The organism is Nostoc sp. NMS8 (genome assembly GCF_017115045.1).
In the GTDB taxonomy this organism is placed as follows: Bacteria; Cyanobacteriota; Cyanobacteriia; order Cyanobacteriales; family Nostocaceae; genus Nostoc.
On record NZ_JABXKK010000104.1, the window covers coordinates 1 to 115343 of the forward strand.

Below are 115343 nucleotides of genomic sequence, written 5' to 3' on the forward strand. Positions count from 1 at the left end.
GAATTACGAAAGCAGTTGCAAACTGCTTAATCCACAAGCATTTCGGCTTTTCTTAGTGCCATTCCTTTCATACCCAAAGAGAAATTTATTATGCATCGCACTCCAAACCGCAGACAAATTCAAGCCAAATTTAGCACCATGCCTCCTCAACGTTCTCAAGCAACAGCTTACTTAAATGCTTACAAAATGATGTTAGAGAAGGAGCGTTTAGAGGAGGAACTAGAAAAACTCGAAGCACGCCGACATCAGATTCAGCAGCGTCTTGCTATTTTAAACAGTCAAACAATTGCTGAAGAGAACACGACCCATCAGCAAGCAAATACTAACTTGGAGGACAATACACCAAAATTCAAAACCTTAACATTGGAATACTAAGCCTCTAATAGGGAATAGGGAACAGGTGAAGAGTTATTTTTATACTTGGCGATGAAACTTGTTTTATTGGAACTGCCTTCTGCCTCCTACCTTGTTTTCCAACTATAATTGACACTCCCAGGCACTAGAATCATGTCGTTTGCAACGCCTACTAGATAAATATTTTACGTTGTTATCATTTTCTACAAGGTTGTTAATTCACGATATTCCTCTATCATTTCCTCAACAATCACTCTGACTGAACTCTGTTTTACTTTTGACTTCACAAACACCATCTATTGGTCATTAAACCTCTTCTTTTATTAGTTATAAAAGAAGAGGTTTAACGTATTATTTATTTATCGAAAGTTTATTTTTAAGTATATTCACCATTATCTAACCAGATTTTGCCTAGATATGATGTTGCTAATAGTGCAATGATACTTAAACTAATAAGTCAAGTTTAAAAGCTAAAGTCTGGTATCAAAAAAGTCTTAGCTATAAATCAGCTAGATGTAGGGCTGCTCATTGCAAGCTCTATTATTTGGCTGGGCTAAATTAATTGAGACTATATTGAACACGCTACCTATGACCCTTTGCTCCAAAAAATGCGTTTTGAAGAGCTTATGGATTTTGCTCGTGATTTACATGATTTTATGAGAGATCATGCAAAGCTCACTGAAAGTGAAAAGCCTTTAATTGTTAGCGGAACATTGATCGCTTTACGTAATAAAGCTTTTACTATGAGCTATCACGTGTATTCACCCGAAGATTTGCAAAAGGAGTGGATGAGGGTAATTAAAGAAGAAATTCAAAAGTCTGAAATTCCTAGAGCCAAGAAAGATAATATGTCACAGCCATATTCTAGTATTGCTGTACATCCAGAGCTTGGAAGAGCTACGAAGACTTACCCAAAGGGCGTACTTTATGAATTAATTAAACGTCTGAATGAAAAGGTTTTTCCTTTTATAAGTATTTATCAAGATTTTGATATTGTTGGCCAATTTTATGGTGAGTTTCTAAAATACACGGGAGGAGATAAAAAATCACTTGGAATCGTTCTTACTCCTCGGCATGTTACAGAACTGTTCGCACTATTGGCCAATGTCAATAAAAATAGTAAAGTTCTTGATATATGTGCAGGTACAGGCGGTTTTCTCATATCTGCTATGCACAAGATGATGAAAGATACCTCAACAGAGGAAGAGCGAGACAACATTAAAAAATATGGCTTAATCGGTGTTGAGCAACAGCCTAATATGTTTGCTCTTGCTGCTTCCAATATGATATTACGAGGCGATGGTAAGGCCAATCTATATCAAGGCTCATGCTTTGATATTGCCATAACTAAAGCAGTTAAGGCTCATAAGTGTGATGTAGGTATGCTTAATCCTCCCTTTTCGCAAGGAGATGCGGACTTCCACGAGCTTTATTTTGCCAAACATATACTCGATTGTTTAGAAAAGGGAGCTACAGGTATTGTAATTACTCCGATGTCTTGCGCTATTTCTCCTCACCCAGCAAGAGTTGAACTATTAAAAAATCATACACTTGAAGCAGTGATGTCCATGCCTGATGAATTATTCTATCCAGTAGGCATAATTACTTGTATTATGGTTTTTACTGCCAAGATTCCACATATAACCAGCAATAAAAAGACTTGGTTTGGTTATTGGAAAGAAGATGGTTTTGTAAAAACAAAACATCGTGGGCGCATTGACTTATATGAACGTTGGGAATCTATTCAGAACAGATGGATAGAAATGTTCCGCAATCGCGAAATTTATTCTGGTGAGAGTGTTATGCAAAAGGTAACACCTGATGATGAATGGTGTGCTGAGGCTTACATGGAAACTGATTATTCTAATTTAACAAAGGATAATTTTGTTGATGAAGTTAAGAAATACATTTCCTTTAAATTGTGGATAAATTCTGAACAACACAAGGAAAATGTTGCTTTTGGTGAGTGGAAATACTTTTGCATCGGTGAATTTTTTGAAGTTAAGAAAGGAAGAAGACTTACAAAAGCAAATATGACTAATGGTAATACTCCATTTATTGGAGCGATTGATAAGAATAACGGTGTTTCAGCATATATTGGGCAACAACCAATTTTTAAAGGAAATACAATAACAGTCAATTACGATGGAAATGGTGTAGCTGAAGCATATTATCAACCTGTTCCATACTGGGCATTAGATAGTGTAAATGTTTTATACCCAAAGTTTAATCTTACTCCTGCTATAGCAATATTTTTGATCTCAATTATTCGTCAAGAGAAATTTCGATTTAATTATGGAAGAAAATGGCATATGCAAAGAATGAAAGAATCAATGATTAAGTTACCTGCCAAAATTAATAATGAACCTGATTGGGAATATATGGAAAACTATATTAAATTATTACCACTTGGCAATGAGATATAGGACTCCTATTTGATTTTTTGAAAGACCAAGCCACCTAGAAGCTTGGTTTATAAGGGCTTTGCTCTCAGTATACTTAGCAGGAATCAAGTATGAATCTATAATGACTCTGACTTTTTCCGTTAAGTCGTGAAACAACGAAATAGCAAGGGTTTCAGCCCACATATATTCTCAATAACTTAGGATTAATGATAACAAATCAAGAGAGAATAGGGCTTTTAGCTAGGGGTATAGTAAGTGGCGGCTTTCATCCCTTAGTCTAAAGCACGAAACTCGCAACTACGTTGCTGTTTCTCAAGGGTTTTCAGCCTGCCTTCCTTATAAATCACACAAGCCAGGAAAGACTCACTACTCTTGTGTCCGATCGCATTCCTCCTCTTCTGCTTCCAGAATCGCTAATAAAAGGGCTTCTTCCTGAATTTCAAACTCTTCTTCAGGAATTTCTCCCATATCAAAAGCAAGTTGGAGTGCAAGAAGTTGCTTGCTGAGATTTTCTTTATCATCAATTTCAGTACTCGCGTGTTCTAAAATTTTTTCCCCAAGCCACGTTACCCCCATTAATGGACCAGTAATCGGTAATAGTAAGAAGCGCAGAACCATATTGCTTTAAACTTATGTGGACTTATCAAAGGTATCTTCTTAAGACCGTAATCATGCTGATGACATAAATATTAAACATTACTAGTCTTGTGTTGATGCCAAAATGCGTTGGATTTGAGTCCAGTTAAGGCTGATTGACATCTGTATTTTATGTTTGCAATGTAAAAAAAATACTTTTGCATAACATTCCTATTTTAGGAGGTACTTAGAGTTTGACAACAGTATTAAATGCATCTCCCCAGCGATTTGTCAATACACCTGCTGTTCAACGCGTCGCTCAACGTGCTTTGCGCTATCTACAGTCAGGTTTTTCAATACATTTACGTGGTGCAGCCGGAGTCGGAAAAACTACTCTGGCAATGCATCTCGCTGATTTGCTCAACCAGCCGATCATCCTCTTATTTGGAGATGATGAGTTTAAAACCTCAGACTTGATTGGTAATCAATTAGGTTATACCCGTAAAAAGGTTGTTGATAATTATATCCACAGCGTTGTTAAAGTTGAGGATGAACTCCGACAACATTGGGTTGATGCACGATTAACCTTAGCTTGTAAAGAAGGATTTACGCTGGTTTACGATGAATTCAATCGATCACACCCGGAGGTAAATAACGTTTTACTCTCCGTACTTGAGGAGAGGTTGTTGGTATTACCAACAAACCAACATCGAGCCGAGTATATCCGGGTTCATCCTCAGTTTCGGGCAATCTTAACATCAAATCCTCAAGAGTATTGTGGAGTTCATGCAACTCAGGATGCTTTGATGGATCGTGTTATTACCATCGATATGCCTACACCTGATGAACTGAGTCAGCAGGAAATTGTAGTTCATAAAACAGGTATAGATTCCGAGAAAGCAGAAGTAATTGTCCGCTTAGTACGGACGTTTTGGAGTCGATCTGGCTCTGGACAGGGCGGTGGATTGCGTTCCTGTCTGATGATTGCCAAAATCTGCCACGAACACGAAATTTCTGTAAACCCTGGAGATCCTAGCTTCCAAGATATTTGTGCCGATATCCTGCTTTCTCGCACGAATCAACCTCTCATAGAATCAACTCGGCTACTGGAAGAGGTTTTGAGTGAATTGTATCATCGTATAAATACTCAACTTCAGTCGTCAGATATAATACCAAACAACCAAAATCAGATTGTATTGGAACAGCGAGTACCTTACGAGCATGAAGTCTACGACTACCTATGTAATTCTCCAGGAAGGCGGTTCTCTGAATTGGCAGTAGAGTTAGGGATCGATCGCAGTCAAATTGTCGCTGCACTTAAGTCTCTCAGAGAGCAGGGAGTATTAGTCCAAATGCAGGGCAATGCCGAGTCGCCGAACATCTCACAGACAGTTCCTTTTGATTCTGGCCATTTAATAAAAAAATGAGTACTAATACTAATCGGGGAGCTATCACCACATCAACTCAAGGTTCTACCTTGGCAGATATTCTAGAACGGGTTCTGGATAAAGGCATTGTGATAGCAGGAGATATTTCTATTTCCGTAGGCTCCACAGAACTGCTCAACATCCGAATTCGTTTGTTGATTTCTTCTGTTGATAAAGCCAAAGAGATTGGAATTAACTGGTGGGAGAGCGACCCCTATCTTAATAGTCAAACTCGCACCTTATTAGCAACTAATCAACAACTTCAAGAGCGTCTTGCCAGTCTAGAAACAGAACTGCGATCGCTCAAAGCACTCAATCCTATTAATCATCAGAATGCAGGCGATTAACAAATCAAAAGGTTCCGATTCTGGTTTAGCACCATTGTTACTGACGGTTGTTGAGCTGTTACGCCAACTCATGGAAGCTCAGGTGATTCGGCGAATGGATGCTGGCACCCTCAACGACCATGAGCTAGATCGGGCTGCCGAAAGCCTTCAACAGCTTGAACAACAGGTTGTTAAACTTTGCGAGATATTTGATGTTGACCCAGCCGATCTAAATATTAACTTGGGTGAAATAGGAACTTTACTTCCCCAATCTGGAGGATACTATCCCGGTGAAATCTCTAGTCAACCCTCTATTCTAGAACTCCTCGATCGCCTATTAAATACGGGTGTTGTGGTTGAAGGTGATTTGGACTTAGGACTGGCTCAGTTAAGCTTAGTTCATGCCAAGTTAAGACTAGTACTCACTTCTAAACCCCTATAACTTTTTTATCTACATTCTTCTTGGTAAGACATTTTTATGAGTTATGGCTTTTACATTTATGGAATTTTGACCTTACCTGCTCCACAAAATTTAAATTTAGAGGGCTTAGATCGGCAACCCGTACAAATTAAAATTTTGGATAATTTTGCAGTAATCTACTCGGAAGCACAGCAAGAGCGTTATTTGGCCAGCCGTCGTAACCTGCTAAGTCATGAAAAAGTCCTTGAGGAGATCATGCAAGGAGGCGATCGCTATTTACTGCCCGTGCAATTCGGACTTTTGGTTTCCAGTTGGGAAAAGGTTTCACAGCAATTAATTCGTCCTCATCAAGAAGAATTGACGCAATTGCTTGCGAAGTTATCGGGTTGCCGAGAAGTTAGTGTCAAAGTTTTTTGGGATATCGAGGCAGAAATTCAGGGACTATTGGCAGAAAACCCAAATCTCAAAACCGAAAGGGATAAGCTAGTGGGTCAACCCCTAAGTATGGAGCGGGTAATCCAAATAGGGCAAACCATCGAACAGGGAATGAGCGATCGCAAGCAAGGGATCATAGATGTATTTAAAAGCACGCTCAACTCCATTGCGATCGAGGTGGTAGAAAATACTCCCCAAATGGACACAATGATCTACAATTCAGCCTACCTAATTCCTTGGGAAGCAGAATCACAATTTAGCGAACACGTTGAAGCACTCGATCGTCAATTTGAAAACCGTTTGCGAATTCGTTACAACAATTTCACTGCCCCGTATAACTTTGCTCGTCTTCGATTAAGTACAACGGCGTAAATATTTGTAGTTGGGATGATGCAGGAGGGAAGAGGATTTTAGTCTAGTTTATCTTCTTTGCCAAATCATAGTTTTTTTAACGCAAAGGTACGCAGAGGTTAGCGCAAAGGTACGCAGAGATTTTCTCAAGTTAATTCGCTATGTTCAAAAATATTTAGGGGCATTTCATAGAGAATTGGTATGAATAGCAATAAAAATTGAAACTGTTGAATTTTTTAGAAATTAAATTTTTCTCTGCCTTTTATTTAAGTAAAATCAATGGACGACATATTTAAAGGATTTGAACAGCTATTAGAAATTGCCAAAGCTTTAGAAGAAAAAGTAGAGAAAGGGGAGTTAAAAACTTCTATTCAAATTCGATCTCATAATCTCAGTAGTATTCCCCGGCAAGGCAATATTCCGAGAACAAGTAGTTCCAGCCGAGTCAGATCCAATTCCACCGATGCAGCGACACCAATGGATGATGCTGATGTCACCCCCCCATCAGCTCGGACGAACTCAAAAACTTCTTGGCAAGGTATCGGCGGCTTGGCTGATGTTCTCAAAGAAATCAGAGAGTTAGTTGAAATTCCACTTAAACGCCCAGATTTATTGGTGAAATTAGGGTTAGAGCCTCCGCGTGGGGTTTTGCTAGTTGGCCCGCCCGGTACGGGAAAAACTTTAACAGCCCGTGTTTTGGCAGAAGAGTTAGAGTTAAACTACATTGCCATCAATGGCCCAGAGGTGATGAGCAAGTATTATGGGGAAGCAGAAGCTCGTTTACGAAGCATTTTTGAGAAAGCAACTCGTTCTGCTCCATGCCTAATATTTATTGACGAAATTGACAGCCTTGCCCCAGATCGCAGCCAAGTGGAAGGTGAAGTTGAAAAAAGACTAGTGGCGCAGTTGCTTGGCTTAATGGATGGGTTTGCCAAAACTGAGGGCGTACTCGTACTAGCAGCAACAAATCGTCCCGATTATCTCGATCCGGCGCTTCGTCGTCCGGGACGCTTCGATCGCGAAGTTCAGTTTCGAGTTCCCGATCGCAATGGACGATTGGAAATTCTCACGATTTTGACAAGTGCCATGCCCTTGGAGACTGCGATTGATTTAAGAGCGATCGCCGATTTGGCTGTCGGTTTTGTTGGTGCGGATATCAAAGCTCTTTGCCAAAAAGCAGCCTACATTGCCCTTCGTCGTCAAGTCCCCTCGCTCAACAGTCCCGTTCCTGAGAACATGACTCTTATGCAGCAAGATTTTCTCGAAGCAATTAAGGAGATAAAACCCTCAGTTCTCAGGGATGTAGCAATTGAAGTACCGAGTGTAAGTTGGGATGACATTGGTGGCTTGGATGATGTTAAACAAAAACTTCAAGAATCTGTGGAAGGCGCACTCCTTTATCCCGAACTATACGAGCAAACCAAAGCCAAGCCTCCCCGTGGGATTCTATTATGGGGGCCGCCGGGAACGGGAAAAACATTACTTGCAAAAGCGATCGCTTCCCAGGCTAGAGCCAACTTTATTGCTGTGAATGGCCCGGAATTACTCAGTCGATGGGTAGGAGCCGCAGAACAAGCAGTCAGAGAACTTTTTCGCAAAGCTCGGCAAGCAGCGCCTTGCGTTGTGTTTATAGATGAAATTGATACCCTGGCACCAGTACGAGGACGATTCACTGGTGATTCTGGAGTTAGCGATCGCGTTGTCGGTCAACTGCTCACCGAATTAGACGGGTTGCATGAATGCCCTAAAGTACTGTTAGTAGGAGCAACCAATCGTCCAGAAGCGATCGATCCTGCCTTGCTCAGAGCCGGAAGATTGGACTTACAAATAAAAATCGATCTACCAGATCGAGCCAGCCGATTAGCGATTTTAGGAGTTCACAATCTAGATCGTCCCCTGGTTGATGTCGATTTAGAAACCTGGGCGACAGTTACCGAGGGTTGGAATGGGGCAGATTTGGCTTTATTGAGCAATCAAGCTGCTTTAAGCGCAATTCGTCGATACCGCGCCCAAGGATTGACTGACTCCAGCTTGATTCAGATTACAAATGATGATTTCCAAGTTACATACCAAATGCTTGCTAATCAGCACTATGAGGGCTTATAGATCCCCGACTTCTTTAAGAAGTCGGGGATCTAAACACCCGCACTTGAAAAAACGCAGAACCTCAATATTTATACTGACTTAATGTACTTAATAAGTATCCCAAATTTATGTCAATATACGCCTATGCTCTTCTAGTACCGATCGCATCACCGCTTATTCTGCCTTTAGGGATGGAAAGGAATATTGAACTCGTTTACTCTTCTGGTTTAGGTGCGATCGTAGAGCCAGAAATCTCACTGGAGGCAATACAGGCAACGGATGAGCGTTTACTTCAAGCTGTATTAAACCACGATCGCGTGATTCGAGAACTTTTTCAACAAACTCCCCTTCTTCCCCTACGCTTTGGGAGGGGTTTTACCTCGCAAGAAAAACTGCTGAATCATCTAGAAAAGCACCAAGAGCAATATCTAGAAGCCCTAACTCAGCTAGCAGACAAAGTTGAGTACACCTTAAAAATGACACCCTGTGATTTACTGGACGATTCTGAAACTATTGATGCTAAGGGAAAAGCCTATTTATTAGCGAAAAAACAACGCTACCAAACACAGCAAGCATTTCAAGCACAACAATGCGAACAGTGGGAACTCTTGAGCCAGTTAATTCTCAAAACATATACAAATGTTATCTGTGAAACTCGACAGTCAGATGTGCGGCAAATCCACTTTTTGGCACAGCGCAACGATTCAACGCTCAGTACGCAGCAGTTTTCCCTCTGGCAGGTACAATCCTCACACTGGCAATTAGCACTGAGCGAACCTCTGCCACCCTATCATTTTCTAGAAAATACTCTCACATAAATTCATAAAAAATAATATTTAAAACTTTCCCAGAAAAATAAAGATGAGATAATTTTTTCTTTATTTTTTTAATTTCTTATATTTATCTTATATTTTTGGGAACACTAAACTCAGGAAGAATAAAACACATTGTGTAAGTTTTACCTACTGCTCAATCAGAGCAAGATGAAATAAATAATTAGAGTTGTGAGAGGAAAAGAAAATGGCTGTTGAAAAAGTTAACTCATCTTCAAGTCTGGCTGAAGTTATTGACCGCATTTTGGACAAAGGAATTGTAATTGATGCTTGGGTACGTGTTTCTTTAGTTGGTATTGAACTGCTATCAATAGAAGCTCGGATTGTGATTGCTTCAGTTGAAACTTACTTAAGATATGCCGAGGCAGTTGGTTTAACATCTCAGGCTGCTGTTCCATCTGCTGCTTAACACCACATTGGAAAAAGCGAGTCTTCATGGCTTCTAAGCTGATGCGCGTTTAAAGTATATAAACACTCTTGATAGTCGTTGACTGATGACTGTTGACAGGTTTTCGGTTAACAGTCATTAGTCATCAGGTCAATGTACAAATTAAATGCGTAACAGTTTATTTAATATAGGACTCATATTTGATTTTTGAACAAAACTCAGTACACCTTGATTCTTTTTTCTCAGTAAAGAGTCCCTTACCTCTACGAGTGATTCAGAAATCAAATCGGATTGGTATATTTCTAGTTAACAAAATAGGAGATTTCAGCTAATGGCTCTCAAGGATTTATGGGAACAAGAGCGAGCGCACCGATTGCAAATAACTGCTGAACGCCGTCAAAAAGTTATCCATTGGAAACAGCAAACTCAACAAGAATTTCAGCTGCAAGCAGATGTGCTTCATCAAGAATTGAGCAGTTTTGTTACCAGTCTTGACAACAACAGAAAGTTACAACAGCAGCAATTTCAGCAAGAGATTGTCGAGCGGCAATTGGAAATATTGCAAATAAAAACAGATGTCTCGCAACGCCAGCAAGAATACCGCCAACAGCGGGCAGCAAAGGCTCAGGCATTATTCCAAAACTTGCAAAATTTCCGGGAAATCTTACATAACAGTGTTTGGGGCGATTACAGTCCCGAACAACCAGTTTCCCCGATTCCTGCTAAAGAAGAGAAATCAGTTGCAACAGTTCCAAAATGGTCAATTTCCCGTTCTGCAATTAAAGCTAATGGTTTCCGTCCTTCCGCCAATACCATGACTAAGAAAGTGCCTGCCTTGAATGCGGATACTGTTAAATCTAAAGTGCAGCAATACATTCAGCAAGCTGAAGGAGCTACTCTGATAGAAATTGAAGAAGTGATAGGCTTAAGCCGGGTGCAAACGATAGATATTCTGCGCTCCTTGATCAAGCAAGGGCTACTAGAACAACGCGATCGCCAATACTTTATTCGGCAACAAGCAATTTCTGGACAAACTTAATTCAAGCTCATTTTTTGTATTTGCAGACTAGCGGTTAGGCGAGCGCTTATGTCTATCGCCTTAAGCAGCATACAAAATCGATAAGCATTAAAGCTGGTCTATGTTTTGTAGTATTCAACATTTCCATCTTTTTCAGGTCTGTATTGACAAGCAATTTGCTCAGTAGATGTAATATGGCAAAAAGTTAACCTATTAATAATTAGAAAAAGAGCTTAAATCTTTGTTCAAGTTTCCGGCTTTTAACTTTAAAAATATCCAGATTGGAAAGGGATATAACAAGCTGGGATAGCTCAATCAAGGTCTTGAACTGGGCTATTGGCAATCGCACCATAAAGTTAGTAAGCTGGATTGTTTGAGCAATTCTAATGTAAATGCAAAACTCAAGATATATAAGGAGGTGCGATCCATTGTGAATCAATTGATCGAGCAACTTCAAACTAAATTATTTACAGGCAGGCTGAATCTTGAAGCAAGAGATGGGCCGACTTGGACGCTATATTTTCGCTTAGGACGATTAATTTGGCAGGCTGGCGGTTCTAATGCCGATGAGCGATGGCGACGACACTTGTTGCGGTACTGTTCTAATCTGGATGTGACACAGCTGGAGTGGCTTGTCTCTCCCCAGGAAAATTATCGTGAGTATTCCATTCTTGCTAAGTTGCGAGAACAAAAATTAATCGAACAGCAACAACTTGTTAGCCTGATTACAAGCTCAATAGCTGAAGTCCTATTTGATATAATGCAGTACATTGAAGCCAAAAGAAATGGCGACAATCCAGCAGGGCAGTTGTCACATAGTACCGTTGTTGGTGAAGTTCCTGGGGTTCTCTTAGCTGTAATACCAACAGAGGAAGTTTTGAAACAGGCTACACAAGCCTGGCAACAATGGCGAGATGCAGGACTGGCAACCTACTCGCCTAATTTATTTCCGATCATTCAACAAATTGAGCTACTCCAAGGACAAGCATCTTCTAAACAGATTATTGCTCTAGTTGATGGAACAAAAACTTTACGAGGTCTAGGGCAAAAAAGCGGTCGGGATGTCTTAGCTTTGACTCGGTTATTGATGACATTGGTAAAAACAGGGGCGATCGCTTTTTCACCCACCCCAAGGCTCAGGCAGGTTGGGATTAGTAAAGAAACTGGCAAGCCGTCCAGTGCAGCTAATAATTCCAATTCTTCACTAAAGACAGAAGAGGACACTGTTATACAAGTTGCACCCAATTTGAAGAAAGTTGCTCCCCCAGCGACTAGTAAAGAAATTGTCAGCCCGTATAGTGCAGTTAATAATTTCAATTCTTCACTGAAAAAAGAAGAGAACACTGTTATACAAGTTGCCCCCCCAGCAGCTAGGAAAGCAATTATTGATGTCTCAAGACCTTTAGTAGCCTGTGTGGATGATAGTCCGACGATCTGTCGCAGTTTGGAGGAAATTCTCACCCATCAAGGTTATCGCTTTGTTGGCATTCAAGATTCCTTGATAGCAATTTTACAGCTAATCAAAACCAAGCCCGACTTTATTTTTTTGGATCTTTTGATGCCAAAAGTAAATGGCTATGAAATTTGTTCTCAAATCCGTAAAACTCCAGGTCTCAAAAATGTGCCGGTTGTGATCTTAACAGGGAAAGATGGAATAGTAGATCGAATGCGAGCAAAATTAGTAGGGGCAACTGACTTTTTAGGTAAACCTGTGGAAGCAGAGAAAGTACTCAATGTGCTTCACAAGTATTTAAGCGTTTAGGTTAAAGCGGTAGTCATGACAGTGGCTCCCCTACATCCATTTTCAAAACAGATTTTGGATTGTAAATTGCTTTCTATATCTGGCTTGGTGTTAATTCATTTGTCGTAATAATTTGTCAAATTCTAAATTAAATAGTTAGAAAAAAATGAAAAAAGTTCTTTTAGTTGAAGATAGCCTCACAGAATCCGAAAAGATGACACGTTACCTAGAGCAAGGAGGATATTCAGTTTATGAAGTTCGCAGTGGTGAAGAGGCTCAACTCAGGTTGAAACAACAAAAACCTGACTTGATCTTACTGGATTTGATTTTGCCAGGTCAAAGTGGATTTGAGTTCTGCCGTAAGTTGAAAGCCGATCCAACAACAAAAGGAATCCCGGTAGTGATTTGCTCAACTAAAAATACAGATGTTGATAAAACTTGGGGCACTATGAGTGGTGCCGATGGCTATTTAGTCAAACCTGTAGATGAAAATACCTTGCTCCAGACTGTTAATAAATTTATTCGCTAAAGGAAACTAGGGCAATGGTACAGGGCAATGATAGCTTTAGAGAGCTACCCATAAATAGCCAATTTCGACTTGAAAACTCTCCTCAAGGAAACAACCAGAGGTTTTTAAGATTTCCGTTGAATGGAAAGGTAAATGGGTTACTCCCATTAGCTGATTTACGGGGAGTAATTCAGGTTGCGCTGACCGAGATTTTGCCAGTACCACAAGTAGCAGAATTCTTGTTAGGCATAATGAATTGGCGGGGAGAAGCGATCTGGATTCTTGATTTAGCAGGTTTGTTGGGAGCAACACACTGGTGTCGGCGGGAAAGTGTGCGTAACTCTGGCATGGCGATGCTTGTTCAAGTCCAGAATCAAACCGTCGGGCTGTTGGTGGAGCAAGTCAATACCATTGAAGTTCACGCTCCCCAAGAGCGGTTAGAGATTTCGACATCGATGTTACCTGCACGACTAGGCTCATTCTTACAGGGTTACTTTGTGGATTCTCAAGGTAGCCCTTTGATGTTACTTGACACCCAGGTTGTGATTCAAGCCCTTCAGCCTCTTTAAAGTTCAGAGCTTCCTACCGAAGAAAGGCAGGAGGCAGTGTTTCGACTACGCTCAACAACCAGGTAGAAGGGAGCTATGCTTTGTATCTCGTGCTACGCGTCTCAATACAATTCTTTTTTTAAACTGTAGCTCAGACCCAGCCAGAAAAGACAGTTTTTATTAATACTTCTTTCCTTCTGCCCTCTGCCTTTCTTAGTAATTAGCCTCCGCTTTGCATTCTACTTAATTAACTCCGACAACCTTCATAGCAAGAAAGATCATGGTAGCGCAACACAATCTTAGATCCAGCCAACCTCACTCAAATCCCAGCAACGGTTATAAGGAAACCGATAACGGGCATACCGTTGATGTACCAACAAAACAGCAAATCACCTCCGCTCTAGAAGAATTACGAACTGAACTGGATCAAGCTGATTGGGTGGAAACAGGGCCATTACGAGAGAGAATCCGCAAGTTAAAAGAACTGCTAAGTGTGTTGCCATATCAAGACGGAGGAGATGGATTAGAGGTAGAGCAAGTACAGGCGATCGCTAGCAAAATCCGCCAATTTTCCGATTTAGATACCTTGCTGGCTACTGCTGTCATAGAGGTACAAAGCGCACTGCAAGCCGATCGCGTGGTGCTATATGAGTTTACAAATCCGACGCTGGGGATAGTTGCTGCGGAGGCGATGAGGGATGGCTTTACGCCAATGCTGAAGGAAAAACTGCCCGCCGTTACTTTTGGGTTAGGTTCTGCCAAGGTTTATCAACAAGAAAAATTAGTCGCGATCGCGGATACCTACACTGCTGGCTTGTCCCCTTACCAAAAGCAGCTTGTGGATCGGTTTCAGGTAAGAGCTTGTGTGAGTTTGCCGATCTTAGTAAAAGATGAGGTTTGGGGTTTGTTGGTAGTGCAGCAATGCACTGCTGCCCGCCAGTGGCAAAATGCTGAAATTCAGTTACTAAAATTAATCGAGCAGGAATTAGAAGCGCAACTGCAAGTTGCCGTGATTCAGGCTGCGTTGCAACAAGAAGTAGAAAAAGACCAAATCCTAGTCGGTGTAGCGAATAAAATTCTCCAGTCCAAAGATTTGGATACCACCTTTCGCGTTGCTACTCAAGAAGTAAGACAGTCACTCAAATGCGATCGCGTGGCAATTTATCGTTTCCAGCCAGATTGGAGTGGAGAATTTGTGGCTGAATCTGCTGGATCTGAGTGGGTTTCTCTATTAGAAGAACAGCGAAACAACCCAGCAATTGTCAATAACGTTAACTATTGCAGTGTTAGGAATCTTGCAGACGAAGGGGGATTGGCTGGGACAACAGGGCGATCGCCCAGTGCAGATAGCTACATTCAGCACACCCAAGGCAAAAATTTCCATCGCGGACAGATTTATCGAGTCACTAATGATATCTACAGTGCTGGTTTTTCTGACTGCTATATCAAAATTTTAGAAACCTATCAAGCCAAAGGGTACATTATTGTTGCTATCTTCCAAGGAGAAAAGTTGTGGGGCTTGCTCGCTGCTTATCAAAATTCTCAGCCTCGTCAGTGGAAAGATAGTGAAGTTCGCTTAATGGTGCAGGTTGCAACTCTGTCTAGTATTGCTATTCAACAGGTGCAATATCAGCAACAACTTTATCACCGCTCAGAGGAGTCAGCCAAACTTGTTGAACGAGAACGTACTGTTTTCGGCATCATTGAAAAGATTGGGCAAGCAACGGAGCTTCGCAACCTTTTTCGCATTACAACCCAAGAATTGCGGCGATTTTTAAAATGCGATCGCGTTGTCGTTTATCAATTTCATCCAGACTGGAGTGGAGAAATTATCGCTGAATCTGTGGCTGCTGGTTGGGCGTCACTGTTGGACATGCAGGAACAAGATAGCATTTTAAAAACAGGTCTGATATCTTCAGAACGTTGCAATATTAAAGATTATGGCTCCCCTGTTAAACCTGATGGCGATACCTATCTGAAGGAAACACAGGGTGGAGTGTACACCAAAGGAACACGCTTCCGTAAAGTCAACGATATTTATGCTGCTGGTTTTTCACCTTGCTATTTAGAATCATTAGAGAAGTTCCAAGCCAAAGCATACATCATTGTTCCCATCTTCCGCGCTGGTAATCTTTGGGGTTTGTTAGCAGCCTATCAGAATTCTGATGTGCGGAAATGGACTGAAGAAGAGATCGGTGCTTTGTTGCAGATCGGCGAACCGTTGAGCATTGCCCTCCAGCAAGCTGAATATATCGAACAGCTACGGTTAAAAAATTTAGAAATGACACAAGTAGCTGAAGTAGAACACGCCATCGCCCGAATGACGGATAGAATGCTTCATTCCCAACACCCAGAAACAATTTACCGCACTACCTTGGCAGAATTGCGGCAGTTGTTCAAATGCGATCGCCTAGCAATATATCGCTTCAACTCTGACTGGAGTGGTGAATTTATGGCTGAATCTGTAGGAACTGACTGGGTGCCTTTGGTTGGCCCCGATATCAAGACTGTGTGGGAAGACGAACACTTACAGCAAACCCAAGGCGGACGCTATCGCAACAATGAAACTTTTGCCGTCAATGACATCTATACTGTTGGTCATGCCCAGTGCCACATCGACCTGTTAGAGCAGTTTCAGGCTAAAGCCTACACCATCGCCCCTATTTTTGCTGGAAACAAACTTTGGGGTTTATTAGGAGCTTACCAAAATAGCGGCCCGCGCCAGTGGAATTCCGAGGAGGTGCGATTAGTGACCAAATTGGGCATTCAGTTGGGGTTAAGCGTGCAGCAAGCCGAGTACGTCGGAGAACTGAAAACGAAGAATGCAGAGTTGGCGCGGGCAGCAGAAGAGGAACAAGTGCTGACAGGGATGGTGGAAAAAATTCGCCAAGCTCAAGAGGCAGATACAATTTTCCTGAATGTGCTGCCAAGTTTACGCAAACAACTACAGTGCGATCGCCTAGCAGTATTTCGCTTTCATCCCGACTGGAGTGTGGAGTTTGTTGCCGAAGCCGTAAAAGATCAATGGCTGTCTTTAGCTGGTTCCGACATCAAAACGATTTGGATGGACGATCACTTACAAGAAACTCAGGGCGGACGCTATCGCAATCATGAAACCTTTGTTGTCAATGATATCTACACTGTTGGTCACGTTCAGTGCTACCTAGAGATATTAGAAAAAATCCAGGCCAAAGCTTACGCGATCGCTCCGATCTTTACTGGAAGCAAACTCTGGGGCTTTTTAGGAGCATACCAAAATACTGGGCCTCGGCAGTGGAAATCCAAGGATGTGCAAATGTTGCGAAAACTAGCTGTGCAAATGGGTATAGGCTTGCAACAGATTGAGTATATCGAACAACTTAAGAAGAAGAATGCAGAGTTAGCCAGAACCGCAGAAGGGGAACGAGCATTAACACGGCTGTCAGAAAAAATTCGCCAAGTTCAAGAGCTAGATACGATTTTCCGCAATGCTCTACCAGAATTGCGATCGCATTTGGAATGCGATCGTCTAGCCGTGTATCGCTTCAATCCAGATTGGGGTGGCGAGTTTGTTGCCGAATCCGTCAGTCGTGAATGGGTGGCTTTGGTTGGCCCCGATATCAGGACTATATGGGAAGACGAACACCTACAACAAACCCAAGGTGGACGCTATCGCAACAACGAGACGTTTGTCATTAATGACGTTTACACTGCTGGTCATGCCCAGTGCCACTTGAAAATTCTAGAGCAATTCCAGATTAGAGCCTATATCATCACCCCGATTATTGCCGGAAACAAGCTCTGGGGTTTGTTAGGAGCTTACCAAAATAGCGGCCCGCGGCAATGGCAAGATAATGAGGTCAACTTGGTAACGAAAATCGGCACGCAGTTTGGGGTTGCCGTCCAGCAATCGCAATACTTACAACAAACCTTAACCAAGAATGAGGAACTGATCAAACTGGCAGAACGGGAAGTAGCAAACGCCCGATTTTCTTATCGCCTGCCAAGTCGGTTAACAGAGATGGCGCAAAGTCATAGTAATGTTCTGGAATTTGTCCAGTTTGCCACCCACGAACTTCGTCAACTGCTGAAAGTAGATCGAGTTGGAGTTTATCGTTTTGAGCCTGATTGGTCTGGAGAATTTGTAGTTGAGTCTGTGACCGGGGATTGGCCTAAGCTTGTGGGAACTAGCCTCGCCAGAGTTAGAGATACCTATCTCCAGTACAACCAAGGAGGGCGTTATGTCCGCAAAGAAAGTTTGCGGGTTGACAATATATATACTGTCGGTCATGACGAATGTCACGTCCAATTGTTAGAGATGTGGGGAACTAAAGCCTACATGATTTCTCCGATTTTTCAAGAAAATCGGCTCTGGGGGCTGATGGGAGTTTATCAAAATAGCGCACCGCGCCAGTGGGAGCAATCCGAGGAGGATGTTCTCAACCAAGCCAGTGTCCAGATTGGGATTGCCCTCAATCTTGCAGATTACCTAACACAGGTGCGTATTCAAGAGCAGCAACTAGCAGAAGCAGCAGAGCGCGAACGCACCGCCCGCGAAAAACTCCAACAAGGAGCTATACGCGTTCTCATAGCTTTGGAACCATCCTTCAGAGGCGATCTTACCGTTCGAGCGCCCCTATCTGAAGATGAAATTGGGACGATCGCCGATGGTTACAACACTACGATCCAAAGTTTGCGAGATTTAGTGCGACAAGTGCAGATTGCTGCTGGCAAGGTGAGTGAAAATTCCAGCAATAACACTACCTCAGTAGTGAAACTATCTGACCAAGCTCAACAGCAGGCAGAACGGCTCGAACACGCTCTGGAACAATTACAAATAATGGTAACTTCCACCCAGATAGTTGCTGCTGATGCCCAAAGAGTAGGACAGGCGGTTCAAGAAGCTAATAAAACTGTCCAAGCTGGCGATTCTCTGATGGAAAGAACCGTAGATGGTATTTTGGAGATTCGGGAAACCGTCTCCGAAACAGCGAAGAAGATTAAACGCCTTGGTGAAGCTTCTCAGAAAATCTCGAAAGTAGTGAGTCTGATTGAAAACTTTGCCACTCAAACTAATTTGCTGGCACTCAATGCTGCAATCGAGGCTACCCGTGCCGGAGAGTATGGCAAAGGCTTTGCGGTGGTTGCAGATGAAGTTCGTTCCCTGGCTTATCAGTCCGCTAGTGCCACCACAGAAATTGAGCGACTCGTACAAGAAATTCAAGCTGGCACCAACGAAGTTACCGAAGCAATGGAAATAGGGATTAGTCAAGTTGTCCAAGGCTCGAACTTGATCGATGAGACTCGTCATTCCCTGAGTGCGATCGTGGCAGCCACCAACGAAATTGGTGGACTGGTGCAAGGAATTACTCAAGCAGTTTCCACTCAAAGTCAGCAATCTCAGATGTTGACAGAGGCGATGATGGATGTTTCGGCGATCGCCCGCAAGACTTCAGAAAGTGCCATCCACATTTCCGAGTCTTTTGAGGAACTACGGATGACTTCACAACAACTGGAAACCAGCGTTAGCCAGTTCAAAGTTGACTAATCTCGCAAAACTGTTATGAACACCGATCCCAGTAATCAAGAGCAGGCTTTTCTTGCTGAAGCGGCAGAGTTGTTGCAAACCATTGAGCAGAATTTGATCGGTCTACTTGATGAAAAAACAATAGAAAAAGTTCATGCTTTGATGCGAAGCGCCCATACTATCAAAGGGAGTGCTGCCAGTGTTGGGCAAGAAACTATTCAGACAATTGCCCATCATTTGGAAGATGTATTCCAAGCGTTATACGCTCCAGAACTGGAAATCGATCCAGAATTGGGTGCTTTGCTTCTAGATGCTTATGAGTGCCTGCGAACTCCATTGAGTGCAGCCTTGATGGGCTTATCCTGCAATGAGGCAGAAATACTCGATCGAACTGCCTCAATTTTTGCCCAACTCCAACATAAACTAGGCGACTTTTTTGGTCGTGAGGCTCCGCTTCCCAGTTCAGAAGAACTTGGCTTTGATGTCGTAGAGTCAATCTTTTCCGGGAGTGTACCTCAGGATTTGCAACAGATGGAAACTGACATTCAAAGCCAAGATCCGCAACAAATTCAAACAACACTCAACTCTCAAGCAGAATTTTTTGTCGAACTAGCAGCATCTTATGGCTTATCTGGATTGGAAGAAATTGCCCAGGCGACCCTAAACGCGCTCAAAGCACATCCAGACAAAGTATTGCAAATCGCTCAGGTGGCTTTAGAAAATTTTAAAGCAGCTCAAACAGCAGTACTTGCAGGCGATCGCACTCAAGGGGGAGAGATATCTCCACAATTGCGAGAATGGGCAGGACTAACTACTCCTGTCCCAGAACCGCAAGAGCAGCCAGTTGCGATCGCTGCCCAACCCACAGAAACGACTACAACTGAGAATAAGCCATCTCCCCTCCTCAGTGCCAGCGAAGCGGAATCAATTTGGTCGTTTTTCCCGAAGCGAACTGATAACTCCGTAGCGAAAGCACCGGAGGTACTGGCACCTATTTCTCATGATTCGGTAGTAGTCCCCTCTGCCATAGAGCGGATTTTACAGTCAATCTGGATCGGAGATCCAGAGACATCTTGCCGATACTCAGACTCAGATCGCCCAGCCTCTCCACCACCAGCGCCAAGCCTCCAGGCTCAGTCATCGGCATCACTTCCCAGTATCCGAGTAGCGATAGAACAACTCGATCGCCTCAGCCATACAATTGGGGAATTGCTAATCAGCGAAAACCAACAAAACCTGCAATCTAACCACATCCACAAAGCAGCTCAAGACACTCTACTACAGTTTTTGTACTGTCAACAACAACTTAGTAAAGTTTTTACTTGGTCGGATCGACATCTGCTGCTTCCCGAACGCAAGCAGCGACACATGCATGGCTCTCCACGAGTTATCTCTCCTACCGAGGCACAATCCAATTTTGATGCCTTAGAAATGGATAACTATAGCGAGTTGCATATTCTCCTGCAAAATCTTACAGAAGACATGGTGCAATTAGGAGAACGGATTGAGGCTGTTAATTCCTTAGTTCAACAATCTCGCTTCAGTCTCGGAAAGCGCAAGCAACTGCTTTCAGGAGCGCAGGAAGATTTGCTGCAAGCCAGAATGGTTCCACTGGGAACAGTGTTGAATCGATTACCCCGGCTGCTGCAACAGATGGTAGCAACTTATCATAAGCCTGTTGAACTCAAGCTTGGCGGTACGAAGGTACTGGTGGATAAAGCCATTTCTGAACAGCTATACGATCCCTTACTGCACATGATTCGCAATGCCTTCGATCACGGCATTGAACCGGTAGAAACCCGTCGCCAGCAGGGGAAACCAGAAACCGGAACAATTACAATTAAAGCCTATCATCAAGGCAACCGCACTACTATTGAGGTACGAGATGATGGTCGAGGCTTTAGCTGGGAAGCCATTCGTCAGCGAGCTATAGAAAAACACCTATTGACTCCCGAACAAGCCGCCTACGCCTCAGAAGACCAACTGGCAGATTTATTATTTGAACCAGGCTTTTCTACCGCCAAGCAGGTTGGTGAGTTATCTGGCCGTGGTATCGGCTTAGATGTGGTTCGCACTCAATTGCAAGCTTTACAAGGTTCGATTGTGGTGCGATCGCTTTCAGGGCAGGGAACCACCTTCATCCTACAATTGCCTCTGAGCTTGACAACGGCACGCTTACTCGTTTGTCAATCTCAAGGTATTACTTATGGCTTGCTGTCTGAAGGAGTTAGCCAGGTTTTATTACCGCAGCCAGAGCAGATTCAAGTCCAGCAATCTTTACACGGGCAAGGCAGCCAAAAATTCTGGCAGTGGGGAGAAGGGCAAAGTCTGCAACTCGTTCCCATCCGCCCGCTTGCCAATTTGCTGGATTACAAATATCCTTTATTCACCCAAGACCACAATTTAAACCTAAGTCCTTTTCCAGTCAAACAACGGAACACCGTCGAACCTCTGCTGCTGTTGGAAACAGAGCAGCAATACTTGTGTTTGCAAGTCGATCAGATTTTAGTCGAGCAGGAATTAGTAATTAAATCCCTCGGTAGAGTCCTAACTTTACCTAGTTACATCCAAGGCTACAGCGTGTTGGGAAATGGTAGTCTTACCCTAATCGTTGACCCGTTGGAGTTAGTTCGGCAAACTTGGGAGACAGATATGATGCCGACTTCTCCGGCATCAATTGCAACTAAACTATTGCCTGCGCCTGAGCCTGTTCTTACTCTAGAGGGGCAGCAATCCCAGCTAACTATAACGCAACCGCAGCAACAGCCGATGGAAGTCAATACAGCCGTTGCTCAACCTAATCGGCTGATGGTGTTAGTGGTGGAAGATTCGGTTGTACAAAGGCAAAGTTTGGTGCAGACACTCCAGAAAGCCGATTATCAAGTGTTGCAAGCAGGCGATGGTCGAGAGGCGATCGCGCAAATCCTGCAACACAGTGATGTTGATTTAGTGATTTGTGACATTGAAATGCCGCGTATGAATGGATTTGAGTTTTTAGAACACCGTCGCCAAGACGAGCGTTTGTCCCGGATTCCTGTGGTGATGCTGACTACCCGTAGCGGACAAAAGCACCGCCAATTAGCTTTAGCTCTAGGAGCAAAAGCTTACATGACCAAACCCTATTCAGAACAGAATTTCCTCGCCGCGATCGCTGAACTGGTTCATAGCCCTTAGCCCAATTCTCTAAAATAAGGCAACACATTCAAACCCCAAAAGCCATGCCATATCTAACTTTCTTAATTACGAATTACGAATTACGAATTACGAATTAGTATTTATGCTTAACACTCCCTTTCCGTTTAAGCGATTATCTGGCACTGTGAGCGATCGCGACTCCTTACGAGTCGTTGTTTTTGCGATCGCAGACTATTTATTTGCCCTGCCAGTTGGGGCAGTTCTCAAGGTGATGGCTTGTCCCCCGATTAGCAGTACGGTTGAAAGTGGTATCGGGATGGTTGATTTGGGAGCGCAAACCATCACAATTGTGGACTTGCGCCAGAAGTTCATTCAGCAAGTACAAGGACAACAGCCGCATCAAGTTCCCTCTGCGGTTGACACTTCAGGGCGCTTCTTACTTCTGACTCAAACCCGGACTGGGGAAATTTGTGGCATTCCTGTGGACAAGCCCCCTGCCTTAATCGATATTCCTTTAGAAGCAGTGCGTCCGGTGCCGTGGTCTTATCGGCAAGTGGCGGAGTTAAGCTGTGTGAGCCACATGGCTGTTTTGCCTGTAGCACCAAATGAAGAACCACTCAAAGTACTTCTTCTAGGCATGAGCCAGATATTGGCTGATAAGTTGGGGTTGCCCGGAACAACTCCAACCTTGGCTCCTGGGCTGACATCAGGCGAACAACGGCAAAGATTTCTCCGTTTTTCCTTGGGCGATCGAGGAAGTGGATTGCTACCATTCCACTCATTACAGGACATTATTCATCTCGCTAGCCAAGAAATTTCCCCAGCCCCGGCCTTACCAAGTTGGATTTTAGGTTTCTATAATTGGCAAGGACAGATGCTGCGGGTGGTTGACTTGGAACATTTGCTTGGTTATGCGCCGCTTTTGAAGCGGCAGTCACGACCAGAAAAGCCAATGGTTCTGGTTATCGAGCTGCAAAATCAGGTAATCGGGTTTTTGGTGGCTCATGTCTACGATGTAGAGTGGCAGGATTTACAGCAAGCACAATCGGCACCAACCGACTTTTCCCCAAACAAACTACTAAATTTTGTTCGAGGTATTCTGCCAGGCGATCGCTGGATTTTAGACACCAGAGCGATCGCCCAGACATTGCAATGGCAAACCCACTGATTTAACTTGATGCTGCCAAGGAGTTTTCTGTGACGATCGCAACTTTAGACCCTAATTCTGAAACCCAGCCTGTTGAAAATGAAATCCAGATAGAAGAAATTTTGGCTAATGTGGCTCTAATCAAAGCAGTCTTTCAATCTGCGAAGGGGCCAAAGGTCGCTCAATTGCAGCAGAAGGTGAGTCAAATCGAAGCTTTTATCCAAGCTTTGGCTAAGGATTCGCCCAGTGACAACGATCAAAATGTTCGAGGGGCTTTTCAACTCCAGCGGGAACAGCTTGCGGCCATCGATCGGCAAATGCAGCAGACAAAGGGTCAAGCTGAACTTTTGGAGGTTACAGTCACCGCCCTGCGAGATGTTCTCAACGCCGATCGCGTCCTGATTTATCGTTTTGAGGAAGATAATCGCAGTCGAGCGATCGCTGAAGCTATACAAGCGGGTTGGACATCCTTACTCAACCAATCCCTACCGATAAATTTGTTTGTTAATAAACCCGATGTTGGCGACGGACAAAACTCGCAGGGCAACCTAACTGAAGTATTAGAACTAACTCCCCGCCAACAGCAGTTTTGGCAACGCTTTCAGGTGCAAACTAGCCTCTGCTTGCCCTTGATTGTCAAACAACAGCCTTGGGGTTTTTTAGTTATTCATTATTGCCTCCAACCCCGACAATGGCAGGAAGCAGAGCGCAGTTTGCTACAACAAGTAGGAATGATGTTGACAATTAACTTGCGTTGGGCTGAAATAGTAGCTCCACCTGCTCAACAGCAAAAGGCTGAATCCGGCGATCGCTCTGAGTTACTAGTGCCATTTCAGCAGGTGAGCCAGGCTGTACAAGCAGGAGCAAGAATCGCCGAGCTTGCCTGCGAGCATTTAATGTCTATTCAAGATACTGTTGCTATTACCAATAAACAGCTGCAATACCTTGGTGAATTTTGCGAGCAAGCCTCTGGCTTTATTCGCCTTGTGGAAGGCTTGAGTACCAAGATTCAAGTTTTGTCCCTGAATACAGCCATTGAAGCCACAAAAGCTAGCGATCGCGAAAGAGGTTTGTTAGCTGCTGCCGAACAGGTAGAAATTCTCGCCCGTCAAGCCCGCGACAGCACCTTAAATATAGAGGAATGGTTCCAAGAACTCCAGGTGGCAGCAGCAGACGTTACTTCTGCTATCGAACCGTGCGATCACCAAATCAGTGCGGGGCTGGAGTCAATCGCCCAAATCCAAGAGCAATTTAGAGCGATCGCCGACATCGCTGCTTGTAGCCTCCAAACAATATCGAAGCCGTAGAATTGTCACAAACCCATAGAAACTGAGAGTTGCGTTCATGAGTACCGATTTTGTCCCCCAACCGCAGAACGACGATCGCTTTCTAGAAGAAGCGATCGATCTGTTACTGTTCTTGGAGCAGGAGTTGCCTAACTATACAAAAGACAGTAACCCTGGTACAGCTTTGGCTCTCATGGAAGCTGCTAGCTCTCTGCATTCGATTGCCATAGCAGCTGAGTTAGATGCCATTGCCATAGTTGCGGCTGCACTAGAAGAAATTTTTCAGCTTTTACATCAGTATCAGGCAACTGTCAACGCCCCCATCGCCTCCCTGTTGTCGGAAGGATTAGATTGCCTACAGATGCTATTGATGGCATTTTTAACGGCCTCGCAAGTTGACGAAGTAGAAATTCTGGAGCGGATGTCTGCCATTGTTGCTTGTTTACAAGGAGAGTTTGGCGATCGCCAACAAAGCGTTATCCCCCAGGAAACAAACCTTGAGACATCGGTAAAGCAAGCGCAGGAATATCAACCAGTTATTCAGTTTGGCGATCGCTTGCCCAAGGTAGAATCTTCTGCGGAGCAAGTTATCGTTAAAGACAAGGAAAGTCTTGACAGGGAACTAATAGATGAAACTACCCCCCAGTCTGGCAGCCTTGTTCGCTTAGATACCGAGCAGCTTCCCATCAATGTAGGGGAACTAGCAAACCCGAAGGAGTATGGAGAAGGAGATTTTCATGCTTGGTTGGGGGATTTTTCCCTGCCTACTGAAGTATCCCTAGTTAAATCTGTTCGCGATCGCCATCCACTCTCTTTGCAAGAATCCATTTCTACCATTGTTGCAACAAGTATTCCAACCGCCACACCCATCAATATTCAACATCTTGAACAACTAAACACGCTAGTTGCAACATTATTAACTACATATAATCAGCAAGCCTGTCAAGAAGAAGAACAGCAACATACCATCGGGCGGTTGCTCCGACAAGTTAAACGATTACAACACCTGCTCGATAACCTACAGGAATGGTCAGGACGTTTAGCAGCAATTTCAGATACCCTTTCTCCTCTAGCTGCTTCTCGCTCTCAGCAATTATACAGTACTCTGCAATCTGTTTTGGCTGAAGCGTCTCAGGTGGCATCAACTGTTCATTCACTTAATAACAATCATCATCAGCTCAAACAAGAACTGATACAGCAGGAAAAGTTACTTAACCGTTCTGCCGATTTAGTCAAAAAAGTTACAACTATTCCTTTAAAAGTAGCCTTAGAACCGTTGCATCGGCTTTGGCCTCAGTTACAAGCTCTACAAGATAAGTCTGCTAAACTACATTTACAAATTAGCGATATCCAAGTCGATCGGGCATTTAGCGATCGCCTCCGTACCCTCCTGTTGCATATAAGTTGCTATTTACTAGAGCAAAGTATTGAGTCTGGCCAAACACGCCAACAGCTAGGTAAAAATAGCAACGGTATTATTGAAATTGAAGTTTACCAGCAAGGAAATCAACTGATTATTGATGGCTGTGATGATGGCGCAGGAATTAACTTATCTCAAATCTATCAACAAGCTTCAGCCCAAGGACTCGCCCTTACAAAACCGGGGGATATTTTACAAGAACTGGTACTTGAACCAGAGGTTTCATCTGTTTTATACGATCGCGCTGCCTTAGAGTTAGGAGCAGAATTAACTGAAGTTTGCAAGCAATTAACAGCTATTCAGGGAAGAATAGTATTGAAGTCTAAAGCTGGACATGGTACAGCCTTCTCGCTTCAAATTCCCCTCGATCAAAAAATTGCTCAACTTATCGTCTGTCAAGCTAACTCCAGAGTCTATGCATTTATTGCCGATTCTGTAGAGCAGATTTGTCTATCCCAGTCTGAACAAATTATCCAAACTCAAGCGGGACGTATGTTATTTTTGCAGTCTTCTGGCACCAGTGGCTTCCTTGGTCGTGCTGATGAGGATCTAACAACAGAAATGCTCGTCCCTATCCACTTATTGACTGATGTGCTGACTTCTCATAACCAGCTTCCTACCTCAGTTACTACTTACAGCACAGACACACTAAATGCTTTCAAGCAGGATAAGCCTTTATTAGTATTTAGTTACTTAGACAAACGATGTGCTTTAGAAGTAGATTGCATCATCGGCAAGCAATCCACTGCGATCCATCCTCTGGGGGAAGCAATTCCAGTTGTTGCTTATATCCAAGGAACTAGCATTCTTGCCAATGGGCAACTTAGCCTGGTTTTGGATGGTCAGCTTCTCACAAAATCTCTAACTTAAACTCAATACCTGTGCTTTTACCCCCTAAATGACCAAATTGTGAATCATACCCTGACCAAAAATTAACGGCATTTCAAGGGTTATAGCCTAAACAGAACATAAAACTTTGCATAAAATGGGAGCAACGTGATTTTGTGAAGTCAGATGAAAAACGAGCGATCGCTAAAATACTCAAGATTATCGAGAGCGGTAAGAGTGCAAGTAAAAGAGGTTTAAAGTTTTACGCTCTCTTCGTTTAAGGAAGATAACTTAATCCGCCGACTTTCACGCGATAGTGGTACTAAAACTGGGGCTTGACTTTGAGCATTGCTTTCTTTAAAGCTTTCCACCACCTTAGATAATTCTGCAATTGTCGATGCCTCAAATACGCTACGCAAAGGCAACTCCACGTGTAAGGCGTCGCGCACTCTAGAGACAAGCTGAGTTGCCAGTAATGAATGACCCCCTAATTCAAAGAAATTATCATAAATTCCTACGCTCTTAAGTCCCAAAACCTCAACAAAAATTTTCACTAGCACTTGTTCAACAGGAGTGCGAGGTGCGATGTAATTTTCAGGGAATTGCGGCTTGATTCCATTATGGAATGCTCTTAAAGTGCGGCGATTGACTTTACCATTAGCTGTTAGAGGTAAAGACTCCAATACTACAAAACCTGATGGCATCATGTATTCAGGCAGTTTTTGTGCTATGTAAGTCTGCAACTGCGGCACTAACTTACGTGCTGCTTTGGTTTGTAGGGGATTATTACCGTAAGATTGCCAGGGTCGAGAGAGAGTCGTGCTATGGGGAAAAATAGTTTTTTTACCTACTTCATCTTGCCGTACAAAAACTACGTCATAATGTCCTTCAGTACTTGAATTTGTCCAGGTAATATCAACGCTATAAGGTACGTTCAGCGCATAGAAATCTTCTGGCTCTACTCCGAAATTTTCTAGTTCTTGCAAAGTTTTACGTATTTGACCTACAGTTTTAAAACCTTCTACGTCTGATAGCCATTCTACTGTTTTAATTGCTGACATCAGCCGCGCATTAGGTACATTGATAATGCTTAATATTTCTGGTTTATTCTCAATTAATAATTGGCGCACTGCTGAGACTGTGAGATTATCTTCAGACCAGTTCAGCACTGAATGATTTCCAGTATTACTAACAATTTCGGCACTAATATGAAGAATCACATTGTAACGAAACTCAGTTAACTCATTGTGATGTTTACCCCGTATCAGTTGGATTTGTACATGATTAATTTGCGGAAAGCGTTGCTTGATTGCAGTAAAAAAATCTGGATCAATAACTAACTCTGTCTCTTCAAATATTTGCCTTTGTATCCGTTGTTGTAACTCGAAGCAGGTAAGGGAAGGTTCAGCTTGATACAGTTGGACTGAGGTATGAAAAGCTTGCAAGAGCGACAAATTACGCACATCCCCTATGAAGATAAAGCCACCTGGAGCACTTGCCTGCACAGCACCTTCTAATACACTAATCAGATAATCAATACTAGGAAAATATTGTACAACTGAGTTCAGAATTACTGCATCAAAAGCTGCTGTTTCTACTTTCTCGAAGTCAGTAGCCATTTGCTGATACAGTGTTACCTGCGGCATTTCTTGTTTTTGTAGTTGTTGCTGAATGTAGTTAAGTGAAACTGAGGAAAAGTCTGTTCCCCAATATTTAGTGCAATGAGATGCAATTCTAAATAGAATCAAGCCTGTTCCACAACCAATTTCTAACACTCGTTTGGGTTGCAAAGCCAAAATCTGCTCGACTTGCTTATCCACCCATTCACGCATCTGTTCTGCTGGAATAGGCTGATTTGTGTAACTGCTATTCCAGCCGACAAAATTGAATGTAGGATCTGAATCAGTAGATTGATTATAAGTTTCGTTATACAACATCTGCCATTGCAAAACCTGCTCATTCTGCAATTGCATTAATTGCAAATTCTCCTGTTCGTTACTGTATTCAGTTTTTGGTACTACATAAGCTACTAGACGCTTTTCCTGTTCATCCTCACGAGTTATTACTACAGTTTGCTGTACTGCTGGATGCTGACTCAGTACCGCTTCAATTTCTCCCAACTCAATACGATAGCCACGAATTTTTACCTGCTCGTCGAGGCGACCTAAAAATTCAATGTTGCCATCTACTCGATAGCGAACTAAATCACCTGTTTTATAAAGTCGCGCTTTTGACTTATTAGTAAAAAAATGATAAATGAAGGATTCAGCAGTTAACTCAGGATGGTTTAAATAACCTCGTGCTAACCCATCACCACTTATGTACAACTCTCCCGGAACGCCAATAGGTACTGGTTGTAAATGTTTATCTAATATATAAAGTTTTGTATTGGCGATCGCACAACCAATTACAGGTGCTAAATTATCTTTATTCTTAACAGAAATATGACCAGAAGTTGTTACAACCGTGTTCTCCGTTGGCCCATAATTATTAAATACTTGGAAAGAGTGGGAAGCTAAAGGATATTGATTTAGTTTGTCTCCACCTGTGAGTAATATTCGTAAAGCTGCGTTCTTAGGAAAATCTAATAATAAAACTTTCTCAGTTAAAGGTGTTGGGATGAAAGAAATTGTTATCGCTTTTGATACTAGCCAATCTCGGATATGGTCAGGCGATCGCCTGGTTTCATCATCTACAATATAAATGCTTGCCCCAGTACTAAGATAAGGCCAAATTTCCCAACCGTAAGCATCAAAGCCAACTCCAGAAATCTGCGTTGCTCGGTCAAGGGGTGAAACTGCAAACGCTTTTTGATGCCAAAATACTAAATTTAACAATCCCCTATGTTCAATTTTAACCCCTTTAGGTTTTCCAGTTGAGCCAGAGGTATAAATGACATAAGCGAGGTTATCTACTATAACTTTACTAGTAAGGTTATCTTCAATTTCTTGAGAAATAATCTGCCAATCTTTATCTAAACATATTATTTGTGAATTAGAGTTTTTCAGACGTTCAAGCCATCGCTCCTGAGTTAATAAAACTGATACTTCACCATCTTCAAGCATAAAAGTTAAACGTTCAGATGGATAGCTTGGATCTAGAGGTACATAAGCTCCACCTGCTTTCAGGATGCCCAACATCCCGATTACCATATCAAAAGAGCGTTCGACATAAAGTCCTACTAAAACTTCGGTTTTAACTCCTAATTTTTTTAGATAATGTGCAAGTTGATTACTGCGTATATTTAACTCTTTGTAGCTGAGTTGTTTATCGCCAAATACTAGCGCGATCGCATCGAAATTCTGTTCTGCAAAGCTCTCAAATAACTGATGTATACACTTATCTTGAGGATAATTTGCCTGGGTATTGTTCCATTCAGTTAATAATTGATTTAGCTCAGATTCCCTTAAAAATGGTAAATGTGCAATCCGTTCTTCTGGATTTACAACTATACCTTCTAGTAACATTTGGAAGTGTCCTAGCATCCTGCTGATAGTAGCGTCATCAAATAAATCAGTGCTATAAATTACAAAACCACTAATCCCTTCTGAGCTATCTGCCCATAACCCATTTTGAGTATTTGGTTCCCACAAGTGGAACTCCAAATCAAAGCGCGTTGTTTCCGTTTCAAAAGGTAGCGAGCTTAAAGTTAAACTAGGTAACTCTAAGGCTGTCATCGGCGCATTTTGGAGCGCGAAAACAACTTGGAATAGTGGATTTTGATTTAAATTGCGCTCTGGATGCAGTTCTTCTACAAGTTTTTCAAAAGGTAAATCTTGATGAGCATAAGCAGCTAAAGCTACCTCTTTAACTCGACTCAATAGTTCCCGAAAAGTTGGGTTTCCTGATAGATCGGTACGAAGTACTAAGCTATTGACAAAAAAACCAATTAATCCCTCAATTTCACTACGGTTGCGATTGGCAATAGGTGAACCAATAGTAATATCTTCTTGCTGTGTGTAGCGGTAAAGTAAAATTTGGAATGCTGCCAGCAGGGTTATGAATAAAGTTACCCCTTCTTGTTGTCCGAGAGCTAAAAGTGCTTCGCTCAAACTTTTTGATAATTGCAGAGGTTGCCTTGCACCCTGATAAGTTTGGGCAGCTAATCTTGGTCTATCGGTTGGCAAGTTTAGCATAGAAATGCCGTCTAATTGCTTCTGCCAGTAACTTAGTTGCTTTTCTAATACTTCCCCTTGCAACCATTGGCGTTGCCAGTATGCAAAGTCTGCATATTGGATTTTCAGTTCCGGTAGAGGAGAAGGCTGATTGCTGGCAAAGGCTGTGTAGAGTGCTGCTATCTCTTGAATCAGCACTCCAATAGACCAACCATCGGAGACAATGTGGTGCATAGTCAGCAGCAGGATGTATTGTGTCTCATCCAACCACAGCAGTTTTACTTGCAGCAACGAATCAGTTGATAAATTGAAAGGACGTTGAGCTTCTTGTGTAGTGAGTCGTCGTGCTTGTATTTCTCGTTCGGCTTGTGGCAGTTGCCGTAAATCTATTATTGGTAAACGTATTGTTAGGGTGGGATTAATTACCTGAACTGGTTGCCCTTTTTGTACGACAATAGTGGTGCGTAAAGCTTCATGTCGTTGCACGATTTCGTTAAAAGTTTGCTCTAGCGCGGCTAATTTCAGCGAACCTGTTAAATGTAGTGCTAGTGGAATGTTATAGAAAGGATTATTAGGGATTAATTGGTCAAGAAACCACAGCCGTTGTTGAGCAAAAGAAAGGGGAAGATTTTCTGACCGCAAAATAGGTACAAGAGGTCTAAAGCTGTGGTTATTAGTGCGATTAGATGCTTCTAGAAATTCAATAATTTCTGCTTTGCGCTCTTGAATTTCTGCACGCAATTCTGGTGTAAGAATTCCATCAGGGGCGTTAGCGCGAAACTTTTCACCATCAATAAAAACTTGAATATCTAAGCTGCGAAGATAAGTTAAAAATTCAACCGTATTCAAAATTAAACCCCTTCGCAAGTATTGTTATTTATTAGAAGTGAGTAGGCAGCTATGCTGGAAGAATATTGCTTGTATCATAAGCTTTTTAACATTTTTCAACTGGATAGTTCTTTTTGCCAAGCTGCACTGCTTATTACCTAACCCAGCATTTCTATCACACTTATAAGACTGCATAAATCATTCCTGGGAATGAAACTTGGATGATTATAACTATGGTATGAAGCTAAAAGAGAATGCAGTGAACAAGATATCGTAAGGTTTAGGCTCATGATATTCATGCCTCATAATTTTCTGCTTGTATGGCTGATTCAACTGCTGTCAATCGGCGTACTTGGCGGTGGAATCTACATTCTCTATGAGTGGTACGAACGAGAACTTGTAGGAACATCTTACTTGGTGGCGGGGCTAGTAATGATTCTGTGGACTTTTGCTGGTCGTTTTATCAGCTTGCCACTGTTGCGCCGTCCTGGAGCCGAAGAACCTAAGTTTATGCGTAGCAAAACTGTGCAACGTTTGCCACGACCGGATGGTAGTGTACTGCAAGTAGAGTTTTTTGGCCCTGAAGATGGTCAACCGATTATCTTGTCACACGGTTGGGGGCCGAACAGTACTATATGGTATTATGCCAAACGACAACTGAGCGATCGCTTCCGAGTAATTGTTTGGGATCTACCAGGGTTAGGAAAATCCGCCAAACCGAAAAACAACGATCATTCTATAGAAAAATATGCCCGTGACTTGGAAGCTGTTGTTGCCATAGCAGGAGATAAACCTGTTATCTTGGTGGGACACAGCATGGGTGGGATGATTAACCTGACATTCTGTCGGCTGTTTCCAGAGCAATTAGGGAGTCGGGTAGCTGGGTTAATTCTTGTAGATACTACTTACACCAATCCGGTAAAAACTTGTCTCTTTAGCAATCTGGCACGTAAATTGCAGAAACCGCTACTCGAACCTGTGTTGTACCTGACTATCGTGCTGTGGCCACTTTTTTGGTTGATGACTTGGCTCTCGTATTTCAATGGTTCGCTATACATCACTGTCGAACTATCTGGATTTACGGGTACTGAAACACGGGGTCAACTAAGTTTTGCAGGTCTATTATCAGCATTGGGTTCGCCTGGTGTTCTGGCTCGTGGCACACTGGGAATGTTGAAGTTCGATGAAACACAAACACTTGCAACTATTAACGTACCTGTGTTGGTTGTTTGTGGTAATTCAGATATAGCGACAAAACCTGTGGCGAGCGATCGCATGAAAGCAGAATTGCCTTACTCTGAAAGAGTCACCCTAAAACCAGGTGGACACATGGCATTGATGGAACGAAACCAGCAGTTTTCCGAAGCAGTCAGCACGTTTTCTGCTGGCTGCTTATAGCTCAATACAGTTCAGTTAAGCATTTCTGCCTTCTCTGCGCCTCTGTGGTTCGTTAAAAAAATTAACTTTGACAAAGAGTTTTAGCCTTAACTGAACCGTATTGGCTTATATCTAGGATCGCTACTGAAGCTTATTTAACGTGAGTTCGACAAGTATTATTTGACCTCTCCCCCAACCACTCTCCGACACGGAGAAGGGAGCAAAAGCTGAATTTTTCGCTACTCCTCCCTCTCCGAAACGGAAAGGGAGGCTGGGAGGGAGAGGTTTGTCGAACTCACGCTTATTTAAAGGCAGATGTACTTAGTACAGTTTTGCGTAAAAGCGTAGCGTTTCCAATGCAAGTCGAGGCATTAACAATGCAAGCCGACGCATTAACGATGCAAGCCAATGCATTAACGATGCAAGCCAATGCATTAACGATGTAAGTCGATGCATTAACGATGCAAGCCAATGCATTAACAATGCAAGTCGGCGCATTAACAATGCGGCCGACGTATTCATTGCCATTGCAGGGTATTGCCAAATTTAATTCGCTACGAATTAAGAAAATGCTGTACTTAGTACCTTTTGATTACTTCCAAAGTAAAGTTCGCCCAATTCTTCCAAAAAAACATCGGTCTGCGATTCTGGATTAAGGAAGTAGGGATGGATGGGAAGGATTTCAGCGCGAGGGTGGGTTTCTGGTGAAGACACAATCTGCTCAAGGAAAGTCAGGTAGTTTTCAGCAGTAGATTCCCAAGTGTACTTCTTCAGTACTCGTTGTTGACCAGCCTGGGCAAAATACTCCCACTCATTAGCATCACATAGCAACCGTTCCAAGCCCCGTGCAATATCAGCAGGATCTTCTGGGTCAACGAGTACGCCATATTCTTTATTTCCCTGTCGGAAGCTCTCGCTGGGGCCACCGTTCTTGGTTGCTACCACTGGTAAACCTGCAACTGCTGCTTCTAAGGGAGCAAGCCCAAAAGGTTCGTAAAGTGCAGTCAGCGCAAACACCGAGCGGCGTTTAACCATAAACCGATAGGCTGCTGCCAGTGATTCTTGAGACTGATCTGACAAGCCAAAGGCACTCACCTTGCCCCACAAGTCGTTTTCTTTGATAACTTCCCGAATGGGAGCTAATACCTCTTCAGCTATGCCGTCACTAGTTTCCTCTCGGAAAGGATCGTCCAGCCCTGCTGTAAGTACGACCAAGTTAGCTCGTTCCTGAAGTGTTGGACTGATTGCGAAGGCTTGCACTAGCCCTAATATATTTTTTTTAAGTTCTAATCGACTGGATGCTAGGATAACGGGCAAATCTCGACGTGGTTCTGCAATATCCCGTGCCAATCGCTCCTGAATGAACTGATAGGTAGCCTCCTCATTTTCGGAACGTGCCTTTGCACCGAAAATCGAGAAATCTGCTCCCGGTGGAATCACTGCAAAGCGGTTGTCGTCTTCTACATCCACTGCACCACTATAGACTCGATGAGAATACTGTTCAAAGCGTTCTTGTCGTGTACTGGTGATATTAATAGCCGAACGATTCATGCTCAGGCGTTCGGCTAAGATGCGATATCTGAAATTAAATTGCTCGTCTATGTCTGTGAGATTTTCTGGGGTGGCTTCCAGTTTGTCGATCTTTTGAGCACCGAGAGAATGAGCAGTAAAGGTAAAAGGTATGCCTGTCTCCTCTTCAATTAGAACGCCACACAGTCCTCCATCAGCGTAGTGAGCAGTCATAGCATCGGGTAAACCACCTTGCTGCTGATAAAATTTCAAGATGTTGGGTATCCAATCAGCGACTAGATGAGGCCATAACAACTCTTTAGAAATAAATTCATTTGGCCCAGCTGGTAAACGAATAATGCGGACGTTATCGATCCCTGGATAAGTGTCAATCGCTTCGGCAAACTCTGGCCACTCCGGGTCAATAATTTGACGGGTGAGAATATCAACTTTATGACCCATTTGAGCTATGGCTATAGCGACTTGCTTAACGTAAACCAGCTGACCCCCAAAATCTGGGTGTTTCGTTATATGACTATTGCCTGAATCAAAATTGCCTTGAGGGTTGAGAAATCCAATGTGCATAGCCCACTTCCTAATACAGCTTGATTTCTACTAAAGATTTTTGTCTGAAGACCGCAGCAGAACACCTTAATGAGCTTGTTAAAAACTCCCAAGACTGAAAAACACAGGCAGTGAGGCTGTACATAAACGCCATGAAAAAATAAGCTTTTTCACATGGCGTGAAAAGTCAGTTGAGCTTAAACCCAGCCAATTCGCGCATTTTCCTAATGCTTAAGTTAATCACTACTGCGGCTGGTGCATATATACCGGATGGCATAAATGGTATGGCGATCGCTAACTCAGGGGGTTCTCAAAATTCCACTTCTTCTCGTTTAATTCCCGTAGTTTCAGCCTTATCCATACCTTTTGCTGTCCAATAGATTGTGTCAATATATCTAGATAATTGTTCTACAGTCGGTGCTTCAAACAAGTTGCGTACAGGCAAATCTATTTGGAAGGTGTCACGGATACGGGAAGTTAGCACAGTCGCAAGGAGAGAATGACCGCCCAATTCAAAGAAATTGTCATGGATGCCTACTTGCTCTTTCCCCAAGACTTTAGCCCAAATTTGGGCAAGTAACTCTTCAACCTGCGATCGCGGTGCCACATAATCTTGATTATTAAAAGAAATTGTATCAGGCATGGGTAAAGCACGCCGATCCACTTTACCATTAGGTGTTATAGGTAGAGATTCCAGTACCATATATGCACTTGGCACCATATATTCTGGTAACTTTTCTTTGAGGAATTGGCGAAGTAAGGATGCAAAGCTTTGCACCTCTTGCATCGCTATCTGTTCCTGGTTGAGAACAACATAAGCTACCAAGTACTTATCATCAGGTACATCCTCACCAACAATGACAACAGTTTCTCTCACTGCTGGATGTTGATTCAACACCGCTTCAATCTCTGACAACTCAATGCGGAAGCCACGAATTTTTACTTGATTGTCAATGCGACCTAAAAATTCAATATTGCCGTCTGGTAAATAGCGGGCTAAATCACCCGTTTTATAAAGACGTGTTTTGGGATTATTACTAAAAGGATGAGGAATAAAGTGTTTAGTAGTAAGTTCAGGGCGATTGAGATATTCTCGCGCCAGCCCTTCACCACCGATATATAATTCGCCAGTAATGCCAACAGGTACAGGTTGCAAACAGGTATCTAATATATAAATTTCCGTGTTTGTAATGGGACGACCAATAGGCAAAAATCTATTTGGCGCTAAGTTTTCTACATAGTAATAAGAAGAAAATGTTGTATTCTCTGTAGGCCCATAAACATGAATTAAATGCTTTGGCGCACCATACTTAAGAATCTTTTTAACCCATCTTTTATCAACAGTCTCGCCACCAAACAGTAAATATCGCAACGAAGTAAAAGCTTGCGGAACATCTCTGGCAATCTGTTGAAACAAGGCAGTAGTCAAAAACAGAATACTGATACCTTTTTGTCGTAGTTGTAATGAAAACTCATGAGGTGAAAGGGTTACATCTTTGCTAATTCTTACAAGTTGAGCGCCGTTAAGTAGCGCTCCCAAAATCTCGAATGTCGCTGCATCAAAAGAAGTGTTTGAGGCTTGGGCGACTTTATCAAATGGTGAAAATTTTATATAGTTCGTATTGCATACAAGCCGATTTACAGCTTTATGAGGTACAGCAACTCCTTTGGGTTTTCCTGTAGAACCAGAGGTGTAAATAACATAGGCTAAATTATCACTATTTAAATCGCTTTTAAGATTATCTTGCTTTTCTTGGGTAATAATTTCCCAGTCTTTATCTATAGAAATAATTGGATTTGAGAAACCTTCAAAATGCTTGAGCAAGTTTTCTTGTGTCAGCAATACTGAAACTTGTGCGTCTTCAAGCATAAAATTTAGACGCTCTTGAGGATAGCCGGGGTCTAATGGAACATACGCTCCCCCAGCTTTCAGAATTCCCAACAACCCAATTATCATTTCTATAGACTGTGAAATGCAAATGCCGACTAAAACTTCTGAAGATACTCCGATTTTTTGTAAGTACTGTGCTAATTGATTGCTGCGAGTATTCAATTCTTGATAAGTCAGTTGCTCGTTAGCAAAGTTTACTGCTATAGAATCAGGATACTGTTGTACCTTTTCTTCAAACAATTGATGGATACACTTATATTGAGGATAATCTGCTTGGGTGTTATTCCATTCCACCAATAACTGATGTAACTCCGCTTCACTTAATAACGGTAAATTTGCAATTCGTTCTTCTGGATTTGCAACTATAGCTGACAACAGATTTTTAAAATGTTCCACCATCCGGCTAATAGTGGCTCGATCGAATAAATCTGTGTTGTAAACTATCACACCTCGGAGTCCGTTAGAATACTCCCAGTTTGCACCCCATAAGCTCCTAAAATCCTCAGAACACTTCCATAAATGCAGTTCTAAATCAAAACGCGTTTTTTTGATATCAATATTCATAAAGCTAGGTACTAATCCAGGCAGCTCTAGCGCTGACATTGGCGCATTTTGAAAACCAAACACCACTTGAAATAGTGGATGATGGCTCAAGTTACGCTCTGGATGTAGTTCTTCAACTAACTTTTCAAAAGGTAAATCTTGGTGGCTGTATGCTTCTAACGTTACTTCCCGTACTCTACCTAGTAGTTCCCGAAAAGAGGGATTTCCAGATAAGTTGCTACGTAGCACCAAACTATTGACAAAAAAACCAATTATTCCTTCAATTTCGCTGCGATTACGGTTAGCAATTGGCGAACCTACCGCGATATCTTCTTGGTGTGTATAGCGATAAAGTAATGTTTGAAATGCTGCCACCAGTGTCATAAATAAGGTGACACCTTCTTGCTGTGACAGCTTTTCTAGTGCATCAATTAGCTTGAGCGGTAACTCTAGAAATTGGGTTGCTCCTTGATAACTTTGTATAGCTGGCCTTGGTTTGTCAGTAGGCAGATGCAGTATGGAAATATCGTTTAGTTGCTCCCGCCAGTAAGCTAACTGGGTTTGGAGTACTTCTCCTTGCAGCCACTCGCGCTGCCAGTGAGCAAAATCGGCATACTGAAGAGGCAGTTCTAATAGAGGAGAAGGCTGGTTTTGTGCAAAAGCTGCGTACAGCGTTCCTAGTTCCCGAATCAGTACCCCCATAGACCAATCGTCGCAGATAATGTGGTGCATATTCAGTAATAGAATATGTTCTGTCTCAGAAAGGACGAGGAGTATTACTCGCAGCAATGGCCCGGAGGATAAATCGAAGGGATGTTCTATCTCTGCGGTAATAATGCACTTTGCTTTAACCTCTTGTTCATCATCTGGCAATTGCTGGAGGTCTAATACAGAAAGAGGTATTGTTAAGCTGGGTGCGTTAGCGTAGCTTTCCGCAGGAATCGCCTGTAGGGGTTGCCCATCCGACACAATAAAAGTTGTGCGTAAGGTTTCGTGGCGACGCACGATTTCGTTAAAAGTCTGTTTTAGTGCGGCTAACTTAAGCGAACCTGTCAAGCGAATTACTGTCGGCACATTGTAGATAGCATTGCCAGGGATCAATTGGTCGAGAAACCATAGCCGTTGTTGAGCAAAAGATGCTGGAAAGACGAAGACTTCTTCAGAAGACATAACGATCCTTAATTTAAATTTTGCGCTTTCTCAATACAGGCTTTTAGCTGTGCGGCGAGAACTTGGATATGGGGTTTTCTCAGCATAGTTAGGTGATTGCCAGGAATATGATGAATTTTCGTTCCTCCCACAATTAGCCGATCCCAGCCCATACTCGGATCTTCTTTGGCAATACTTGATTCAACCTTGGTTCTGAAAAGATTAATTCGTTTAGGGTAGGCTTGCGGAACGTAGTTAAGAACTGCTTGGCTATTGGCATAATAAACACGAAACATTGGACGAATTGCTAACTCGCTTAAAAGTCTTAACTTGGATTCTTCAGGTATAACGTTAACCGTGGCATCCTCTTTTAGGGTGAGGTGAGAGAAGAGATTTGTTTGGAGCGATCGCGTTAGCGACTCCCAAACAGAATTTTGCAAAATTTTATTAAAATTAGTCAACCGAGAAATTAAACTGTTAATTCTGTTATTGGCGATCGCAATAATTAGATAAAAATAATCGAGGAAAAAGGGCCATATATATCGCGCCACTGTCGTCAGCATAAACTTGAAACCACTACCCAAAGAAGGTACATTGCCTGGAATTGGTGCTAAAGTGTCAAGCACAGCAAGTAAAGCCACTTCTTCCCCAGACCTTTGGAGTTGTTGAGCCATTTCAAAAGCAACCCAACCTCCAAAAGACCAACCTCCTAAAAAATAAGGGCCTTTGGGCTGCACTCTACGCAATGCTTCAATGTAGTGAGTAGCCATATCCTCAATGCGAGTTAATGGAGAACTTTTTCCGTCAAGTCCAATGGGTTGTAGCCCATAAAATGGTTGATTTTTTCCCAAATTAGCAGCTAATTCGTAATAAGGAAAAACAACACCAAAAATTGGATGGACACAGAAGAAAGCTGGACTTGAACCAGCAGGTTGAATCGGAACTAAGGGAGACCACGAGAGAGAATCTGCTTTTGAGGATAGAGCAGTTGCTAAACTTTCAATTGTCGGATTTAAAAATAAGGTAGATAACGGTAATTCGTTCTCAAACCGCTTGTGTATTTGCTTCAGGAGGCGTACAGTTAAGAGCGAATCTCCTCCCAAGTCGAAAAAGTTATCGTAAATTCCCACACGCTCAATATTAAGCACTTCAGCCCAAATTTTTGCCAAACTTGATTCGGTTGGAGTCCGAGGAGCGATAAATGCTTTATCTACTGAGTGGCTAGTTGGAGTGTTGAGTTCTGTTAGTGCCAAACGATCCACTTTACCACTAGCTGTTAGAGGCAGAGAATCTAGCATTACAAAATCTTTTGGGATCGTGTATTCTGGTAATTTTTCTTTTAAGAATTTACGTAGTAGTGACGAGAAATTTTGCATCTCTACATTGAGAACAATATAAGCTACCAAGTACTTATCACCAGATACGTTTTGTTTAACAATTACTACTGCTTTTTGGACACTTTGATGCTGACTCAGGACTGTTTCAATTTCTGACAGCTCAATGCGGAATCCACGAATTTTTACTTGATTATCGATGCGTCCTAAAAAATCAATATTACCGTCCGGTCGATACCGAGCTAAATCACCTGTTTTGTAAAGTCGCACTCCCTTTTTATCACTAAAAGGATTGGGAATAAACTTTTCAATAGTTAATTCAGGGCGATTAAGATAGCCTTGTGCCAATCCATCACCACATATATATAATTCGCCAGTAATTCCAATTGGTAAAGGTTGTAAATGTTTATCTAATATATAAATTTGAGTATTAGGAATAGGGCGACCAATAGGCGGCTTGTCAATTATATGACTAATCTCTGCAACAGTTGACCAAACCGTTGCTTCAGTAGGGCCGTAAGCATTAAAAAACCGACGATGAGAGTTACACCAACGTTTTACAATATCATCGGTGCAGGATTCGCCTGCACAAATAATAGTTTGCAATGCTGGAAGTGATTCTGTAGGTAGTACTGCTAACACTGCTGGCGGAAGGGTGATGTGAGTAATAGCTTTTTCGCGCAATAATTTGAGCAAAGGTTGTCCGGGTAAAAGGGATTCTTTGTTTGCTAAATAAAGAGTTGCCCCTATTTGTAGTGCCATGATAATCTCAAAAATTGAGGCATCGAAACTTAATGATGCGAATTGCAGAATTCGGTTACTCGGTTGCAAGTTGAAAATTTCAACCTGAGCTTTTGCTAAGTTTGATAACCCTCGATGCTGAAGCAAAACACCTTTAGGCTTTCCTGTTGATCCAGAGGTGTAGATGACATAAGCTAGGTTGTCAGATGTTACGCAGGTGGTTGGGTTTTCTTGGCTGTGTTGTGTAATAGTTGCCCAATCTTTATCTATGTAAACTATTGACAAGAGATCCCCCCAACCCCCCTTAAAAAGGGGGGCTAAAGAGCAATGAGTGAGCAAGATTGAAACTTGTGCATCTTCTAGGATGAAGTTAAGACGTTCTTGAGGTAAGCTCGGATCTAAAGGCAGGTATGCTCCACCTGCTTTGAGGATGGCTAATAATGTGACGATCATCTCTAGTGATCGCTCTACGCAAATACCTACTAAAACATCAGGGACTACTCCCAATTTTTTCAGATAATGTGCAAGTTGGTTGCTGCGTATATTTAACTCTTTGTAGCTGAGTTGTTCATCGCCAAAAACTAGTGCGTTCGCGGAGCGTGCGTTTAACGCAATCGCGTCCGGAGTTTCCTGCACTTGTGCTTCAAATAACTGATGAAAACACTTATTCTCTGGATAGTCTCGTTTAGTGTCATTCCAATCAATTAATAACTCTTGTCGTTCTTCTTCAGTAAGCAAAGACAAATCTGAAATCCGCTGTTCTGGATTGGCAACAATGCTTTCTAGCAGCGTTTGGAAATGTCCCAGCATTCGCGTAATGGTTTTATCATCAAATAAATCGGTGCTATACACCATTTGTCCTTTCAAACTTTCCAAGTCTTGCCACAAATGGAATTCTAAATCAAGTTTTGCGGTTTTGCTATCGAACTCAAATTGCGAAAGCGTTAACCCAGATAACTCTAGGGTTTCGATAGGAGTGTTTTGTAGGCTAAATACAACCTGAAAAAAAGGATGATAGCTCAAATCTCGCTCTGGGTGAAGTTCCTCCACCAACTTTTCAAAAGGCAAGTCCTGATGACTGTATGCTTCTAAAGTTACCTCTCGCACTCGATTCAACAATTCTCGAAACGTCGCCTTGCCTGAAAAATCTGTACGTAACACCAAGCTATTGACAAAAAAACCAATTAATCCTTCTAGTTCGCTACGATTGCGATTAGCAATAGGTGAACCAACTGCAATATCCTCTTGCTGGGTGTAGCGATAGAGCAAAGTCTGAAACGCTGCCAGCATTGTCATGAACAAGGTAACGCCTTCTTGAGAACTCAGTGCCTCTAGCGCTTGAGTTAAGGAGTGTGGTAGCTCTAAAAATTGTTTTGCACCTTTGTAGCTAGGAACTGCTGGTCTTAGTCGGTCGGTGGGGAGATTCAATACCGAAATTCCGTCTAATTGCTTTTGCCAATAAGCTAACTGGGTTTGTAGAGGCGAAGTGCCGTTTGCTGCCACTCCTTGTAGCCACTCCCGTTGCCATTGAGCGAAATCTGCATATTGAATGGGTAGTTCTGGCAAAGGCGTAGACATAGAGTTGCTTGTCGTTAGACATTGCTTATCTTCTACGAAGGCTTTGTATAATACCCCCAATTCTCTAATTAGCACTCCAATTGACCAACCATCCGCAACTATGTGATGTAGATTTAGTAGCAGCAGATATTTTGCTTCATCCAGTTGCAGCAGCTTTACTCGCAGCAATGGCCCAGTGGTGAGATTGAAAGGATGTTGAGCCTCTTGGGTTACGATTTGCTGCACTTGTGTGTCGCGTTCTGGGCTGTCAAAATTGCGTAGGTCTATTAAGGGAAGAGGTATGGTTAAGCTAAGTGAAATTGCCTGTACTGGTTGCTGCTCTACCATAAGAAACCTAGTACGTAACGTTTCGTGGCGACGTACAATTTCGTTGAATGTCTGCTTTAAGGCGGTGAAGTTGAGGGAACCTGTCAGGTGAAGTGCTGTTGACACGTTGTAAAATGGATTCCCCGGTGCTAACTGGTCGAGAAACCACAATCGCTGCTGGGCGAAAGAAGTGGGAAAAACGAAAACCTCTGCTTCCTCAGAAAAATTAAGTTCTTCATCATCTGTGAGACTACTGTAAATATACTGGCTCATAAGTGAATGGCAAACAGTTGTGGTGGAATTTGTGGAAACTTTTTCTCAGCCCATTGAGACGCGATAAATCGCCGTCTCTACAAGTATTTTGGGCTGAACTGAAACGTATTGGCCTAAAGACTGGCGTGTTTTCTCATTGCGGCATAGTGTCTTGCTGTTGTATTAATTTCAATTACTAACTCTGTGCCTTGACCTAATTGAGAATTACATTTAAGTTTACCTTGATGTTTTTCAACTATAATTTGCCGACTAATTGATAGCCCCAGTCCTTGACCTTTGCCTACTGGCTTAGTCGTAAAAAATGGTTCAAATATATGTCTTTGGATATGGGGCAGAATGCCTTTGCCATTGTCAAAAATGCGAATTATAGCTTTGTGCTTTTTATCCTGTTGGTTGTTTAGCCAATGTTCATTACTATTGACCAATGATAAATGGCTGCTAACAATTTCTGTATGAATTAAAATTTTGGGAGTAAAGGAATTATCATGCTTCATCCTCTCTTCTAAGGCATCAATGGCATTTGTTAAGATGTTCATGAATACCTGATTTAGTTCACCTGGATAACACTCGATTAAAGGTAATTCCCCAAAGGTTTTAATTACTTGAATCCTGGCTCTATCAGGCTTTTCTTTGAGACGATGCTGCAAAATTCTGAGAACACTATCAAATCCTTGATGGAGGTCAACTTTTTTCATTTGACCTTCGTCAGAGGTTGAAAAGTTCTGCAAGGCGAAAACAATTTCTTTGACGCGTTCAGATCCGGCTCGCATTGACCACAGCAATTTTAAAAAGTCTGTCTTCACAAAACCAAGGTCGAGGCGTTGCAGATGTAAGGCAATAACTGGGGTAGGTGTGGGATAGTGATGTTGATAAAGTTCTATGATTTTAATTAAGTCTTCAGCGTATTGGCTGGCGGGATGGAGATTGCCGTAGATGAAGCTAACGGGGTTGTTAATTTCGTTAGCCATATCCGCCACCAGTTGACCGAGATTAGCCATTTTCTGGTTCTGCAATAACTGCCTTTGGGTATATTTGAGTTCTTCGAGGGTAGTTTCTAGCTGCTGTGATTTTTCCCTAACTTGGTCTTCAATAGACTGGCGTTGGGCGATTTCTCTTTGGAGTTGTTCAAAAAATTGGTATTGTTGATTAGCGTAAGCGCAGCTCGTCGTAGACATCGCCTTATCCTGAGTAATATCCTTGTGCGTCCCCGCCATCCGTATCGGTTTACCGGATTCATCCCACTGAAATACTTTGCCACAAGTCAAAATCCACTTCCATTCCCCGGATTTGGTCAGCATTCGCAATTCGACTTCAAACACAGGTGTGTATCCTTGGAGATAATCGTGCAATGCTTGGCGAATTCTCGGTAAATCTTGCGGATGTACAAGTTGCTCAAAGGATTGATAATCGTTGTCGATTTCGTCTACTTGATATCCCAGAATGCTTTTCCATTGGGGATCGTAATAAGTTTTATCAGTAACTAGATTCCAATCCCATAACCCCAAGCCACTGGCGATTAATGCCATTTCTAAGGCGGCTTGTGAAGATTGACAAGGATCTAAATTTTCTTGAGATAAGTCTTTTGCTTCTGGGAAACTCTGAGAATCTGGTACTGAAAATGGAGTTTCCGGTTCATAGGTATTGGGTTCTTCGATATGCATAGCCGCTGGTACGATGAGGAAGATATTTTGTAGCTCTCTCTCCACGCTGTCTTAGCACCCTGACGATCCAGTTATGATTGATTGGGCTGTAATTTTGGTCAGAGATATATCAGCCCAGATCATAAATTTGGATGGAATTAAAAAAAGTAAACAAATGAGTGTAACCTATGTTGCGATCGCAATTGGCGATTTTTGAGAAAAAGATCGCTCTATTGTGTGCATCTACATTCTAAGATATGTCTAAAAAAAGTAGTTCAAATCACATATAATTACCTAAAAACTCAGAAAAATTTGTAAAAAAATTGTCAAGGCTTGTTTGTAGCTTTTTTGGTAATAGCTAGCTGCTATTTATACTAAACACCAAACATCATGGTGTGAAAAAATTTTATGCTGAATTAGAGCCAATCAGTAATGACTATAGATGAACTAGTACTGCTACTAAAAGCCAGTCAAGCAACCGGTTTAACGACACTCCAAGAGTTGATCTTGCGTTCTTCGTGGGAAGGAAAAACCTACACCAATATAGCCTGCGAAGCGCACTATGGCGAAGAACGTGTTAAGAAAATTGCTGCTCATCTATGGCAAGTACTGAGTAATTTTTGTAAAGAACCAATAAATAAATCCAATTTCCGCTTGACTTTAGAAAGCCATCCTCTCAGTGAAGCGCATCAGCAGTTAGTTAAGGAATTCAACCAAGCAGCCACAGCAATCTCCTTAGAATTTCCGAGTGGGCCAGTATCCCTTAATTCCAGATTTTATATCCCTCGTCCGCCAATTGAAGAACTCGCTTATGCAGAAATAGCTAAACCTGGAAGTGTTATTTGCATCAAAGCACCTAAAAAGATGGGGAAAAGCTCTTTGATTGTACGGTTGCTTGCACGCGCTAAAAAGCAAGGCTTTCACACCGTAACTTTGGACTTTCAACAAGCAGACAAAGCAGTATTTACCAGTTTGGATAAATTTTTACGCTGGTTCTGTACAAATGTGAGCCAGGAGTTACAACTAGAACCAAAACTTAATGATTATTGGGATGAAGATATGGATAGCAAAGTTAGCTGTTCTATCTATTTCCAACAATATTTACTATCTGCGCTCTCAAGTCCCCTGGTTTTGGTATTAAATCAAGTGGATTGGGTGTTTAAGGATCAGGAAATAGCTGGAGAACTGCTACCATTGGTGCGATCGTGGCATGAACAAGCCAAAAGGGTAGAAATTTGGCAAAAATTACGTCTGGTTCTGGTTTATTCAACGGAAATTATTGTTTCCATCAGATTGACTCAATCGCCATTTAATATTGGTTTGAGAATTAATTTACCTCCCTTTACGAAAGAGCAGGTGCAGGATTTAGCCCAACGTCATGGCTTGGATTGGACAGATGGCAAAGATGCTGAAATTTTGATGGCAATGGTAGGAGGAAATCCTTATTTGGTGAGGTTGGCATTCTATCACCTTGTAGGTAAAAGGGGATTAAAACGGGATTTAGGGCAGTTATTGCAACAAGCACCCACAGAAGCCGGAATTTATCACGATTATTTCAGACAGTATGTGTTAGCGCTACAAGATGAGCCAGAATTGGGAGATGCTTTTTTGGAAGTTATTAGTACTGCAAATTATGTGAAATTAGAGCCAGCATTGGCAGATAAATTACAGAGTTTAGGACTAATTAATTTAGAAGGCGATCGCAGTACTGTTGCGTGTGAATTATATCGGTTATATTTCCGGCAATATCTGAAAAAAGTGAGAGTTTAAATATTATAAATACTAGTACTTAGATAAACTCTGCTAATATAGCTTCTTCTACAACTTTCTCTAAAGAAAAGCGATCGCACTCATTCACCTCTAAACCACCAAAGGCGATCGCTTGTAGATTTACACTTCTTTTCTAGAGCGATGTCTCCGATGGGCTACGCCTACGGTAGCTTTCGGCTTAATGATATACCAAAATGAATGTGCGAATTACTTAAATGAGTAAGCAAATTGGGGTTTGAGAAAGTAAAAGCTCATTTTACTTGCGGAAAACACCAAAATGAGTAAGCAAAAGTTTATTTTGAGAAAGTAAAAGCTTATTTTACTTGCGGAAAACACCAAAATGAGAAAGTCAAAGCTGCTTTTGAGTAAGTCAAAGCTTATTTTGCTTGCGGAAAACACCAAAATGAGAAAGTCAAAGCTCATTTTGAGAAAGTCAAAGCTCATTTTGAGTAAGTTGAATGGCATTTTTACTTAGTTCAATATGAATTTTAGTCTAGGCGATCGCGCTTTTCAGTTTTATTACGGTATGCTTTGCACAAAACTAGCTTATTGTGGATTTTGGGGGAGGCGATCGCAAAAATATGCTAAACTTTCACGCACAGTAACAGTATTAAGATGATTTGCCCCTAACCGTCGCTGAAAAATATCTAATGCGTAGTGATCGCAGTTGCAACAGCTGTTAATGTTACAAGTTCCATAATTTAATAATGAAATACGATATTGCACGGGGAGATACAAATGCAGTTCTGTCTATTGCGGAAATATATCACACATATTTAGCAGTTAACCCTATATCCCAGCTTACAATAAATTGCAAGGCTAATAGCTCAAGTCCACTCAAGTGGACTAAAACCCTTTCTGAGTTTTCTAAAGAAGACTTTAGCTACATAGGTTTCTAACCTATGGCGGGTAATGCAACAGACGCCATATCTCAGACTTACGGATTTGAGTTTAATAGATTTTAAGTGGCGGATGATTTGAAAGAATAAGCGGTAAAAGTGACATTTTGCACTCTAACAAACCCCCACCCCTTTCCAATCCTTACAATGGAAAGGGGTTTTATTCACTTTCCTTCTTGAGGGAATCTCAAAGTAAACACACCAACTGATGCAATTTGATACCCAACTACTACCACGCATTAATGCTACAGCCAAAAGAGAAAATGGTAAACAATATTATGTAGATACCAAGGGAAATCGCTTCCCCAGCGTGACTACAATACTTAATGCCACCAAATCACAAGCAGACCGAGACAGATTATTAAACTGGAAAGCGCGTGTTGGTACAGAAGAAGCTACCCGCATTACTACAACTGCTAGCCGTCGGGGAACCCAAACACACAAGCAAATTGAGCGCTACCTTCTTGGACAAAACCCTGTTTGTCCCGAAGCGAGTCGCCCTTATTGGGAGAGTATCAAGCCAGTTTTAGAACAAATCGACACAGTTAGACTTGTAGAAGGCTCAGTTTTTCATCATGATTTGAGCTATTCTGGCAAAGTTGATTGTATTGCCAGCTATCAAGGTATTCCCTGTATTTGCGAGTGGAAAACAGCAGACAAACCCAAAGGTTCAATTGAGCATTTATATGAACATCCACTGCAACTTACGGCATACATAGGAGCAGCTAACGAATATTATCGAGATTATGGCATTCAGCTAAAGCACGCTCTCTTAGTAGTAGCGATTCCAGAAATGCCAGCAGAGGTATTTTGGTTTGAATCAGCAGTCATTAAAGATTACTGGGAACAGTGGGAAAAAAGAGTTACTGAATATTGGGAACGCAGAAGTGTTTGGAGTTAATCAGTAGGATTGCACAATTACCGAAATACTGTATTTCGTTACGTAAAGTAAATTTTCATGTGTAGTAACAACAACCAATCTAACCTTGTAATGGCAAGACAGTAATTAACCCAGAAAATCTTGCAAAATCACTTATGTTGTGAGTGAGTAACTGAGGAATGCCATAAACTAGCATCGTAGCGACAATATTTGCATCATGAACTTGCTTACCACCGCTAGAAATTTCTTCCATGAGTGTCAGTAACCTTTCTGTCACTTGAGAATTATCTTCAGCCACCCGAAATCGGTTATAGAAATAGCGGAGATCCTGAATTACTATTGCAATGGGTAGTGGGTTGGCAAATTGTTGCGGACGGGTAAAAGTAGCCAAATATTCCCGCAATACTTGTCGGCTAATCCACAACTCAACTCCTGCATCATAAAAACCTTGGATAGCCTCCATCGCAACTTGGTGAAATGGAGACTGAATCTGACTAGCGTACACCAGGATATTTGTGTCTAGAAAAACAGGTTCACCGCCCTCAATCACCATACATATCCTCACGTGTTAAAGAAAGATTTTCAGGCCAAGGGCCATAATTATGCACAGGAAAGTTTAGAGGAGGACGCTTTTCCTTGCTCTCTGCTTTCTCAGCCAAAGGCTTTTCATCAATTACTATTACTACCTGATGCTCACCCTCTGGAATATCCAATGGTAATTGCGCTGTAATCTTACCATCTTTGGTAACTGTGGCAATTGTTTCTATAGCTTTCATCTCATTCTTCCTTTTCAATCCATTACAGCTAATACAGCTTTCGGCAATAACTTATCTTTAAACCAAACAATTCTAGCGGGGACATCATTTAATTGTACTCCCGCTTTTTCTAAATTAAGTCGCTCGGAAATTGCCAAAATTAAGTCATCACGTCCAGCCCGCCGCACCTGAGAAAACTTCTTTTGTAAATATTCTGGTCGCCAATAACCAACAATTTCTAATAAGAATGTGCGTCCATCAGCATGAACCAAGCGAAAATCGGGAATCATCACACTACCAGGAATTGGGATCAAATCAACTTCTCGTTCTAACGCCCAACCACTTTTCAATGCATCCCATTTATCAGCAAAAGATGCTTCTAACATACTATCGTAGGGCTTACCTGGTGGATAATGGGATACCAAACCACATTCGGAATTGAGAGTGAAACGTCCAGTTTTCCAAGCATTTGTATAAGCGTCACGGGTTTGGAGAATCGAAGAAAGACTCCATTTAGTAACGTGAAGTAAAGCAGGAATAAGTTTAGCGATCGCTAACCCATATCGCGTACTAGGATTAAACAAGCTCGTCGGCCCATCTATCGTAATTGTAAACCCGTGGTCAGCATCGCCCTCAATATAAGCCATCAATTGAAACAACTTCAAATAGCGAAATAATAGCTTATATTCACCCGGAACATTCCGATGAGCATTTAACACCAGTTGACTGGCTTTATAAAACACACCCTGCACCTGAGATAAGTTATATCGATTTAACACATCTGGCGCTGTCGGTGCATCAAAAACAGTCAAAATTTTATTCTCAGATAAATCAGCATATAACCCATTACGAACCTGTTCTAATAAAACTTCCCGCTCAAGTTCTTGAGTTAACTCATCAGCAATTTTACTCAGAGTAACTTGTGTTGATTCTCGACTAGAAACAGACTTTGCAGCCAGAGAAAACACCCGTTCTCTTAACATTTGTGGTTCCAAAGGACTAACCACCTCAAAAGTACAAAAACTGCTTTTGAGAATATAAGCTAATCCCCGCTTCACCCGATAATCTGTCGAATCTCCTTCAAAATCAATCAGTTGTCGCTCAAGCACACCTTGAGTTTTACCCACTGCTGATTGAAAATAATTAATTAACTCAATCGCCAAATCCGAAGTTGCTCGATCAATCTTCAGTCTCTTCGGGATGATCTCCTCCCCGTTTTGGCGATGCATCAGTAAATCTGTCGGTAACATCTGCTGAATTTTGGATTTTAGATTTTGGATTTCCGGTTGAATAATTAATTTCTATCTGTTCCGCAGCCTTCAAACTTTTTTCCTTTCCACTCCCATACACAACCTGTAACTTCCCTTTCTTTTCTCCCTCTGCTTTTCTCTCCCCTCTTCGCCTAGCCGAAGTCCCTTCTTCACTCGTATCTTCCGCCACCACCTCATATAAAATCGCCTGCTTATTCTCAATATTCCCCTTCCGTAAAATCCTCCCCAAGCGCTGAGTATACTCCCTAGCCGAACCAGTCCCCGATAAAATAATTGCAACAGTTGCCGCAGGTACATCAACCCCTTCATTCAACACATGAGAAGCAACCAAAGTATTATATTTACCCTCTCGAAACTTTGTTAATATCTCATGGCGTTCTTTCACAGGTGTTTGATGAGTAATTGCCGGAATTAGCAAGTCTTGAGAAATGCGGTAAACCGTTGCATTATCCGCAGTAAAAATCAAAATTCTCGCCGGATAATGTTCTGCCAATAAATTAACTAAAATTCGCAACTTCCCATCAGTACCCAAAGCGATATCTTTCGCTTCTCGATGCGCTAACATCGCCCTCCGTCCAGATTGCGATCGCGCGCTCATTTGCACGAACATTTGCCAACCTTGCAAACTCCCCAAAGAAATCTTTGATTGCTTCAAAAAGTCATTGCGGGTTTGAATTAACTGATTGTATCTTTCCCGCTCAAGTTGCGATAACTTTACCTTAATTTGGACAATTTCATGCTCCGCTAACGCCTTCCCCGCTAAATCTTCAGCGCGTTTGCGATATACTTCTTGTCCAATAAGGATATTTAAGTCAGCGTGTTTCCCATCAGTACGTTCTGGTGTGGCAGAGAGTCCCAGACGATAAGGTGCGATCGCATATTCAGCAATTACCCGATTAAAATCTGTCGGTAAATGATGGCATTCATCAAAAACAATTAACGCATATTGATTTCCCAAGGTTTCAGCGTGAATTGCGGCACTATCATAAGTTGCAACTAAAATAGCCGTTCTATCCCGCGAACCACCTCCCAACAATCCCACCTCGGCATCAGGGAAAGCCGCAACTAAATGTGCATACCACTGATGCATTAAATCCAAAGTAGGCACTACAATCAACGTCGTGCGTGGTGTTGACTGCATCGCCATTTGCGCTAAATAAGTCTTTCCCGCCGCCGTGGGAAGCACAACCACCCCTTGTCTACCCGCCAGTTTCCAAGCCGCTAGCGCTTCAGTCTGGTGGGGATAGGGTTCCATTTCCAGGGTAGGAACCAAATCTATAGGATAAAATTCCTTGGCCTCATCGATAAAATAAACATCTTCCGCTTGTAGTGCTTCTACAAGCGATCGGTATTTAACTGCTGGAATGCGGAATTTTTCAACTCTATCATCCCACGTAGCGTAATCCATCCAACCTTTACCGCGTGGTGGTGGATGCAAAATTAATGTGCCACGATCAAAATTTAATGTAGGGGTACGAGCCATTTTGGGGATTGGGGAAGGTGGGGCCCCCTCTGGAGATAAGGGGTAATGGGCATTGGGGATTGGGCATTGGAATTATTTCTATTCGCCATGCCCCATTTCCTAGTCCATTGATTACTAATAACGTAAAAAGTGCATGATTAATCCAAGTAATTCAGATAAAACTCAACTAGATGCCCTCATTAGTCACGGAATGTCCTATCGGCAAACCAACAATAACCTTGCCGAATCCTACAAAGAACAGCGACAGAGCTTTCTGCTGAAACGGCTGCAATTGCAGGCGCAGATTATGCTGGTAGCTGGCTTGACTTTAACCGCTTTTTTTCTTTGGGCAAATTCCCAATTAGAAGGCAAGATATACGCCTTTAAAATCGGTATTGTAGTAGAACTATTCACACTAATTTGTTGGGGTTTATGTAAAACCTCTATAGGTCGTCGTTACCCAAACCTAATTTTTTTGAGCTTATGTTGGTCTGTAACTTGTGTAGTCCAAATTGATGTTGCTTTACTGTTTAATAGTCTAGAACCTAAAACCAATTTCTGGAATTTAATGTTTCTCACTCAGGCTACAATCGTTCCAGTACAATGGTGGCTACATTTAATAGCACAACTTGGGACAATTAGTTGCTATCTAATTTTATATTTATCATATAATCCCTTATTAAAAAACCCATCAGCTTTTTACATTGAGCAGGGATTATATTTCTTTTGGACTTGCATCATTTGTGTTTTCTCTGTCTATTTATACGAACGCTTGCGAAAAAAAGAATTTTACGCCCGTAGGTCAATGGAACTAGCCCAGCACAAATCAGAACGGCTGTTACTAAATATTCTGCCAGAGATGATTGCAGAACAATTAAAACAACAACCAACGACTATTGCCGATAGCTTTCTGGAAGTTACGGTGCTATTTGCTGATATTGTTGGCTTTACAGAGCTTTCAAGTCGGACATCTCCTGCGGAGTTAGTTGAGTTATTAAATACAATTTTCTGTTTGTTTGACCAATTAGCAGAACGTCATGGAATAGAGAAAATTAAGACCATTGGTGATGCATATATGGCTGTTGCTGGGTTGCCAAACCAATCTAACAATCATGCTCCAGCGATGGCTAATATGGCATTGGATATGCAAAAGGCTGTAGCTACGTTTAACGAAGAAAATAACCAATCTTTTTGCATTCGTATTGGCATTAGTACTGGGCCAGTAGTCGCAGGGGTGATTGGGCTGAAAAAGTTTGCCTACGACCTTTGGGGAGATACAGTCAATACAGCTAGTAGAATGGAATCTCATGGTATTGCAGGTAGTATCCAGGTTTGTGAAGCAAGTTATCAGCTTTTAAAGGATAAGTACTTATTGGAAAAACGAGGTTTAATTCAAGTTAAAGGTAAAGGTGAAATGATGACTTATATACTCAAGGAAATTAATTCAAAAACTTAATAAATAGGAGTCATAATTCAGAATTCAGAATTCAGAATCCTGAATATTGTGGCGTAAGCAAGATGCCCACCCCACAAGAGTTAATTGGATATTTTTTTATTTGAAAGTCTCTAATATGACTTCAATTCATACTGAATTCTGACTACTGAGTTTTGAATTCTTCTGAATAAATCTCTACTGTTTGACAGAGACTCAAAAACAAAACATATATAATTAAAGCGATAATTATAAGTATCAGATTATTTAAGCTTTGCTAAATCTAAGATTTACTACTTTAGATAGATTCGCCGCAAGTAACTACTTAGGTGTATATTCTTTTAATGCATGATAGGTGTTGAGCGATGTCTATAAAAGGCTATGCCTACGCATTTTCTAGCTGATTTTGGGAATAATCCTTTAGCTAGCTGCATAAAAGGAGAAGCTACATTGAAAGGAATACGTTCCCTTCTAGCACCCTATGCTGTGGCACTATTAGCTGTTGGTAGCGCATTACTACTAACACTATTGCTACAGCCACTACTGAAACCAACTATTTTTCTGCTGTTTTTTGCTGCCGTGGCGATTAGTGCCTGGTATGGCGGCATAGAAGCAGGGTTACTGGCTACTACTTTGTCTACTTTAGCCGTCAGCTACTTTTTCTTAGAGCCAGTGTTTTCGCTCTTGGTTGCGAGTCTAGACAGCATACGACGCTTAGGCTTATTTGTACTGATGACAACATTCATCACCTTGCTAAACTCAGAGTTACGCACTGCCAAACAACATCTACAAACGAGTTTGCAGAAGCGACAGGTGAGTGAGGCAAGGTTTAAAAGGTTGGTAGAGTCCAACATCATTGGAGTAATTGTAGCCAATATGGACGGGGCGATCGCAGAAGCTAATGATGTTTTTTTAGAAATGGTAGGTTATTCGCGGGAGGATTTACTAGCAGGGCGAGTTCGATGGCGCGACATGATACCACCAGAATATATTGAAGCTAACAATAGTGCGCTCGCAGAACTCAAAACTAAAGGCGTGTGTCAGCCCTTTGAAAACCAATACATCCGCAAAGATAACAGCCGCGTTCCCATCCTATTAGGTTGCGCTTTGTTAGAAAATACTCCAGAGGATGTTATCTGTTTTGTACTTGATTTAAGCCAACGCAAACAAGTAGAGCTTGCTCTTTCCAAAAGCGAAGAACGTTACCGCGCTTTTTTAGAGCATAGTTCAGAAGGTATTTGGTGCATCGAACTGGAAGTACCAATTTCGCTAGATTGCCCAGAAGATGAACAAATTCAACATTTTTACCAATATGTTTACTTAGCAGAATGTAACAATGTGATGGCGCAGATGTATGGCTGTTCTAGTGCCGAAGAAATTATCGGTGTCAGACTAGGAGACTTTCTTGTTCCCTCCGATCCACATAATATTGCATACCTGCGTAATTTTATCCGTTCTAACTACCGACTAATTGATGCCGAGTCTCATGAAATAGATAAGCAAGGTAATTCCAAATATTTTTTGAATAATCTGGTGGGAATTGTCGAAAATGGCTTTTTAGTCAGAGCGTGGGGAACTCAACGCGACATCACAGAACGCAAACAAGCAGAAGCAGCACTGCGTCAACGAGAAGATGAGCTACGCCTGATTACAAATGCTGTACCCGTCAAGATTTCTTATGTTGATAGTAAGCAGCATTATCGTTTTAATAATAAAGGATATGAAGACTGGTTTGGGCTTCCTGCTTCCGAAATTTCTGGTAAACACATAAGAGAAGTTTTGGGAGAGTCGGTTTATCAATCAATCCTTCCTTACGTAGAAACAGTACTCTCAGGAGAGCAAGTAACTTACGAAACCCAATTATCCGATAAAGATGGCAAAAACCATTACGTGAATGTTACTTACGTTCCCCAATTCAGTCAGCAAGAGAAAGTAGAAGGATTTGTTGTCCTAAGCACAGATATTACACTTCACAAGTTAGCAGAGCAAGAACGCGAACGACTGCTTGAGCGCGAACAAGCCGCACGCACCGATGCAGAAACAGCAAACCGGATGAAGGATGAGTTTCTGGCTACACTTTCTCACGAACTCCGTACACCACTAAATGCTATACTTGGGTGGTCGCAGATACTTAGGAAACGCAAATTTGATGAAAATGTTACTGGTCGCGCACTAGAGACAATTGAGCGTAACAGTAAATCCCTGAAACAACTGATTGAAGATGTTCTAGATGTATCACGAATTATTAGAGGTACACTTCATCTCAGCATGGAGCAAGTAAAAGTTATAACACTTATAGAGGCGGCAATTGATACTGTATACCCAGCAGCCCAGGCGAAAGAGATTAGTATCAAGTGTAGATTCGATCCAGAAGTAGAGGTAGTTGTGGGAGATGTCAACCGCTTGCAACAGGTTGTGTGGAATTTGCTCTCCAACGCCGTCAAGTTTACACCCAAAGGCGGAAGAGTTGATGTGCAATTGCAGCGGATTGAATCTTGCGTGCAAATTCAGGTGAGTGATACAGGAGGAGGAATTGCTGCCGAATTTCTACCCCATGTATTTGAACGCTTTCGTCAAGCAGATAGTTCCACCACGCGATCGCATGGTGGACTAGGATTAGGGTTAGCGATCGTCCGCCACTTGGTAGAATTACATGGTGGTACAGTCTGTGCCAAAAGTCCAGGAATTGGACAGGGGGCAACATTCGTTGTCAGTCTACCAATGAAAACCATTTAGAAATTTGTAAGCATCTAATATCAAAGAGTGATTCCAAGAATTCAGCAATAGTGTGGGAGTGTGTCACTAGACTTTCAAGCTAGTTATGAGTTATGAGTTAATTCAAAACTCTCAGCTTGATTAAAATGTCTAAAGAATTCGCAATTGGTAGTAAAGTCCGGGTTGTGGCACTACCAGCCTACGTCAAAACTGCTGAACCCATGCCCATGCTGCGCCCTCCTAATGTGATTCACATTGGCGAAGAAGGCATAGTTATTGACCGTAGACCCGGTGGATATTGGGGTATTCGCTTTACTAGGGGGGCTTTTCTCTTAGATAGTCAATACATCGAAAGCACAGATACCCCTCCCGAATCTCATTTAGAATGAGATATCTCGCAACCAAGAATTGTAAACTTGTGTAAAGTTGTGATTCTGGTTTGTACCATGATTTCCCGCCGCACTTTTTTAAGCATATTATTTGCCAGCTGTATTTCTGTCATCAGCTGGCTGAATTTCACTACTGCTGCGAATGCCCTTGGTGGTAAACTTCCTGCAATTAATCAACCCGCACCAGAGTTTACTTTGCCAACCAACACAGGTGATGGCAGAATTTCCCTCTCTGACTTGCGCGGTAAATGGCTAGTTCTGTACTTTTATCCTAAAGACTTCACCTCTGGTTGTACTATAGAAGCTCGTCGTTTTCAGCAAGACTTACCCCAATACCTCGAAAAAAATACCCAAATTATTGGCGTTAGTGCTGATGACATTGATTCTCATGCCAAATTTTGTGATTCAGAGGGATTAAAATTTCCCCTGTTGGCTGATACTGATGGTTCAATAAGTAAAGCTTATGGTTCCTGGCTCGGCTTTTTATCTATGCGCCATAGTTTTATCATCGATCCTCAAGGTGTCTTGCGCGAGACTTTCGTCAAAGTCAACCCAACCATTCACAGTTCAGAAGTGCTAGCACGATTAGACAAATTGCAGTCAGCGGCTTCTGCATAAAAAACAAGGGGTCTTAAGCCCCTTGTCTCACCAAGACTGATTTTGTGCAGCTTTACAAAAAATTGGTATTTAATCGTTTAATTGACGATAAACCCATATTTTTTGAGTACAGTTTTGGCTTGACTACCAGATAAAAACTGGACAAATTCCTTAGCGGCAGAAGTATTTTTACTACTCTTGAGTACAGCTATTGGATAGACAATTGGTGAGTGAAACTTATCATCAGCAGCGACTACGACTTTTACCTTGTTGGAAATTTTGGCATCAGTGGCATAAACTAAACCTGCTTCGGCGTTACCACTTTCTACTGCTGCCAAAACTTGACGCACATTGTTAGCAAAGACTAATTTTGACTTGAGGCGATCGTAAATTTTCAATTTCCTTAATACTTGCTCTCCATATTGACCGGCGGGTACACTTCTAGGTTCACCGATCGCAATTTTTTTAATCTTACTATCTGTTAAATTGTAAAAACTAGTGATGCCAACAACATCCTGAGCCACAATCAAGACTAGACGGTTATTTGCCAAGTTAGTACGGCTACCTGGTAGCAATAGTCCTTTTTCTTCCAAAGCATCCACTTGCTTTTTGCCGGCAGAGACAAAAATATCTGCTGGCGCACCTTGTTCAATCTGTTGTTGTAACGCACCAGAAGCCCCAAAATTATAACTAATATTGATATTTGATTTACTTTGTTGGTATAAAGGCTTAATTTCTTCCAACGCCTCTTTTAAGCTGGCAGCTGCGGACACAAGTATGTTGGTGTTTGACTGTGCTATTACAGGAGAAGGAGTAACTAATGGTAAACCAATTGCTAACAGCCAGCCAGCAACTACTATACCCAGGAAACCAAAAATTTGTCTTCTTTTCATAAAAAATGCGTTTGAAAGGTTTCTTCCATAAAATTGATGCTAAGTAAAATAGTACCAAATATACCAACACATAACCAACTATATCGGTAAAAATATGCCTAGAAAAGAACAAGGGTGGGTCACATTTCAAACCTCAGAAGAAGAGCGAAAGATTTTGGAAGAGTTTTGCGGCCAGTCTCAGCGAACCAAGACCGAGATTCTTCGGGAATTGGTACGTGGTCTTAATCAACACTCTCCATCATCAAACTCGCTAGCAAGTATAAACACAGAAGAGGAAGATATCTACACTCAAATACCTGAGATCGAAATTAGTATTCAAAAGAAACCACTCAAAGTTAGCTCCCGCAATATTCTCAAGGGTGTTGTGAAGCGAGTTGTCACTGGAGCGGTTAATAGTGAGGTGACGCTGGAGATTGTTCACAAAGTTGAGTTAACTTCGATTATCACCAGAGTATCGGTAGAAGAGTTAGATTTGTCAGAAGGGAAAGAGGCTTATGCCGTTATTAAGTCCAACGATATAGTTATTGCCAGAGAATAGGCTGTGGAAAGTAAGTCGGCAGAATAAAACCAAACTATGTTAACAAAAATGAATGAGGCTGAAACCCTCTTTCCTCATGACTTCTGCCGACGCTTAGACGATATAAAATGTTGTTGGTAGTCGCATAAATATATCGTCAATATTTATGGTTGTATGAAAATAAAAAACATAAAATTTTAGAGATTTCCTAAGAAACAACAGGCTTCCCTGTAGATACAACCTGTTCCACAATATCAATAGCCCGAATCACACCACCGGTTCGTTGAATCGCCTCTTGTAACCTGACTGCATTTTTTTTATAAGAATCTTCCGTCAACACCTTTTGTACAGCATTTCGCAACTTGGGAACAGTTAAGCTAGCAAGCGGTACCACTTCACCAGCACCAGCCCAAGCCAAACGTGCTGCTACTCCTGGCTGGTCATTAGCAATTGGTATTGCTACTATTGGTATCCCATTGTTTAGGGACTCTAAAGTAGTATTCATACCTGCATGGGTAATGGTGAGAGACGCTTTTTTAAGCAATTCCAATTGGGGTGCATAACCAACTACCAGAGGATTTCCCGGCAAGCTTCCCAGAGACTCTGGAGTTGCAGAACCACCTAACGAAATTACTAGTTGGGCATCCAAATCACTACAAGCTTCTGCAATAGACTTAAAAATTCCCAATAGGCGATTTTGTAAAGTCCCCATTGAGGCGTAAATCAATGGTTGTCCAGTCAATTTTTCATAAGGGAAATGAGGAAATTCCCGACCAATTGGACTATGATAAGGGCCTGTGAAATGGAAGCACTGGGGCAAATTTTCCCTTGGGAATTCTAATTGTGCAGGCTGTTGACTAATCTGAGCTAGTTGGGAATAGCGATCGTTAGAGCTAAACTGTGGGGGCAATTTCCAGTCTTGGCGATACTGATTGATTACCCCTGTAATGGGTTTTACGGTGCGACTCAGCAATGTATAGCCGGCTCGGTTACGTAATCGCGCCCACCAGGATGGATTGTAGCCCCAGGTTTTAAAATAAGGTGGGACGCTCGGTTCTCGATTCAGTACCACAGCACTACAAACTGTAATAAAAGGAATGCCTAGAAATTCTGCAACAGAACCTCCCTCTGGTGAAACTTGATCTACTAAAAGTGCTTCTACAACTGCTTCTTTGACTGCTGCTGGTGCATCTCTGAGCATAACAGCCACCTGATCTTTAAGAAAGTTGACGGTATATTGTAGTGCGGCGAGTCCACTCAGTTTACCTAACTGAGTTATCGATTCAGCGATCACTCCAGTAGGAAATTCAGATTCACCAACGGCTTGGAATTCTAACTCTGCCGCTAGTGTCTTGGATTTAGCATCAAGTATACCGAATAAGGTGACGCGATGACCCCGCTTTTGGAGTTCTTTACCCAAGGGGAGCATAGTGTTGAGATGACCAGTTGTTGCTGGACAGATCAGCCCATAATGAGTCATAACTACTGTTTCTGTATATTTACAATGATGTATATCAGAAAACAGTTACATAGGCAAAAGAAAAGAAATTTGGTTCTTCCCTGTTAAGAGTTCCCTATCTCTAGAAGTGATTCAGGAATCAAAGACGCTCGATAGCGCAGGGTTAGCGACTCAGGAGCGTCTGACTCGGTACCGCTTCGCTATCGGATTGCTTATATATGTACAATATTGATTATTGTTGTGTTCAAGCCAAGACAGGCTTGCCAGTAGAAACAGCTTGCTCAATATAGCGGTTCTTAATTGCATAGAATACAGACCATTTGTAGGGGCACAGCAATGCTGTGCCCTATTGTGTATTGCATCCAAACGAGAACCGCTATAATATCAGCCAATGCCTCTACTGGATTTTTAAGAACTTATCTAAAGCTGTAACTAGACTGGGAGGCCAACGGCGGATATTTTTTACCCAGTCAATATCCTTATAGCGGCTATCAAGTCCATAGGCTGCTACCCAGTTGCTTTCGGCTTCACCTTGTTCTCCATTTACCCAATACGCAGCAGTGAGGGCGGCACGCACATCAGCAAAGTTGGAGTATTTACGGGCGATATTTCGCATCTCGCGGATTGCTTGCTCTTTTTGACCTGTTTCATAAAGGGCGAGGGCATAGTTAGCACGGGCGAAGGCAAAATTTGGGGCTATCTCATTAGATTTTTTGTAGTCTGCGATCGCATCTTCCCATTTTCCTAAACCTGTTTTGGCATTACCGCGATTGTTATACGCCATCGCATCGTTAGGATCTAGTTCTAAGACATGATTATAATCTGCGATCGCATCGTCCCATTTTCCTAATCCTTCCAACGCCGCCCCTCGATTCAAATAAGGATCGGTAACATTCGGCGCTAGTTCAATGGCTTTGTTATAATCTGCCAGCGCTTCTTGCAATTTGTTCTGACTCACCCGCGAATTTCCCCGGTTACTCCACGCCCCCGCATTAGTGGGAAATTGCTCAATAATCTTTGTCCAGTAAGTTTCAGCCGTCGCAAAATCACCTTGATTCGTCGCTGCAAATGCTTGATTAGCCCACTCATCGCCTTGCTTTAACTGTTCTTGAGTAATGGGCGCTTGAGATTGTGCTATGACTGGAGTACCCCAGCCAAAGACAATTAATAGACTGAGAAAAATACCAATCAACTTAAGCATCTAGGTTTACCTAATTTGTCATTTATCATTTGTCATTGAGTATGGGCATGGGGCAGAGGAAAGGAGTTCAAAAGCTCATTTACGAGTATCAATGCCCAATATCCAATTGCCCCTGCCCCTCAAGAGTGCTGAGTGGGGCAGAGGGGAGAATAACTCTTAACTCATTACTCATTACTCATTACTCATTACTGTTTTGCCCAATGCCCATAATTACAATAATGACAACTGTTCATTAGGCGGCGTGAATCCTAAATGCTTGTATGCAGCCTTTGTCGCCATCCTTCCCCGATGAGTTCTAGTTAAATACCCAATCTGCATCAGGTAAGGTTCATATACCTCTTCAATTGTTTGAGTATCTTCACCTGTCGCTGCTGCCATTGTTTCTAACCCCACTGGCCCGCCATTAAATTGTTCAATGATCACACTCAACATTTGGCGATCTGTCCAATCTAAACCGCAAGGATCTACTTGGAATAGTTGCAATGCTTCGGATGCAATGGTTTCATTAATCTCCCCAGATATTTTTACTTCCGCATAATCACGGACTCGTTTTAGTAATCTATTAGCAATCCGTGGCGTTCCGCGTGAGCGACGGGCAATTTCTGTGGCACCATCTTCTGTGATAGGGGTTTTGAGTAATTGAGCGGTTCGCAGTACAATTTTAGTTAGTTCGTCAACTTCGTAAAATCGGAGTTTTTGAATTAAACCAAAGCGATCGCGCAGTGGTGAAGTTAAAGCACCCACACGGGTTGTAGCACCCACTAGGGTAAACTTTGACAGCGGCAAACTTCTAATCCGAGCGCTAGAACCCTTACCAATAGTAATATCTAAGCGATAATCTTCCATTGCCGGATAGAGAATTTCCTCCGTCATCCGCGAGAGGCGATGAATTTCATCCACAAATAAGATGTCCCCTGGCTTCAGGTTCACCAGTAGCCCAACAATATCTCGTGGACGTTCTAAGGCTGGCGCACTGGTAATTTTGTAATTTACCCCCATTTCCGATGCTAAAATCATTGCCATTGTGGTTTTGCCCAATCCTGGCGGCCCATACAGCAACAAGTGATCCAGTACCTCACCACGAGATTTTGCTGCTTTAATGGCAATATCTAGCACATCCTTTAAATCTTTTTGCCCAATATAATCAGCAAATCGATGTGGTCGAATACCTTCTTCTTGCTGTTCTTGCTCATCAATAGCAGCTTCAGGCTTCAAAATATTTTCTGTGGATGGTGCTTTCGCCGACTCTCGACGCTGCTTTGGTTCGCCGTTGGGTTCTGGAGGCTGTTTTTTCGATGAGATTATCGCCATAATTCAGCTATCTACTTTTAAGGGACTAGGGACTAGGGACTGGGGATAAGGAAGCAGGGGAGGCAGGGGGAGAAATAAACAATGGCCAATGCCCAATATCCATGAAAATTTTCGTTAGAGAATACCCGCGCCAATTTAAAATTTAAATTCCGGTCAATTACCCAGAAGTACAAAAGTTATTATGTTATCTAAAAGAATCTTACCGTGCTTAGATGTCAAGGCGGGACGGGTTGTAAAAGGAGTTAACTTTGTCAATCTCCAAGATGCAGGCGATCCGGTAGAACTGGCCAAGGTTTACAACGAAGCTGGTGCTGATGAGTTAGTATTTCTGGATATTACAGCTACTCATGAAGATCGAGCTACAATTTTAGATGTAGTCTACCGAACTGCTGAACAGGTCTTTATTCCATTGACTGTGGGTGGTGGCATTCAATCCTTAGAAAATGTTAAAGCTTTGTTACGAGCCGGCGCAGATAAGGTTAGTATTAATTCTGCGGCAGTGCGGGAACCAGACTTGATTAATCGGGCCAGCGATCGCTTTGGTAATCAGTGCATAGTTGTTGCTATTGATGCCAGACGCAGAAATAACCCGGAAAATCCAGGTTGGGATGTGTATGTGCGGGGTGGCAGGGAAAATACAGGCTTAGATGCCCTACTTTGGGCACAAGAAGTTGAAAAACGGGGGGCCGGAGAACTGCTAATCACAAGTATGGATGCTGATGGAACCCAAGCCGGGTATGACATCGAGATTACACGGGCAATCGCTGATGCTGTAGAAATCCCAGTCATTGCTTCTGGTGGTGCAGGTAATTGTGAACATATCTACACTGCCCTAACCCAAGGCAAAGCAGAAGCAGCATTACTCGCATCTCTGTTACATTACGGACAATTAAGCGTAGCAGAAATTAAAAGTTACTTGTGCGATCGCAATGTGCCGATCAGAACATTCTCTTGATCCAACATTTTTCATTTAATGACATCCATCTAAGGTTAGACACACTTCCCTAAAAGGGTGTTAATATTATTTTACAAGTATTAACAAATATTAAGAAATATGTTGCTTCCTATTTTACTTTTTGATGTAGCCCTGGTAGCATGGTCGCTGCACTTAATGGAAAAAGCCTACGAGAGTAAAGAATTTTCTTTAATGTTGGCTGGTACATTAGTTGCTCTGGCCGCTGCTGCCATGTTAGTAGTTTACTTTTTGATGGGGCACTGCATGACCTACTTATTGAGAGTGTCGTAGACAGTGCTGAGTGCTAGAGAAGATATTTAAAATTTAGTTTCTACAAAAAGCTTGACAAAGTACTAATAATTAGGACATTATGTATAATGGACTTTAAGGGGTTATAGCGCAGTTGGTAGCGCACCTCAATGGCATTGAGGGCAAAAACTCTAGAAAGCTTATTCTTACGTTAGTTCAAATAAGTTGTCTTAGCAAAGTTGCATAAACTTGCATAAGACAATGAGGCAAATACAGGTCAGAAGGAATGGTAATAGCTGCCTACTTAGGTGGAGCTACCAAGATGAGAACTACAGCTTAACCTGGGGTAACTGGAATAACGCTGAAGAGAAAGCTAGGTTAAGTTACTGTGCCAAACTAATTTATCAAGACTGTCTGGTAGGTCAATTTGATACTACCCTTAATAAGTACAATCTTTGGTTGCAGGGTATAACATACTCAGGTAACGGGGGCGGGGTTAAGCCTGCTGAGGCCAGGTTCCCTCCTCTAATTGAAATGTTGCAGCAACGCATAGAAGATAACTATAACTCTGCTGACGTAGGTTTATTAGGCACTTTAAAAGCATATAAAAAGCTAATTAAAACCTCAGCAGATGCTAAGGCATTTATAAAATGGTTAACAGATACCAGAGGGTTAAGCCCTAGTTCTACTAAAAGATATTTAGCTATACTTCAAGTACTTAGAAAAGATTTATTTGAAGGAATAACTGTACGTGTCGGTGAAAAACCTAAAGCTAATCCTTTCACAAAAGCAGAAGTTAACCAAATACTAAGCCACCTCAAAGTAGATAAACACTACTCACATTATCACGACTTTATTTTACTTCTGTTTAATACTGGAGTTAGGACTTCTGAGGCCATAGGATTGCTCTGGAAGCACATAGATTTACCTAAAAGGAAAATACATATCTATGAAACTTTGGGGCGGCACAAGGGCAATACAAGTGTAAGGGAAAGGAGAACTACCAAGAATACTAAATACAGAATAGTCCCAATAAATAATACTGTTTACTTAATGCTGCTCAAAAGACCTAAAGGGAAACCTGAAGATTTAGTATTCACTACCCCTACAGGTAAATGTATAGATGACCATAACATTAGTCAACGTTGCTGGAAAGTTACACTCAAAACACTAAGTATACCCCATAGAAGCTTATATCAGACTAGGCATACTTTTGCCAGCCATTGTATTGATTCTGGTATGACTATACAAGAGACTGCTGATATCACAGGGCATGATATTAAAGTACTTTATAAACATTACTTAGGCTCAGTTAAAAAACCTAAGTTACCTGAACTTTAAACCAAACAAAAGGAGTCATTATGGAAGTGAACCTTCCTGCTTTAATAGAATATTTGACATTGCTTTCTGAATTAGAAGATGGAGATGAAATTTTTGTTAATGGGTACACTGTCAAGCGAGAAGGCAATAAAATATGGCAACATATTTTTGATTATGATGAAGAAGATGAAGAGGATAAAGAAGACTAAATTAGAAAAATAATAACCTCATGAGTTAGCTACAAGATTAGCTAACTTATTAATTTTTCTTGACATGAAAGGGGATAGTATTAAAGTCAGCTATTATAATGTAATAATCTCAACTAAGGATTGTTATGAAATTACTAAGAGACTTGTTGGAAGTTCTGAAATTTAAACTTCTTATGAGGCTACCAGTGGGATTTGAGATTTCCTTTGGTGGCTGGTCTTTAACGCGGGTGGAAGATGGAATCATTGAGGGCAGGTGCGTTGATGTTGAAGAGGAGGAGCAGGAGTACCCCTATCTAAAGTAAAAGACCCCCTGTCCTGTATGGAGTGTCTTAAGGTATTAATTAGCTGTAGTAATTCTTCCAATTTTTAATGATTGTTTTAATGTTGTCATCATTGCCCCCATTTAATGCTGTATCTTTTATTACCTGAATCCACTTTGGTATCCAATTTACACTTATATCTTCCTCAGTACACAAATCTACTGCTGCATTTTGTATCTGAGTAATTACATTACTACCTATTTCAATCCAACTAAGACTACCCATAATTTCATACCCACCTCTTGCCTCCCATCTTTCTTCTATGGCCGGGCTATAAAACTCAAGTAAATTCTTCATTCTTTCATTTAATTTATTAATTGTAGATTCCTGCATAGCCCCACACCTGGTTGCATCTATTTAATGGAGTACCTGTACTTAGATTACCCAATTATCTGGGAGGCATATCATGCTCCACTTGTGCTTTTAGTCAAATCTAGGGATTTAGAAAAAAGTTGTAAGGATTTTTATAGCCTGTAATCTTTACTGGGTAAGCCTTGTAAGCTATATCTCTAGGGTAATAATGCACTAATTAATATGGTTAGCTAGACTCTAGTCTTGTATTAGTCAACTAACTCTAGTCTTGTATTAGTCAACTAACTCTAGTCTTGTATTAGTCAACTTTACTTTCAGATAACTGAACTTTTGGGTAAAGGATGTGTAGTGAGGGTTGGTATCTTAAGCTGAGTTACTAATCCCAATATTCAACTCCTCTGGTAGGTTAAAGGGTTTTAACTGCATTTAGATAGCAAAGTTTCCTAATGTCTAAATTGGTTTAACTGTATATAGATAAAAAAAGAGATAGCAAATAATGCTACCTCTTATAAGTTTTACTAATGTGAGGTTTTAGTAAACTTCAAATTCTAATAGGGAATCTGGAAACTCTTGAGCTAACCAGCTAGTTAATCTTTCCTTAACCTCATCTACTTTGGAAGGTTCTACTTCTAAGCTAAGCCCATCATAAGAATAGGTCAGGATGTTTTCAGTTATCTGTTCACCAATCATTCTCTGAATAATAAGTTGTTCAGCACCCTGAGCCAGGTGAGATAGAAGTCTACCACCTATCTTTGAGTTATTAATCTTTCCTTTCTTAACTTCATTTTTGTACTCAGTGGTTTCCTTTTTTAGATTGAATTTTAAACCCAAGGCATTTGTATGGATAACCTTCTCAACGTTACCAGCTTCAATTTTATCAATAGTGTAATTAGCTAACCATTCATCTCTAAGTCCTACAAGGGGCTTTAAAATACCTTCAAAGCAACTGTTAACTATTTCCCTGGTTACGGTAAATTTATAACCTAGTTTCTTTTCAGCTTTCTGTGTAGCAAGAAAAGGAAGTTCACTCATTTTGGCTCCAAAACAGAAACCATAGATGATTACTTTTTTAACTTCTTTAGGTAGGGTATCTGGGCCTATATGCTTCCAAATACTATCAGTTTTAATAATACTTAGAATTTGTTCTTTAGTTTCTTGGGCTTGTAGAATGTCACAGAGAATAATTAGCTGAGCACACTTTAAATCCATCTCCATAACCTTGTTAGATTTATGAGTTGCCTTAATATAGTACTTTCTAATTTTACTTGTCAGAGCCATAGGGCCACCTGATGTATGCAGTCTTCCAGGCCCCTGGATATAAAAGGAGCCATGATACTGAGGTTCATTAGTTTCCCGTATATCATCTAAGGCGCTCACTAAAGCCGTCTCTTGGTCGTCACTTAAATCAAGACTTCTATTAAATTTTCTGCCTTCTCTTGACTTATATAACTTCAAGTCAAATACAAATTTAGAATCCCTTAACTTCTCCCAAGCTTTTTTAGTTACTTCAGGCAGTTGATTAGACCTTAAACATCTACCACCCCAAGCAGCAGGCTTCAACCCAACATTAAGGTCAGGTTTAGCAAATACTATCTTATCATCTTCCCCGTATATCAAATTAACCAACTCTTCTTTAATTTCCCCCATTAGCCCTTCCCCAATCATAAACCTACGACAATAGCCTTCCCCATGTCCTGTTACGGTAATAAAATTAGATAAAGCTTCAATAGATTCTTTAGTAACAGTTGCCATATATTTTTGGGAATTAGTTTTAAGTTTATTATTATAATCGTCTGCTGAAAAGGGAGTCATTAGAGCAAATAGGTATTCAACTGGTATTTGTAAGTAATCATTAGGTTCATTATCTTGTGCTTTCTGGTTTCTAACCCTTAGTAGAGAATATACATAAGTTACTTGCTGAACAGTAGGGGGTTTACCTATTAAGTTTTCTAAAGCTTTGGCTACTAATTTACCCTTCATCTTCTGGGTAATCTTAAGCTGGTACTTATCAATCTTTTTATTAAAATCTTCCATATTCAGTTGTTTATTTAATTTTAGTGAGAAAAGGAGCAGGTAAATTCTTGAGAGAGAGAAGCATCATAATTACTTCTCTCCATTTAGTATTAGGCTACCAAAGCTGCTGCATTCGTAGTAGGACTATCAGAAGGAATAGTATAGCCAGCTTTCTTTAGCTGCTTCATGATAAAGCTATAACCCTTAAAGGTACAAACACAGACTGAGTAGTTTTTATCTCTTTTAAAGTCATACTTTTGTACAGTTTTAAAGTAACCGTCATTTACCAAAGTAGACTTAGGAATATTGCAACGTTGATTATCATAGAAAACAAAACCTTTATTTCTAAGAAATTTAAATAAGTTGTTAGGCCCCAAACCTGGGATAGCTAAATTCTTAGCCACAGCAGCAATACTCATTGTCCCATCAGTATCACAAAGTCTAGTCCAACTTTCAGCTTTAGGTCTAAGTTCAGCAGCCTCCAATGCCAACTGCTGTTTCTCCTCCTCAACCGCCACTAAAGCTTTCAATGCAGTTAAGTAATCAGTAGGTAATTGAGGTTGGGCAGCCTTAATAGCTTTTATTTCCCTCTCACACCGAATAAAATATAATCTTATTTCTTTACCTTTCTCAGTGCTAGCCAACATAGCTAACTGCTTAAAGCAATCTTTGGTTAGGTAGATTTCTTCAACTCTAGCAGCCCCAATTTCTCGCTCCACAATACTGTGGAATGAGGAATAGTCAACACCCTTTTCAAAGTTAGACTCTAATACTCTTTTGGCCGCATCTTTTCTAGAGTACTCCAACCACTGCCAAGCATCATTAAAGTCAACAGCAAACTCTACTTCAGATTCAACTGTAGCTTTAATCTGAGATTGAATAGAAATATTTAAGTTAGTCATATAATTGTAATAAATATTGTTTTAAAGTTTATTTGAGTAATTTATTTAGCCAGCCCTTTTATAAGAGTTGGTTTTATTCATGGAATTAAGTTAAAGAAGAGAAAGGATGACTCTCATACTCAGCTAAATAAAGCTGAACTGCCTTTCTGATAATGTCACTTTTATCAAGCCCTTCAAACTCAGCTACTCTTTCAAGTTTGGAATTTTGACCTGCAAATAATCTGATTGAAGTAATTTTATCTAGTTTCATAAGTTTTAATCTCTGTGTTCGCTTATACCTCCATTATATTCTATTAAATTATTAATGACCATAGCTAAAGTTGTATTAATTGAGCACTCTAATCAAGCCGCCACTTATAAACATACATAGAGTAAAGACAATGGATAACTAATATATATCCACCCATTAATAAAAAGTAAAAGATAACTTCAGTAAAATATATATACCCTTAGAAACTGTAAATTTAGATAACCACAGTAAGTTATTTCAATTTAGGTTTCTTACCTCAATCTTCTTTGTAGTTATATTGAATCAACTCAGCTAACTTCAATCCAATAACCCAATTAAAGTCAGCTTATTCTACTCAGCTAATTTTAGTTTGATGGTTAAGTCAGCTTACTAATTCAGTTAACTTCACTTTACTGGCTAAAAGTTGTAGCAGACTGCATATAAGTTTCCTTATCTTTCAGGTGCGTAAAGTTATGCCACCTCTAATCTAAGCAGCCAAGCAAACTAAGGTCTTAAGTTAGCAAGTAAGTACACTAACTACATACCACTCACCAGCTACACCACTGGGTATACCACCAATCCACCCACATCATATATACTGCTTACACAGTAGACAACATGGTTATTATACTAACTAAATTAAATTAATTTAAATTATATAAAAGAAGTAATCATTCTCTGATACTAAGCTAACACCATAGCTGACATACAGAGACTATCACATCCTTAGCCTTAGTATCAGTAAGGTACACACTAACACAGCACAACACCTTCATGACTAACAGATGCACAACATACATCTATATATATAGTAATAAGCTTCCTTCTATATACCAAAGATACTAACTCAATAACACTAACAACAGTAAGCTTACTATTAGAGTAACCCAAATAAGTTACTATAGCTATTAACAGCAGCAGACTAACATAAGCTAACCAATACTAATCTCTACATAGACATAATAGTAGCAAGCTTAACTATATAGAATACTATCTGATGGGACAACATACATAGGTAAGCACACATACAACCTTACTATCTACTGATGTATACCACTCTTATTAACTATATACATACACATACATATAGAGAGTAGACTTAGGGAGTATAATAAACTAACTTTTAACAGCTACATATACATCTTTATATAGATAGGTATAGTAGAGTATATAGATATAAAAAAACTACAAGACCCGCCGGGAGAGGGGTGCCCCTCCGTTGGAAACAAAAAACAATATATTTTTTAACCCTACTAATATCTATTTTTACAAACTGATTTTATCCTACTTTTAATTCAGTTAACATAGTACTATAAGTTAGTTATAAATAATATTTTAAATGGCTACAAAACAAGAATTATCAGATGCCTACAAAGGTATCAACCCCGCCACTAGTAAGGAATTGCCTATAAGATTAGTTCAGTTAGTAGTAGAGCAGCTTAAATCATTTCTATTAGGAGATGGTTTTGAAAAGAAGATTAAGTTCTTAGCAACTAACTCTGCTGAGCAAGCTGAACTTGATACTAAGTTAACTGAATTAAAATTATATAGCTTACTAAATGATTTGTACTTAGAAGTGCCACTCTACGGAGAAAGCTTTGTTGATGTCTCTAATGGGACTTTAAGGCATATTAAATCATTAGCTGTAAAAGACTTAAAGGTTGACCCAACAGACCCTCTTAAAGTTGTTTATCTAAAAGAGCAGAGAGAATTTTATATTGCTGCCGAAAACAAATACAAGACTATTGATGTTGAGCATTACTTAGGAGTTAAGAATGCTGTAGAAAATGAGAGTGATTTAGATTTACTTAACCTTCCTGATTATAAATATTTTATGAAACTAGGTACAAGTGAACCTATTGAAATGGGCGATCGCTTACCTATTATAAGAGTGGCAGATAGCTTGAATGGTAAAGAAGCTGTATCAGCAATAGATAGACTTATTTTCTTACAATTGGAATATAACGAAGTCAGAAGCCGGATTAACTTAAATGGTAAGCATCACAAACCTCAGTTATTTACAATAGGAACAAGTGCCCCAGCAGTAATTGGAAGAACTAATGGTAGTAGACCTGAATCAATTGAATCTGCTACTGGTAGCTCTGAGTTCCAGACTGCCTTTATAAATGATGCTGCCAGTATTCTACATCTACCAATAAGTGCTGCTGCTGCTGAGTCAGGCATTACTCCTAAAATCGGTTATTTACAGCCAATTGATTCAACATACCTTGAGCGCCAAAGATTAATTATCCTTCAAGATATTTACTCCCTGTCTGGTGTAATGGTACTTGAATTACAAAATGCAAGGTCAGCTAGTAGTTCATCCTCTCTCAGCGTTCTTTATGAACCATTACAAAGAGCTACTTTAAATAGAGCAAGCTACTTACTAGCAGCTATGTCTAGTATCTTTGAACAGTTAGGAATTGATATTAACTATAGGGTAGAATTACCTGATGTTATGCCAAGGAATGTAGAAGATAAGAAGTTGCAAGTTGAAGCTGTAAAGAATAAACTTATTAGTAGAAAGAGATATCTAATTCAAGTAGAAGGACTATCAGAACAGGAAGCCTTAAAAGAATTAGAACAATTAGATAACGAGAAGGGTTTAAATATTCAATATTCTGCTGCACTTGTTGATTCAAAAGATGCACCTAATGCAGATGAGGGTAATTTATTCTCTGATAAAGCTATTAACAATGATGAAACATCCTCTAATATAATAAGTAAAGAAACTCCAGTAAGTGTAAATCAAATTAACCCAGATAATACAATAACTAATAGCTAATAATTATTACATTCCTAAGTATAGAGTATGACTGATACTGAAAATATTCAAGATAATAGTTCTGAAGAATTAGATTTAGGTTTAGAAGCAATTGCACCCACTATTGATTATGACGCTGCGATCGCAAAAACCAAACCTGACTTTCAGAGAATTGTAAAATTGTTAGGAATTCAGCCAACTGGTTCTTCTCAAGAAGAAGTAGATGCAGATATTCTTAGTAAGCAGAAAGCTTATGAAGAAGATTTGAAAACTAATACAGTTCCTAAAATTAGAACAGCTTTAGAAGCTTTAACTGGTAAGGCAGCAGGTAGTAATATTTCTACTAAACCTGGTGTTACAGTAAATCCTCAAACCGATAAAACAGAACGTAAACTTAAAGCCTGGAAAGGTTATTAATCTCTAATTTCTTATAAATAAAAATATGCAAAACGTATCCTATAACGTAGTTCTATACCGTTTCATTTCTTCTGCTAACTTAGATGGTTCCATTGTTAACCTAGTTGCAGCAGTAGACATTCCTGAAGGTGCAGTAGTATCTATTAACTCAAGTGGTCAAGCTATCCTTGCAACCACTTCTACTATTCCTGTTGGAGTAGCTAGACATTCCCGCAAAACTGGTACAACTGTTGCAGTTGAAGGTAATTGCATTATTGAAAATAAAAGTACCTCCTTGGCTCTTACACCTGGCACTAATGTATTTGCTGGTGCAGCAGGTATTGTAGCTGGTACAGGAACTAATAAAGTTGGTGTTGCTCTTACTGCTAACAAAGTTAAAATCTCTCTTTAATATTATTAATTAAACTATTTAAAAATATATGACTTATAACACTACCTACTTTGGTGAATTAAATTCAAATGATGCTGAACTAGTCACGGTTGACAACATCAGTGTAGTTTCTATTCTACGTGAATTAGAAATGGACTTGGCTTATTACACTGATATGAATACTCGTTTCTTTGCACCACTTGTAGAGAATGTATCTACTCCTCAAAAAGTAGTAAAATATTATGATGGCGAGGATTTGGAATCATATACAGAAGCAGCACGTCCTACTTCTAGAGAAACAGTTTGGGATTATACCCAAGAGATTCCTTTTCAAGAATTCTTTACTGCACTTACTCTAACTTCTAGAGCTGTACGTTTAATGACTTCAGAAGAAGTTGCAGGATATGTGCAAGCTAAACTTTCTAGTTTCCAAAAGTCTAGGTTCTCTTCACTACGTCAAGCTCTATTTACTAATACTAACCGTGTAGTAATTGATAGTATTAATAAGTATCAAACAACTTCACTACCTTTTTACAACTCAGACACAAGTGTAGCTGCTCCTCCTGTGCGTGGTTATAACTTCCAAGCTGGTGATCTTCAACATTATAATGCTGTTGCTAGTGCTGGTAATCCTACCCTTGCTGAAATCCGTAGTAAGTTAATTGATAAAGTACGCCATCATGGTTTCCGTCAACTAGAGATTTGGGTATCAGACTATGATTATAGCTTTGAAAATCTAGCTGGGTTTGTACCTGCTGAAAATCAAATTGGACGCAACCTTGAGATTAATACTGCTGGTGCTAATGGTGATCGTCAACGCCCACTATCTCCTTTTGAAGGTTTAGTTGGATTTGTTTCAAATGTACCTATTATTAAAACTCCTATAACCCCAGTTGGTTATGCTGTTTGCATTGGTGCAGATGGTGGAGCTAATCGCACACCTTTACTAAGCCGTCAACCTCAAGTAGCTTCGTTGGCTGGATTACAGACTGATGTGAAAAGCACATTTGCTTTGGAAAACACAATCATGTCTGAAGGCTGGGGTTATGCTCCTAATCACCGTGGTGCTGCTGCTGTGCTTCAATTGAATGCCACTAGCTATACTGCTCCTACTGTATAAAGACTAATACTTAAGGGGATATTTACAATCCCCTTATAAATAATAATAGAAGGAGACTAATGGCTAATCCTTTACATAAAAATAAAGTAATTCAATTTATTGAGAGATATCCCAATTCAGATAACTTTACATTAACAACAGGTAACACCCCATTATCTAATGGCACTACGACCACTAGCTTTACACCTGGTTGTTCAGTTGGTCTGTCTAATCAAGCAGGTAATCCAGCTAACTTTAATAATCTAATAGATATGTGGGTAGCTGGAGGATTAGTTAGAAATAATATTAATCCTTTTGGTTTAATGAGATTATGGGCTGCTACTTATAGAACTTATTATCACTGGTGTAAGTCGGTTAAAAGACCTTATTCAAATCCAGTAAGTTCTACAGTTGTAACTCAAAGCAAATTATTAGGTACATCTGATTATAAAGTCAATTTTACTTCTAACTTAAACTCTGGAAGTATAAATGGTACTACTTTAACTGGAGCTTTTACCCAAGGTAAGCAGGGTAGTGCTGGGACAATAAATGGTAGCTCTTTAGGATTAAAAAGAGTTGTATCTTCAAACTCGGCAGATATTACTTTAGGCGCTTACATACCACCAGTTTTATTTGATATAGCAGATACGTCAGCAAACTCTCTTATAAGTTTACCTGTTGGTGGAATAGCTGCACTTTATGGTGGGCCTATCAAATGTGAATTATTATTTAATAACGCAGTAGATATAGAGTCAATTTTAATACCACATTCTGCGATTATAGCAGAGACAACAACCCCTGAAGCTGGCTTATTTAATTGGTTTTATCCTAGTAATTTTAAAATACGCTCATCTTATGATGGAATTAATTATACATCACCCTTTGAATATAATAAAATTATTACTGCTTTAAACCAACTAGTTCAAACTAGTACAAGCCCTAATAAATATTATGATTGGAGACAAATTATTTCTACCTCTATAAGTAGTAGTAATACTTCTTTTATTACTGCATTAAATAATATTTCAAACTACTCTTCCAGTGTAAATTCTAAAGATAATTTATCAACCTGGTATGTTGGAGATACAAATCCTTCTTCTCCTACATCACCTAATCAAACTACTTATGGATTTCCTAATGATTCTAATTTTCCTACAAAAGTAAAGTCAATTGACTATAAATCCAGTAGTTATGATTTAAGTTCATTTGTAATTAGTAAAGCTTTAAGAGGTCATGAAGTAGAAGTAGTAATTATTAACAAAGGTTCCACACCAAGAACCTGTATTGTAAAAACTTGGTTTTTACAAAATAGTGTTACTAGATATGTTAATGGTTCTGCAACATATTTAATACCTTTACAATATCTAACAAATGCTCTTGCTCCTTTAAACTATGGTTATTTTCAAGTAATAGATTTAAATAATATTGATGGTGGTATAATTTGTTATGGAACTTGTGAATCTCCTATATCAATGAAAGGAGTTAGGTCTTTAGAATTAACCTCAGGAATAGTAGATAATACTACATTAAGACCTTATATAGTAAGCCTTCCTTATGTTAAAGGGACTATTAAATCTATTGTTACCCAATTAAATACTGGAGTAAGTGTAAATAATAATTATATTCCTACTTATACTGATGCCTACTGGACTACTTATTCTCCTGAAGCATTTGATATTGGTAATGTTACGTTCTCAGACACTATAGCTAGTTCAGCTTTTGGTTTACTAAACTTTACTGGAACTAATATAGATAAATGGAAAGTAATGCCTTATACATTACCTTCTAGTGGTATATTTTTACAAAGCCAAATTAAATCTAGTGCCGCCACAGTTAGAGAAGTACCTACTGATTTTGATTATACAGAAGACTACATAAATAATAAAATTATTCCTTTACCTACTGCTGATGAATTAATACAATTTCAAATAGAGGCAGATGCTAGAGGATTAGATGTAAGTATATATTATTTTAGAGTTAAATTTAGTATTTTCCTTAAGGAGTTAATTGATTACTGTAAATCTACTTGCTTAAAGTTTTGGCAATACTATGGCAATCTCAGATCAGTTAGTAACTTTCAAACATATACTATTGATGCTTTGCAATTTGATAACTCTACTTTACCTATAGAAAACGTTATAGCTGCGGGTATTAAAACCTATGAAGTAATAACTTCTGGAAACTTTGATATAGAAAGTAACATTCCTGCTGGTAGACTTTGGTTTCTTTCAGGTGGAGATTCAAGCAGAATAGATGTAGATATTGCAGTACTCCAAAAACTTTTAGATATAGCAGGTATAACAGTATGAGTTTAATTACATCTATTGAGCATTATGAATTAACAGCTAAAAGAAATTCACTATCACATTTAATATCTCAATTTAGTGGAATACTTGCAATTGATTACAAAGGTAATATAACTTCTGGTGTAAATTATTTTATTGATGATGGAGCTGTTAGATTTAAACAGGTAGAGAATTCTTCTAATGGCCCTAAAGTAATTCAAAAAACTCAAAGAGCTTGGGCTTTACCTGGTTACTTATTAGAGGGTATTAAACGCCCTCAAATCAACCCAGGAATAGAATTACCAACTCTACCCACTGGTTCTGTTTCTACTACACCTGCTGATGTTTTATTAATTACCACAATACCTTATTACTGGTATCCTCAAGTTCCTAATGGTAATCAACTTAACTCTTATGAATTAAGATTTGATACACCCTTCTTAGATTTAAAGAATAATAGGCAACTATTCAAAGTAGGACAAAATAGTATTTTAGAAGAAGGAGTACTAGTTATACAGCTATCTGCTCAACCTGCTTCACTCACTACTATTTCTTCTACTGATGGAACATTTGATTTTAATTTTACATAACTAATGGATGACTTAAACTCAGGCTTACTACAAATTAATTTAAGTTCAGAGATTATAAATGGTCTTTATACAATTATCTATGGAGATATTGAAGAACCAGCCGCAACATCTTATGGTAACTATGCTCTATTGGAAAACTATAAAGCTAATTATCTTTTATATAACAATAGTATAGGTTTATTTGGGGTAGCTGCTGTTTCTCAAAAAACAACAAAGGTTATTAATTATATTGACAAACTATTCAACCAATTAAAAAGTGAACCTGAGTTTTGGTCAAAGTTAGCAGTAGCGATTAGAAATGAGAAAACTATATTTACTCCTAAAATTATTAATAAATATCAAACAGATGGAAATGGTATTATAACTGCTACTACTAGTACATTTGCACCTAACAAAGATTATAGAGTTTATAATATTAATGCTAAAAATTCTCTAACAGGTAAAACTTTATTTGCAACTCAAGAAGTTAATGATATTAAAAAAGGAAGTAGTGTAAAAAGTTTAGCTTATAAAACCACATTAGTAGGATATATAGACAGTACTATTTTTGGAGGGATTAATAGAATTATAGGTACTTCTGATGGTGAAATAGTAATAAATGAGCAGGGAGATAGTACAATTACTAAAGATAAAATTACTTTTAAATTAGTTAGTAATAGAAAAAAGAATAAAGAATTACTTAGAAGGAATGGTTACTATTCTAAAGTAGACTTAAAATTACTGCTTAAACCTGATTTTGTATCTAAAACTTTTAAAGGTGGATTGTATATGAATATAGAAAAGGTTGGCTACAAATTGATGGCTAACTTTCAAGATACTGTTTAGTTATATATAAATATTAATAATTATGCCCACATCAGTTAGTTGGAAATTATTTGAAAGTACCTACCTCAGACCTCAAATATCTGATGTATATGGTGCTCAATATGATGAAGAGACTTTAAAGAAAACAACCTCTGCCGCCATAGTTGATTTAGTCAGTAAAGGATTAGTAGATGTAGGCCCATTACCTACTACTACATCAATAGCTGCTACCGCCCAAATAACTTATTTAAACCCTAGTCAAGTCATTATAGGGAATAAGTTTTCTTTTACTTATAATAATGTATCTGTTTCTTTTACAGCTACAGCAAATACTATTGCTAACGTAACTGCTGGATTAACAAGTTTAATAAATGCTAATTCTACTTTTAATGTTAAATTTACAGCTTACAATGACTCTACTAGAGTCCGTTTAGTTGGCATTACTGCTGGTGAATCACAAGATTTTTATACTGTAACTGAAAGAAATTCAGGTACTGGTAATCCAGTATTAGAAGTAATAGTAAATAGTAAACCTTCTACCTCACAATTATTAGTAACTGATTTAACAAGTATTAATGCTAATTATGCAGATGCTTTTACTACTTTAGCTGCTGGGGTTAAATACTTTTTAGTATCTGACCCTGTAGTTAAATTACAAACTGCTGCTGGTTTAGATATTCAAAAGAATGAAGCTCTCACTAGTGCCTGTAAAGCCAACTACGACACTTTAATTCTTGCTTACTTAAGAATACACATTCTTAATGAAATCACTGCCTCTGCCTTCTGGAAAGAGCAACTACAAATATCTTCTACTCAAGTAGGTAATGTATCTGGTCAACTAACATTAGCAGAAAGACTTGCAATTATTGATGCTGAAAAGAATGCTAAATTAGCTGAGATTGGTAGAGAAGAAGATAAAGCATTATCTATAGAAGACCAAAAAAGATTATCTTCTATTGAATTAAAACAAGTTGATAGAGCTTATGAATTAGAAAACAAAGCTTCTCTTGTTGAAATAACAGCTAGTAATGGAGCTTGGACTTCAGCAGGACAGTTTACTATAAGTTATTTAGATTACTATGCTACTGATTTACAAGATACCGTGCCTTTAGTAATAAAAGAATTTATTAACTCAGACTATGGTATTCCTTCTATATTACAAATAGGTAACTATCAAACTTCTATACCAGTTACTAATTACAAAAGATTAGATATTTCAATAATAGCTTCAGCTAATGTTACCTTTAAATTACAAGAACTTGTAGGTCTAACTTGGCAAGATGTTAGTCCAGAATTAACAGATAATGCAATTATAAAAAGCTACTCTTTAATTAATAGTTCTGTTATAAAAATAGTAATCACTGGGTTAGTAACTAATACTGAGCTTTTACTATCTGGACAATTATATAGTAATTAATATGAATAATAATATAAATATGGAGATCGCTTTTAAATGGCAATAGAAATTACTCCTGATAAAGTTACTAAAGATAATATTTACGTAAATGGTTTATCAGTAATATGGGGGGGATATTGGTCAAGTACTAAAACTTATAGAAAGAATTTAGCTATTAGTTATTTAGGCTCTAGTTATAGAGCTAATAAAACTACAACACAAGTACCTTCTTCAGATAGTGTTGATTGGGATGTGTTAGCTTTAGGTTCTACGGTAGGGGAAGGTTCTCAACAATCTTCTAATTTAAAAGTAACTAATCATTCTTCTGATTACACTTTAGTATCTACAGATAATAATTCTGTAGTTATAATTACTACAAGCATACCAACTTTTCTTACTTTACCTAACAATTTATCATTAGGATTTCAATGTTTTGTTATTCAAGGAGGAGCTGGAACAGTTCAGTATACAACTGGAACTGGAGCTACATTAAAAAGTTTTACAGGACATCAAAAACTAGCAGGCATTAATTCTGTTTTACATTTAGCAGTACTATCTAATTCAGATGGATCTTCTGCTAAGTGGCAGGTTATTAAAGCTGATTCTGTAGCTGGTGCAATTGCTGCATTACCTCTTAACTTTAACCTTGTATTCGGTCATGATTTTTCTAATAGTAATAACTTGACTGTTTCAGGAACAGATATAAATTCTGTAGCAGGTAAAGGGTCTAGTGCTTTTACTATTAGTAAAACTGCTGCTAATGGACAAAACTATCCATCTACTTTGATTACTAGACCTAGTGGTATAAAAGAAAGCAAAGGTGGAGGGTTAAGTTCTATATCTGGCCCTAACTTATCTACTTACGGAGATTTTACCCAAATCTTTTTAGCTACACATACTTATAGTTCAGGTACTTTACTTGCTACTAATATATTTGGAGATTATTTAGATTCTTCTAGTAGTTTTACTTCTTGCTTTCTTAATAGTTGGGGTAACGAATCTGGTGTTCTTTATTTAAATTTAAATAGTGGAGTTACAAGTATTGGTAGTAGACATTGTTGGGAAGATAAGAATGTCCACTTAGTAGTATTTACAAAAATTGGTACTACTTTAAGTATCTATGTTGATGGGGTAATCGCTGGAAGTGGAACTGAAGTTTTACCTTTAGCTGGGCAAGGTATATCTTATAGCCTGATGCAACAAAATGGTAACTCCTACGCAAGTGGTAACATGGCACTACTAGACGCAGGCTTCTACTCTAGAGGATTATCAGCAGAGGAAGTAGCTCAATTAGACTTATACTACAATGCTGCATTTCCTAATGATTATAAGTCAACTGCATTGAAGTCTAAAAACTTATGGGTTTACAATTCTAATTCTATTGGAAAAGGATATCAGAATGGTAATGCTAATACACCTTCTGCTCAAATGGTAAAAGTTTTAGCAGCAAGCTATTCAAAGGTAATAGATAGATGGTATAACATTTCATTAGCGGGTATTAGTACTATTCAAATGGGTATTGATGCTCCTGTTTATTTAGACCCATTTTGGGGTGAATGCACTGGAGTATCTAATCTTATAATACATGAAGGTACTAATGATATCTATTTAAATAATATTACTGGGACGCAAGCTTACAATAACTTAAAAGCCTACTGGTTAGCTAGGAAAGCTGCTGGTTGTACCAGAGTGTTTGTAGGAACCATACTACCTAGAACTGACTATAGTTCTGACCAGAATACTGCTAGGACTACTTGTAACAAAAGAACCACATTTTCATATTTTTTAAAAGCCTCTCTGGTAACATTAGCCATAGAAATTTTTACTCCATAGTGCAGGACAATTAGCAAGACTCTTAGAGAGATAAGAGCCTGAGAATGCTTAATTTTAGTAATCTGCCCAAGTAACTCTGTGGCTATAGTTTCCTGAGATACCACAACACACTAAGTCTATTGGCAATAGCGCAAGGGGCGTGAACTTAATCACAATCAACCCAAGAGTTATTTATTGCTTGCAGACTGTATCAACCTTAGCCAGTGAAAACCTTAGTGTCAATAATCACTCAATAGTCTACTTAATATTTATGTTTCTTAATAAAGTTGTCTTGACTTAACTTGCATAAACTTGCATAATAGTTAAGCTAATACAATTTATAAAACTAATTAGAAAGCTTAAACAGCTTGCCTATTAAGGCTTAAGGGGTTATAGCGCAGTTGGTAGCGCACCTCAATGGCATTGAGGGGGTCAGCGGTTCGAATCCGCTTAGCTCCATTCTTCACACCCTAATCCTCTAAGTTAATTGAGAGAGTTAGGGAATTTTTTTAGAGGGTTTTAATTGCTGTCTACTTAACCAGTCTCGAAAGTTGGAATGATAAAGACTGTAATGTGTTTTTAGAGCGACTGATTTGTTGTTTCTGTAAGAACTCTAGCCAATTTTCTAGCACTTCCTCTACTTCATACTCATCAGTATCAATGATTTGTGCGATGCCTGCGGCGGTCTGCGCCAACGCTTCCACTGATAATATCGCTTTTTGCTGCTGGATTAAGAAAATGTTTGAAAAGTCATCCAACGTATATTTGACTACTCTAGCTATCGAGAATTTGAACAAAATAAGGAGGGTTTTTGGACTTGCGATCGCTTCTCTGAGTTGCATTTAAGGCTCAAACTGACACTTTTCAAACAGCCTTTAAGGTTATGACTACAGTTTGATTGCGTTGAACCTGATTGATAACTAAGGAAGTCGCAGGTTTAGCAATACTCTTAAGTCCATTAACGACTAAGTCACTTATCTTCACTAATGTTAGAGATAATTTTTACACCAATAACTTATCTTAACGACAGACAGATGGCAAAATTTACCCCATCCATCGCTATTATATGGCGATCGCTCCCTCTAATCTCTTCCTTTGCGCTCTTCTCTATCTTAGAGGCTCAACTGCGGCAATATTAACCTTGCAACCATAGAAACCCCATAGCTTCACACTAAAGATAGTCATCTATGGTATAGAAATGTATAGAATCTTGTAAAGATATAAAATATAGTTGTTAAATGCACACATTTTTAGCTTCTTCCTCAATGCAGCTGTCTGTACCACCAAATCATTTTCAGGCTATGAAGATTGTCGCACTGGGGGACAGCTTAATTTATGGATTCGGCGACCCGGAAAAAGGAGGCTGGATCGAGCAGCTACGGCGATGGTGGATGTTGCCGGATAGTGCGGGTCATATTCTTTATAATTTAGGGGTAAGAGGCGATCGCACGCAACAAGTCGCACAAAGGCTAGAAGTTGAGTTTCGCCACCGGGGTGAACTGCGAAATCGCGTTCCTGATTTAATCATTTTATCAGTAGGCGTCAACGACTCAGCGCGGTTGGCGCGCCCTGATGGCCGAAGCTACACAGATTTTACCGTATTTGAAAAGGAAATTGCTTCTCTGCTAGATTTGGCACAGCAACTCTGTCCTGTATTATTTGTGGGTATGGTGCCAGTGGATGAAAGCAAGATGCCATTTTTAGATTGTTTTTATTATAATCATGCCGATCAATACCGCTACAAAGAAGCAACTCGAATTGCTTGCAATAAACGGCAGATTCCCTATTTAGATATTTTTGAGCAGTGGATGGAACGCAGTGAAACTTGGCGGCTCAAACGGTTGAGTGAAGATGGTCTTCATCCCAATACACTCGGTTATCAAGCTTTATTAGAAGATGTAATCAATTGGGAAGCAATACCTTCAATGGACTTTGCCAATGCAGCTTACCATTCTAAATTTGATTATCACCTGAAACCATCCTAATAATTAATATAGATATGTTGGTGCTTTGGCGCTAGTACAATAAGGCAAAACTAAAAAGAGAGAATGCTTATTTTGTAAGCTTTCTGGCTTTTTTAAATGTGTGGTTTATTTTTACCATATTGTACTAGTTAATATTGTCGTATTTGCGATCCTTGCGAAAAGCACCATATCTTCCTAAACTTTTAATGAAGCTAGTCAAAATCTATTGATAAAACTCTAATTTATCTATATTATTCATAACTCCTAACTCAGCACTCCTATGACACCAACTTTATTTGGTCGCTGGCAAACTCGATTATTATTACTTGCAACTGTCGGCGTACTCGTATCTTTGCCTTTTGCAATAGGTTGGATTGGCCCTGGTGCTAACTCGGTTTATTTTTGGATACTTGCTTATGTCGCCATCTTTGGCTTAGGCTGGGATGTGCTTTATGACTATCTGCAAAAATCCCGTTGGGATAGAGATTGGCCCGCAGCTTATCAACTCTTAGCTGGTATATGGGAATTAGTGTTTGTGTTTTGTGGAGTCAAACTAGTTGGCTTTTTACCAATACCTTTACCGAAGGAAGAACTGTCGGTAGGAGCTTTTCTATTCCACTATAGCTTCGTGTGGCTAGCAGTTTTTATTACTTCCCAAAGCCTGATGCGAATTATCTTTCTGCGTTGGCGTTTTCGAGGTGGAGAATGGTTGTAATATCTTAAATATTCGTAACTAATTTAATCAAAAATTACAGTAATTTTCAGGTAATTAAACCGTAAAGTAGGGGCGCATGTATATGCGTACTTACAGCCGATTGTGGTTTAAATAGATGAAAATGTGATAAATCACAAATTAACAAATCATAAAAAATTATATATGGCGGTTTTAGTTTGGATGCAATATGTTGTATTGACGTACAGTTGTGTGCGTTTCTCAGAACAACATGGTAGTTGCTACAACTTTGGAAACCAAAGCAGCGCATTGCCTATTACATCTAATCAAATTAAAAACAGCTATGTGATATTTCCCAAATTGACACTTGTGCTGATGTAGTAGTCATACAGCAGATTACAGGTAAGTGAGGTACAAATTCTAAGCACAAAGCCATATCTCAATAGAGTTTCACCCCAGTTAAGAGTACCCTATTCCCTGCTGTAAAAAAACAGAAAAAACTTTGGAGTCTGGGGAGATTCTTCAATGCAGAGACGCAAATTAAGGAAGTGCAATGTCAAATTTTGATCTGGTTATTCAGCTATTTCTGCAACTCACAGTTATTTTAGTTACTTGTCGCATTGTCACGATTTTAGGACGCCGCTATCTTGGTCAAACTGATGTTGTTTGCGAAATGATTGCAGGTGTCATGCTAGGGCCATCACTTTTAGGATTGATTGCACCAGATTTTCAGCAATGGCTGTTTCCTAAGCTTCCCATCATTACTGCTGTCGGACTCAAGATACCCAATCCATCAATGTCAATTTTATATGCTATTAGTCAGATAGGGTTGGTAATTTATATGTTTTTAATTGGTTTAGAGTTCAACACTAAACTGTTAAAACATCATATCAAAAGTGCAAGTTTGCTATCTGCTGCTGGAATTATTACTCCTTTTATTTTAGGAGCGATCGCATCTTCTTGGTTTTATCACAATGGTGATTTCTTTCAACCAAAGGTAACGGCGTGGTCAGCCGCTTTGTATCTGGGTGCATCGATGACAATTACGGCTTTTCCCATGCTAGCTCGCATTCTTTACGAACGCGGTCTTGCACAAACCCGTTTCGGTACTTTGGCTTTGGGTGCAGCATCGGTAGATGATGGAGTTGCCTGGTGTTTGCTGGCGATCGTGCTTGCTAGCGTGAAAAATTCCCTGAGCATTGCCATATTAGCAATTGGTGGTGGCATTTGTTACGTACTATTTGCAATTTTTCTCAGTCAACCTCTACTGAAAGCGTTCACACGGATGACGAAACGCGATGCAGGAGTGAACAGACAAACCCTGACTTTAATGTTGATAATTTTGATGTTTTGTGCATGGTTTACTGATGTCACTGGTATCTATGCAATATTCGGTGCTTTTGTGTTGGGAGCAGTGACACCACGGGGAGAATTCGCCCAGCAAATTCGCCAATATACGGAGTTTTTAACTAGTTCTTTTTTGTTACCGATATTTTTTGTCTTCTCTGGATTGAACACTCAAATTGGATTGGTAAACACACCTACTTTGTGGGGAATTACGCTCTTAATTATTGCGATCGCAATTCTCGGTAAAGGTGTTGCTTGTATGCTGGCTGCAAAATTGGGCGGTGAAAATTGGCGCGAATCAGCAACTATCGGCGCTTTGATGAATGCTCGTGGTTTGATGGAGTTAATCATCCTCAATATTGGTCTAGAACAAGGTATAATTACGCCAACTTTATTCACTATAATGGTTATTATGGCAGTCATTACTACCCTGATGGCATCACCACTGATTGCTTTTTTATTGCACGGTACAAGCTATGAGAAATCTTCCATTTAAGCAAATTTAATTATCAAATTAATTACTTAGTAATTGGGTAATTCTCTGCTTTTACTCTGGCTATAGCAATCCTAAATAAGTTACAAAAAAAGATCCCCGACTTCTTCAAGAAGTCGGGGATTTGAGCCTCGCCGTGGAGAGCCAATCAAATAGTATTACCATATAACGCTAATTTTCTTGTTATCGTTAATTTGGAAGTCATTTTAGATGTAGTTCCTAAAATCATCAGAATTCATGTTTCACAGATGCAACCGCATTGTAACAATAATTCACATAATAATGAAACACAAATTACTCTTGGTTGTATCTAACAAGCTTGACATTTTCCAGTCTTTTAAATAATTATCTTAGGGAAACCAGATAGTTAATTGTGAGGAAACCATGCACATAGTTGTTCTCGTTCTGGTTGAGGTGCTGATTGTTATTGGACTTTCACGCCTAGTAGGACTAGGATTCCGTTCTATTAAACAACCGCTAGTAATTGGTGAAATTGTCGCCGGAATTATGCTCGGCCCATCTTTATTTGGTTTAGTTGCTCCCCATCTAGCAGTTACCTTGTTTCCACCAGAAACTTTTCCTTTTCTCAATGTTTTGTCTCAGGTGGGACTAATATTTTTCATGTTTTTGATTGGGCTAGAACTAAATCCCAAATACCTCGGCGGACAATTAGAAGTAGCAGTTTTAACTTCTCATGTCAGCATTTTAATGCCGTTTTCTCTGGGAACATTGCTAGCGGTGGTACTTTATCCTCTAGTTTCCAATGCAAGTGTATCCTTCACTGCCTTTGCTTTGTTTCTAGGGGCGGCGATGTCGATTACTGCCTTTCCAGTGTTGGCGCGAATCATTACTGAAAATAATTTACAAGGAACGCGGTTAGGAACGTTGGCGTTAACTTGTGCAGCAGTGGATGATGTGACAGCTTGGTGTTTGTTAGCAGTAGCGATCGCAGTTGCTCGGACTGGTGATTTTGCTGGTGCTATACCCACAATTATTGCCAGTATAGTTTACATCGGCTTGATCTTGACAGTAGGACGTTGGTTTCTGCAACGCCTTGCCAAACACTACTTGCGTGCGGGACGACTCAGCCAATTACTGCTAGCTGGGATTTATATGGGTGTGGTTGCGTCAGCACTAATCACCGAACTAATTGGGATTCATTTAATTTTTGGGGCATTTTTACTGGGAGCAGCCATGCCCAAAAATGAAGATTTAGTGCGGGAATTGGCAGTAAAAACGGAAGATTTTGTCCTGATTTTTTTGCTGCCCATATTTTTTGCCTACAGTGGTTTAAAAACGCAGATTGGCTTGCTCAACCGGCCCGAATTGTGGCTTTTGTGTGCGTTGGTTTTAGGAGTGGCGATCGCAGGCAAGTATATTGGTACTTACGTAGCAGCTCGTGTCAGTGGCATTAATAAACGGGAAGCCTCGGCACTGGGTTGGTTAATGAATACTCGCGGCTTGACCGAACTAATAGTGCTAAACATTGGTTTAGAGTTAGGGGTAATTTCCCCTTTAATATTTACCATGCTGGTAATTATGGCATTGGTAACTACATTCATGACCTCGCCATTGCTGGAATGGACATATCCGAAGAAGCTGATCAGGTTAGATTTAGTGGAACCGGAGTCGGAAGCAGAAACAGCTAGAAGCGCTAGTGATGCCGACACTTACATTCGTCCCTACCGAATTTTAGTGCCTGTGGCTAATCCGAGTACCCAAAAAGGCTTGGTACAGTTGGCAGTCAGCATTGCTCTCAGTTCCCGATATCCCGCCGTGGTTAACCCTCTTAGCCTGATTGAATTTGAAGAAGATTATGCCTTTGAAAGTACACCAGTTGAAGCAGACCGATTAATTGCCCAGCGCCGTCAGCAGCTAGAAGAATTGATTAATACTCTCGAACCGCTAGAAACACGCTCTCATGTGCATCCCATCGTTCGCATATCTAGCAATGTCGCACGGGAAACCGCACAAATAGCCGCACTAGAGCAAGTTGATTTAATTCTGCTGGGATGGCATCGCCCAGCTTTTAGTAGCAATCGTTTAGGTGGAAGAGTCGGTCAACTTCTCAGCACTGCACCAGTGGATGTAGCAGTATTTGTAGACCGGGGAAGCGATCGCTTAGAAAGCTTGTTAGTGCCTTATTCTGCCAATATCCATGATGATTTAGCCCTGATTTTAGCCCTCAGACTGCTAATCAATCATGAAACTTGTACATTGCAGATTTTACATGTATTACCCGACAATCGCCTCAAAGATGAATTGAATTACGAGTTGGACATCATAATTGAGCAATTACCGAGTAGTGTACGCGATCGCATAGAAATCAAAATTGTCCAGGCTCCAGAGGCAATCCAAACAGTAGTCGAAGCCTCAAAAAATGTAGACTTGACAATTGCTGGTACTAGCCGCACTTGGGGTATCGAGCGTCAAACTTTGGGAAGATATACAGATCAACTAGCCATCCAATGTTGCTCCTCTCTGCTGATTACCCGTCGCTACAGTCAAGTCACCGCTCATCTAGCCTCCATGCTTCCTGACATTAGCAGTCAAGAGCCAACACTGAAAAATTAAGAGCATGAATCATTTCAACTTCAAATCTTTGGCTTTTTACGGAGTCGCAATTACGTCAGTGCTACTGTTGTTTAAAACTGTCAGTGTTTACGGAGAAAACAATCTCAAGGCTCCTCCTCCAGTTAACGGCCGATATCGTCTAACCCTTGCGGAGAATTTGCCGAATTGTGAAAAATCGGATACCCTGACGTTAAACATTGAACAGTCGGGTATTTACTTAAATGCCTCTGTATTACCGGCAAACGCTAAGACCGACACTGACGAAAAGCACTCTCTGGCAGGCATCTTCAGAAATCAACAATTAAATTTATCTGGAAAAGTTGGTAGTTCAATTCTTTGTAATATTCCTCGCCCCCAAAATGATCCTCTAAACTCAGTGACAATTCAAATGCAGCTTGTGGATAAAGGTAATATGACAGGTCAATTAACCGTACAGGGCATTCCCCAAACTCTGAAATTTACCGCTGTGCCCCAAAAAGCTAATTGAAGAAGGGACTGGGGATTGGGGACTGGGGCAGTAGAGCAGGGGGAGCAGGGGGAGCAGGGGAGCGGAGGAGAATAATTAATCCCCAATGCCCAATACCTAATCCCCAGTCCCCAGTATCCAGCCGGGGAATCCTGGCACGACATGTAGAAACGTGATGAATCGCGTCTACAAGATTGGCAGCGCGAAGTAAACAGCAATGTGAGCGCATTGTATGGGTTTTATGGAGCAAATAAAAAGAATGGATCAGGGACTAAAGACTAGGCAATTTTCCCAATGGGGCAAGCAACTATTTAACATCAGTATATTAGGCTTTTACGCAGCGATCGCCCTTGAAACTTGCACCACTGCTGCTACACCAGGGGCCAAGCTAGATAATTGGCGTTTTTCCCCCAAGACACAGCAACTTGAAATCACTCTCTCAGCAGGCACAACCCCCCGTTATTTCTACCTGGCCAAACCCTCGCGTCTGGTTGTGGATTTACCAAATACTAAGTTGGGCAAAGTTACTACGCTGCAAAATTATTCTGGAGCAATTAAAAGCATTCGCGTTTCTCAACTGAACGCAAACGACACACGCATTGTCTTAGATTTAGCACCAGGGACTATTTTTAATCCCAAACAGATACAACTGCAACCAGTTTCCCGCAAAAACTCCACTCGTTGGGTGTTACGTCCGGTTATTTCTGGTAAAACTACTGCCGTAAAAGCAGGAAACTCCTCACCTTCACCCAAGAAACAACCTCAAACACCTTATAAGTCACAGCCGCCGAGTAACTTACCCGCAACCACTACTAATCAACAACCGCCCTTACTTACAGTTCCGCCTCCATCCAATCAACTACCCTCAGCAATTATTACCAACTCAGGGCAGCCTTTTGTCACTGTACCCCCCCTAACTCCCAATACATCCTCTCAACAACCTGCTTTGACTCTTCCCCCGCCTTCTTTCCCAAATCAGCCCAATAATTTGAATAGTATTCCTCCTGTTGGGATATCGGAATTTCCAGTCCCAACAATCCCCAATGCTCCCGATCCCCAAATAATTGAGTTTGGTCAACCTCTTCCTAAAAATAGATAAGGAGTGAGGAGATGGGGGCAGGGGGCAGGGAGCAGGAAGCAGGGGAAAGAATCAAAAACTACCTCTTTCCCCTCTGCTCCCCGCTCCCTGCCCCTCTGCCTCTTGTGTGCCCAATGCCCAATTTGTTATTATTATATTTTCAGTCTTTCGTGTAAAGCGTTGCGTGCGTGTTCTCGATCGTCAAAATGGATTTTTTCAGTGCCGAGAATTTGATAATCTTCGTGACCTTTACCGGCAAGCAATACTCCATCACCGGATTGTGCTTGTAAAATAGCGGTACGAATTGCGATCGCTCGATCGCAAATTACAGTTGGCTGCACTGTGTCAGCTATTCCCGCTAAAATATCTTGCAAAATCCTTTCTGGGTCTTCAGTTCGGGGATTATCTGATGTCACCACTGCCACATCAGCTAACTCAGCGGCGATTTTACCCATTTTTGGGCGCTTGGTGCGATCGCGATCGCCTCCACAACCAAACACACAAATCACTTTACCTGGTATAAACGGACGTGCAGCTTTCAGTAAATTTTCTAAGCTATCGGGTGTGTGGGCATAATCCACAATCACGCTAATATCTTGCTCAGTATTAATTTGTACCCGTTCCATCCGTCCGGGAACTCCAGGAAACTCAGGTATTACAGATGCCACTAACTCTAAATCTAGCCCTAAGTGTAAAACTGCTCCTACGGCTGCGAGAAGATTTTCTAAATTATATTGTCCGACTAGGGGCGATCGAAAAGCCACGTCACCCTTCGGTGTATGTAATGTCCCACTAACACCATTGGGCTGGTAATTTAAATCACTCATCCATAAATCAGCGCTGTTGTCGTTGACGCTGTAACTCCAAACACGCTCAGAATCTAACGAAGCAATTAACCGTTTCCCGTAGGCATCATCAGCATTAATTATTGCCCGTCCCTTGAGATAATTCGGGCTAAACAACAAGGCTTTGGCAGCAAAGTAATCTTCCATATCGCTGTGATAGTCGAGATGGTCTTGGGTAAGATTACTAAACACCGCTACCTCAAATTCACACCCCAATACTCTACCTTGAGCCAAGGCGTGAGAACTTACTTCCATCACCCCAAACTCACTACCAGCATTTACGGCCTCTGCTAGCTGCTGTTGCAATTCCACTGCAAAGGGCGTAGTGTGGGCAGCAGTTTGCTCAAAACCTGCCCAACGAGTGTAGAGAGTTCCCATCAAAGCTGTCGCTAAGTTAGCTTTGATGAGCAAAAATTCGATTAGATGAGTAGTTGTAGTTTTACCATTTGTACCAGTTACGCCTACCAGCTTGAGTTTGCGTCCTGGATAACCGTAAAAAGCACTGGCTATTTGGGCACAAGCTTGAGTTATGTTACTGGCACTGATAACTACAGCCTCATTTGTGGGAGGATTTTTTTGTGCCGCTTCGGGAGAGACGATCGCAGCAACAGCCCCCGATGCGATCGCACTTTGCCAAAATTCCCCACCATCAACCCGCGTTCCCGGCATCCCAATAAATAAATCTCCCACACGACACGCATGGGAATTCGTCTTCAAACCCCTAACTTCCACATCCTCTAAAGTCGGATGGCTAGGTAATTGCTCAACACTGTCTACCGCTGTTAGTAATTCCCGCAATTTCATTTTGTGAACCTCGTCACGTCGCTTCGTTCCGAATTAAAAATTAAAAATTAACAAGCCCATCAATAAACTTAGTTGCTCTGTATCCTTTTCTTTTTCGTTAACACGTTTGTCTTGCGCTTATTGTGCATTATTTTTTTCTAATTGGCTAAATACTTACGCAACATTTGCTCCAACTGCTGCACACTAGCACGAGGAGAAGGACGCGGCAATAATTTCTCACTCCCCTCCGCGTCCTCTACGTCTTCTCTGCGAGACGCTGCGCGATGGTGGTTCGATAAATAAAGTACCGGCACTTCATACTCATACGTAGCAAACCAATCTTCACGAGTTGTAATATCTCTAACTTCCAACTCGAAACTGAGATTTTGGATTTGTTCTAGCTTTTCTTGCAAGCCTTCACATAAATGACAGCCGGGTTTACTGTATAAGATTAATCGCATTTCAGTTGCCGCAAGAAGTTATAAGTTTAGAATAACGTAGACGTTTCGGCTTGCCGCAGGCTACCGCCAAGGACGCAGAGGGGGAGAGATAGAAGGTATGAGTTTTAATGTGGGTGAGTATGTTGATCAAATGGGATTGTTGTTGGATTTAGAGATCGCAGATGAGTATCGTGATGGGGTGGTGGCAAATTTTGAGAGAATTAGGGCGATCGCTAATCTTGTAAATTCTTTCGCTTTACCAGAGGATGTTGAAGTTGCACCAGTTTTTCAACCATGAATGATGCTGTATCAATAGCTGCTGCTGTGCGTGAAGGTAAAGTTAGCGCGGTGGAAGTTACTAAGGCGGCGTTAGCAGGAATCGCAGCAGGGGATAATCAACTCAACTGTTTTACAGCTGTGACTGCTGAGACAGCTTTAACAGATGCAGCACGCATTGATAGAGAAATTGCCCAAGGTAATCATCCTGGAATACTTGGCGGTGTACCTTTTGCGGTGAAAAATCTCTTTGATATTGCTGGTTTAACAACTCTGGCGGGATCGAAAATCAATGCAGAAAATCCAGCAGCAAGCCTTGACGCAACCGCAGTAGCCAAGCTGAAACAAGCGGGTGCTGTGCTAGTTGGCGCTTTGAATATGGATGAGTACGCCTATGGGTTTGTCACGGAAAACTCCCATTACGGTACTACTCACAACCCCCATGATTTACAGCGAGTTGCGGGTGGTTCATCGGGTGGTTCGGCGGCGGCGGTTGCGGCTGGGTTAGTACCGTTAACATTGGGTTCTGATACTAATGGTTCAATTCGGGTTCCGGCGGCGTTATGTGGTGTTTTTGGTTTTAAGCCGACTTACGGAAGGTTATCTCGTGCTGGGGTAGCTTTATTTTCTAGCAGTTTTGACCACATTGGCCCTTTGGCGCGTTCGGTGCAAGATATTGCCACGGTGTTTGATGTGCTTCAGGGAGAAGACGATCGCGATCCAGTTTGTACTAAGCGTCCACCTGAATTGGTTTTACCACAACTTAAACAAGATATCTCTGATATCAGAATTGCCATTGCCGCTGATTACTTTGTTAAAGGTGCAGAACCCGAAGCTTTAGCAGCAGTCCAAAAAGTAGCTGATGCTTTAAACGTCACTGAATACGTAACCATACCAGAAACGCACCGCGCCCGTGCAGCAGCTTTTGTGATTACAGCAAGCGAGGGTGCAAATCTGCATTTGCATCAGTTGCAATGTCGTCCTGAAGATTTTGATCCAGCAACACGCGATCGCTTTTTGGCTGGGGCGTTAATTCCAAGTAGCTGGTATCTCCAAGCACAACGATTTAGACAATGGTATCGCGATCGCGTGCGGGAAGTTTTTCAAAATGTCGATGTTATTCTTGCCCCAACCACACCAATTTCAGCACCGCTAATTGGTCAACAAACCATGATTTTGGATGGCGAAGAAATTCTTGTCCGTCCTCATTTAGGACTATTTACTCAACCATTATCTTTCATTGGTTTACCTGTTTTATCAGTACCAATTGAGCGCCAAAATGCCTTACCTTTAGGTGTGCAATTGATTGCAGCACCATATAATGAAGCATTAATTTTACGGGTTGCAGCTGCGTTAGAGGCGAAGAGTATAGTTTCAGCAAATATACCAGGCGATTAGAAATCGCGGTTACACAAACGAACGCGAGTGCGTCTCGCAGAGAAGTCCGCCTACGCGGACTCAAAGAAGTTGAAACCCACGGAGGTGGGCTTTGTTTGTATAGCCGCGTTCGCCCTTTGCGTGCCGGAGGCATCATTCCATTCGCCAAGTCCATTAGTGTCAACTTAAGCTGGAAATAGCTTAACTGTTGGCTTTGTCACCCGCCAGGGAATAAATTCTCAAGCTAATAGCTTAAGTCTGCTGAAGTAGACTGGAGATTTTTGGCGATATTTAGTCATCTTCAGATGACTTTATCTATGAGACGGGAATTTCAATTCCCGACGGACGAGTGGTTTCGCGTTAAGTTGACACCAATGCGCCAGGGCAGCCTCCTACGGTGTGTTGCATCAAAATGAGAACCGCTATGATATTTCAATACCAGATCAAATCTAAGTTTATCTATGACTACAAAGCCTTGGGATGCTCAACTTGCTTACAGGCTAGTTAAACCTTTAAAAGATAGTTGGGTAAATCCTAATCATCTCACCACAGTCAGGCTTGTAACTGGGTTAGCGGCTGCCATCGCGATGTCTACAACCGGCTACACCTACGCAGTTAGCAATGTCATCTGGGCTAACATTGGAGCAGTACTGTTTGCTTTCTCCAACTTTCTAGATCATACAGATGGTGAATTAGCCCGTTTAAGTGGAAAAACCAGCAAATGGGGACATCAGTATGACCTTGCTAGTGATGCTATCATCCATATTCTTTTGTTTGTTTGTATTGGATGTGGTCTTAGGGAAGGAAAATTTGGTTGGTGGGCATTGCTGATGGGGATAGTCTCTGGCGTGTCTGTTGCCTGCATCTTTCATTTGCGAAACCAAATAGAACAGCGTTCAGGTAAAGAGGCTAACCGTCAACCAAATTTCGCCGGGTTTGATATTGAAGACGTGCTATATTTGTTCCCCATCGTTACCTTACTAAATGGACTAGAGCCGTTATTAATAGCAGCGACAATTGGCGCTCCAACTTTTGCAGTATGGGTAATTTGGCAATTTCTCACACTCCCGCAGCCGGAATCAAACTAAGCTGTTCCATATTTAAATTTCATCAGCTGGGCGCTCATGTTGCCCACCCCAGAAGAGTTATGTTTGATTCGATTATGCAATTCAGATGTTTTTTAGCTTAGTACTGCAAGGCGGACTTAAAAATAAAAAATTAATAAATGTTAAGTCGATTATTGACTATAAAAGAAGCTATCAATGAGCGTGGGGAGACTTATGGGCTAATAGCGATCGCCTTTGCGATCGTTATAGTGCTGGAATATTTGACACCCTCTGAGTATGTATTTGGCTATCTCTACACAGGGACGATTTTGTTAGCAGATTCCCGCTTGGATCGGAGAGCAGTTTTGGCGATCACTCTTGCTGCTACAGGATTAACATTATTGAATTTGTTTGTCCCAGGAGGAGAAATAATTACTCTGCCAACGTTGGCAAATAGGTTGATTGCAGTATTGGCGTTGGTGGTGACAGGTTGGTTAAGCGATCGCAACCACCGTCATGAAGAAGCAATCGCTTATACTCAAGCACAATTACGCTCTCAAGAACAACTAGCGATTATGCGTGAAGATTTTGTCTCTACCCTAACGCATGATTTAAAAACACCCCTATTAGGAGCAATTGAAACGCTGAAATACTTTCAAAATGAGCAATTTGGTGAAATCACGCCTATGCAAGCAAAAGTATTGCAAACAATGGCTCGTAGTCATCGCAGTACACTGCAATTAGTCCAAACTCTTTTAGATGTGTACCGCAATGATGCCGAAGGGCTAAAACTCCAGATATCACCTGTTAATTTAGTCACAATAGCAGAGGAGATCATCGCTACCCTGAGTGAACTAGCGAGAACACGTCAGGTTTATATTTCTCTGCACTATGGTGAATCAGATTTTCGGAGTTTTCTCTGGGTAAATGGCGATTCTTTGCAACTTGGGCGAGTTTTCACCAATCTCCTGAGTAATGGCATTAACCATACCCCTCGTGGCGGTAAAGTGGAAGTAGTTTTTGAAGGTTATTCTAGCGATCAAGTGGTAAAAATACTCGATACTGGTTCTGGCATTACCGAAAAAGAATTACCCCACTTATTTGAGAGGTTTTATCAAGGAAATAGCGATCGCCACGTCTCCGGTTCTGGACTAGGGCTTTATTTGACCAGGCAAATTATAGCTGCTCATGGGGGTACAATTTGGGCAGAGAATCGCTCACCACGCGGCGCACTCTTTGGTTTCCGACTCCCTGCTTGTCCACCGCCGGGGAGTTGAGGGGAGAAATCAATTAAAAATAAAAAATTAAAAAACTTCTGCCTCCTGCCTCTTGCGCCCAATTACTAATGACAAAAATCTTACTCGTTGAAGATGATGAATTATTTCGGCTTGGTTTGCGGATGCGGTTGCAACAAGAAACCACTTTGGAGATTGTCGCAGAAGCAGAAGATGGGGAACAAGCTGTAGAATTAGCAAATCGCTATCCTCTGGATTTGGTATTGTTGGATATAGGTTTACCAGGAATTGGCGGGATTGAGGCTTGTCGCCAAATCAAGCAGAAGCACCCAAGTTTACCAATTCTTGTTTTGACATCTCGTTCTGAAAAGCCCCTGATTTCGCGATTAATTGCCGCTGGGGCCCAAGGTTATTGTTTAAAAGGTATTCCTGCTGAGTCTCTGATATTGGCGGTGCGATCGGTTGCAGCGGGCGCTTCTTGGTGGGATCAAACGGCAACCACAGAAATTAGAGCCGCTTTTGAGGGCAATTCGATGGCGATACAGTCAGGAAAAACTGAGGAATCCTTAGAAAATCCCTTAACGAAGCGCGAACAAGAAATTTTGGCACTAGTAGCAGCTGGCAAAAGCAATCAAGAAATTGCTGAAATTCTCTATATTGCTCCTGGTACAGTGCGGGTTCATGTTCATGCTATTTTACAGAAATTAGAAGTACGCGATCGCACTCAAGCCGCAGTTTTAGCTATCCAAAAAGGATTAGTAGCACCAGAATTGTTGATTAATTAGATTTTATCGGAGAAAGTCCCCAATCCCTTTAAACCTGTAATAAAATCTTAGGTTGCTCTATGGGAATTTCGATCGCAAATTCTGCTCCTTTGCCAACAGATGAGTTACAAGTAATATTTCCTTGGTGTTTTTGGACGATAATCTGATAGCTAATGGATAATCCTAGCCCACTACCTTTACCCACAGGTTTTGTGGTAAAAAATGGGTCAAATAAACGTGATCGCAATGATTCTTCAATACCAAGACCATTATCTGCGATCGCAATTTTGACCATATTTAAGTCTGTCACCTCTGTATGAATCCGAATTTGGGGAGTAGAAAGTAGGGAGTAGGGAGTAGAAGATTTATTTTCCACTCCCTCTTCTATTGCATCAATAGCATTATTCAACAAATGCATAAATACTTGATTTAGTTCACTCGTATAACAAGTTACTAGGGGCAAATTACCATAATCTTTCACTATAATAATTGCCGAACGAGCGGCTGTTTCTCTGAGCCGATGTTGTAACATCACCAAAGTATTTTCAATGTCTTCATGGATATTTACCCGCTTCATCTCTGCTTCATCGTGCCGAGAGAAGTGTTGTAGCGCCAGTACAATTTCCCGAATCCGATCGGAGCCTCTATACATTGCACCTATCAGGTTTTGTAGATCCTTAATCATAAAATTCAGGTCTATATCTTTGGCTATTTCCTGAATTTTTGGTGTGGGTTTGGGATATTCCTGTTGATAGACCTCGATCATATTTACTAGGTCTTCTACATATTGACCAGCATATTGGAGATTCCCATAAATGAAACTGATCGGATTGTTAATCTCATGAGCCAGCCCAGCTACTAACTGTCCCAACGCCACCATCTTTTCGTTCTGAATTTGTTGAACTTGAGAGGCTTGCAAATTATCTAAAGCCTGTTGGAGTAAAAAGTTTTTTTCTTGTAGTTTAACTTGGAGCAAACGTAAATTAATCTGATTTTCAATTCGCAACACCACCTCTGCCCCATGAAAAGGTTTGGCAATATAATCTACACCACCAACATCAAAAGCTTTTACCTTATCTACAACATCATCTAGGGCGCTAATAAAAATTACTGGAACTTCACAAGTTTTATCGTCAGCTTTCAGTTGTTGACAAACTTCATAGCCATCCATACCCGGCATGTTGATATCCAGCAAAATTACATCAGGCAAAACCATGTGACAGGCAGTCAGTGCCATTTTACCGTTTAAGGCTTTACGAACTTCAAAACCTTGTGCAGTCAACATCGCCGATAAAAGCCGTAAATTATCTGGCGTATCATCTACCACCAAAATATTTCTTTTGTAATTGTTAGTTTGATTAAAATGCATTATTACCAGAGGTTATGCGTATAATTATTGAGGATAGTAAATGCTTATTTGAAATCACCCTAAAATTTGCTGACTAACTTCACCAAAATACTTATGTTTATAGTTTACCTCCCACGGTGGCTAGAGAGTTTTGTCGAATATAAAAGCTATTAACCAGTTATGAGCTTTATCTAAGGGGAGAAACTTTTTAAGACAAGGTGTACTTGTTTAAAATCCTCAAATTGACTTATAGAGTTTGCCTCCTACTTATCCCCGATCATTTAATATCTACCATTGAGGCGCTGCGGCGAGCAACTTCAGAACTAATTGTTGTTCTAAAGGTTGAGAAAATAGATATCCTTGAGCAAAGTTACAATTTAAACTTCTCAATTGTGCTAACTGTTCTTCTGTTTCGACACCTTCTGCGATCGCACTCATCCCCATTGAGTTAGCAATACCAATCATTGCTGGTACTAACCCCATATTTTCTTTATTCTCCTGCATACGTTTGACGAAAGACTGATCGATTTTAAGTGCATTAAAAGGAAAGCTGTGCAGGTAACTTAGAGATGAATATCCTGTACCAAAGTCATCCATAATTAACTTAATTTTTCGCTGCTTGAGTTGTTGCAAAATTATTTTAATTGCGTGACTATTTTCCATAATTACACTTTCGGTAATTTCTAATTCCAAGTATGCCGGATTTATTTTATTTTCATAAATTATTCGGTCAATTTGTTGTACAAAATTTGGCTGTAAAAATAATCTAGCACTCAAATTGACACTTATCGTTAGAGGTTCTGGTGTCACTGGAAAATGTTGCCAGATGCTTAATTGATGACAAGCTGACTGTAATACCCAAGTATTGATGGCATTAATCAAACCCGTTTCTTCAGCCACAGGAATAAATTCTGTGGGAGAAACTAAACCACGAATCGGATGTCGCCAGCGCACCAAGGCTTCAAATCCAGAAATTCTGCCTGTATTCAAAGAAACAATTGGCTGATAATAAACGAGGAATTGTTGCCTTTCCACAGCTCTTCGCAGGTCATTTTCTAACTCTAAAAGATGAATAGCTTCCTGATGCATTGCTGGATTGAAGACGTGATATTTACCTCTTCCTTGAGCCTTAGCTCGATACATTGCTGTATCAGCATCTCGCAATAAATACTCTGGGCGATCGTAATTTTTATTACCCCAACTAATGCCAATACTGGCATTCATAAATACTTCATATCTTGACAGTTTAAAAGCAAGGGATAGCTGTTGCAAAATCTGTTCAGCAACTTGGATTGCTATATTGATATCTGTGATATTTTCTAAAAGGATGCCAAATTCGTCACCACCCAATCGTGCTAGAGTATCAATAGGAATCAAACATGCTTGCAGGCGGCGAGCAATGCCTATCAGCAATTCATCTCCCACCAAATGACCGAGAGAATCATTGACAACTTTGAAGCGATCGCAGTCCAAAAAAAGGACTGCAAACTGATAACTAGATTCTTGCTTCGCACGATTGAGAGCATTTTCTAGTCGCCGAATAAATAAAACTCGGTTTGGTAATCCAGTCAGTGAATCATGCAATGCTATATCTAGCAATTGGCTTTGCAATTTCTGGCGGGAATGGATTTCTTGTTGAAGTTTTTGAAGAGTTTTTTCTAGCTCACTAGTCCGCTCTTTTACCCGATCTTCTAGTTCGACATTGAGTTTCAATATTTCTAATCGCGCCGATCTCAATGCCAGTTGATTTTGCACGCGTACTAAAACTTCTTGAAATTCAAAAGGTTTGCTAATGTAATCTACACCACCCACCCTAAAAGCTTTAACTTTATCAAAAACATCATCTAAAGCGCTAATAAAAATCACCGGAATATCGGCTGTTAGTTCCCAAGCTTTAAAGGTCTGACAAATTTCATAGCCATCTACTTCTGGCATCATAATATCGAGTAGAATCAAATCCGGTAATACTGTTTGAGTTGCTGTCAGTGCCATTTGCCAGTTTAAGGCTTTACGAACGTTATACCCTTCCCTTGTCAATATGGAGGATAAAACTCGGAGGTTGTCCGCCATATCATCAATGATCAAAATATCTTTTTTATTAGGGTCTAAATGCTCGTAATTCATTCTACGTTGGTTCTAGTCAATTCCATGATTTTCTCAAACTGGTAGTTATTTGCTAAATCCCTAAGAACTTGGAAAACTTGACCATTATCTGATGGAATTTGCTTGAGTAACTCTAAAATCAGTTCATCGCTACAACTGGCTGCGGCGTAGTGGATCTGTTGGAGCCACTCAGGTGACATTTGTGATAAATGTCTCAGGAGTTCGGCAGCACTGACAAACACCTGTGTAGATTGATCCACAAAAACTGTGTTTGTGGTTTCTACTTGGTTGGTATATTTTAAACCCAGATGTTGGCTCAGTTTTTCCAATAATACTTCCTGTGTGAATGGCTTGCGAATAAAATCGTCGCAGCCAATAGATAAAATTTTCTGCCGTTCTTCTTCAAAGGCGCTAGCAGTTAAGGCAATAACGATCGTGTGTGTATTGGAGCGATTTGGCGTTGCTTCAGAGAAGTTGTAAGGAGAAGCCAAGGCTGTTGGCATCAACTTTGCGAACGTGGATACACCAGTTGCTTCGCCTACGGGAGACGCTTTGCGTACAACTTTAATTGTCTCGGAGTTACCTAAATCGGTTAATCCTCCCGTCAGGTAATGGCTTCCCGATGATGCCAGTTGTTTGAATTTTGGGAACCTCCGCAACTTATTGGCTGCCCCATGCCCGATTTCTCTAGCTTTAATTATTCTTGTAGCTTCATAACCGTCCATAATCGGCATTCGCATATCCATAAAAATCAAGTGTGGTTGCCAAGATTCCCAATTTGCGATCGCTTCACGACCATCTGTAGCTTCCCGGACTTCAAAGCCTAAAGATGTGAGAATTTTAACTAGCAGCAAACGGCTTTCTTTGGAGTCATCAACTACTAAGATACGGTATGCTTTCTCACTAAGGGTTAAAGCTATAATTTTGGATTTAATTTGATTTGTCGGGATTTCTCTGGGGCAAGTGAGAGCAATCTGAATATTAAAGGTAAATGTACTACCGACACCAGGTATACTGCTGACCATAATATCTCCTCCCATCAGTTGTACATATTTGCGGCTAATCGCCAAACCTAATCCCGTCCCTTGTTGCGATTTTCTGCCGATTTCAGTTTGCTCAAAAGCCTCAAACAACAAGTCAATTTCTTGGGGTGCAATACCACAGCCAGTATCTTGGATCTCGAAGATTAGGGAGTGGGGAGTGGGGAAGGTGGGGTCCCCTCTGGGGATAAGGGGTAATGGGGATTGGGTTGAAGAGGCAGAAGGGGGTAAGGAGGAGAATGAATAATTGCCTTTTTCGCCCCAGTTAAGAGCTTCCTGCTCCCCAATCCCCAGTCCCCAGTCCCCAGCCCCTAGTCTCACACTTAATGTCACGCTCCCCGAATCAGTAAATTTGATGGCATTTCCTAAGAGATTGATCAAGACTTGACACAGTTTATTTTCATCCGTTTCTATGTACTTAGGAATATTTTGTGTATATTTAAACAGTAGTTCTAAATTTTTAGATGCAGCACGCAAGTGCAACATTTCTTCTAGGTTCTTCAACAGATGAATTAAGTCAAAGCTGCTGCGATTTAATGTGATTCTGCCAGCTTCGATTTTGGACATTTCTAGAATTTCGTTAATTAAGTTTAGTAGATGTTCGCCAGCCCGATTAATAATTGCTAAGTTTTCTTGATGTTCGCCAGATAGTGAATAATCTCGGCTCATAACTTGGGTAAAGCCCAGAATGGCGTTGAGTGGGGTACGCAGTTCGTGGCTCATGTTAGCCAGAAATTCACTTTTGGCGAGGTTGGCGGCAGCGCTTCGTGCGGCTTCGCGAACAGCCGCTTGTTGCTCTTGTGCAGCGATTTTTTGCAATTCAATCAGTTCTTCTTGGGTGGTTTGTAGTTGCTCAATCACTTGTTGAAACTCTTCAGTACGTTTTTTGACTTGAGCCTTTAAGTTGCGATTGTATTCTGCTAATAACTTTTCTGTTTGCTTGCGTTCTGTGATATCAAAAAATGTAGCGATCGCAAAAGCCAGATTCCCCGATTCATCATAAATTGGCTTTCCTAAAACCTCAATGGGAATAATCTTGCCACAACGGCGAATTTCCATATCGTCAATCCTGGTGCTTTCCCCAAGCAATGCTCTCGAAATTGGCAGGCGATCGCAAGGGTAAAGTTGATCTGTCCCGGCAAGGTAAGCTTGATATACCTCTGATAATTCTTCGGTGTTGACTTCTGCTAGCGCTTTTTGACCAAGAATTTGCTGCCCAAGTTGATTTATATAATAAGGTTCACCTTCTGCATCGATAATAAATACACCTACCGGCATGGCTTCTAAAAATTGAGTTAGCCGAGTTTGACTGTGAGATAGGGCCTCATTTAAACCCTGCATTTCGGCATTCTTTGCTGACAAAGCACTAAAGGATGCTTGGAGTTGCTTTGCCATAGTTTCAAATGACTTTGCTAGTTCCCCCAGTTCATCGGAACGCTGAATTTCTGGTGTTTGCTCCCATTCACCTTGAGCAATTTTCTTCGCTGATGCATTTAATTGTAAAATCGGTTTAATTACCCACCGAGCAGTCAAAATCCCAATTCTTGTGGCTACTAAAAAAGCAACTATGGACAGCAAAATAGTAATGCGGGTGTTAGCGTTAATTTGCTCCATAAATTCGCCTTCGGGAATCACCGCCACAATTAGCCAATCTAAACCCAGTTCATCCTTCCAGCTTTTTACCTGCACAAAATAACGCATTCCATCGGCGGTAAAACTTAGCTGGTGCTTCCCCCCAATAAACCCAAGATTGCCAAAACGTTTAATTAAAGACTGTGTTGTAAGTCTAATTAAATAATTTTGACTATTTAATGCTGATAGCCGTTTTCCTTTACCATTAATGATGGTATATGGTGGCTCGCTTGTAGAAGAAGCTACCATATACCCAGAACGCTCTAAAATAAAAGTTTTACCCGACTCTTTGATTTTTAAGTTGGCTAAAAATTTGCCGATTTGTGATAAAAGTAAATCAACACTAATCACCCCAACAAATTTGCGATTTTTATCGTAAACAGGATAGCTGGAAGATATGGATAAAATTTCTGGTTTATCTTCCCATTGATAAATTTGACTCCAAACTCGTTTGCCGCTTTTGACTGGATCTGTATACCAAGCTTCTAGGCGAGGATCGTAATTTTTGACTTGCTCCAAATGGCGACGATTTCCTTGCTTGTCTGTAGGATAAATATAAAGTTTGCCTATACCATTCTTTTGGCTAACTTCATTAATCAAGAGCTTGCCATTATCTAGACGTTCAACACCGATAAATTCACCTTTAGGATTGGCAAAACTGTTGTAGCCAACATTGAAAACCTGCATTTGTTTCCAAAAGTAATTGCCGGTGCTTTCAAAGTCCGAAAGGTTTAGCAAACCTAGCTCAACTGCATCTAAGTTGATTTGATTGATTTGCTTCGGGGTTGTTAAATAGTTATCAAGATGCTGTTCAATGCGATCGCAGATTTCATTTTCTAATTGAGTAGCAAGCTCATTTACCGCTTTTTGGCCGTTTTGATACGAAAGATAGCCTACAAGTCCCACCGCCCCACAAATTTGTAGTATGAAGGGCACAATCAGAACATATCGCAGGGGCATTTTGGCATAAACTTTGCCAACTAAACAATTAATAGATTTGACGGGCTGAAGTTTAGATAACATTGTTGTTTAATTCTTCCCTAGCATATTTAGGGCTGTTCTGCCATATCAGCTACATCGTATATCAGCATAATTACGGCGTACTATCACTTTAATTATGATATCTCCTAATACTTTTAAGTATAAAAAATCATACTTTTTATGCTTGTTTAACTAGCTGAGTTCCTCCAACGCCTAATTTTCAAAGTTTGCGACTGTCAAGGCTGTTTGGGTACGCGATCGCACCTGAATTTGATCATTTTTATCTGGCAATGTGTCAACAGATGTTCTCAGATGAACTGAGATTTAACCGATTCCAGTATGCCATTCTAAAATTCAGGTCGCCATTAGCACCCAATCTTAAATTGAATTTTTAATTGCTGATGTCTTGATTTTCCGGTATCAAAACCTCTGGGCTTGTGCAAAAACTTATCTTTTACTACAACAATTTTAAAATTGTCATGCAAATACACAGTAAAAACAAAAAAATCCAAAAAAATTTACTTTGTATTTTCTATTTTTAAGAAATGTTAACTTTGTTATGGAAGTATGTCAACCTCATCACCAATTTGTAAAATTTTTCCGGCTGACGACGGGGGTAATTGGGTGTTGACACTCAAGCTGTAAAAGTGCTTAAAAGGCGTTGGAGAAACCCAATTTGGCAGAGTTGCTTGTCGTTGGGTTGCAAAGATTTTTTGAAAGTTTGGGTAAGCTTCTCCTAAGAACGAATCGCGTGTTGGAACTATACAACGCTGACATGGGTTAACCCCAAAAAAGTGTACATCTCCCACTCGAAAGGAGACTAAATCACCTGGTTCACTAAATAGCTGATCTTCCCAAAATGCTGGTACACCACTAATTTCGATATTGGCACGCATCCGACGGCGCATTTCATCTACACTTAAACCGGGGAACCAAGAAGCGACTTCTGTCAACGTTGCCGTACTAATTACCGTTGGGCCAAGTGAGTTTTTATCATCAGGAAAACCCATCAGAGAGTTTTGTCCCAATGTGACAGAAAACTCAAAAAAATCACTCAAAGTTGCTTCTAATGCTTGCCGTTCTTCATCCAGATGAAAAGTTTGTTGCGAGTCGCCACCTGGGATTTGCAACGAGATAGTTCTATCTAATAGTGCAAATTGTGCCCTTAGTAAAAGAATTTTAGGATGACGCTTGCCATTGACAAATCTACCCTGTTCGTCAACAATGGCAAACTCTCGATCATACTGTAGTGCCCCACTGGCAAGAACTCTAGCGTTCTCAACTTCAACACCATCTAATGACTTAACTGGGTATAATAAAACTTTTGCTAGGTAAGGTGTCATAGCAATTTTAGATTTTAGGCCACATTTTTGTTGCGCTTCCAGCGCAATTTGGATTTTGGATTAAAGATTGGTGTCAGAATTCTGACTTCTGAATTCTGACTCCTGAATTATGGATAGACTGGCGATTTATCGATTCCGCCAACATGATTTAGAGGCCAGAAGCGAACGACAGCACGTCCAATAATATTCTGGCGGGGGACAAGACCCCAACAACGGCCGTCGTAACTACTGTTACGATTATCACCTAGTACTAAATATGAATCAGCTGGTATGGTCTGGGGTTTTGCTAAAAAAGGCGGCTGTGGCCCTGATTGGCAAACATCAATAACTGTGGTTTGTCCAGAACTGAGGTAATTTGCTTCTGGGAGAGGTTTGTTGTTGATATAAACTTTGCCATCCTTAAGTTGTATTTTTTCTCCAGGTAGGGCAATTATACGTTTAATAAAAGCATCTTGATATTGTTCTTTTTGTAGCTCTTTTGTCGGTGAAAATACTACTATGTCGCCCCGTTGCGGGTCAGCAAATTTATACTTCAACTTATCGACAATAATTTTGTCTGCTTCCCACTGGTTTGGTGTACCATGCAGAGTCGGTTCCATTGAGCCAGAAGGAATCCAGCGTGCTTCTGCAACAAAGGTACGAATTCCCAGAGCTAGAACAATGCTCAATACAATTGTTCTACCTAGCTCTGCGATCCAGGAATTATCAGGTTGTTGACTAGAGTTGTTATCAGACACTTGATTATGCATGAAATTACTTAACTTAACAAAAGATGTAGGTAATTAACTCGCCTAGTGAGACTTTATCTGTTAATCTTAACGGGAAATTTTTAATTTCCTAGTCATATTTGCATCTTGACTACCAATTTTAGATTGTGAAGGAGGTAGGAGGTAGGGAGCAGAGGGCAGGGGGAAATGACCCCTGACTGCCTGCGTTGGAATGAAGCCCCAATCAGAGTTAAGTAGTTCTCGTACCTTTCGGGAACCTAGCGCAACAGGTGGGGTCGAATCTTCCTTTGTGTTCCTTCTCCCCTTACCCCCTGCTCCCTACTCCCTTGCCTCTTTTCAACCCTATCTAAATCTAATTACAGCCCACTAAATGGGAGATTTTGTGGTGGAATTAAACCCTTGCTGCCTTTCTTGTTAAAAATAAACTTTTTTTAAAGCGCGGCAAAAATTTGTGACTGCGATCGCGAATAAGTTTAACCTAAAAGCATGGTTCTCTGTAATACATAGCCTCCTGTCTAAACTTGGTTATCACTATGTCATCTCCAAAAAGTTTACTAATTCGCCGCGCTCGCATCATCTTACCCAATGGTGAACTGATGGTTGGGGATGTGTTGACGCGCGATCGCCAAATAGTCGAAGTTGCGCCAGAAATACCCCAAACGACACTAGTCACTGAAGTTGACGCAGAAGGCTTAACTTTGTTGCCAGGAGTTATCGATCCGCAGGTACATTTCCGGGAACCTGGACTAGAACACAAGGAAGATTTATTTACCGCCAGTTGTGCCTGTGCGAAAGGGGGAGTTACTTCCTTTTTGGAAATGCCCAATACGCGCCCTCTGACAACCACACAGCAGGCTTTAGACGACAAGCTAGAACGTGCCTCACATAAGTCCTTGGTTAATTATGGCTTTTTTATTGGGGCAACAGCAGAGAATCTACCAGATTTGCTTTTAGCAAAGCCAACACCGGGAATTAAGGTTTTTATGGGGTCGATGCACGGTCAATTGCTAATTGATGGTGAAACAACATTAGAGGCGATATTTGCGAAAGGCGATCGCTTAATTGCTGTTCATGCCGAAGACCAAGCTAGAATTAACCAACGCCGCCAAGAATTTGCCAATATTCACGATCCAGCCGTTCACTCGCAAATTCAAGACGATCGAGCGGCCTTGCTGGCAACCCAACTAGCATTAAAACTTTCTCAAAAATATCAACGTCGGCTGCATATTCTCCATTTGTCAACGGCGCTGGAAGCAGATTTACTGCGTCAGGAGAAACCAAGCTGGGTGACAGCAGAGGTAACACCACAACATTTGTTGTTGAATACTAGCGCTTATAAGGAGATTGGTACATTAGCACAGATGAATCCACCTTTGCGATCGCCCCACGATAACGAAGTTCTCTGGCAAGCTTTGCGCGATGGTGTGATTGATTTCATCGCCACAGATCACGCACCGCATACCTTAGAAGAAAAAGCCCAAGAATATCCTAATACTCCTTCGGGAATGCCTGGGGTAGAAACTTCCCTCGCTTTGATGTTAACTGCGGCGATGCAAGGAAAGTGTACTGTAGCCCAAGTTGTGAACTGGATGTCTAAAGCTGTAGCTGTGGCTTATGGTATTCCTAATAAGGGAGCGATCGCACCTGGTTATGATGCCGATTTAGTACTTGTAGATTTAAACACATATCACCCAGTGCGGCGCGAAGAACTTTTAACCAAATGCCATTGGAGTCCTTTTGAAGGCTGGAACCTTATCGGTTGGGCTAAAACCACCATTGTCGGCGGTGAAATAGTTTATGACAAAGGCCAGGTAAATACGCAAGTGCGGGGTCAAGCTTTAACTTTCTTATAGCAAATATTTATTTAACCTTACGTAGTATACAAATAATTTTACATCAAAGTCATACTTGAACTGGCAAGATTTTCATCTATCCAGAGTCAAGACTAAACCAATGTGGTTTGGTTAAAACCAAAAGGCGAAAATCCTTGTTTTTCCCCCTTTACCCTTTTAACCAAAGGGTATTGACTTGTCCCTATATCAAAAATTGCAACTTGAAACTAAGTGTTTCAAGTCAAATCTTCAATAATTACTCTCTTTCCACTATTTAAGATTACCTATTTTTCTTTCCCTTGCTTGGCGTCCAACTCTTACGAGACGCTGCGCGTTGGCGTCAGCCTCTCGTAAGAGTTGGCGGTTCGTAAAAAAGCTTAGGTATTCTTTCAGTCGGATAGAAGTAAACAAAATGAGATTGTATTGCAATTAATCTCATTTAATCCAGGTAATGTATTTCCCAGAAACTATGCTCGGAAACATAACCATAAAAATAATCAAGGAGAATTGCTATGTCCTTCAGAATTTTGAGTTTAGACGGCGGTGGTGTTCGTGGAATCGTTGCAGCACGAATCCTTCAACAAGTAGAGCAAGAAATTAGAAATCAGGGTAAAGGAGAGTTTTTACACGAATATTTTGACCTGATTGCTGGCACTTCTACTGGTTCAATACTAACAGGAGGAATTGCTGTCGGAAAGACGAGTGATGAACTAATTCAACTGTATAGAGATCGGGGTAAAGATATATTCCCACCGGATAGAAAAGAGCGCTATAAAAACTTTCCATCTATCATCAGATCAATTCTTGAGGTCTTTTCAGCATCGAAATATTCTCATGATGGAATTACTAAAGTCCTCAAAGATGCATATAATTATAAAAGAATCAAGGATATTGAAAAACCCATTATCTTGATTCTTGCTTACGATACCCTATATCGCAACACAACCTTTTTTACAAATTGTCATCCCGACTTAGGAGATCGATGGTACGACGACTGTTATTTATGGGAAATATGTACCGCTTCTGCATCAGCGCCTACTTTTTTCCCACCATACAAATTAGAACCTGTAGATAAACAAAAATTTGGTAATTGGGAATTCCCACACATTGACGGAGGAGTTTCTGCTAATAACCCTTCTCTGGCAGCTTTGAGTCTAGTTATGAGGGTAAGTCAGTCTTCAGTCTCTCAAGAAATCAAGGAACAATATAAACTGTATAATCTCCGATTGGAAGATATTTCTATCCTTTCTATTGGCACAGGTCAAACTGGTGAACCATATCAATATGAACAAATAAAAAACTGGAGAGGTTTAAACTGGGTAAAAAATCTTACTAACATCTTTATGGAACCTACATCTGAGATTGGTAGTACGATTTGCCGACAAATTATGGGTGGATATGATTCTAAACGTTACTTACGTCTTCAGTTTGATTTAAATGAGACATTTAAACCTAAGCCAAAAGAGACTTATAGAGATCCTCGTATTGTATTACCTCCAGAAGATCGAACAAACCGATTTACAGGAGAAAAAGTAACTGAAGAAATAGATAATACTAATTCCGAGATTCTTCAGCAGTTAATAGATACTACCTCTGCATTCATCGATCGAGGTCTTACGTACTATACCAGAGACGACTCTGGTTCGCCGATCAAAAAGGCGATCGCCTCTTTCATTAGAGATAACTAGTACAAAAAGGCAAAAGTAAAAAGAAAGAATGCTTATTTTGTAAGCTTTCTGGCTATTTTAAATGGGTGGTTTATTACGCAGTGTTGTACTAGTACTTTGTCAAGCTGGCTTTGAGGTTTCATAGTAAAGTCATTACTACAAATTTGTTGACTATCAATAATTTCAACTTGACAGACTACAGTGCATCCACGTAGGTATATTAACCTCAACTAATTTAGGATAAAACATCTCGTATTTCTACAGAAATTATCGTAGAAATACGAGATGTTTTAGTTAATATTTTCTTAACATCAGTGCTAATTACAGATGTAAATATAATAATTTCCTGCTAGTTATAAGTATTAAAAATAATTTAAAAAATTAAAAATTAGTCTCTTTTATGTATAGATTGTGAACTTAACTTGGGAATACTAAGTGTAAGGAAATTTAAGCGATGTATACAGAACTTGATTATTGTCTAATTTTTCTCTACTAAATTTCGTTGCTAAATGAATTCAGATTACTTCTTGTAATGACAGTCAGGAACTAATCTGATTCAACAAAACTGACTAAATTCTGTAAAAACTCTCATTTATCCCAACAACAGTTTATTTACGCTTGCTTGATTCGTACACCCATTTAAATCAGCTTTGAACTGCTTATTACAGCAATAAAGCTATTAGATGCCAAATCCTGAATATATATCTCGTTCAGTTAAGAATCCTGTAGGTTCAATACTATTCGGATAAGATACTTCAGCCTAAATTGACTCCCTTTTTAAGCTTATGAAGGGAAAAGTAGTCTCCCTTTTGAAAAAGAGCCAGTGCGTTATAAACTTTTCCAAACTTATAGTAACTGGCGTCAGTTTTGCTGAGTGCCAATTTTCGATTGAAGAAAAGTCAATTTGAGATTTTTTAGTTGAGATAACAATGTTAGTAACTTACAGTGGTGAACGTGGTAGTGGCAGATAGGAGGAGTGTAAATTTCACTCTCGACTATTTGCATAAATTTTTTATAAGGGACTTCCAAATAAAAAAATATCCAATTAACTCCTGTGGGGTGGGCGTCTCGCCATTGGTGTCAACTTAAGCTGAAACTCCTCTAAAACCTCGTTTCCAGCCAGAGTCGGTAAATGCAACTCAAAAGCGGCTCTGCCGCAAGTACGAGAGGCGGAGCCTCAAAGACGAGCATTCCCAGTCGAAGACTGGGAACGAGGCAATCTAAAAGCAAGTCTAGAACTAGCTTTTACGTTAAGTTGACACCAATGTACCCTGTAGGAAGCCGCTTTGCGTCTACATGAATTGCCCCTACGGGTGTACCTCACGTGAATAGAACCGCTATAAGCTTAAATCACAGTAATGACTTTGCTAATATCATAATTGAATGGTACAAGTTCGACTTGACGAGTACCCCCATCTCTATAGGTCAAACTCACACTCAGATAACTATCTGGCTTGTAGGGTAATCGTTCAGCCCATTCAATTGCCACAATTCCTAGTATAAATTCAACACCTTCCCAGTAACTTTCTAAATTCAAGGCTACAACTTCTTGTGGTTCTAAGCGATATAAATCCAGGTGGTAAAGAGGGAGGCGTCCTTCTGTGTACTCATTAATCAGTGTGAAAGTGGGACTGACAATAGGTTCAACGATTCCCAAACCTTTGCCAATACCTTGAACTAGAGTCGTTTTACCAGCCCCTAAATCACCTTTTAGTAAAATTACACTGCCAGGGGTCAGGGATTTACCAAGAGTAATACCTAAGCTTAACGTCGCTTCTGCATCTGCAAGAAAAACTTTCATAATTTAGTCATTAGTCATTGGTCATCTTCCTTAATTTTGAATTTTGAATTTTGAATTCCCCGAAGAGGTTGTCCTCTACCGTACCACCGTAATAACACTCGTGCTAGTTTCTGCGGATTGTGACGTACAAAACCTGTTTCATCTTCATATAAAACATTAGCTGGAACAATTCTTCGCCCTAGCTGAGTTACGACTTCTCTATCTAGAAAAACGGGATGGGAGTTTTGTTGGGCGTAACGAATGAGTGATTGCTCTGAGGGGGATTTTTTGTGTATTAGTACAGCGTCGAATAGCCGTCTTTCCCCACAAGCAGCATCAATTGCTCTGATGTGGTCGGCAACAGTGTAACCTTCAGTTTCTCCTGGTTGAGTCATTATATTGCAGATATAAATACGGGGGGCATCTGTTTGAGCGATCGCATCGGCAATTTCTGGTACTAATAAATTAGGAATCAAACTTGTATAAAGGCTACCTGGGCCAATAATAATGTAATCAGCTTCTTTAAGTGCCTTAATCGCTGCTGGCACTGCCGGAGGATTAGCCGGAATACAGCCAATTTTGACAATTTTACCCCCAGCTTTGGGAATGCTAGACTCCCCATCAATACGGCGGCCATCGGCTAATTCTGCCCAGAGGCGAACATCACTGAGAGTTGCTGGTAGTACTTGTCCCCGCACTGCTAGCACTTTAGAACTAGCTGCAACTGCTTGTTCTAAATCTCCCGTAATATCACTCATAGCCGTTAAAAACAAATTGCCAAAACTGTGACCTGTTAACCCATCTCCAGCCCGAAAACGGTATTGAAACAATTCTGTTAATAACTTTTCTTCATCGGCTAGTGCAGCCAAACAATTGCGAATATCCCCCGGTGGTAGCACTCCAAATTCTTGGCGCAACCGTCCAGAAGATCCACCATCATCGGCGACAGTGACAATTGCAGTAATATTAGCGCTGTAGGTTTTCAACCCTCTCAACAACGTAGAAAGTCCCGTACCACCACCAATTACCACTATTTTCGGGCCTCGGTACAATCGATGATGTGCCAGCAAGACATCGATAAGTTCTTCTCCCCCTTCTGCTCTCAGTACCTTAGTAATTGAGCTTACGGTGCGAGTTTGCCCCCAAAGCACTAACAGCAAACCGCCGAGCAACACCAAAGGGCCGCTGATATAGTTGGGTAAGAGGTTGGTGATTACTCCCAGGAAATTCCTAATCAACTCAATCATCAAAAAAATTGGGGTCAGCTTAATCCAGATAGCTAACCCCAAACTTGCCAGCAGTACACCCCCAACACTAATCAACAACCAACGTTTTACCGATAGTCCAGGGGATAACCATTTGAACCACTGGTTAACCCGATAGGAAGTACGAGAGCGCGACTGCTTTTGCAGGGCGTTGAGGGCTTGTCTCAGAAAACCAATTGACATACCTGATTCGGAGCAGTGCTACAAACAATAATTAACAGAAAACGTACACCACTTGGTTTAAAACCATAGGCGTGAAACTATTATATTTGTCAATCCCATTAGACTAAGAATAAGTGGTCAAGATTGTCAGTATTCCTAATGAGAACATTTTTCAGGTATTTAGACCCTAACTGAGAGACGAAGTAAAAAGTGGTGTAGTTTAATTACTTGAAAAGTACTGTAAAAAATATCCTGGCTTGGTAAAAGTGAATTTAATGGAAAAACGAATTTTAGGATTAGATCCAGGATTGGCAATTTTAGGATTTGGGGCAATTAGCTGTACACAAAATCCCAACAAAATACCAGAGACTACAGTAAATATGCTGGATTTTGGAGTAATTAAAACGTCAGCAGATGTAGAAATGGGACAGCGGCTATGTACCTTATTCGATGACTTACACACCGTGATGGAAGAATTTCAACCAGATTTGGTTGCGATCGAGAAACTATTCTTCTATCGGATGTCAAGTACAATCCTGGTTGCACAGGCGCGGGGTATAGTTATTTTAGTGTTGGGGCAGCGTCGTCTTCCCTACGTAGAGTTTACTCCTGCTCAAATTAAACAAGCTTTAACAGGCTATGGCAATGCCGATAAATCGGAAGTGCAAGAAGCGGTGGCGCGGGAGTTGGATTTAGATGAGATTCCTAAGCCGGATGATGCTGCTGATGCTTTAGCGGTGGCTTTGACGGCTTCGTATCAGTTGTAGATGTAAAACGAAAATAAATTTTTGCACACTCTTGACAAAAGTGCGATTACCTGAATCTAGTACTCATGCTTGTGTGTAAGTCCTACTAAAAAATTTGTAGTATCCTCTTGACATTATGTAAGTTTTGTATTACAAATGTAGTATAAACATCAAAGCCTCCTCAAAGGCAAAACTAAAACCTCTTGGAACTGTGACAATTGCATAGATGCTACTTTTTGGGGATTAGTTTCGCAACTTCTTTCGATAGTGCCTACTTTTGGGGCCGCGATTGGGGTTCGACTGCTCCGAAACCAACAAACGGACGGTTGCAGGATTCGGGTACCCTACGGGAAGGCAAAGCCTACAATTCCCGACGGCTCCACTAGACACTACTTCAATTGAAGTTGAGTACATCGGTGTTATTCAAACTTGGGTCTGTAGCTCTAACGGTAGAGATCCCGGATGTCACTTGTGCCCTGACAGAAAAAGCTTACATACTAGCTCAATAGTAGAGCTATCGTCTCTAAAACGATAAGTTGCAGGTGCGATTCCTGCGTGTGTCACCACAGCTTTTTCGACTTGCGCGAGGTGTGAGTGTAACTCTCACAGGGAGGGTATCGGTTCAATCCCGATCAGATCCACTAATACAAATTCGTGATTAAAAAGAGGTGATTGCAATGGTTCATATTCGATTTGAAGGACGTTCTGTTGATCTGCCAGAGACACAATTAGGAATTGCAGCAGGGATGAATGATGTGGCAGTGAAAGAGCGGGTTGCTCGCCATTTAGATGTGAATAGCGATCGCCTTTCTGCTTACATAATCGATCGCCGCCCCAGTGGTGATTTGATTATCCGCCCTGAAGCTGTCTATGGTTAAAGTATTTAGTCTTCCGTGCCCCGACAGAAGAAGCATACATACACATTCATAACGGCCCTAAGGTAGCAAAATTCGAGCGATCGAATAAGCGAAGCATGATTTCTAAGTCTCTCGCAGATTTAGTGTGCGTGCCCACTCCACTGCCAATAGTTGGTAAGAGCGGCCGTAGCTGTAAAAAGCTTCTTGAACTTGTACGGAATGATTAAAACTCAATTCTGCGCCCTAACTTGTAAAGCCTACACACACTATCCGGCAACGGATCGCAGGTTCAAATCCTGTCGCTCCCTTTCATGGGAGCGTAGCCAAATTGGTATAGGCAATTGTGAAAACTGCTTTGCTAACTTGTGCGGAATTTAAACTATTTAACAAAACAGAATTCAGGAGTCAGGAGCCAGAATGGGCTAAACCTTAGCTATCCGTTAACAGAATTTAATTTTGTGTGATTGTCTAATATTTTTATTCGGAATTCTGAATTCTGCATTCCTCTTCAAATCATATTTATCTATAACCTTTACTCAATACAGAGGTGAGTTCAATGATGTTAGCTAACTCATGTTTAATCACAACTCAATTAGTACAACTGCATTTAAACAACGTGAGATATGAGCGAACATCGTTTGAGCGAGATTGTGATTGAGCGTCCTCGCGGTGGGAGAAGAATTAGCCTCAAAAAAGTGACTGGCTTTAAGAAGCAATTATACAAAATCACTCAGGACGCAATTCAGGATGGATTGTTGAATCCCTACCTGATTAAACCAATAAATAAATCCAAGTATCTTTCAGACCATCTCGGCCCCCTGCGTCGGTTTTTGCGCTCGCAAGTCGGACAGCCTTGGAATGACGTTTACAGCCAGCTATGTCAACGATTAGATCCCAATACTATGGCCGGACGGCATGTTATCGATCATGTGTGGGACTATGTTGAACGGTATGTAGAAATAATTGATGGTGGTTTTTATAGCAAGCCTTATCGAGGATATCGAAGTCAGCTAGATACAAACCATCGCGATCGCTTCTATATCCATCCTGAAACCGGAATTCTTTGTGCAGCCGAGAAAATACCTCGAAAGCAGAATAAAAAACAGGAACAAACCGATATTGTTATCATTGATAATTATCATCAATACCACAAACTAAACGAGATTTGGTATTTAATTACCTTTGAAGATTTTCCCTCACCACCAACTCATTATGTAACGGATGTTGTCAAAGGAATAATTCATCGTTCTGCTGCAATCTCTAGAGGTCAAATAATTTACGCTGTTAGGAAAAAGCAGTGTAATAAAAAGGAAATTCGAGTTATTTTAAATCAACTTTCTCAAAACTAAAATTCTCACCTCGTGCCCTAACTGAAAAAGCTTACATACTAGCCGAATGGTAAGGCACTTGAATAAAGCTCAAGCAACTACGGGTTCAAATCCCGTGTGTGAATCAACAGCTTTTTTGACTTGCATGAGGTGATCTTATTTCATTTCAATATGGAGGTGAGAACGATGAAGAAGATTAATGATTTCAACATCGAGCCTGAAGATTTCGACGATTTCTGCTTTTGAACTATCAAGTAAACGTCGTCGTGGCTACCCATCTGAAAAAGCTGTAAAACGTGGCTATCGCTTTGTTCATGGCAACAAGGAATTGCAAGAAAAGCTTGGTAACAATGACCTTTGTCCTTGCGGTTCTGGCCACTGCTTTCAAAAAGTGCTGTCGCAATAGCGGCAGATATGATGGCAGCATACGCAGCTACTACTTTTAGGGAGTAAGAGCAAATTCGATAATTTTCCGCTCATTACCCAGTCCCCAATCCCTAATCCCCAGTCCCTTTTACTTGGCAGTTGTTGCCGCGCCCCGATCGTGGAAGCTTACATAACTCTGCATAAGTTATATCCAATGCTTCCACAACTTGCGCGGTGACTTTATCGCCCCGCGTGCAACATCTGCCTCCTGCAATTTTGGATTTTAGGTTGCAATCTAAAATCCAAAATCTAAAATCCAAAATTCTTAGAGGAGGTTCATAATGAATACCGCAGAACGTGACCTGCGTTTGGAAATGCTCAACAGTTTGCTGACAACTCCTCACCGTAAACTTGAGCAAGTCGCAGAAATTCATCAGTTAATTATTGAACTCGATCCCATCTTTTACGGACACCTGGCAGTTTGGTATCAGCGTCATGGTGATGTCCGCGACCACAAGGAAGTGTTTGTTGCTCATTTGTTAACCAGCAATTTGACTGAACATCGAGATGCTGGATTTATGATGCTCCAAGAGTTTCCACCCTATCAGGTGGCTCGTGTAG

The 115343-nt window shown here is 40.7% G+C and carries 86 protein-coding genes and 2 tRNA genes (1 of these 88 running past the window's edge); 60 read left to right on the forward strand and 28 right to left on the reverse strand.

The window, feature by feature from the left end; translation table 11 throughout:
• Positions 1 to 90: 90 nt before the first annotated feature.
• Both HWQ39_RS26540 and HWQ39_RS26545 read left to right on the forward strand, forming a co-directional pair.
• Positions 91 to 375, forward strand: coding sequence for a gas vesicle protein (locus HWQ39_RS26540; RefSeq protein WP_292851866.1), 285 nt, complete (start codon positions 91 to 93; stop codon positions 373 to 375).
• A 605-nt stretch (positions 376 to 980) separates the two neighbouring features.
• A complete protein-coding gene (locus tag HWQ39_RS26545) occupies positions 981 to 2780 on the forward strand; it encodes an N-6 DNA methylase (protein WP_292851869.1) in 1800 nt (599 codons plus the stop codon).
• A 345-nt stretch (positions 2781 to 3125) separates the two neighbouring features.
• Here the strand turns inward: HWQ39_RS26545 and HWQ39_RS26550 are convergent, their stop codons facing one another.
• On the reverse strand, positions 3126 to 3377 hold the full coding sequence (locus tag HWQ39_RS26550) for a gas vesicle protein GvpG (RefSeq protein WP_292851872.1): 252 nt from the start codon (positions 3375 to 3377) through the stop codon (positions 3126 to 3128).
• 212 nt (positions 3378 to 3589) lie between these two features.
• On the opposite strand from HWQ39_RS26550, the gene gvpN reads away from it, so the two are divergent.
• The 16 genes from gvpN to HWQ39_RS26630 all read left to right on the forward strand — a co-directional run bounded on the left by gvpN (position 3590) and on the right by HWQ39_RS26630 (position 26780).
• Positions 3590 to 4762 carry a gas vesicle protein GvpN gene (gvpN, locus tag HWQ39_RS26555; RefSeq protein ID WP_292851875.1) on the forward strand — a complete coding sequence of 391 codons (1173 nt, stop codon included), beginning with the start codon at positions 3590 to 3592 and terminating at the stop codon, positions 4760 to 4762.
• Positions 4759 to 5109 carry a gas vesicle protein gene (locus HWQ39_RS26560; RefSeq protein WP_096576415.1) on the forward strand — a complete coding sequence of 117 codons (351 nt, stop codon included), beginning with the start codon at positions 4759 to 4761 and terminating at the stop codon, positions 5107 to 5109. Before gvpN ends, HWQ39_RS26560 begins: the two co-directional genes overlap by 4 nt.
• The gene (locus HWQ39_RS26565; RefSeq protein WP_292851884.1) at positions 5096 to 5530 is read left to right on the forward strand and encodes a gas vesicle protein K; all 435 of its coding nucleotides are present in this window, start codon (positions 5096 to 5098) and stop codon (positions 5528 to 5530) included. The genes HWQ39_RS26560 and HWQ39_RS26565 overlap by 14 nt, the downstream gene beginning before the upstream one ends.
• A 36-nt stretch (positions 5531 to 5566) precedes the next feature.
• Positions 5567 to 6316, forward strand: coding sequence for a GvpL/GvpF family gas vesicle protein (locus tag HWQ39_RS26570; RefSeq protein WP_292851887.1), 750 nt, complete (start codon positions 5567 to 5569; stop codon positions 6314 to 6316).
• Between the two features lie 258 nt (positions 6317 to 6574).
• Entirely contained in the window at positions 6575 to 8401 is a 1827-nt protein-coding gene (locus HWQ39_RS26575) for an AAA family ATPase (protein WP_292851890.1), read from the forward strand.
• A gap of 107 nt (positions 8402 to 8508) precedes the next feature.
• Complete coding sequence (locus HWQ39_RS26580) at positions 8509 to 9198, forward strand: GvpL/GvpF family gas vesicle protein (protein ID WP_292851893.1); 690 nt, start codon at positions 8509 to 8511, stop codon at positions 9196 to 9198.
• Positions 9199 to 9400: 202 nt separating this feature from the next.
• Positions 9401 to 9622 (forward strand): gas vesicle structural protein GvpA, encoded by a 222-nt coding sequence (gene gvpA, locus HWQ39_RS26585; protein WP_012408764.1) that lies wholly within the window; start codon positions 9401 to 9403, stop codon positions 9620 to 9622.
• Between the two features lie 310 nt (positions 9623 to 9932).
• The gene (locus HWQ39_RS26590; RefSeq protein WP_292851895.1) at positions 9933 to 10640 is read left to right on the forward strand and encodes a gas vesicle protein GvpC; all 708 of its coding nucleotides are present in this window, start codon (positions 9933 to 9935) and stop codon (positions 10638 to 10640) included.
• 409 nt (positions 10641 to 11049) lie between these two features.
• Complete coding sequence (locus HWQ39_RS26595; RefSeq protein WP_292851897.1) at positions 11050 to 12381, forward strand: response regulator; 1332 nt, start codon at positions 11050 to 11052, stop codon at positions 12379 to 12381.
• 145 nt (positions 12382 to 12526) lie between these two features.
• The gene (locus HWQ39_RS26600; RefSeq protein WP_094345744.1) at positions 12527 to 12889 is read left to right on the forward strand and encodes a response regulator; all 363 of its coding nucleotides are present in this window, start codon (positions 12527 to 12529) and stop codon (positions 12887 to 12889) included.
• A 14-nt stretch (positions 12890 to 12903) separates the two neighbouring features.
• Positions 12904 to 13437, forward strand: coding sequence for a chemotaxis protein CheW (locus tag HWQ39_RS26605; RefSeq protein ID WP_292851899.1), 534 nt, complete (start codon positions 12904 to 12906; stop codon positions 13435 to 13437).
• 259 nt (positions 13438 to 13696) lie between these two features.
• Entirely contained in the window at positions 13697 to 18943 is a 5247-nt protein-coding gene (locus HWQ39_RS26610) for a GAF domain-containing protein (RefSeq protein ID WP_292851901.1), read from the forward strand.
• Positions 18944 to 18958: 15 nt separating this feature from the next.
• Entirely contained in the window at positions 18959 to 22096 is a 3138-nt protein-coding gene (locus tag HWQ39_RS26615; RefSeq protein WP_292851904.1) for a hybrid sensor histidine kinase/response regulator, read from the forward strand.
• Positions 22097 to 22199: 103 nt separating this feature from the next.
• Positions 22200 to 23225, forward strand: a complete 1026-nt coding sequence (locus tag HWQ39_RS26620; RefSeq protein WP_292851907.1) for a chemotaxis protein CheW — start codon at positions 22200 to 22202, stop codon at positions 23223 to 23225.
• Positions 23226 to 23254: 29 nt separating this feature from the next.
• On the forward strand, positions 23255 to 24511 hold the full coding sequence (locus HWQ39_RS26625; protein WP_292851910.1) for a GAF domain-containing protein: 1257 nt from the start codon (positions 23255 to 23257) through the stop codon (positions 24509 to 24511).
• A 37-nt stretch (positions 24512 to 24548) separates the two neighbouring features.
• Complete coding sequence (locus HWQ39_RS26630; RefSeq protein ID WP_292851913.1) at positions 24549 to 26780, forward strand: chemotaxis protein CheW; 2232 nt, start codon at positions 24549 to 24551, stop codon at positions 26778 to 26780.
• Between the two features lie 212 nt (positions 26781 to 26992).
• Here HWQ39_RS26630 and HWQ39_RS26635 read toward each other — a convergent pair whose 3' ends face one another.
• Positions 26993 to 31702 carry a non-ribosomal peptide synthetase gene (locus HWQ39_RS26635; protein ID WP_292851916.1) on the reverse strand — a complete coding sequence of 1570 codons (4710 nt, stop codon included), beginning with the start codon at positions 31700 to 31702 and terminating at the stop codon, positions 26993 to 26995.
• Between the two features lie 276 nt (positions 31703 to 31978).
• Between HWQ39_RS26635 and HWQ39_RS26640 the strand changes: the two genes are divergently transcribed.
• Positions 31979 to 33079, forward strand: a complete 1101-nt coding sequence (locus HWQ39_RS26640) for an alpha/beta hydrolase (RefSeq protein WP_292851919.1) — start codon at positions 31979 to 31981, stop codon at positions 33077 to 33079.
• Between the two features lie 540 nt (positions 33080 to 33619).
• Here HWQ39_RS26640 and HWQ39_RS26645 read toward each other — a convergent pair.
• From HWQ39_RS26645 to HWQ39_RS26660, 4 genes are all read right to left on the reverse strand, one after another.
• Entirely contained in the window at positions 33620 to 35152 is a 1533-nt protein-coding gene (locus HWQ39_RS26645) for a glycosyltransferase (RefSeq protein WP_292851922.1), read from the reverse strand.
• A 289-nt stretch (positions 35153 to 35441) separates the two neighbouring features.
• Entirely contained in the window at positions 35442 to 38735 is a 3294-nt protein-coding gene (locus tag HWQ39_RS26650) for an amino acid adenylation domain-containing protein (RefSeq protein WP_292851925.1), read from the reverse strand.
• An 8-nt stretch (positions 38736 to 38743) separates the two neighbouring features.
• Positions 38744 to 42946 carry an amino acid adenylation domain-containing protein gene (locus HWQ39_RS26655; protein WP_292851928.1) on the reverse strand — a complete coding sequence of 1401 codons (4203 nt, stop codon included), beginning with the start codon at positions 42944 to 42946 and terminating at the stop codon, positions 38744 to 38746.
• Between the two features lie 113 nt (positions 42947 to 43059).
• The gene (locus HWQ39_RS26660) at positions 43060 to 44607 is read right to left on the reverse strand and encodes a PAS domain-containing sensor histidine kinase (protein WP_292851931.1); all 1548 of its coding nucleotides are present in this window, start codon (positions 44605 to 44607) and stop codon (positions 43060 to 43062) included.
• 411 nt (positions 44608 to 45018) lie between these two features.
• Between HWQ39_RS26660 and HWQ39_RS26665 the strand changes: the two genes are divergently transcribed.
• Both HWQ39_RS26665 and HWQ39_RS26670 read left to right on the forward strand, forming a co-directional pair.
• Positions 45019 to 46356 carry an AAA-like domain-containing protein gene (locus tag HWQ39_RS26665; RefSeq protein WP_292851933.1) on the forward strand — a complete coding sequence of 446 codons (1338 nt, stop codon included), beginning with the start codon at positions 45019 to 45021 and terminating at the stop codon, positions 46354 to 46356.
• A 1107-nt stretch (positions 46357 to 47463) separates the two neighbouring features.
• Positions 47464 to 48156 carry a PD-(D/E)XK nuclease family protein gene (locus tag HWQ39_RS26670; protein ID WP_292851936.1) on the forward strand — a complete coding sequence of 231 codons (693 nt, stop codon included), beginning with the start codon at positions 47464 to 47466 and terminating at the stop codon, positions 48154 to 48156.
• A gap of 79 nt (positions 48157 to 48235) precedes the next feature.
• On the opposite strand, the gene HWQ39_RS26675 is transcribed toward HWQ39_RS26670, so the two are convergent.
• From HWQ39_RS26675 to HWQ39_RS26690, 4 genes are read right to left on the reverse strand one after another with little or no spacing between them, the layout of a single operon-like run.
• On the reverse strand, positions 48236 to 48688 hold the full coding sequence (locus HWQ39_RS26675) for a PIN domain-containing protein (protein ID WP_292851939.1): 453 nt from the start codon (positions 48686 to 48688) through the stop codon (positions 48236 to 48238).
• Positions 48678 to 48911 carry a hypothetical protein gene (locus HWQ39_RS26680; RefSeq protein WP_292851942.1) on the reverse strand — a complete coding sequence of 78 codons (234 nt, stop codon included), beginning with the start codon at positions 48909 to 48911 and terminating at the stop codon, positions 48678 to 48680. Before HWQ39_RS26680 ends, HWQ39_RS26675 begins: the two co-directional genes overlap by 11 nt.
• Before the next feature lie 14 nt (positions 48912 to 48925).
• Positions 48926 to 50140, reverse strand: coding sequence for a DUF790 family protein (locus HWQ39_RS26685; protein WP_292851945.1), 1215 nt, complete (start codon positions 50138 to 50140; stop codon positions 48926 to 48928).
• Positions 50070 to 51644, reverse strand: a complete 1575-nt coding sequence (locus HWQ39_RS26690) for a DEAD/DEAH box helicase family protein (protein ID WP_292851948.1) — start codon at positions 51642 to 51644, stop codon at positions 50070 to 50072. The genes HWQ39_RS26685 and HWQ39_RS26690 overlap by 71 nt, the downstream gene beginning before the upstream one ends.
• Positions 51645 to 51777: 133 nt before the next feature.
• Here HWQ39_RS26690 and HWQ39_RS26695 point away from each other — a divergent pair, with 133 nt between their 5' ends.
• From HWQ39_RS26695 to HWQ39_RS26710, 4 genes are all read left to right on the forward strand, one after another.
• Positions 51778 to 53079 (forward strand): adenylate/guanylate cyclase domain-containing protein, encoded by a 1302-nt coding sequence (locus HWQ39_RS26695; protein ID WP_292851951.1) that lies wholly within the window; start codon positions 51778 to 51780, stop codon positions 53077 to 53079.
• A gap of 357 nt (positions 53080 to 53436) precedes the next feature.
• Positions 53437 to 55791: a PAS domain S-box protein gene (locus HWQ39_RS26700; protein ID WP_292851954.1), complete on the forward strand. Its 2355-nt coding sequence runs from the start codon at positions 53437 to 53439 to the stop codon at positions 55789 to 55791.
• A gap of 125 nt (positions 55792 to 55916) precedes the next feature.
• Positions 55917 to 56159 carry a regulatory protein SipA gene (gene sipA / locus HWQ39_RS26705; RefSeq protein WP_292851957.1) on the forward strand — a complete coding sequence of 81 codons (243 nt, stop codon included), beginning with the start codon at positions 55917 to 55919 and terminating at the stop codon, positions 56157 to 56159.
• 57 nt (positions 56160 to 56216) lie between these two features.
• Positions 56217 to 56777, forward strand: a complete 561-nt coding sequence (locus HWQ39_RS26710; protein WP_292851960.1) for a peroxiredoxin — start codon at positions 56217 to 56219, stop codon at positions 56775 to 56777.
• A 77-nt stretch (positions 56778 to 56854) separates the two neighbouring features.
• On the opposite strand, the gene modA is transcribed toward HWQ39_RS26710, so the two are convergent.
• A complete protein-coding gene (gene modA / locus HWQ39_RS26715; protein ID WP_292851963.1) occupies positions 56855 to 57649 on the reverse strand; it encodes a molybdate ABC transporter substrate-binding protein in 795 nt (264 codons plus the stop codon).
• Between the two features lie 94 nt (positions 57650 to 57743).
• Between modA and HWQ39_RS26720 the strand changes: the two genes are divergently transcribed.
• Complete coding sequence (locus tag HWQ39_RS26720) at positions 57744 to 58187, forward strand: molybdopterin-binding protein (protein ID WP_292851966.1); 444 nt, start codon at positions 57744 to 57746, stop codon at positions 58185 to 58187.
• A gap of 187 nt (positions 58188 to 58374) precedes the next feature.
• Here the strand turns inward: HWQ39_RS26720 and HWQ39_RS26725 are convergent, their stop codons facing one another.
• From HWQ39_RS26725 to ruvB, 3 genes are all read right to left on the reverse strand, one after another.
• Entirely contained in the window at positions 58375 to 59646 is a 1272-nt protein-coding gene (locus HWQ39_RS26725; protein WP_292851969.1) for a glycosyltransferase, read from the reverse strand.
• A 376-nt stretch (positions 59647 to 60022) separates the two neighbouring features.
• Positions 60023 to 60826, reverse strand: coding sequence for a tetratricopeptide repeat protein (locus HWQ39_RS26730; protein ID WP_292851972.1), 804 nt, complete (start codon positions 60824 to 60826; stop codon positions 60023 to 60025).
• Positions 60827 to 61036: 210 nt separating this feature from the next.
• Positions 61037 to 62137 (reverse strand): Holliday junction branch migration DNA helicase RuvB, encoded by a 1101-nt coding sequence (gene ruvB, locus HWQ39_RS26735; protein ID WP_292851975.1) that lies wholly within the window; start codon positions 62135 to 62137, stop codon positions 61037 to 61039.
• A 181-nt stretch (positions 62138 to 62318) separates the two neighbouring features.
• Here ruvB and hisF point away from each other — a divergent pair, with 181 nt between their 5' ends.
• The 5 genes from hisF to HWQ39_RS26760 all read left to right on the forward strand — a co-directional run bounded on the left by hisF (position 62319) and on the right by HWQ39_RS26760 (position 65172).
• On the forward strand, positions 62319 to 63092 hold the full coding sequence (hisF, locus tag HWQ39_RS26740) for an imidazole glycerol phosphate synthase subunit HisF (RefSeq protein ID WP_292851978.1): 774 nt from the start codon (positions 62319 to 62321) through the stop codon (positions 63090 to 63092).
• Between the two features lie 99 nt (positions 63093 to 63191).
• Positions 63192 to 63383 carry a hypothetical protein gene (locus HWQ39_RS26745; protein WP_104905483.1) on the forward strand — a complete coding sequence of 64 codons (192 nt, stop codon included), beginning with the start codon at positions 63192 to 63194 and terminating at the stop codon, positions 63381 to 63383.
• A 219-nt stretch (positions 63384 to 63602) separates the two neighbouring features.
• Complete coding sequence (locus HWQ39_RS26750; RefSeq protein ID WP_292851981.1) at positions 63603 to 64682, forward strand: site-specific integrase; 1080 nt, start codon at positions 63603 to 63605, stop codon at positions 64680 to 64682.
• Positions 64683 to 64702: 20 nt separating this feature from the next.
• Entirely contained in the window at positions 64703 to 64870 is a 168-nt protein-coding gene (locus HWQ39_RS26755) for a hypothetical protein (RefSeq protein WP_292851984.1), read from the forward strand.
• 125 nt (positions 64871 to 64995) lie between these two features.
• Positions 64996 to 65172 carry a hypothetical protein gene (locus tag HWQ39_RS26760; protein ID WP_292851987.1) on the forward strand — a complete coding sequence of 59 codons (177 nt, stop codon included), beginning with the start codon at positions 64996 to 64998 and terminating at the stop codon, positions 65170 to 65172.
• A 39-nt stretch (positions 65173 to 65211) separates the two neighbouring features.
• Here HWQ39_RS26760 and HWQ39_RS26765 read toward each other — a convergent pair whose 3' ends face one another.
• The 4 genes from HWQ39_RS26765 to HWQ39_RS26780 all read right to left on the reverse strand — a co-directional run bounded on the left by HWQ39_RS26765 (position 65212) and on the right by HWQ39_RS26780 (position 68667).
• The gene (locus tag HWQ39_RS26765; RefSeq protein ID WP_292851990.1) at positions 65212 to 65523 is read right to left on the reverse strand and encodes a hypothetical protein; all 312 of its coding nucleotides are present in this window, start codon (positions 65521 to 65523) and stop codon (positions 65212 to 65214) included.
• A gap of 510 nt (positions 65524 to 66033) precedes the next feature.
• Entirely contained in the window at positions 66034 to 67536 is a 1503-nt protein-coding gene (locus HWQ39_RS26770; RefSeq protein ID WP_292851993.1) for a hypothetical protein, read from the reverse strand.
• A gap of 89 nt (positions 67537 to 67625) precedes the next feature.
• A complete protein-coding gene (locus HWQ39_RS26775) occupies positions 67626 to 68417 on the reverse strand; it encodes a phage antirepressor KilAC domain-containing protein (protein WP_292851996.1) in 792 nt (263 codons plus the stop codon).
• 85 nt (positions 68418 to 68502) lie between these two features.
• Entirely contained in the window at positions 68503 to 68667 is a 165-nt protein-coding gene (locus HWQ39_RS26780) for a ribbon-helix-helix domain-containing protein (RefSeq protein WP_292851999.1), read from the reverse strand.
• A gap of 1318 nt (positions 68668 to 69985) precedes the next feature.
• On the opposite strand from HWQ39_RS26780, the gene HWQ39_RS26785 reads away from it, so the two are divergent.
• From HWQ39_RS26785 to HWQ39_RS26830, 10 genes are all read left to right on the forward strand, one after another.
• Positions 69986 to 71431, forward strand: coding sequence for a hypothetical protein (locus tag HWQ39_RS26785; protein WP_292852002.1), 1446 nt, complete (start codon positions 69986 to 69988; stop codon positions 71429 to 71431).
• Between the two features lie 27 nt (positions 71432 to 71458).
• Positions 71459 to 71827, forward strand: a complete 369-nt coding sequence (locus HWQ39_RS26790) for a hypothetical protein (protein ID WP_292852004.1) — start codon at positions 71459 to 71461, stop codon at positions 71825 to 71827.
• A 25-nt stretch (positions 71828 to 71852) separates the two neighbouring features.
• The gene (locus HWQ39_RS26795; protein ID WP_292852007.1) at positions 71853 to 72218 is read left to right on the forward strand and encodes a hypothetical protein; all 366 of its coding nucleotides are present in this window, start codon (positions 71853 to 71855) and stop codon (positions 72216 to 72218) included.
• Between the two features lie 28 nt (positions 72219 to 72246).
• A complete protein-coding gene (locus HWQ39_RS26800) occupies positions 72247 to 73317 on the forward strand; it encodes a hypothetical protein (RefSeq protein WP_292852010.1) in 1071 nt (356 codons plus the stop codon).
• 59 nt (positions 73318 to 73376) lie between these two features.
• Positions 73377 to 75605, forward strand: a complete 2229-nt coding sequence (locus HWQ39_RS26805) for a hypothetical protein (RefSeq protein WP_292852013.1) — start codon at positions 73377 to 73379, stop codon at positions 75603 to 75605.
• Positions 75602 to 76171 carry a hypothetical protein gene (locus tag HWQ39_RS26810; protein WP_292852016.1) on the forward strand — a complete coding sequence of 190 codons (570 nt, stop codon included), beginning with the start codon at positions 75602 to 75604 and terminating at the stop codon, positions 76169 to 76171. The genes HWQ39_RS26805 and HWQ39_RS26810 overlap by 4 nt, the downstream gene beginning before the upstream one ends.
• A gap of 3 nt (positions 76172 to 76174) precedes the next feature.
• Positions 76175 to 76996, forward strand: a complete 822-nt coding sequence (locus HWQ39_RS26815) for a hypothetical protein (RefSeq protein WP_292852019.1) — start codon at positions 76175 to 76177, stop codon at positions 76994 to 76996.
• A 22-nt stretch (positions 76997 to 77018) separates the two neighbouring features.
• Positions 77019 to 78392 carry a hypothetical protein gene (locus tag HWQ39_RS26820; RefSeq protein ID WP_292852022.1) on the forward strand — a complete coding sequence of 458 codons (1374 nt, stop codon included), beginning with the start codon at positions 77019 to 77021 and terminating at the stop codon, positions 78390 to 78392.
• Between the two features lie 36 nt (positions 78393 to 78428).
• Positions 78429 to 80204: an SGNH/GDSL hydrolase family protein gene (locus HWQ39_RS26825; protein ID WP_292852025.1), complete on the forward strand. Its 1776-nt coding sequence runs from the start codon at positions 78429 to 78431 to the stop codon at positions 80202 to 80204.
• Positions 80205 to 80569: 365 nt separating this feature from the next.
• A tRNA-Ala gene (locus tag HWQ39_RS26830) sits at positions 80570 to 80642 on the forward strand.
• 71 nt (positions 80643 to 80713) lie between these two features.
• Here the strand turns inward: HWQ39_RS26830 and HWQ39_RS26835 are convergent.
• A complete protein-coding gene (locus tag HWQ39_RS26835; RefSeq protein ID WP_292852028.1) occupies positions 80714 to 81025 on the reverse strand; it encodes a hypothetical protein in 312 nt (103 codons plus the stop codon).
• Between the two features lie 396 nt (positions 81026 to 81421).
• On the opposite strand from HWQ39_RS26835, the gene HWQ39_RS26840 reads away from it, so the two are divergent.
• From HWQ39_RS26840 to HWQ39_RS26865, 6 genes are all read left to right on the forward strand, one after another.
• Positions 81422 to 82168, forward strand: coding sequence for a GDSL-type esterase/lipase family protein (locus tag HWQ39_RS26840; protein ID WP_292852031.1), 747 nt, complete (start codon positions 81422 to 81424; stop codon positions 82166 to 82168).
• 259 nt (positions 82169 to 82427) lie between these two features.
• Positions 82428 to 82862, forward strand: a complete 435-nt coding sequence (locus HWQ39_RS26845) for a hypothetical protein (RefSeq protein WP_292852034.1) — start codon at positions 82428 to 82430, stop codon at positions 82860 to 82862.
• Between the two features lie 511 nt (positions 82863 to 83373).
• The gene (locus tag HWQ39_RS26850) at positions 83374 to 84663 is read left to right on the forward strand and encodes a cation:proton antiporter (RefSeq protein WP_292852037.1); all 1290 of its coding nucleotides are present in this window, start codon (positions 83374 to 83376) and stop codon (positions 84661 to 84663) included.
• 381 nt (positions 84664 to 85044) lie between these two features.
• Complete coding sequence (locus HWQ39_RS26855) at positions 85045 to 87234, forward strand: cation:proton antiporter (RefSeq protein ID WP_292852040.1); 2190 nt, start codon at positions 85045 to 85047, stop codon at positions 87232 to 87234.
• Positions 87235 to 87238: 4 nt separating this feature from the next.
• Positions 87239 to 87721 (forward strand): hypothetical protein, encoded by a 483-nt coding sequence (locus HWQ39_RS26860; RefSeq protein ID WP_292852043.1) that lies wholly within the window; start codon positions 87239 to 87241, stop codon positions 87719 to 87721.
• A gap of 238 nt (positions 87722 to 87959) precedes the next feature.
• Complete coding sequence (locus HWQ39_RS26865) at positions 87960 to 88799, forward strand: AMIN domain-containing protein (protein WP_292852046.1); 840 nt, start codon at positions 87960 to 87962, stop codon at positions 88797 to 88799.
• Between the two features lie 131 nt (positions 88800 to 88930).
• Here the strand turns inward: HWQ39_RS26865 and HWQ39_RS26870 are convergent, their stop codons facing one another.
• Positions 88931 to 90427: a UDP-N-acetylmuramoyl-L-alanyl-D-glutamate--2,6-diaminopimelate ligase gene (locus tag HWQ39_RS26870; RefSeq protein WP_292852049.1), complete on the reverse strand. Its 1497-nt coding sequence runs from the start codon at positions 90425 to 90427 to the stop codon at positions 88931 to 88933.
• Between the two features lie 137 nt (positions 90428 to 90564).
• Positions 90565 to 90867 (reverse strand): glutaredoxin family protein, encoded by a 303-nt coding sequence (locus tag HWQ39_RS26875; protein ID WP_292852052.1) that lies wholly within the window; start codon positions 90865 to 90867, stop codon positions 90565 to 90567.
• Positions 90868 to 90964: 97 nt separating this feature from the next.
• Here HWQ39_RS26875 and HWQ39_RS26880 point away from each other — a divergent pair, with 97 nt between their 5' ends.
• From HWQ39_RS26880 to HWQ39_RS26900, 5 genes are all read left to right on the forward strand, one after another.
• The gene (locus tag HWQ39_RS26880; RefSeq protein ID WP_292852055.1) at positions 90965 to 91144 is read left to right on the forward strand and encodes a DUF4089 domain-containing protein; all 180 of its coding nucleotides are present in this window, start codon (positions 90965 to 90967) and stop codon (positions 91142 to 91144) included.
• Positions 91141 to 92520 (forward strand): AtzE family amidohydrolase, encoded by a 1380-nt coding sequence (locus tag HWQ39_RS26885; protein ID WP_292852058.1) that lies wholly within the window; start codon positions 91141 to 91143, stop codon positions 92518 to 92520. The genes HWQ39_RS26880 and HWQ39_RS26885 overlap by 4 nt, the downstream gene beginning before the upstream one ends.
• Before the next feature lie 440 nt (positions 92521 to 92960).
• Positions 92961 to 93587 (forward strand): CDP-alcohol phosphatidyltransferase family protein, encoded by a 627-nt coding sequence (locus tag HWQ39_RS26890; RefSeq protein ID WP_292852061.1) that lies wholly within the window; start codon positions 92961 to 92963, stop codon positions 93585 to 93587.
• 137 nt (positions 93588 to 93724) lie between these two features.
• Positions 93725 to 94822 (forward strand): HAMP domain-containing sensor histidine kinase, encoded by a 1098-nt coding sequence (locus HWQ39_RS26895; protein ID WP_292852063.1) that lies wholly within the window; start codon positions 93725 to 93727, stop codon positions 94820 to 94822.
• 68 nt (positions 94823 to 94890) lie between these two features.
• Positions 94891 to 95565 carry a response regulator transcription factor gene (locus tag HWQ39_RS26900; RefSeq protein ID WP_292852066.1) on the forward strand — a complete coding sequence of 225 codons (675 nt, stop codon included), beginning with the start codon at positions 94891 to 94893 and terminating at the stop codon, positions 95563 to 95565.
• A 28-nt stretch (positions 95566 to 95593) separates the two neighbouring features.
• On the opposite strand, the gene HWQ39_RS26905 is transcribed toward HWQ39_RS26900, so the two are convergent.
• The 5 genes from HWQ39_RS26905 to lepB all read right to left on the reverse strand — a co-directional run bounded on the left by HWQ39_RS26905 (position 95594) and on the right by lepB (position 104740).
• Entirely contained in the window at positions 95594 to 96913 is a 1320-nt protein-coding gene (locus HWQ39_RS26905; RefSeq protein ID WP_292852069.1) for a response regulator, read from the reverse strand.
• Between the two features lie 267 nt (positions 96914 to 97180).
• Positions 97181 to 99016 (reverse strand): EAL domain-containing protein, encoded by a 1836-nt coding sequence (locus HWQ39_RS26910; RefSeq protein ID WP_292852072.1) that lies wholly within the window; start codon positions 99014 to 99016, stop codon positions 97181 to 97183.
• Positions 99013 to 102690 (reverse strand): ATP-binding protein, encoded by a 3678-nt coding sequence (locus HWQ39_RS26915; RefSeq protein WP_292852075.1) that lies wholly within the window; start codon positions 102688 to 102690, stop codon positions 99013 to 99015. The genes HWQ39_RS26910 and HWQ39_RS26915 overlap by 4 nt, the downstream gene beginning before the upstream one ends.
• 515 nt (positions 102691 to 103205) lie before the next feature.
• Complete coding sequence (locus tag HWQ39_RS26920) at positions 103206 to 103991, reverse strand: MOSC N-terminal beta barrel domain-containing protein (protein ID WP_292852078.1); 786 nt, start codon at positions 103989 to 103991, stop codon at positions 103206 to 103208.
• Between the two features lie 107 nt (positions 103992 to 104098).
• The gene (gene lepB, locus HWQ39_RS26925) at positions 104099 to 104740 is read right to left on the reverse strand and encodes a signal peptidase I (RefSeq protein WP_179068535.1); all 642 of its coding nucleotides are present in this window, start codon (positions 104738 to 104740) and stop codon (positions 104099 to 104101) included.
• A 512-nt stretch (positions 104741 to 105252) separates the two neighbouring features.
• On the opposite strand from lepB, the gene HWQ39_RS26930 reads away from it, so the two are divergent.
• Both HWQ39_RS26930 and HWQ39_RS26935 read left to right on the forward strand, forming a co-directional pair.
• Positions 105253 to 106572: a dihydroorotase gene (locus tag HWQ39_RS26930; protein ID WP_292852081.1), complete on the forward strand. Its 1320-nt coding sequence runs from the start codon at positions 105253 to 105255 to the stop codon at positions 106570 to 106572.
• A 491-nt stretch (positions 106573 to 107063) separates the two neighbouring features.
• Positions 107064 to 108239, forward strand: coding sequence for a patatin-like phospholipase family protein (locus tag HWQ39_RS26935; protein ID WP_292852084.1), 1176 nt, complete (start codon positions 107064 to 107066; stop codon positions 108237 to 108239).
• A gap of 1324 nt (positions 108240 to 109563) precedes the next feature.
• On the opposite strand, the gene tsaE is transcribed toward HWQ39_RS26935, so the two are convergent.
• The gene (tsaE, locus tag HWQ39_RS26940) at positions 109564 to 110019 is read right to left on the reverse strand and encodes a tRNA (adenosine(37)-N6)-threonylcarbamoyltransferase complex ATPase subunit type 1 TsaE (RefSeq protein WP_292852087.1); all 456 of its coding nucleotides are present in this window, start codon (positions 110017 to 110019) and stop codon (positions 109564 to 109566) included.
• Between the two features lie 14 nt (positions 110020 to 110033).
• Complete coding sequence (locus tag HWQ39_RS26945) at positions 110034 to 111446, reverse strand: gluconeogenesis factor YvcK family protein (RefSeq protein ID WP_292852090.1); 1413 nt, start codon at positions 111444 to 111446, stop codon at positions 110034 to 110036.
• A gap of 254 nt (positions 111447 to 111700) precedes the next feature.
• Between HWQ39_RS26945 and ruvC the strand changes: the two genes are divergently transcribed.
• From ruvC to HWQ39_RS26975, 6 genes are all read left to right on the forward strand, one after another.
• Positions 111701 to 112192 (forward strand): crossover junction endodeoxyribonuclease RuvC, encoded by a 492-nt coding sequence (gene ruvC / locus HWQ39_RS26950; protein WP_292852093.1) that lies wholly within the window; start codon positions 111701 to 111703, stop codon positions 112190 to 112192.
• A 656-nt stretch (positions 112193 to 112848) separates the two neighbouring features.
• A complete protein-coding gene (locus HWQ39_RS26955; RefSeq protein ID WP_179066998.1) occupies positions 112849 to 113049 on the forward strand; it encodes a hypothetical protein in 201 nt (66 codons plus the stop codon).
• Between the two features lie 602 nt (positions 113050 to 113651).
• Positions 113652 to 114377, forward strand: coding sequence for a hypothetical protein (locus HWQ39_RS26960; RefSeq protein WP_292852097.1), 726 nt, complete (start codon positions 113652 to 113654; stop codon positions 114375 to 114377).
• Positions 114378 to 114409: 32 nt separating this feature from the next.
• Positions 114410 to 114478: transfer RNA gene (locus tag HWQ39_RS26965), tRNA-Phe, on the forward strand.
• A 77-nt stretch (positions 114479 to 114555) separates the two neighbouring features.
• Positions 114556 to 114762, forward strand: a complete 207-nt coding sequence (locus HWQ39_RS26970; protein ID WP_292852100.1) for a hypothetical protein — start codon at positions 114556 to 114558, stop codon at positions 114760 to 114762.
• Positions 114763 to 115063: 301 nt separating this feature from the next.
• Positions 115064 to 115343: the 5' portion of a vWA domain-containing protein gene (locus tag HWQ39_RS26975; protein ID WP_292852103.1), read on the forward strand. It continues 1154 nt past the right edge of the window; only the first 280 of its 1434 coding nucleotides appear in the window; the start codon lies at positions 115064 to 115066; its stop codon lies beyond the right edge, outside the window.

Bases quoted from the DNA above. Each gene is read 5' to 3' on its own strand.
- tsaE (WP_292852087.1), bottom strand. From the start codon at position 110,019: ATGAAAGTTTTTCTTGCAGATGCAGAAGCGACGTTAAGCTTAGGTATT.
- HWQ39_RS26815 (WP_292852019.1), top strand. From the start codon at position 76,175: ATGGATGACTTAAACTCAGGCTTACTACAAATTAATTTAAGTTCAGAG.
- HWQ39_RS26855 (WP_292852040.1), top strand. From the start codon at position 85,045: ATGCACATAGTTGTTCTCGTTCTGGTTGAGGTGCTGATTGTTATTGGA.
- HWQ39_RS26725 (WP_292851969.1), bottom strand. From the start codon at position 59,646: ATGACTCATTATGGGCTGATCTGTCCAGCAACAACTGGTCATCTCAAC.
- HWQ39_RS26825 (WP_292852025.1), top strand. From the start codon at position 78,429: ATGGCAATAGAAATTACTCCTGATAAAGTTACTAAAGATAATATTTAC.
- HWQ39_RS26765 (WP_292851990.1), bottom strand. From the start codon at position 65,523: ATGCAGGAATCTACAATTAATAAATTAAATGAAAGAATGAAGAATTTA.
- HWQ39_RS26550 (WP_292851872.1), bottom strand. From the start codon at position 3,377: ATGGTTCTGCGCTTCTTACTATTACCGATTACTGGTCCATTAATGGGG.
- HWQ39_RS26800 (WP_292852010.1), top strand. From the start codon at position 72,247: ATGACTTATAACACTACCTACTTTGGTGAATTAAATTCAAATGATGCT.
- HWQ39_RS26810 (WP_292852016.1), top strand. From the start codon at position 75,602: ATGAGTTTAATTACATCTATTGAGCATTATGAATTAACAGCTAAAAGA.
- HWQ39_RS26930 (WP_292852081.1), top strand. From the start codon at position 105,253: ATGTCATCTCCAAAAAGTTTACTAATTCGCCGCGCTCGCATCATCTTA.
- HWQ39_RS26675 (WP_292851939.1), bottom strand. From the start codon at position 48,688: ATGGTGATTGAGGGCGGTGAACCTGTTTTTCTAGACACAAATATCCTG.
- HWQ39_RS26935 (WP_292852084.1), top strand. From the start codon at position 107,064: ATGTCCTTCAGAATTTTGAGTTTAGACGGCGGTGGTGTTCGTGGAATC.
- HWQ39_RS26915 (WP_292852075.1), bottom strand. From the start codon at position 102,690: ATGTTATCTAAACTTCAGCCCGTCAAATCTATTAATTGTTTAGTTGGC.
- HWQ39_RS26895 (WP_292852063.1), top strand. From the start codon at position 93,725: ATGTTAAGTCGATTATTGACTATAAAAGAAGCTATCAATGAGCGTGGG.
- HWQ39_RS26710 (WP_292851960.1), top strand. From the start codon at position 56,217: ATGATTTCCCGCCGCACTTTTTTAAGCATATTATTTGCCAGCTGTATT.
- HWQ39_RS26620 (WP_292851907.1), top strand. From the start codon at position 22,200: ATGCTTAACACTCCCTTTCCGTTTAAGCGATTATCTGGCACTGTGAGC.
- HWQ39_RS26560 (WP_096576415.1), top strand. From the start codon at position 4,759: ATGAGTACTAATACTAATCGGGGAGCTATCACCACATCAACTCAAGGT.
- HWQ39_RS26850 (WP_292852037.1), top strand. From the start codon at position 83,374: ATGTCAAATTTTGATCTGGTTATTCAGCTATTTCTGCAACTCACAGTT.
- HWQ39_RS26720 (WP_292851966.1), top strand. From the start codon at position 57,744: ATGCCTAGAAAAGAACAAGGGTGGGTCACATTTCAAACCTCAGAAGAA.
- gvpA (WP_012408764.1), top strand. From the start codon at position 9,401: ATGGCTGTTGAAAAAGTTAACTCATCTTCAAGTCTGGCTGAAGTTATT.
- sipA (WP_292851957.1), top strand. From the start codon at position 55,917: ATGTCTAAAGAATTCGCAATTGGTAGTAAAGTCCGGGTTGTGGCACTA.
- HWQ39_RS26960 (WP_292852097.1), top strand. From the start codon at position 113,652: ATGAGCGAACATCGTTTGAGCGAGATTGTGATTGAGCGTCCTCGCGGT.
- ruvC (WP_292852093.1), top strand. From the start codon at position 111,701: ATGGAAAAACGAATTTTAGGATTAGATCCAGGATTGGCAATTTTAGGA.
- HWQ39_RS26640 (WP_292851919.1), top strand. From the start codon at position 31,979: ATGCCTCATAATTTTCTGCTTGTATGGCTGATTCAACTGCTGTCAATC.
- HWQ39_RS26910 (WP_292852072.1), bottom strand. From the start codon at position 99,016: ATGAATTACGAGCATTTAGACCCTAATAAAAAAGATATTTTGATCATT.
- HWQ39_RS26615 (WP_292851904.1), top strand. From the start codon at position 18,959: ATGAACACCGATCCCAGTAATCAAGAGCAGGCTTTTCTTGCTGAAGCG.
- lepB (WP_179068535.1), bottom strand. From the start codon at position 104,740: ATGCATAATCAAGTGTCTGATAACAACTCTAGTCAACAACCTGATAAT.
- HWQ39_RS26685 (WP_292851945.1), bottom strand. From the start codon at position 50,140: ATGTTACCGACAGATTTACTGATGCATCGCCAAAACGGGGAGGAGATC.
- HWQ39_RS26610 (WP_292851901.1), top strand. From the start codon at position 13,697: ATGGTAGCGCAACACAATCTTAGATCCAGCCAACCTCACTCAAATCCC.
- modA (WP_292851963.1), bottom strand. From the start codon at position 57,649: ATGAAAAGAAGACAAATTTTTGGTTTCCTGGGTATAGTAGTTGCTGGC.
- HWQ39_RS26570 (WP_292851887.1), top strand. From the start codon at position 5,567: ATGAGTTATGGCTTTTACATTTATGGAATTTTGACCTTACCTGCTCCA.
- HWQ39_RS26805 (WP_292852013.1), top strand. From the start codon at position 73,377: ATGGCTAATCCTTTACATAAAAATAAAGTAATTCAATTTATTGAGAGA.
- HWQ39_RS26655 (WP_292851928.1), bottom strand. From the start codon at position 42,946: ATGAGCCAGTATATTTACAGTAGTCTCACAGATGATGAAGAACTTAAT.
- HWQ39_RS26955 (WP_179066998.1), top strand. From the start codon at position 112,849: ATGGTTCATATTCGATTTGAAGGACGTTCTGTTGATCTGCCAGAGACA.
- HWQ39_RS26790 (WP_292852004.1), top strand. From the start codon at position 71,459: ATGACTGATACTGAAAATATTCAAGATAATAGTTCTGAAGAATTAGAT.
- HWQ39_RS26540 (WP_292851866.1), top strand. From the start codon at position 91: ATGCATCGCACTCCAAACCGCAGACAAATTCAAGCCAAATTTAGCACC.
- HWQ39_RS26755 (WP_292851984.1), top strand. From the start codon at position 64,703: ATGGAAGTGAACCTTCCTGCTTTAATAGAATATTTGACATTGCTTTCT.
- HWQ39_RS26780 (WP_292851999.1), bottom strand. From the start codon at position 68,667: ATGAAACTAGATAAAATTACTTCAATCAGATTATTTGCAGGTCAAAAT.
- HWQ39_RS26860 (WP_292852043.1), top strand. From the start codon at position 87,239: ATGAATCATTTCAACTTCAAATCTTTGGCTTTTTACGGAGTCGCAATT.
- HWQ39_RS26905 (WP_292852069.1), bottom strand. From the start codon at position 96,913: ATGCATTTTAATCAAACTAACAATTACAAAAGAAATATTTTGGTGGTA.
- HWQ39_RS26885 (WP_292852058.1), top strand. From the start codon at position 91,141: ATGAATGATGCTGTATCAATAGCTGCTGCTGTGCGTGAAGGTAAAGTT.
- HWQ39_RS26835 (WP_292852028.1), bottom strand. From the start codon at position 81,025: ATGCAACTCAGAGAAGCGATCGCAAGTCCAAAAACCCTCCTTATTTTG.
- HWQ39_RS26680 (WP_292851942.1), bottom strand. From the start codon at position 48,911: ATGAAAGCTATAGAAACAATTGCCACAGTTACCAAAGATGGTAAGATT.
- HWQ39_RS26900 (WP_292852066.1), top strand. From the start codon at position 94,891: ATGACAAAAATCTTACTCGTTGAAGATGATGAATTATTTCGGCTTGGT.
- HWQ39_RS26575 (WP_292851890.1), top strand. From the start codon at position 6,575: ATGGACGACATATTTAAAGGATTTGAACAGCTATTAGAAATTGCCAAA.
- HWQ39_RS26770 (WP_292851993.1), bottom strand. From the start codon at position 67,536: ATGGAAGATTTTAATAAAAAGATTGATAAGTACCAGCTTAAGATTACC.
- HWQ39_RS26775 (WP_292851996.1), bottom strand. From the start codon at position 68,417: ATGACTAACTTAAATATTTCTATTCAATCTCAGATTAAAGCTACAGTT.
- HWQ39_RS26795 (WP_292852007.1), top strand. From the start codon at position 71,853: ATGCAAAACGTATCCTATAACGTAGTTCTATACCGTTTCATTTCTTCT.
- HWQ39_RS26650 (WP_292851925.1), bottom strand. From the start codon at position 38,735: ATGTCTTCTGAAGAAGTCTTCGTCTTTCCAGCATCTTTTGCTCAACAA.
- HWQ39_RS26545 (WP_292851869.1), top strand. From the start codon at position 981: ATGGATTTTGCTCGTGATTTACATGATTTTATGAGAGATCATGCAAAG.
- HWQ39_RS26645 (WP_292851922.1), bottom strand. From the start codon at position 35,152: ATGCACATTGGATTTCTCAACCCTCAAGGCAATTTTGATTCAGGCAAT.
- HWQ39_RS26670 (WP_292851936.1), top strand. From the start codon at position 47,464: ATGCAATTTGATACCCAACTACTACCACGCATTAATGCTACAGCCAAA.
- HWQ39_RS26945 (WP_292852090.1), bottom strand. From the start codon at position 111,446: ATGTCAATTGGTTTTCTGAGACAAGCCCTCAACGCCCTGCAAAAGCAG.
- HWQ39_RS26970 (WP_292852100.1), top strand. From the start codon at position 114,556: ATGATTTCAACATCGAGCCTGAAGATTTCGACGATTTCTGCTTTTGAA.
- HWQ39_RS26565 (WP_292851884.1), top strand. From the start codon at position 5,096: ATGCAGGCGATTAACAAATCAAAAGGTTCCGATTCTGGTTTAGCACCA.
- HWQ39_RS26590 (WP_292851895.1), top strand. From the start codon at position 9,933: ATGGCTCTCAAGGATTTATGGGAACAAGAGCGAGCGCACCGATTGCAA.
- HWQ39_RS26820 (WP_292852022.1), top strand. From the start codon at position 77,019: ATGCCCACATCAGTTAGTTGGAAATTATTTGAAAGTACCTACCTCAGA.
- HWQ39_RS26880 (WP_292852055.1), top strand. From the start codon at position 90,965: ATGAGTTTTAATGTGGGTGAGTATGTTGATCAAATGGGATTGTTGTTG.
- HWQ39_RS26690 (WP_292851948.1), bottom strand. From the start codon at position 51,644: ATGGCTCGTACCCCTACATTAAATTTTGATCGTGGCACATTAATTTTG.
- HWQ39_RS26760 (WP_292851987.1), top strand. From the start codon at position 64,996: ATGAAATTACTAAGAGACTTGTTGGAAGTTCTGAAATTTAAACTTCTT.
- HWQ39_RS26890 (WP_292852061.1), top strand. From the start codon at position 92,961: ATGACTACAAAGCCTTGGGATGCTCAACTTGCTTACAGGCTAGTTAAA.
- HWQ39_RS26605 (WP_292851899.1), top strand. From the start codon at position 12,904: ATGGTACAGGGCAATGATAGCTTTAGAGAGCTACCCATAAATAGCCAA.
- HWQ39_RS26920 (WP_292852078.1), bottom strand. From the start codon at position 103,991: ATGACACCTTACCTAGCAAAAGTTTTATTATACCCAGTTAAGTCATTA.
- HWQ39_RS26870 (WP_292852049.1), bottom strand. From the start codon at position 90,427: ATGAAATTGCGGGAATTACTAACAGCGGTAGACAGTGTTGAGCAATTA.
- HWQ39_RS26745 (WP_104905483.1), top strand. From the start codon at position 63,192: ATGTTGCTTCCTATTTTACTTTTTGATGTAGCCCTGGTAGCATGGTCG.
- HWQ39_RS26845 (WP_292852034.1), top strand. From the start codon at position 82,428: ATGACACCAACTTTATTTGGTCGCTGGCAAACTCGATTATTATTACTT.
- HWQ39_RS26840 (WP_292852031.1), top strand. From the start codon at position 81,422: ATGCACACATTTTTAGCTTCTTCCTCAATGCAGCTGTCTGTACCACCA.
- HWQ39_RS26630 (WP_292851913.1), top strand. From the start codon at position 24,549: ATGAGTACCGATTTTGTCCCCCAACCGCAGAACGACGATCGCTTTCTA.
- HWQ39_RS26875 (WP_292852052.1), bottom strand. From the start codon at position 90,867: ATGCGATTAATCTTATACAGTAAACCCGGCTGTCATTTATGTGAAGGC.
- HWQ39_RS26660 (WP_292851931.1), bottom strand. From the start codon at position 44,607: ATGCATATCGAAGAACCCAATACCTATGAACCGGAAACTCCATTTTCA.
- HWQ39_RS26700 (WP_292851954.1), top strand. From the start codon at position 53,437: ATGCCTACGCATTTTCTAGCTGATTTTGGGAATAATCCTTTAGCTAGC.
- HWQ39_RS26695 (WP_292851951.1), top strand. From the start codon at position 51,778: ATGATTAATCCAAGTAATTCAGATAAAACTCAACTAGATGCCCTCATT.
- HWQ39_RS26785 (WP_292852002.1), top strand. From the start codon at position 69,986: ATGGCTACAAAACAAGAATTATCAGATGCCTACAAAGGTATCAACCCC.
- HWQ39_RS26750 (WP_292851981.1), top strand. From the start codon at position 63,603: ATGAGGCAAATACAGGTCAGAAGGAATGGTAATAGCTGCCTACTTAGG.
- hisF (WP_292851978.1), top strand. From the start codon at position 62,319: ATGTTATCTAAAAGAATCTTACCGTGCTTAGATGTCAAGGCGGGACGG.
- HWQ39_RS26730 (WP_292851972.1), bottom strand. From the start codon at position 60,826: ATGCTTAAGTTGATTGGTATTTTTCTCAGTCTATTAATTGTCTTTGGC.
- HWQ39_RS26665 (WP_292851933.1), top strand. From the start codon at position 45,019: ATGACTATAGATGAACTAGTACTGCTACTAAAAGCCAGTCAAGCAACC.
- HWQ39_RS26865 (WP_292852046.1), top strand. From the start codon at position 87,960: ATGGATCAGGGACTAAAGACTAGGCAATTTTCCCAATGGGGCAAGCAA.
- HWQ39_RS26580 (WP_292851893.1), top strand. From the start codon at position 8,509: ATGTCAATATACGCCTATGCTCTTCTAGTACCGATCGCATCACCGCTT.
- HWQ39_RS26600 (WP_094345744.1), top strand. From the start codon at position 12,527: ATGAAAAAAGTTCTTTTAGTTGAAGATAGCCTCACAGAATCCGAAAAG.
- ruvB (WP_292851975.1), bottom strand. From the start codon at position 62,137: ATGGCGATAATCTCATCGAAAAAACAGCCTCCAGAACCCAACGGCGAA.